The 115343-nt window shown below is 42.9% G+C and carries 99 protein-coding genes, 2 pseudogenes and 2 riboswitches (2 of these 103 running past the window's edge); of the genes and pseudogenes, 32 read left to right on the top strand and 69 right to left on the bottom strand.

The window, feature by feature from the left end; genetic code table 11:
* From MHI16_RS02490 to MHI16_RS02475, 4 genes are all read right to left on the bottom strand, one after another.
* Window positions 1-323, bottom strand: partial view of a hypothetical protein gene (locus MHI16_RS02490; protein WP_058015387.1) — the 5' portion only. It extends 16 nt beyond the left edge of the window; 323 of the gene's 339 nt are visible here — the first part of the coding sequence; it begins with the start codon at window positions 321-323; its stop codon lies off the left edge, out of view.
* Between the two features lie 127 nt (window positions 324-450).
* The gene (locus MHI16_RS02485; protein WP_058015386.1) at window positions 451-1143 is read right to left on the bottom strand and encodes an alpha/beta fold hydrolase; all 693 of its coding nucleotides are present in this window, start codon (window positions 1141-1143) and stop codon (window positions 451-453) included.
* Between the two features lie 27 nt (window positions 1144-1170).
* Window positions 1171-2535, bottom strand: a complete 1365-nt coding sequence (gene murF, locus MHI16_RS02480; RefSeq protein WP_058015385.1) for a UDP-N-acetylmuramoyl-tripeptide--D-alanyl-D-alanine ligase — start codon at window positions 2533-2535, stop codon at window positions 1171-1173.
* Window positions 2536-2615: 80 nt separating this feature from the next.
* Entirely contained in the window at window positions 2616-3698 is a 1083-nt protein-coding gene (locus MHI16_RS02475) for a D-alanine--D-alanine ligase (RefSeq protein WP_058015384.1), read from the bottom strand.
* Window positions 3699-3882: 184 nt separating this feature from the next.
* Between MHI16_RS02475 and MHI16_RS02470 the strand changes: the two genes are divergently transcribed.
* A complete protein-coding gene (locus tag MHI16_RS02470) occupies window positions 3883-4203 on the top strand; it encodes a thioredoxin family protein (protein WP_034663973.1) in 321 nt (106 codons plus the stop codon).
* A gap of 346 nt (window positions 4204-4549) precedes the next feature.
* A complete protein-coding gene (fbpB, locus tag MHI16_RS02465; protein WP_003214266.1) occupies window positions 4550-4699 on the top strand; it encodes a Fur-regulated basic protein FbpB in 150 nt (49 codons plus the stop codon).
* 99 nt (window positions 4700-4798) lie between these two features.
* On the opposite strand, the gene MHI16_RS02460 is transcribed toward fbpB, so the two are convergent.
* From MHI16_RS02460 to MHI16_RS02425, 8 genes are all read right to left on the bottom strand, one after another.
* A complete protein-coding gene (locus MHI16_RS02460; RefSeq protein WP_058015383.1) occupies window positions 4799-5134 on the bottom strand; it encodes a hypothetical protein in 336 nt (111 codons plus the stop codon).
* Between the two features lie 117 nt (window positions 5135-5251).
* Window positions 5252-6019 carry an ABC transporter permease gene (locus tag MHI16_RS02455; RefSeq protein WP_061406814.1) on the bottom strand — a complete coding sequence of 256 codons (768 nt, stop codon included), beginning with the start codon at window positions 6017-6019 and terminating at the stop codon, window positions 5252-5254.
* Window positions 5997-6923 carry an ABC transporter ATP-binding protein gene (locus MHI16_RS02450; protein ID WP_061406812.1) on the bottom strand — a complete coding sequence of 309 codons (927 nt, stop codon included), beginning with the start codon at window positions 6921-6923 and terminating at the stop codon, window positions 5997-5999. Before MHI16_RS02450 ends, MHI16_RS02455 begins: the two co-directional genes overlap by 23 nt.
* Before the next feature lie 127 nt (window positions 6924-7050).
* Window positions 7051-8292, bottom strand: coding sequence for a dicarboxylate/amino acid:cation symporter (locus tag MHI16_RS02445; protein WP_058015380.1), 1242 nt, complete (start codon window positions 8290-8292; stop codon window positions 7051-7053).
* A 77-nt stretch (window positions 8293-8369) separates the two neighbouring features.
* Window positions 8370-8503: riboswitch (cyclic di-AMP (ydaO/yuaA leader) on the bottom strand.
* A 64-nt stretch (window positions 8504-8567) separates the two neighbouring features.
* Window positions 8568-9590 carry an AI-2E family transporter gene (locus MHI16_RS02440; protein ID WP_058015379.1) on the bottom strand — a complete coding sequence of 341 codons (1023 nt, stop codon included), beginning with the start codon at window positions 9588-9590 and terminating at the stop codon, window positions 8568-8570.
* Between the two features lie 210 nt (window positions 9591-9800).
* Window positions 9801-11069 (bottom strand): C4-dicarboxylate transporter DctP, encoded by a 1269-nt coding sequence (dctP, locus tag MHI16_RS02435; protein ID WP_058015378.1) that lies wholly within the window; start codon window positions 11067-11069, stop codon window positions 9801-9803.
* A gap of 124 nt (window positions 11070-11193) precedes the next feature.
* Window positions 11194-11877, bottom strand: coding sequence for a response regulator (locus tag MHI16_RS02430; protein WP_058015377.1), 684 nt, complete (start codon window positions 11875-11877; stop codon window positions 11194-11196).
* The gene (locus MHI16_RS02425; RefSeq protein WP_167550620.1) at window positions 11874-13478 is read right to left on the bottom strand and encodes a sensor histidine kinase; all 1605 of its coding nucleotides are present in this window, start codon (window positions 13476-13478) and stop codon (window positions 11874-11876) included. Before MHI16_RS02425 ends, MHI16_RS02430 begins: the two co-directional genes overlap by 4 nt.
* Window positions 13479-13561: 83 nt before the next feature.
* Between MHI16_RS02425 and MHI16_RS02420 the strand changes: the two genes are divergently transcribed.
* On the top strand, window positions 13562-14659 hold the full coding sequence (locus tag MHI16_RS02420) for a TRAP transporter substrate-binding protein (RefSeq protein WP_058015375.1): 1098 nt from the start codon (window positions 13562-13564) through the stop codon (window positions 14657-14659).
* 203 nt (window positions 14660-14862) lie between these two features.
* On the opposite strand, the gene MHI16_RS02415 is transcribed toward MHI16_RS02420, so the two are convergent.
* Window positions 14863-15693, bottom strand: a complete 831-nt coding sequence (locus MHI16_RS02415) for an EcsC family protein (RefSeq protein WP_058015374.1) — start codon at window positions 15691-15693, stop codon at window positions 14863-14865.
* A 157-nt stretch (window positions 15694-15850) separates the two neighbouring features.
* Between MHI16_RS02415 and MHI16_RS02410 the strand changes: the two genes are divergently transcribed.
* From MHI16_RS02410 to MHI16_RS02395, 4 genes are all read left to right on the top strand, one after another.
* Window positions 15851-16111 (top strand): GlsB/YeaQ/YmgE family stress response membrane protein, encoded by a 261-nt coding sequence (locus tag MHI16_RS02410; protein WP_058015373.1) that lies wholly within the window; start codon window positions 15851-15853, stop codon window positions 16109-16111.
* A 222-nt stretch (window positions 16112-16333) separates the two neighbouring features.
* Entirely contained in the window at window positions 16334-17611 is a 1278-nt protein-coding gene (locus MHI16_RS02405) for an Nramp family divalent metal transporter (protein ID WP_003214137.1), read from the top strand.
* 70 nt (window positions 17612-17681) lie between these two features.
* The gene (locus MHI16_RS02400; RefSeq protein ID WP_058015372.1) at window positions 17682-18251 is read left to right on the top strand and encodes a GNAT family protein; all 570 of its coding nucleotides are present in this window, start codon (window positions 17682-17684) and stop codon (window positions 18249-18251) included.
* A gap of 98 nt (window positions 18252-18349) precedes the next feature.
* A complete protein-coding gene (locus MHI16_RS02395; protein WP_012008971.1) occupies window positions 18350-18613 on the top strand; it encodes a hypothetical protein in 264 nt (87 codons plus the stop codon).
* Between the two features lie 40 nt (window positions 18614-18653).
* Here the strand turns inward: MHI16_RS02395 and MHI16_RS02390 are convergent, their stop codons facing one another.
* From MHI16_RS02390 to MHI16_RS02325, 14 genes are all read right to left on the bottom strand, one after another.
* On the bottom strand, window positions 18654-18878 hold the full coding sequence (locus MHI16_RS02390; RefSeq protein ID WP_061406810.1) for a hypothetical protein: 225 nt from the start codon (window positions 18876-18878) through the stop codon (window positions 18654-18656).
* 267 nt (window positions 18879-19145) lie between these two features.
* The gene (locus MHI16_RS02385) at window positions 19146-19625 is read right to left on the bottom strand and encodes a DUF2247 family protein (RefSeq protein WP_061406808.1); all 480 of its coding nucleotides are present in this window, start codon (window positions 19623-19625) and stop codon (window positions 19146-19148) included.
* 3 nt (window positions 19626-19628) lie between these two features.
* Window positions 19629-21221, bottom strand: a complete 1593-nt coding sequence (locus MHI16_RS02380; protein WP_260850366.1) for a T7SS effector LXG polymorphic toxin — start codon at window positions 21219-21221, stop codon at window positions 19629-19631.
* Between the two features lie 194 nt (window positions 21222-21415).
* Window positions 21416-23137, bottom strand: coding sequence for a pyruvate oxidase (locus tag MHI16_RS02375; protein ID WP_061406804.1), 1722 nt, complete (start codon window positions 23135-23137; stop codon window positions 21416-21418).
* A gap of 70 nt (window positions 23138-23207) precedes the next feature.
* Complete coding sequence (locus MHI16_RS02370) at window positions 23208-25034, bottom strand: APC family permease (protein WP_061406802.1); 1827 nt, start codon at window positions 25032-25034, stop codon at window positions 23208-23210.
* A 112-nt stretch (window positions 25035-25146) separates the two neighbouring features.
* Window positions 25147-25291, bottom strand: a riboswitch (cyclic di-AMP (ydaO/yuaA leader).
* Between the two features lie 69 nt (window positions 25292-25360).
* Complete coding sequence (locus tag MHI16_RS02365) at window positions 25361-27448, bottom strand: cellulose biosynthesis cyclic di-GMP-binding regulatory protein BcsB (RefSeq protein WP_268467707.1); 2088 nt, start codon at window positions 27446-27448, stop codon at window positions 25361-25363.
* 4 nt (window positions 27449-27452) lie between these two features.
* Window positions 27453-28721, bottom strand: coding sequence for a glycosyltransferase (locus MHI16_RS02360; RefSeq protein WP_058015365.1), 1269 nt, complete (start codon window positions 28719-28721; stop codon window positions 27453-27455).
* On the bottom strand, window positions 28714-30429 hold the full coding sequence (locus tag MHI16_RS02355; protein ID WP_061406798.1) for a DUF2334 domain-containing protein: 1716 nt from the start codon (window positions 30427-30429) through the stop codon (window positions 28714-28716). Before MHI16_RS02355 ends, MHI16_RS02360 begins: the two co-directional genes overlap by 8 nt.
* Window positions 30419-31270, bottom strand: a complete 852-nt coding sequence (locus tag MHI16_RS02350) for a GGDEF domain-containing protein (RefSeq protein ID WP_061406796.1) — start codon at window positions 31268-31270, stop codon at window positions 30419-30421. Before MHI16_RS02350 ends, MHI16_RS02355 begins: the two co-directional genes overlap by 11 nt.
* The gene (locus tag MHI16_RS02345) at window positions 31251-32333 is read right to left on the bottom strand and encodes a glycosyl hydrolase family 8 (protein ID WP_058015362.1); all 1083 of its coding nucleotides are present in this window, start codon (window positions 32331-32333) and stop codon (window positions 31251-31253) included. The genes MHI16_RS02350 and MHI16_RS02345 overlap by 20 nt, the downstream gene beginning before the upstream one ends.
* A 197-nt stretch (window positions 32334-32530) precedes the next feature.
* Window positions 32531-34717 (bottom strand): DNA topoisomerase III, encoded by a 2187-nt coding sequence (locus MHI16_RS02340; RefSeq protein ID WP_058015361.1) that lies wholly within the window; start codon window positions 34715-34717, stop codon window positions 32531-32533.
* 72 nt (window positions 34718-34789) lie between these two features.
* Window positions 34790-35845 (bottom strand): tartrate dehydrogenase, encoded by a 1056-nt coding sequence (locus MHI16_RS02335; protein WP_058015360.1) that lies wholly within the window; start codon window positions 35843-35845, stop codon window positions 34790-34792.
* 98 nt (window positions 35846-35943) lie between these two features.
* Window positions 35944-36876, bottom strand: coding sequence for a DMT family transporter (locus MHI16_RS02330; protein ID WP_058015359.1), 933 nt, complete (start codon window positions 36874-36876; stop codon window positions 35944-35946).
* Window positions 36866-37693 (bottom strand): AraC family transcriptional regulator, encoded by an 828-nt coding sequence (locus MHI16_RS02325; RefSeq protein ID WP_061410208.1) that lies wholly within the window; start codon window positions 37691-37693, stop codon window positions 36866-36868. The genes MHI16_RS02330 and MHI16_RS02325 overlap by 11 nt, the downstream gene beginning before the upstream one ends.
* Window positions 37694-37847: 154 nt before the next feature.
* Here MHI16_RS02325 and MHI16_RS02320 point away from each other — a divergent pair, with 154 nt between their 5' ends.
* Window positions 37848-38522 carry a GntR family transcriptional regulator gene (locus tag MHI16_RS02320; protein WP_058015358.1) on the top strand — a complete coding sequence of 225 codons (675 nt, stop codon included), beginning with the start codon at window positions 37848-37850 and terminating at the stop codon, window positions 38520-38522.
* 136 nt (window positions 38523-38658) lie between these two features.
* The gene (locus tag MHI16_RS02315; protein WP_008347156.1) at window positions 38659-38955 is read left to right on the top strand and encodes a DUF3817 domain-containing protein; all 297 of its coding nucleotides are present in this window, start codon (window positions 38659-38661) and stop codon (window positions 38953-38955) included.
* Between the two features lie 177 nt (window positions 38956-39132).
* Here MHI16_RS02315 and MHI16_RS02310 read toward each other — a convergent pair whose 3' ends face one another.
* Window positions 39133-41382 (bottom strand): DUF3592 domain-containing protein, encoded by a 2250-nt coding sequence (locus MHI16_RS02310; RefSeq protein ID WP_244270773.1) that lies wholly within the window; start codon window positions 41380-41382, stop codon window positions 39133-39135.
* 160 nt (window positions 41383-41542) lie between these two features.
* On the opposite strand from MHI16_RS02310, the gene MHI16_RS02305 reads away from it, so the two are divergent.
* Complete coding sequence (locus MHI16_RS02305; RefSeq protein ID WP_061406790.1) at window positions 41543-41761, top strand: hypothetical protein; 219 nt, start codon at window positions 41543-41545, stop codon at window positions 41759-41761.
* Between the two features lie 149 nt (window positions 41762-41910).
* Here MHI16_RS02305 and MHI16_RS02300 read toward each other — a convergent pair whose 3' ends face one another.
* The 3 genes from MHI16_RS02300 to MHI16_RS02290 form a co-directional block, all read right to left on the bottom strand.
* Window positions 41911-42177, bottom strand: coding sequence for a hypothetical protein (locus MHI16_RS02300; RefSeq protein ID WP_058015355.1), 267 nt, complete (start codon window positions 42175-42177; stop codon window positions 41911-41913).
* Between the two features lie 399 nt (window positions 42178-42576).
* Window positions 42577-42999, bottom strand: coding sequence for a pyridoxamine 5'-phosphate oxidase family protein (locus MHI16_RS02295; protein ID WP_061406786.1), 423 nt, complete (start codon window positions 42997-42999; stop codon window positions 42577-42579).
* Window positions 43000-43289: 290 nt separating this feature from the next.
* Entirely contained in the window at window positions 43290-44159 is an 870-nt protein-coding gene (locus tag MHI16_RS02290) for an SDR family oxidoreductase (RefSeq protein WP_058015353.1), read from the bottom strand.
* Window positions 44160-44314: 155 nt separating this feature from the next.
* Between MHI16_RS02290 and MHI16_RS02285 the strand changes: the two genes are divergently transcribed.
* A complete protein-coding gene (locus MHI16_RS02285) occupies window positions 44315-44926 on the top strand; it encodes a class I SAM-dependent methyltransferase (protein WP_058015352.1) in 612 nt (203 codons plus the stop codon).
* A gap of 17 nt (window positions 44927-44943) precedes the next feature.
* On the opposite strand, the gene MHI16_RS02280 is transcribed toward MHI16_RS02285, so the two are convergent.
* From MHI16_RS02280 to MHI16_RS02270, 3 genes are all read right to left on the bottom strand, one after another.
* Window positions 44944-47031 carry a BglG family transcription antiterminator gene (locus MHI16_RS02280; protein WP_058015351.1) on the bottom strand — a complete coding sequence of 696 codons (2088 nt, stop codon included), beginning with the start codon at window positions 47029-47031 and terminating at the stop codon, window positions 44944-44946.
* A gap of 130 nt (window positions 47032-47161) precedes the next feature.
* Window positions 47162-48244 (bottom strand): C45 family peptidase, encoded by a 1083-nt coding sequence (locus tag MHI16_RS02275; protein ID WP_058015350.1) that lies wholly within the window; start codon window positions 48242-48244, stop codon window positions 47162-47164.
* 89 nt (window positions 48245-48333) lie between these two features.
* Window positions 48334-48966, bottom strand: coding sequence for a GDSL-type esterase/lipase family protein (locus MHI16_RS02270; protein WP_058015349.1), 633 nt, complete (start codon window positions 48964-48966; stop codon window positions 48334-48336).
* Between the two features lie 403 nt (window positions 48967-49369).
* On the opposite strand from MHI16_RS02270, the gene MHI16_RS02265 reads away from it, so the two are divergent.
* Window positions 49370-50005, top strand: coding sequence for an FMN-dependent NADH-azoreductase (locus MHI16_RS02265; protein ID WP_003214444.1), 636 nt, complete (start codon window positions 49370-49372; stop codon window positions 50003-50005).
* Window positions 50006-50050: 45 nt separating this feature from the next.
* Here the strand turns inward: MHI16_RS02265 and MHI16_RS02260 are convergent, their stop codons facing one another.
* From MHI16_RS02260 to MHI16_RS02225, 8 genes are all read right to left on the bottom strand, one after another.
* Window positions 50051-50812, bottom strand: coding sequence for an IclR family transcriptional regulator (locus MHI16_RS02260; protein ID WP_058015348.1), 762 nt, complete (start codon window positions 50810-50812; stop codon window positions 50051-50053).
* A 14-nt stretch (window positions 50813-50826) separates the two neighbouring features.
* Complete coding sequence (locus MHI16_RS02255; protein WP_058015347.1) at window positions 50827-51840, bottom strand: biotin-dependent carboxyltransferase family protein; 1014 nt, start codon at window positions 51838-51840, stop codon at window positions 50827-50829.
* Window positions 51837-52583: a 5-oxoprolinase subunit PxpB gene (gene pxpB, locus MHI16_RS02250; RefSeq protein ID WP_144463270.1), complete on the bottom strand. Its 747-nt coding sequence runs from the start codon at window positions 52581-52583 to the stop codon at window positions 51837-51839. Before pxpB ends, MHI16_RS02255 begins: the two co-directional genes overlap by 4 nt.
* 18 nt (window positions 52584-52601) lie before the next feature.
* Window positions 52602-53393: a putative hydro-lyase gene (locus tag MHI16_RS02245; RefSeq protein WP_058015345.1), complete on the bottom strand. Its 792-nt coding sequence runs from the start codon at window positions 53391-53393 to the stop codon at window positions 52602-52604.
* 5 nt (window positions 53394-53398) lie between these two features.
* A complete protein-coding gene (locus tag MHI16_RS02240) occupies window positions 53399-54616 on the bottom strand; it encodes an NRAMP family divalent metal transporter (protein WP_058015344.1) in 1218 nt (405 codons plus the stop codon).
* 26 nt (window positions 54617-54642) lie between these two features.
* Window positions 54643-55401 (bottom strand): 5-oxoprolinase subunit PxpA, encoded by a 759-nt coding sequence (locus MHI16_RS02235; RefSeq protein ID WP_058015343.1) that lies wholly within the window; start codon window positions 55399-55401, stop codon window positions 54643-54645.
* Between the two features lie 167 nt (window positions 55402-55568).
* Entirely contained in the window at window positions 55569-56324 is a 756-nt protein-coding gene (locus tag MHI16_RS02230) for a Cof-type HAD-IIB family hydrolase (protein ID WP_058015342.1), read from the bottom strand.
* A gap of 127 nt (window positions 56325-56451) precedes the next feature.
* Entirely contained in the window at window positions 56452-56721 is a 270-nt protein-coding gene (locus MHI16_RS02225) for an excalibur calcium-binding domain-containing protein (RefSeq protein WP_268467710.1), read from the bottom strand.
* A gap of 184 nt (window positions 56722-56905) precedes the next feature.
* Here MHI16_RS02225 and MHI16_RS02220 point away from each other — a divergent pair, with 184 nt between their 5' ends.
* Genes MHI16_RS02220 through MHI16_RS02210 form a run of 3 tightly spaced genes read left to right on the top strand, consistent with a single transcriptional unit; the run spans window position 56906 to window position 57866 of the window.
* Complete coding sequence (locus MHI16_RS02220) at window positions 56906-57283, top strand: VOC family protein (protein WP_003214168.1); 378 nt, start codon at window positions 56906-56908, stop codon at window positions 57281-57283.
* Window positions 57284-57307: 24 nt separating this feature from the next.
* On the top strand, window positions 57308-57601 hold the full coding sequence (locus tag MHI16_RS02215; protein WP_268467713.1) for a DUF5316 domain-containing protein: 294 nt from the start codon (window positions 57308-57310) through the stop codon (window positions 57599-57601).
* 25 nt (window positions 57602-57626) lie between these two features.
* On the top strand, window positions 57627-57866 hold the full coding sequence (locus tag MHI16_RS02210) for a DUF2651 family protein (RefSeq protein WP_061406772.1): 240 nt from the start codon (window positions 57627-57629) through the stop codon (window positions 57864-57866).
* 31 nt (window positions 57867-57897) lie between these two features.
* Here MHI16_RS02210 and MHI16_RS02205 read toward each other — a convergent pair whose 3' ends face one another.
* The 5 genes from MHI16_RS02205 to MHI16_RS02185 form a co-directional block, all read right to left on the bottom strand.
* Entirely contained in the window at window positions 57898-58290 is a 393-nt protein-coding gene (locus MHI16_RS02205; RefSeq protein WP_034664057.1) for a RidA family protein, read from the bottom strand.
* A 226-nt stretch (window positions 58291-58516) separates the two neighbouring features.
* Window positions 58517-60265 (bottom strand): methyl-accepting chemotaxis protein, encoded by a 1749-nt coding sequence (locus tag MHI16_RS02200; protein WP_169057622.1) that lies wholly within the window; start codon window positions 60263-60265, stop codon window positions 58517-58519.
* Window positions 60266-60363: 98 nt separating this feature from the next.
* Complete coding sequence (locus MHI16_RS02195) at window positions 60364-61485, bottom strand: mannitol-1-phosphate 5-dehydrogenase (RefSeq protein ID WP_268467714.1); 1122 nt, start codon at window positions 61483-61485, stop codon at window positions 60364-60366.
* Between the two features lies 1 nt (window position 61486).
* On the bottom strand, window positions 61487-61921 hold the full coding sequence (locus MHI16_RS02190; protein ID WP_144463262.1) for a PTS sugar transporter subunit IIA: 435 nt from the start codon (window positions 61919-61921) through the stop codon (window positions 61487-61489).
* Window positions 61922-62016: 95 nt separating this feature from the next.
* Window positions 62017-63459 (bottom strand): PTS mannitol transporter subunit IICB, encoded by a 1443-nt coding sequence (locus MHI16_RS02185; RefSeq protein WP_268467716.1) that lies wholly within the window; start codon window positions 63457-63459, stop codon window positions 62017-62019.
* Window positions 63460-63964: 505 nt separating this feature from the next.
* On the opposite strand from MHI16_RS02185, the gene MHI16_RS02180 reads away from it, so the two are divergent.
* The 3 genes from MHI16_RS02180 to MHI16_RS02170 all read left to right on the top strand — a co-directional run bounded on the left by MHI16_RS02180 (window position 63965) and on the right by MHI16_RS02170 (window position 67010).
* Entirely contained in the window at window positions 63965-65599 is a 1635-nt protein-coding gene (locus MHI16_RS02180; protein WP_342498053.1) for a copper resistance CopC/CopD family protein, read from the top strand.
* A 16-nt stretch (window positions 65600-65615) separates the two neighbouring features.
* The gene (locus MHI16_RS02175) at window positions 65616-66230 is read left to right on the top strand and encodes a DUF1775 domain-containing protein (protein WP_268467720.1); all 615 of its coding nucleotides are present in this window, start codon (window positions 65616-65618) and stop codon (window positions 66228-66230) included.
* Window positions 66231-66413: 183 nt separating this feature from the next.
* A complete protein-coding gene (locus MHI16_RS02170) occupies window positions 66414-67010 on the top strand; it encodes an NAD(P)H-dependent oxidoreductase (protein WP_169057628.1) in 597 nt (198 codons plus the stop codon).
* Window positions 67011-67255: 245 nt separating this feature from the next.
* Here the strand turns inward: MHI16_RS02170 and MHI16_RS02165 are convergent, their stop codons facing one another.
* The 3 genes from MHI16_RS02165 to gabT are packed head-to-tail and all read right to left on the bottom strand — an operon-like array spanning window position 67256 to window position 71351.
* A complete protein-coding gene (locus tag MHI16_RS02165) occupies window positions 67256-68650 on the bottom strand; it encodes an NAD-dependent succinate-semialdehyde dehydrogenase (RefSeq protein ID WP_268467721.1) in 1395 nt (464 codons plus the stop codon).
* On the bottom strand, window positions 68625-70013 hold the full coding sequence (locus tag MHI16_RS02160) for an APC family permease (RefSeq protein WP_268467723.1): 1389 nt from the start codon (window positions 70011-70013) through the stop codon (window positions 68625-68627). The genes MHI16_RS02165 and MHI16_RS02160 overlap by 26 nt, the downstream gene beginning before the upstream one ends.
* A 21-nt stretch (window positions 70014-70034) precedes the next feature.
* Window positions 70035-71351 (bottom strand): 4-aminobutyrate--2-oxoglutarate transaminase, encoded by a 1317-nt coding sequence (gene gabT / locus MHI16_RS02155; RefSeq protein WP_058015330.1) that lies wholly within the window; start codon window positions 71349-71351, stop codon window positions 70035-70037.
* Between the two features lie 108 nt (window positions 71352-71459).
* Here gabT and MHI16_RS02150 point away from each other — a divergent pair, with 108 nt between their 5' ends.
* Window positions 71460-72884, top strand: a complete 1425-nt coding sequence (locus MHI16_RS02150; protein WP_058015329.1) for a PLP-dependent aminotransferase family protein — start codon at window positions 71460-71462, stop codon at window positions 72882-72884.
* 30 nt (window positions 72885-72914) lie between these two features.
* On the opposite strand, the gene MHI16_RS02145 is transcribed toward MHI16_RS02150, so the two are convergent.
* Entirely contained in the window at window positions 72915-73226 is a 312-nt protein-coding gene (locus MHI16_RS02145; RefSeq protein ID WP_058015328.1) for a metalloregulator ArsR/SmtB family transcription factor, read from the bottom strand.
* A 124-nt stretch (window positions 73227-73350) separates the two neighbouring features.
* Between MHI16_RS02145 and MHI16_RS02140 the strand changes: the two genes are divergently transcribed.
* The 5 genes from MHI16_RS02140 (at window position 73351) to MHI16_RS02120 (ending at window position 78741) form a co-directional block, all read left to right on the top strand.
* On the top strand, window positions 73351-73725 hold the full coding sequence (locus MHI16_RS02140; RefSeq protein WP_058015327.1) for a hypothetical protein: 375 nt from the start codon (window positions 73351-73353) through the stop codon (window positions 73723-73725).
* 138 nt (window positions 73726-73863) lie between these two features.
* Window positions 73864-74730 carry a TetR/AcrR family transcriptional regulator gene (locus MHI16_RS02135; protein ID WP_235567074.1) on the top strand — a complete coding sequence of 289 codons (867 nt, stop codon included), beginning with the start codon at window positions 73864-73866 and terminating at the stop codon, window positions 74728-74730.
* Window positions 74731-74746: 16 nt separating this feature from the next.
* The gene (locus MHI16_RS02130) at window positions 74747-76180 is read left to right on the top strand and encodes an MDR family MFS transporter (RefSeq protein ID WP_058015325.1); all 1434 of its coding nucleotides are present in this window, start codon (window positions 74747-74749) and stop codon (window positions 76178-76180) included.
* A gap of 174 nt (window positions 76181-76354) precedes the next feature.
* A complete protein-coding gene (locus MHI16_RS02125; protein WP_061406759.1) occupies window positions 76355-77731 on the top strand; it encodes an aspartate kinase in 1377 nt (458 codons plus the stop codon).
* Window positions 77732-77895: 164 nt separating this feature from the next.
* Window positions 77896-78741 (top strand): GAF domain-containing protein, encoded by an 846-nt coding sequence (locus tag MHI16_RS02120; protein ID WP_058015323.1) that lies wholly within the window; start codon window positions 77896-77898, stop codon window positions 78739-78741.
* Between the two features lie 56 nt (window positions 78742-78797).
* On the opposite strand, the gene MHI16_RS02115 is transcribed toward MHI16_RS02120, so the two are convergent.
* From MHI16_RS02115 to MHI16_RS02080, 8 genes are all read right to left on the bottom strand, one after another.
* Window positions 78798-80132 carry an MmgE/PrpD family protein gene (locus tag MHI16_RS02115; RefSeq protein WP_058015322.1) on the bottom strand — a complete coding sequence of 445 codons (1335 nt, stop codon included), beginning with the start codon at window positions 80130-80132 and terminating at the stop codon, window positions 78798-78800.
* Window positions 80123-81280 carry an amidohydrolase gene (locus tag MHI16_RS02110; RefSeq protein ID WP_058015321.1) on the bottom strand — a complete coding sequence of 386 codons (1158 nt, stop codon included), beginning with the start codon at window positions 81278-81280 and terminating at the stop codon, window positions 80123-80125. Before MHI16_RS02110 ends, MHI16_RS02115 begins: the two co-directional genes overlap by 10 nt.
* Window positions 81281-81313: 33 nt before the next feature.
* A complete protein-coding gene (locus MHI16_RS02105; RefSeq protein ID WP_012008912.1) occupies window positions 81314-82060 on the bottom strand; it encodes an amino acid ABC transporter ATP-binding protein in 747 nt (248 codons plus the stop codon).
* 12 nt (window positions 82061-82072) lie between these two features.
* On the bottom strand, window positions 82073-82747 hold the full coding sequence (locus tag MHI16_RS02100; RefSeq protein ID WP_003214174.1) for an amino acid ABC transporter permease: 675 nt from the start codon (window positions 82745-82747) through the stop codon (window positions 82073-82075).
* A gap of 24 nt (window positions 82748-82771) precedes the next feature.
* Window positions 82772-83566, bottom strand: coding sequence for an amino acid ABC transporter substrate-binding protein (locus tag MHI16_RS02095; RefSeq protein WP_058015320.1), 795 nt, complete (start codon window positions 83564-83566; stop codon window positions 82772-82774).
* A gap of 22 nt (window positions 83567-83588) precedes the next feature.
* Complete coding sequence (locus MHI16_RS02090; RefSeq protein WP_268467728.1) at window positions 83589-84092, bottom strand: GNAT family N-acetyltransferase; 504 nt, start codon at window positions 84090-84092, stop codon at window positions 83589-83591.
* Between the two features lie 17 nt (window positions 84093-84109).
* The gene (locus MHI16_RS02085; protein WP_058015318.1) at window positions 84110-85435 is read right to left on the bottom strand and encodes an LLM class flavin-dependent oxidoreductase; all 1326 of its coding nucleotides are present in this window, start codon (window positions 85433-85435) and stop codon (window positions 84110-84112) included.
* Window positions 85436-85634: 199 nt separating this feature from the next.
* A complete protein-coding gene (locus MHI16_RS02080; protein ID WP_268467730.1) occupies window positions 85635-87419 on the bottom strand; it encodes a right-handed parallel beta-helix repeat-containing protein in 1785 nt (594 codons plus the stop codon).
* Window positions 87420-87682: 263 nt separating this feature from the next.
* Here MHI16_RS02080 and MHI16_RS02075 point away from each other — a divergent pair, with 263 nt between their 5' ends.
* Complete coding sequence (locus MHI16_RS02075) at window positions 87683-89176, top strand: peptide MFS transporter (RefSeq protein ID WP_058015316.1); 1494 nt, start codon at window positions 87683-87685, stop codon at window positions 89174-89176.
* A gap of 44 nt (window positions 89177-89220) precedes the next feature.
* On the opposite strand, the gene MHI16_RS02070 is transcribed toward MHI16_RS02075, so the two are convergent.
* Complete coding sequence (locus MHI16_RS02070) at window positions 89221-90612, bottom strand: amino acid permease (protein ID WP_058015449.1); 1392 nt, start codon at window positions 90610-90612, stop codon at window positions 89221-89223.
* A gap of 367 nt (window positions 90613-90979) precedes the next feature.
* On the opposite strand from MHI16_RS02070, the gene tcyA reads away from it, so the two are divergent.
* Genes tcyA through MHI16_RS02055 form a run of 3 tightly spaced genes read left to right on the top strand, consistent with a single transcriptional unit; the run spans window position 90980 to window position 93230 of the window.
* A complete protein-coding gene (gene tcyA / locus MHI16_RS02065; RefSeq protein WP_061406740.1) occupies window positions 90980-91795 on the top strand; it encodes a cystine ABC transporter substrate-binding lipoprotein TcyA in 816 nt (271 codons plus the stop codon).
* Window positions 91782-92474 carry an amino acid ABC transporter permease gene (locus MHI16_RS02060; protein ID WP_034325166.1) on the top strand — a complete coding sequence of 231 codons (693 nt, stop codon included), beginning with the start codon at window positions 91782-91784 and terminating at the stop codon, window positions 92472-92474. Before tcyA ends, MHI16_RS02060 begins: the two co-directional genes overlap by 14 nt.
* Window positions 92475-92486: 12 nt before the next feature.
* A complete protein-coding gene (locus MHI16_RS02055) occupies window positions 92487-93230 on the top strand; it encodes an amino acid ABC transporter ATP-binding protein (protein ID WP_061406737.1) in 744 nt (247 codons plus the stop codon).
* A gap of 40 nt (window positions 93231-93270) precedes the next feature.
* Here MHI16_RS02055 and MHI16_RS02050 read toward each other — a convergent pair whose 3' ends face one another.
* The 5 genes and pseudogenes from MHI16_RS02050 to MHI16_RS02030 all read right to left on the bottom strand — a co-directional run.
* Window positions 93271-93555, bottom strand: coding sequence for an AbrB/MazE/SpoVT family DNA-binding domain-containing protein (locus tag MHI16_RS02050; protein ID WP_058015314.1), 285 nt, complete (start codon window positions 93553-93555; stop codon window positions 93271-93273).
* Between the two features lie 105 nt (window positions 93556-93660).
* Window positions 93661-94221 (bottom strand): class D sortase, encoded by a 561-nt coding sequence (locus MHI16_RS02045; RefSeq protein ID WP_058015313.1) that lies wholly within the window; start codon window positions 94219-94221, stop codon window positions 93661-93663.
* A 6-nt stretch (window positions 94222-94227) separates the two neighbouring features.
* Window positions 94228-94392: an LPXTG cell wall anchor domain-containing protein gene (locus tag MHI16_RS02040; protein WP_341864973.1), complete on the bottom strand. Its 165-nt coding sequence runs from the start codon at window positions 94390-94392 to the stop codon at window positions 94228-94230.
* A gap of 33 nt (window positions 94393-94425) precedes the next feature.
* Window positions 94426-95226: pseudogene (locus MHI16_RS02035) on the bottom strand (isopeptide-forming domain-containing fimbrial protein); the annotation flags it as partial.
* Window positions 95227-95298: 72 nt separating this feature from the next.
* A pseudogene (locus MHI16_RS02030) lies at window positions 95299-99141 on the bottom strand (isopeptide-forming domain-containing fimbrial protein); the annotation flags it as partial.
* 543 nt (window positions 99142-99684) lie between these two features.
* On the opposite strand from MHI16_RS02030, the gene MHI16_RS02025 reads away from it, so the two are divergent.
* The 3 genes from MHI16_RS02025 (at window position 99685) to MHI16_RS02015 (ending at window position 101785) form a co-directional block, all read left to right on the top strand.
* Window positions 99685-100329: a YitT family protein gene (locus MHI16_RS02025; protein ID WP_061406735.1), complete on the top strand. Its 645-nt coding sequence runs from the start codon at window positions 99685-99687 to the stop codon at window positions 100327-100329.
* 83 nt (window positions 100330-100412) lie between these two features.
* A complete protein-coding gene (locus tag MHI16_RS02020; protein WP_061406733.1) occupies window positions 100413-101003 on the top strand; it encodes a hypothetical protein in 591 nt (196 codons plus the stop codon).
* Between the two features lie 89 nt (window positions 101004-101092).
* A complete protein-coding gene (locus MHI16_RS02015) occupies window positions 101093-101785 on the top strand; it encodes a 4'-phosphopantetheinyl transferase superfamily protein (protein ID WP_061406731.1) in 693 nt (230 codons plus the stop codon).
* Here the strand turns inward: MHI16_RS02015 and MHI16_RS02010 are convergent.
* The gene (locus MHI16_RS02010; protein WP_342498052.1) at window positions 101782-103119 is read right to left on the bottom strand and encodes a PLP-dependent aminotransferase family protein; all 1338 of its coding nucleotides are present in this window, start codon (window positions 103117-103119) and stop codon (window positions 101782-101784) included. The genes MHI16_RS02015 and MHI16_RS02010 overlap by 4 nt on opposite strands.
* Before the next feature lie 130 nt (window positions 103120-103249).
* Between MHI16_RS02010 and MHI16_RS02005 the strand changes: the two genes are divergently transcribed.
* Window positions 103250-104164: a DMT family transporter gene (locus tag MHI16_RS02005; RefSeq protein WP_342498051.1), complete on the top strand. Its 915-nt coding sequence runs from the start codon at window positions 103250-103252 to the stop codon at window positions 104162-104164.
* Window positions 104165-104199: 35 nt separating this feature from the next.
* Here the strand turns inward: MHI16_RS02005 and MHI16_RS02000 are convergent, their stop codons facing one another.
* The 3 genes in view from MHI16_RS02000 to MHI16_RS01990 are tightly spaced (at most 13 nt apart) and all read right to left on the bottom strand, a layout consistent with a single transcriptional unit that may run on beyond the window.
* Entirely contained in the window at window positions 104200-104940 is a 741-nt protein-coding gene (locus MHI16_RS02000) for an alpha/beta fold hydrolase (RefSeq protein ID WP_342498050.1), read from the bottom strand.
* A 6-nt stretch (window positions 104941-104946) separates the two neighbouring features.
* Complete coding sequence (locus tag MHI16_RS01995) at window positions 104947-113142, bottom strand: amino acid adenylation domain-containing protein (RefSeq protein ID WP_342498049.1); 8196 nt, start codon at window positions 113140-113142, stop codon at window positions 104947-104949.
* Between the two features lie 13 nt (window positions 113143-113155).
* Window positions 113156-115343, bottom strand: partial view of an amino acid adenylation domain-containing protein gene (locus tag MHI16_RS01990; RefSeq protein WP_342498048.1) — the end only. The gene runs 7943 nt beyond the window's last position; only the last 2188 of its 10131 coding nucleotides appear in the window; the start codon falls outside the window, past its right edge; it ends in the stop codon at window positions 113156-113158.

The following is a 115343-nucleotide window of genomic DNA, read 5'->3' as shown; positions in this document are numbered from 1 at the left end:
ACAGATTCACCATCACTTTGATCGCCATCCATCCATTTCCACTTTTCGAACAGTTGAATTTTTCCGTTATCCAACTGATTAGGTGTAGAATTGCAAGACCCGCTTCTCATGCTGCCGTCTTTGCTGACATGGTGGTACCTAAAATGAAGTGTTCCATCCTCATTTACAGTTCCTACAAGTACACCAGATACAATACTGCCGCCTTGATACGTGCCCGTTAATATATTCCCGTCCTGACGATATTGAAATACGGTGCCTACCGATACTTCTCCGTTACTCGAATTAGACTGCGGGACAAAGGTTTTTCCGTCATATTGAAACAACCGAATCAACCACCTTTTCTTTCCTATTGTACCATAGGCTTGTCACTCATTCGACAAAAATGATGTAATTTTTAACAAGTGGGATTCAATTTATATTAGTTTAGCCACATTTTCGCTTTTCTATAGATTAAATTGTTTTTTTAAGAAATTCCTCTACTTTTTCAAACAATTGCTGTGCACATGGCTCGTGACAAACATGATGTTTACAATCAGGTAAATAAAACATTTCTTTCTGACGGGACGGGATTTTATGATCAATAAATTGTGCACTAGAAGCTGGCACAATCCCATCGCTTTCCCCTTGAACAATTAACACAGGGAGGTGAAGTTTCTCAAGAGAGCTCTTCGTTTGCTTCACCAGCTTCATAAATTCAACAGCGGCTGACAGCGGTGTGCTCGTTAGCTTATGACGGTATCTATCATACAAAGGGTTCGTATCAATTAGCCCAGACAATGATTCTTTCACCATCTGCCTTGTGTCTTGAATCATTTGTTTTGGATTCACATATTTCGCCGCAGCACTTAAAAGGACGAGACGAGCAACTGGATACTTCGCTGCAAGATAAGCAGCAATCATTCCTCCCATAGAAAACCCGATCAAAAAAATGGTATCACATGTTCGGTAAAGAGAAAGAAGTTCTAATTCAGCTGTCGCAATCCATTCTTGATAGAGAATACCTTTTAGCTGAAGTTCATCTCCATGCCCCGGAAGCGTGACAGACTGAACGTTCCAATCTGTCTTCTGCTTTAAATATTGCGCTAGCGGTTCCACTTCATAGGGGGCGCCAGTAAATCCATGTATACAGAGACAGCCAATCATTCTGTCACCTTCTTTGCCGCTCTCTTTTTATAGTGCAGTAATGATTTCTTCTAATCTCATGCCGCGTGAGGCTTTGACGAGAACAACATCGTCAGGACCTGCTACGTCAGCAAGTTTTTTCTTCAGTTCCTCTTTGTCCATAAATGAGAACACACGCGCATCACCGAATGATTTCTTTGCTCCTTCAGCGATGAATGCACCTAGGCGGCCATACGTCATCACATGATCGATAAATTCAGGCTTGATGTAGCGGCCTAGTTCATAATGATACGTTTCTTCTTCGCTACCCATCTCTAGCATGTCTCCAAGGACAAGAATGCGATTTGCGAAGCCGTCCATATCTCCTACAAGATCAATGGCAGCTTTCATGGAAGTAGGGCTTGCATTATATGCATCATTGATAACAGTGATTCCTTTTTCTGTTTTAAACAGTTCAAGACGCATTCCTGTTAATTTTGTTTGCATGAGTCCTTGGGCAATTTGTCTTTCATTCAGTCCGAAATGCTGACCTATGGCAATGGCAGCAAGGGCATTCTTCACATTATGTTTCCCTAATACAGGAATGAGAAACCCCTGGGCATACCCTTCGACCTGAAATTCAGTTCCTTCTGCAAGCTGGTTGATATGCGTTACCTTGATATCACAGTCCTCTGCTTCTCCAAAGGTTTTCACTTGCTGCGAAAGTACAGTCGCTCTCTCGCGGATCAAGGGTTCATCACCTAAATAATAAAAGGTGCCATCCTTTTTAAGCCCTTTTGTGATCTCATATTTTGCATCAGCAATGGCTTCTCTTGATCCTAAATCTTGCATATGAGATTCTCCGATATTGGTGATGACTGCTGCATCAGGCTCAGCTAGGTTTGACAAGAACTCGATCTCTCCTGTTGCGCTCATGCCCATCTCTAATACAGCTATCTCTGTACCTTCTGGCATCGCAAGAATGGTGAGCGGAAGACCGATATGATTATTAAAGTTACCGTCTGTTTTATGAACTTGATACGTTGTTTGTAAGACGGAATGAATCATATCTTTCGTTGTCGTTTTCCCGTTACTTCCTGTAATACCGACAACACGAGGGTTTTCTTCTTTTAAATACGATTTTGCCAATTGCTGAAGTGCTGCCAGAGTATCATCGACAAGAATGACAGGTACGCCTTCAGGTGGATTGGTTTGTTTTTGATTCCAAAAAACAGCTGCGGCTCCAAGCTCCACTGCTTTAGAAGCAAATGTGTGACCGTTAAAATGTTCTCCAATTAGGGGGATAAACAATGCACCTTTTGATACTTTTCGTGTATCTGTTGTCACTCCGTGAATTTGCTCTTCGCCAAAAGCTTGATTAGATAGTGTCCCACCAGCCATTTGGGCGATTTGTTTCACTGTACGTTTGATCATGATTTTTCGCCTCTCTTTCTCAATTCAAGTTTGAAGGAAAAGAGACACTACCTAAGGATAGTGTCTGCTTGTTGCTCACATTAAAAAGTCGTTTTAATGGTTTGTTTTTCTTGATGGCGTTCAATTGCAAGTGACACTAGCTTTTCAATGAGCTCTGGATACTCTACACCAGTGTGCTTCCAAAGCAGCGGGAACATACTGAATGGTGTGAATCCAGGCATTGTATTCACTTCATTGATCAACACTTCACCTTTTTCTGTGAGGAAGAAGTCTGCACGTACAAGACCCGAACCATCTAGGGATTTAAATGCCTTAATCGCCATATCATGAATCGTCTTGTATTCATCCTCTGACACACTTGCAGGAATGATCAAATCTGTATCGCCATCTTCATATTTTGCTTTGTAGTCATAAAAATCTGTTTTAGGTGCAATTTCACCAACGACAGAGCATTTCGGCTCGTCATTTCCTAATACACCAATCTCGATTTCTCTTCCTACGACGCCTTCTTCTACGACCACACGACGATCATATTGGAAAGCTAAGTCGAATGCGGTTTGCAGCTCTTCTTTGCTGCGGCATTTGCTTATTCCAACACTTGATCCCATGTTGGCAGGTTTCACAAAGCATGGATAGCCAAGTACTTGTTCTACCTGTTCTAAGCTGTCTGGTGTGGCTTTCTCATAGTCTTTTTTATTAAAGGAAAGGTGCTTCGCTTGTGCAAGTCCTGCTTGAGCAAAAACATCTTTCATCATGACTTTATCCATACCCGCGGCAGAAGCAAGAACGCCGTTGCCGACATATGGGATATTTAGCAGTTCAAGTAATCCTTGCATCGTTCCATCTTCACCATTTGGCCCGTGCAATAATGGGAAGACAACATCAATCTTCTCATCAGCGGATGCAGGCTGTGGAAACATGCTCTCATTTAAAGAAGTTGGTAAAAACGCCTTAGCATTCTGTTCAAATTGAAGCATTCTGACGTTTGATACTGGTTCAGTGAGTTTTTCTCCTCTTAGCCATTCGCCCTCTTCTGTAATATAAATTGGATGTATATCGAACTTCTCAGTGTTAAGTGCTTTTGTAACTGCAAGGGCTGTTTGCAGTGATACATTATGTTCGGCTGACTTTCCGCCGTAAATCAATCCTAAACTTATTTTCAATGGATACTCCCCCCACTAAAATTCATCTTTACTATCTTATCACTTTCAAGCAAAAATGCTCTAATTAATTTTTTGTTGTTAGGGAATTGAAATGATTTGTAAAGTTGTAAGCGCCTCCCGAGCATTTGTATGTCATTCGCCTTTATTTTATATTAAAATGACATTGAAAAGGAGTTGTGACAAATTGAAAAAAATCACAAGTACTGAACAATTCAATGAAATCATTCAATCTGACAAAGAAGTCATCGTTAAATTCTTTGCAACATGGTGTCCTGACTGTACAAGAATGGACATGTTCATTCCAGACATCTTAGAGGCATATGCTCACCATGAATGGTTTGAAATAAACAAAGATGATTTCCCTGAATTAGCAGAAACGTATCAGGTCATGGGTATTCCAAGCCTGTTAATTTTCAAAAATGGCGAAAAAACAGGTCATTTACACAGCGCAAACGCAAAATCACCTGAAGAAGTGACAGAGTTTCTTCAAGGGCACGTTTCTTAAATCGTGAAACGAAGGACATCAGCTAACACTTGCTGGTGTCTTTTTTTCTCCATCCCTTACATCAAATCTCCTCATAAGACGATTTGATCAATCAAAACGTTTCAACGAGCGAAAGAATGTTTTATATAGATGCTTCTCTTACGACAAGAAATGACAGGAATTATTTCCTGGGAAAGAATGAGCGTCGACTAGGCATCGAATTTGTCGATTACGTGAATTTTCTGAATATAATCTTTACTTCCGACATTGCGCTTTGTATAATAGAGGTGCTAATTGAAAATGATTATCAATTTCATCTATGTGGAATCCTATAGACGTCTATTCTTATAAAGGAGCGATGAGTCACATGTCTAAGAAGAAAATCAAAACGTATCAGCAATTGATTGAAGAGAACAAGAAAGCCATCATGCGCGATCCTAAAATGATGGAAAGTATATACGAAACGATCGACAAAAAGCATCAGAAGCAGCTTGCAGCTGCTGGACGCGAATCATAAACATAGGGGGGAGCAGTCAAAGCTGGCTGCTCCTCTCTTTTGTCTTTTCCAACAAAAAAAGCCAATAAAATCTATGCTTTGATTTTATCGGCTTTTGTTTTAATGTGATTTCGCTACACGGTCCTGCTTCATTCCTAAATAAATGAGCATATATGTGAGATAACCCATTGTCATTGTTAAACCACCGAAGAAGAACTGAGAAAAGACAGGCTCCTCAAATGTTGTGACAGCAGCAAGAATGATCCAGCTCGCATATAAATAAACCATGAACCATTTCATGTTTTTTTTCAGTGTATACAGAAAGAAAAGACCCGCTAACGAAAAGATTCCCAGCGCTAGTCTGAAATAAATAAGATGATCAAACTGGAAGGCAAAAGACACGAACGAAAACGATAGCAGCAACAAAATAGGTAAAGCCGTAATGAAATTTTTCACGATAGTGCCACCTCCAAGACTCCATCTTATTATAAGACAAAATCAGCCGGTTATCGTGAAATGCAGACTCATTTTCACAAAGATGTCACGAATTTTTCTTGTTATTTGACACAATTTTTACACATTTACATCGCGCTTCCAAAAAAGAACCCAAGCCGTGCCAACAAAGAAAACAAAATGCGCCCCTACCATAAATAGAGAAAACAAAGGGCTCATGCCATGGAAGGGTGGCGGTCCTTGAAAGCTGTACTGAGTAAAGTCCGTATTAGCAAAAAGTAGGATTTTCCCCCACTGATTTTCTAAAAGAGACATAATAGGCACAAGTGATTTAGCCGCATATAAAACAAAAAACGAGGTCACAAGCGCAACGAGGCTGTTCCTAAACAAGCTGGAACACATAAAAGCGAAGCTTGCCATCATCAACACTTCCACCCACTGAGTTCCGATCACAGCAAACGTATGCTGAAATAATCGTCCCGTACTTTCGTCAAATGCAGTACCAAAGAAAATAAGACCAAATAGGAAAGCAAGTACATAATAAAAAACAAACAAATAGATGACCGTCAGCACAAGTGTGATGTATTTTGACAGGAAAATTTGCAGCCTAGTTTTGGGCCGTATCAATAAAAACTTGATCGTTCTTTTTTGAAATTCTGTTGAGATCAAGGTCGCGCCAATGACAACTGCAAGCACCTGTAAAATAAATACGACGTTTGTGGAATAAGCAAAATAGTTGGCGACAGTGTCTTGTCCACCAAAGCTGGAAATGACTCGTTTCAATGCTAGAGCCATCGCCAATTGAAACACAACGATCAATCCAAGTGCAATGAACGTGATCTTTTTCCTTATCATTTTCTTATGCTCATTCTTGATGAGTTGAAGCATCTGCCGTCCCGCCTTCCGTCCATTTCATAAATGCCTCTTCAATTGATGGCTTTTGAGGCGTCATTTCAAGTACATCAAATCCAGCCAGAACAAGCTGTTTGTTCAGCTCAGGCACTTGCTCTTTGTTCAATTGAAGTAAAACATGCGATCCATTTCGTTCATATGTATAGTCATGTGTCTCGAGCCACGTCACTGCCTTTTCCACTGGCTGAATATTCATGAGCATCTGTTCTTTCCCCTCTATGTCCCGAAGCATGGCACTAGCTTTGATCTGTCCTTTTTGGATGATGATCATGCGGTCACATAGCTCTTCTACCTCATGCAATAAATGTGTAGCAAATAAGACGGACGTTCCTTCTTCTCGTACTAACGATTGCAAGTGCTCCCTGAATTCCTTCATACCGGCAGGATCAAGTCCATTTGTCGGTTCGTCTAAAATGAGCAGGTTCGGCTGATGTAATATGGCTTGTGCAATCCCAAGCCTTTGTTTCATCCCCAGTGAATAGGTCTTCACCTTCTGATGAATGGCGTGCTCCAGACGAACTCTTTTCACCACTTCCTGCATTCGTTCCTCCGTCACTCCATCGTGCATCGCCGCATATAGTTCAAGGTTTTCAAAGCCTGTTAAATAAGAATAAAATTCGGGATTTTCTATGATTGCACCAACAGATGACATTGCGCGTAAGAAATCCTCATCCTGTGAATATCCATTGATCATGATGCGCCCGTTGTTTTTTTTCATCAAGCCAACGATCAAACGAATCAAAGTTGTTTTTCCAGAGCCATTTGGCCCTAGTAAGCCGACGATTTCCCCCTTCCCTATTTCGATCGATATATCTTGTAAAACCATTTTCCGGCCAATTCGTTTATCGACTTTCTCTACTTTTAGAACAGCAGACTCCAACGTGGTTCCTCCTTCTGATGTAAAACCTTTGGCGGCAAATAAGGCCACTCATTCTGTTAAAAGTATATCATGCAAGACTAGGAACTCCATGAAAAAAAGGGCTGATCGAGTCAGCCCTTCTTTTACATTACATGGATAGATTCGGTGATGCTTCGTCTTTCTCGTGTTTTTTCTCCGTTTCTGTCACAATCACCGCGCATGCGGCGTCACCTGTAATATTGACAACGGTTCTTGCCATATCTAATAAGCGGTCAATACCAAGGATAAGCGCAATGCCTTCAACCGGAAGCCCAACCGAATTTAATACCATTGCGAGCATAATCAATCCTACTCCTGGTACACCGGCTGTCCCAATACTGGCTAATACGGCGGTTAATACAACTGTGAGCATTTGCATGAGCGTTAACTCCACACCAAACACTTGTGCAATAAAGATGGTTGCAACCCCTTGCATAATGGCTGTCCCATCCATATTGATCGTAGCGCCTAAAGGCTGCACGAAACTAGAAATCGGCTCAGGTACTTTCAATTTCTTTTGAGCGGTTTCCATAGAAACGGGGAGAACCGCACTACTGCTAGACGTACTAAAGGCTACGACCATCGCAGGCGAAAAGTCTTTAAAGAATGTAAATGGATTTCGTTTTGCAAATAAAGCCAAAGTTGAGCCATATGTGAGAAAGAAATGCACCAATAGTGCTACTAATACGACTGTAAAATACAGCCCCATGGCTTTAATAGCCTCAAGACCTTGGCTCCCGATAGCCGTCACAATTAATCCAAATGTCCCGTATGGAGCAAATTTCATGACCACTCCTACAAGGTACATCATGAGTTCATTGCCTTGTTCTAATATTTTGAGTATTCCTTCTGTTTTTTTGCCTAGCACTGCAATTCCTAGTCCTAAGAATACACAGAAAACAATGATTTGCAGCATATTTCCTTCAACTAAAGATTGAACTGGATTTGATGGAATGATGTTTAATAAAGTGTCTGTCGTAGATGGTGCTTCTTGAGGTTCGTATTCTGCCCCTTTAGTATCGAATGAACCAAAGGAACCCGGTTTGATTAATAATGCTAATGACATCGCAATGATAATAGCGAAGGTTGTGGTCAGTAGAAAATATAAGATGCTTTTTGCTCCAATACGCCCCAGTTTTTTTGGATCTCCGAGGCCTGCCACACCAAGTGTAATGGAAAAGAAGACGATTGGCACAACCAGCATTTTGATTAGATTTAAGAAGATTTGACCTAGAGGTGTGAATAGATAAGGATCTAACACTTTGAATACATTTGGAGCGAAAATGTTAAGCAAAAGTCCCGTGATTGCACCTACAATAAGGGCAATAATAATTTTTGTCGCCAGCTTCAATAAAATCTCCCCTTCCTCGTCAAAAAGACCCACGAGAGAGTTTTCTCGTGGGTCTGCGTGTCCTTACATATACCACCGTTTACTCTCTTCACGCCGATGAGGTTAGCTGACGGGTTAGGACGAAGAGATGTCCTTTTTTCTCAACAGAGAAAAATTCACCCCAAAAACATGGGTCCCCCATTCCTTTAGAAGGATTAAGCGTGTGGTTATTATGATATTTTCATACTATTTATACCTTATTTTTAGAAAATTGTAAACAGGTTCAAATGAACTTTTTAACTACTTTCCTCCTTGTTGGTGACCTCCAAAATATCTAGGATAAACACAAAGATTGGTATACCAATAATGAGACCCCATATCCCGATGTAGTGTTCAGAGAAGATCAGCACAACAAATGTGAAGAAAATAGGGAGTTCTGTTTTTGCTGACATGAGCTTTGGGTTTAAGAAATAGGCTTCAATCGCATGGATGATGACGATCACAAGCACGATATACAGGACATACATGCCGCCCCCAAGCGTATACGCAATGATGCTGAGTGGAATAAGTGAGATGACCACACCTGCCACTGGGATTAAGCCTAGCAAAAAGACCATGACTGCTAATCCAAATAATTGCGGGAATCCCATAATGCCTAGGGCAATGGTTGTTAAGACACAATTAACAGTTGCAATAATAAACTGTGCTTCGAGAACCTTTCCAAACGTTCTGGAGAATTTACGTCCAAAGAAGGCGATTTCATGGTAGAACACAGAGATTTTACTCGTTTTGAACTTGTTCATGAATTGAATGAGGCGTTCTTTTTCGAACAGGAAGAACATGCTTAATATTAAGGACATAATGACCTGGATACTGAACGTACTGAAATCTGTTAAGTATGTATAGAGGAAATTAAACCCTTTCTCAAAGTAAGCTGATATTTTAAAATCTCCGAATACGTTGGTGATGACATCAAAGAAGGGTAAATTTTGTGGATGATCTGCAATTTTCTTTCCTAAATGAAATAGTTGCTCCACCTGTTTGGCGATGATTGGCACAAACACAAATCCGCCAAACGTCAATCCACCAGCCAAAAGAATATACAAAATGGTAATAACCGATTTCTGCCCTATTTTCAGGAAGTGACTTAAAAAGCCTCTAATGACCTCTTCTAACCGATTCATCAAAAAGGTGAATATGAAGGTCAAGAGAATTAAATTCATCATTCCTCTTAATAGATATAAGGCTGTGGCTAATACTACAAATACAGAAAACCGCTTAACACCGGGTTTTTCGAACAATTTTAAAAATGCTGCCATTACGTTACACACCTGCCAGGACTAAAGTCTATTTTTCATTGGATCTGATATACATTATATCGGATCTTTCTGTAAATTATATAACAAAAGGTCAATGAGGTCTTACGATTCGACCTAAATTTATCAAGCTTTAATGTTTTTTCTTTTCAACACAAGAAAAAACCGAACCCCATGTAGAACATAAGGTTTCGGTTTTTGGTTGTTTTTATACTATACAGCTTGCTTTATATTGCGCATTTCTTGAAGGGCTGTTTTGCTCTTCGCTTCGTCAAATTCACCTTCACTTTTCGCCACAACAATTGTCGCGATTCCATTTCCAATGAGGTTTGTGATGGCTCTTCCTTCGCTCATGAATCGATCGACTCCAAGCAGCAATGCAAGCCCCTCTAGCGGGATGACCTGTAGTGCAGCGAGTGTAGAAGCCAGCACGATAAATCCGCTTCCTGTCACCCCAGCCGCTCCTTTTGATGTGAGCATCAGAACAAGGATAATGGTGATCTGCTGACCGATAGATAGGTCTACACCAAACACTTGCGCTAAGAAGACCACAGCCATCGATAAATAGATCGAGGTTCCGTCTAAGTTAAAGGAATACCCTGTTGGAATGACGAGTCCCACAACAGACTTAGAACACCCGTAGCGTTCCATTTTATCCATCATTCTTGGCAGCACGGATTCTGATGAGCTTGTGCCAAGAACAATTAAAATTTCATCCTTGATAAATCGCAGGTAACCAAGCAGACTGAAGCCATACATTTTACAAATGATGTTCAGCACAACGAAGATGAACAGGAACATCGTCAAATAAACGGAGAGCATCAGACTTGCGAGCGGTTTAATTGATGCCAACCCAAAGTGTCCGATCGTATACGCCATTGCCCCAAATGCCCCGAGCGGCGCTGCACGCATGATATATCCAATGATTTTAAAGAAAACAAGTGACAGCTTATCAAGCCACTCAATGATTCCTTTCCCCTTCTCGCCAAGTGCAGCAAGCGCAACACCGAATAAAATAGAGAAGAATAAGACCTGTAAAATATCACCCTTAGCAAAGGCATCTACCATATTAGATGGTACGATGTGTGTGACAAATTCCATCCAGTCGATACCCTGTCCCCCATTTTGGGTATACTGCGAAACGTCCCCTTTTTCAAGCTTACTATAGTCCAGACCTGCACCTGGCTTCATGATATTGACAACAAAAAGTCCGATGACCAAGGCAAGCGTCGTGACGACTTCAAAATAAATAAATGCTTTTCCCCCAACTTTTCCAACCTTTTTCATATCCCCCATTTTGGCAATACCAAGAACAATGGTTAAGAAAATTATTGGTGCAATGACCATTTTAACGGCATTGATAAAGGTGTCACCAAGCGGCTTCATTTCTTTTCCGACGTTTGGCCAAACCATCCCGACAATGATCCCGATAATGACAGCTGCAACCACCTGAAATGTCAGGTTCTTCAAAAGCCTCTTCATAAAAAATCAACTCCCTCACCCTTTGATGTAAACGCTTAACTGTTATCTGTAGCTAAATGATAGCGATTTCAACAAAGGCTGTGAAGCTTATGAACATATCGTACATTTTGGTCTTTTTGGTCTCTTAGTCAGAATGTACGATATATTTATTAACAGGCCGCCCAACTCCGCCGTATTGCATATCTAATTTCAGCTCGCCTTCTTTCACTAAGAAGTCTAAATACCGGCGTGCCGTGACACGTGCAATGCCAAGTGCATTGGCAACTTCCTCCGCAGACTGCGGTCCTTCCTGTAAGCTCATATAGGCTTTAATTTCATTCATCGTATGCACATTCAGCCCCTTAGGGAGCCAAGTATCTTCCTGTTTAACAGCCGGCTTTCGTATGATATCATCCAACATCTCCTGAGAAAATTCTGCTGCTGTGCGAATTTTAGATTTAAACGCTTTATAGCTTTCAAGTGATTCTTTCATACGCTCGAACTTAAATGGCTTGATGATATAATCTCGCGCACCATTTTGAAGCATGGTGCCAATCGTCTCTTTGTCTTTTGCAGCAGAAATAACGATCACGTCCACCTGTATCTTTTGCTTTCTAATGTCTTGAAGCGTCTTTACGCCATCTTTTTTTGGCATATATACATCGAGGACAACAAGGTCTGGACGAATTTCTTTGATGAGCTGGATGCCCTGCTCCCCATTACCTGCGATTGCCGCCACTTGAAAGCCAGGAACACTCTTAATGAACTCCTTATTCACTTCTTGCACCATCGGATCATCTTCAATTAATAGCACCTTAATCTGAGTCATCTGTCTCTCTCCTCTATGATCATTGGGAATTCGATTGAGAAGGTGGTACCAATGCCGATGCTTGATGTGACTTCTACATTTCCCATCCCTTTGTCGATAATCGTTTTTACAATATACAGGCCGTAGCCTGTTCCGCCTTCTTTGCCGTGTGTGAAGCCTTTATCGAAAATATAAGGAATCATTTCCTCTTCAATCCCGGAGCCATTGTCTTCAATTAAAATCGCGAGGACATCCTCGGTTTGATCAATACTAATAGACATGCGTTTTGTGTCTCTTTCTACAGTATCATAAGAGGCAAAGGCATTCTCGATCAGGTTGCCAAGCAGCTTTGTCATATCATGCTGATCCAGCCGCTCAGGGAAATCACACAGACAGCTATGTTCGTCTACTTCGACCTTTATGCCTAGCTCCTTGCCCCTTCTGATTTTACTCATCAATAATCCCGCAACGGCATCATGCTGAATGACGCGGTGAAGAAAGTCCAGCACATGTTCTTGCTCTTCCGTCGTTTGAAAGGCTAGATCAAGTGCCTGATCGGGTTTACCAAGCTGAATCAGCCCAGCAATCGTATGAAGCTTGTTCATATGCTCATGATTTTGTACCCGCAGACCGTCAACAAAGTTCTTAACTCCGGTTAGCTCCTCTGCCAATTTTGCCGCTTCTGTCCGGTCCTGAAAAATGGCGACCGCTCCGATAATTTTCTTTTTCATGACAATCGGAATCCTGCTGCTCATAATCCGCTTTCCGCTCATATGAATTTCTTCATTATAGACGGGCTCAGCGCGATCAATAATCTCTGGAAGCCTTGTGTCAGACAGCACACCCCAAATATTCCTGCCTACGACATCCCCTGTCACGCCAAATATTTGCTTCGCCTTTTCATTAAAAATGGTGATCATGTGCTGATTATCAATGGCGATAACCCCTTCATTAATAGAGTGAAAGGTTGCGGTGCGCTCCTCTAGCATTCTGACAATCTCATGCGGCTCCAGCTTAAACATTTGCTGTTTAATATGACGAGCAAGCAAAAATGAACCTACAAGCCCAAAGCTGAGCGTCAGCAAAAGAATCATGAGGATATCCCGCTTCATTTCTCCTAATATATCTACCATACTTGGCAGTGTTCTCCCTACAAGGACGACCCCTGTTTGATTAAATTGGTCATCCTTCACTGGATAAAAGGCTCTGATGGCTGTCCCAAGCTCTCCCTCTGCTTCTGAGAAATAAATGTGCTCGGCAAAAGCAGGCTCTTCATCTGTCCCCTCCGAGCGCTGGCCAATCCTTGTTTTCACTGGATGCGTTAATCTCACATGATCCATATCCATGACGACAATGTAGTCAGCGTCTTGAATAATCCGAATCTCTTCGATGGCATGCTGTAATCGATCACGTTCTTTTGTTTGATCGGCTAATGCCTGCTTTACCTCATTCATCTCAGCCACTGTTCTCGCTGTGTTCATGAGCCTTTTTCGAAGCTCTCGTTCCTCTGTTTGCTGGATTCCCCCAACAAGGACAATTCCTCCGATTAAAAGGGCGAAAATGACAACGAAATATGTGAGGATGGTGAGCTTCCATCTAATAGATAATTGTTGTAATTTCAATCGATTTCTCATCATTTTTTTCACCTGTATCTTTACGAATTCTTCCTCGGTCAAGTATGCTTGACATAAGGGGGCTCGGACGCATGAAGAATTTACTCGCCTATACACTATTGCTCTTGATCGGTTTTGTAACCGCTTTATACTTTGGTTTTTATCATATGATGCCAAAAGCAGCGACGACCTTTGACGATGAACAGACAGGGCTGAAGGAGCAGCTTGTGTTCAAATTTAGCCATGTCGTGGCAGATAATACACCAAAAGGGCTTGCCGCAAAGAAATTTGCTGAGCTTGTGCACGAAAAATCCGATGGCAAGATCACCATTCAAATTTTCTCCAACGGAAGCCTTTATTCTGATATAGAAGAAATTAATGCACTCAAAGAGAATCAAGTTCAATTTATCGCACCATCTACCTCGAAGCTCGGCATGCTATCCCCTGAGTGGCTGGCACTTGACCTTCCCTTTGCTTTTTCTAATTATGATGCGGTTCAAGAAGGCTTGCACGGTGCAATTGGACAAAGATTGTTTGGCACCCTGCAAAAAGACGGGCTAAAGGGAATGGCGTACTGGACAAATGGCTTTAAGCAAATCACCTCTAATAAAGGGCCAATCAAACAGCCTAGTGATTTAAAAAACCAATCTCTCCGCATTATGCAAAGCGACATGATTGAAAAACAATTCAAACTTCTTGGCGCAAAGCCCTATCAGGAATCGTTTAATTCGACGTTCCAGCTACTAGAAACAAAAAAAGTAGATGGTGAAGAAAATACCATTTCAAATATTTATTCAAAAAAATTCTATCATATACAAGACTATATGACGATCAGTAATCACGGGTATTTGGGCTATGTGGTCTTAACAGATCAATCCTTCTTTGATCGCCAGACACCTGAAACGAAACGAATTTTACTTGAAGCGATGGAAGAAACAACAGCTTGGAATGAAAAACATGCAGAACAGATGAACAAGGATCAACTGGAGGACATTAAACGGGAATCACCGATTGCCATTCATGAATTGACACCAGCAGAAAGACAAAAATGGGTGAAAGCCCTCGATCCTTTGTATGAGGAAGCCGAAAAAACCATTGGTTCTACCCTAATCAAACAGATTCGTGAGCTGCGTGCGCGTTATGAACATTCTCCGATCCATGCTTTTCAAGAAGAGGATAAGACCAAATAAAAAATCCCTTTGAGTAAGGGGATTTCAGATTGTTGACAAAGAGCTAAAATGATCTTGATTTTAGCCCTTTGTCTTCTTTTCAGCGTGATAGAAAACCTTTGCAGCCCTAGGAAGGACGGCTACTTTTGCGGAGCGAATTTGACATTCGTAAGCACCAGCGTGCAGGACTGATAACGAATGCGAGGGTTTGTCTACACGCCGCGTTATGCACCAGATTCACTCTGTTCTTGCTGCGTGAGCTCTTCTAATCTTGAAGCAATTCTTCGCTTTCGGTATTGCATCATGCCTGTTTCGGCAATACTTTTTAGTTGTGAGCGGTTGGAAACTGCGCCAAATAAAATCCCTGCTACTGGAACAAGCTGAAACAGCTTCTTCCAGCCAAATGAATCTCGGTAATTATAGACTACCTCACGCCACCCTTGGATTTGCGAGAACATGTTTTCATGTTTCCCTTCGGAAGCATGATAGCTTCTGAGCTCTTTTAATATCGATTTTTTCCCAACCACATCAGCAGAGGTCAGCTGTAAGCATTTTATGATGAAGACCCGTTCTTCCTTGTTTTTAGGATCATAGCCATAGGTGACGGCAATATCCTGTAATGTTTTAAGGGAGAGACCAAGTACCGCAGGAATATCTGCAGCCAGTGTAAACATACCACCGACACCCGTTGTCGCCCCTTGTACCGTGGCGAGATTTGTCCTATTTTTCCCCATATGTTCACTAATGGCATCCATGATTTCAATTGGTGCTTTTTCAATATCTTCTATACGCTGAATGGAATCATCGGCACATTTCTTTTGAAATTGATGGATGATGCCTTTTTCTGATGTCAAATAGGCACCTCCTGATTGAATGTAATGCCCCATTTCATCTAGCAGCACACCAATTTTTTTCTGGATAAAGGCAGGCGTCAGCTTGTCCAGCATTTGAAATGGCAGGCGGCTGAGTTTCTCCCAAAACCATACCTTTTGCTGATCTTTCTCCCACTGTTCAATCTGCTTTAATTGTGCTTTTAGCCACTCTCTTTCCTCCATGCCTTTTTCCTCCTTAGATGCTGCTGAAGTATTTGTTTGTTATTATACACAATCCTTTTCCATCATACGTATAGAACATTGAATCGGTTTCGAAAGGTTTGAAACTTTTTCAAAACGGTTATTGCTTAATACACAAACAAAAAGAGGAGTGATCAACATGTTAGGATTTCTGATTTCATTAGTTGTGGCGATTGTCATCGGCCTTATTGGCAGTGCACTCGCTGGAGGTAGTGTACCAGGAGGATGGATCGGTTCAATGATTGCAGGACTTGCAGGTGCTTGGATTGGTCATGGATTACTTGGAACGTGGGGTCCTAGTTTGGCAGGCTTTGCGATCATTCCAGCAATCATAGGTGCAGCGATCTTTGTCATCATCTTAAGCCTGATCTTCCGTAGTGTGGGATCAAGGGTATCTTAAAAAAACAAATAACAGAGGAAACAGTAGGGACACCGTCTAAAAGGCGGTGTTTTTTATGTGTTGGATTGACAAGGTATCTATTTTTTTCACTTACATATGATAAACAAACCTATTAGTTCAGATAGTTGACTTTTCATAAAGATGGGCATATGATGATTAAAAATTGCATCAAGGAAACTTTTTGTGCCCAAGCAAAACTTTGTAGAATCTAGGTGATGACATATGACAAACAAATACATCGAGGCACAGGCACACATGTCAGAGGCAGCTGAGCGTGCACTTGAAGGAAAAGTCAAAGGGTTTAGAAGACTCCTTCCTTTTCTCGGTCCTGCTTTTATCGCAGCCATTGCGTATATTGATCCAGGAAATTTCGCCACCAACATTGCGGCTGGCTCCAAATATGGATATCTTCTTTTATGGGTCATTCTCATATCAAATCTCATGGCTTTGCTCATTCAGTCCTTATCCGCAAAGCTTGGAATCGCGACAGGTAAAAACTTACCTGAAATCGCACGTGAAGAATTTCCAAAGCCCGTTTCGATCGGTTTATGGATTCAAGGAGAACTCGTCATTATTGCCACGGATTTAGCTGAGTTTATTGGGGCGGCACTTGGTTTATACTTACTCTTTCGAATCCCGCTGCTTGAAGCATCCATTATCGCGGCGATCGGCTCATTTGCGATATTGGAGCTGCAAAGACGAGGATATCGCGCATTAGAAGCCGGCATCACCGGCATGTTGTTCGTTGTCGTGATCGCTTTCGCTGTACAAACCTTTGTCGCCAAACCAGATATCGCAAGTGTCGCTGGCGGATTGTTCATTCCAAAATTTGATGGCGCAGACAGCGTGCTGCTTGCAGCCGGCATATTAGGTGCCACTGTGATGCCTCACGCAATCTACTTACATTCAGCTTTAACCCAAAGAAGAGTTGTCGGCAGAACGGAAAAGGAGAAAAAGCAGATTTTCCGCTTTGAGTTTTTAGATATCCTCATTGCAATGATCGTCGCTGGGGCCATCAATGCCAGCATGTTGATTGTGGCTGCCGCTTTATTTTATAAAAATGGTCTCTTTGTTGAAGATTTGGATGTTGCGTTTCAGCATTTTGGTACACTCGCAGGGCCTGTATCAGCCATCTTATTTGGTGTAGGTCTGCTTGTAGCCGGACTCTCCAGCTCTTCTGTCGGTACATTGTCAGGCGATATCATTATGCAGGGCTTTATTCAATACCGGATTCCGCTGTATGTTCGCCGGCTGATTACCATCATTCCTCCGATTGCGATTATTGCATCTGGAGTGAATCCGACCTCCGCGCTTGTGATGAGTCAGGTCGTTTTATCGTTTGGGATTGCCTTTGCTCTAATTCCACTCATTTTATTTACAAGTAAAAAACGAATTATGGGAGAATTAACGAATGCCCGCTGGGTGACAGGAATATCTTGGGTGATAGCAGCTCTTGTTGTAGCACTTAATCTCTTCTTAATTGTAGATACGTTTATGTAAAAGACAGTGTTGAGCTGTCTTTTTCTTTCCATTTGGTTATGGTAGAATTCCCCTGAGAGGATGTGGGTTCATGTTTGTTTATCAGGATCAAGAGATATCTATGCGGCTGCTTGAGCCAAGAGACGCAAGAAGTCTGTATTTGCTCATCCAGCGGTCGAGAGAGCATTTACGTGAATGGATGCTTTGGGTGGATTCCACACAGACAGAAGAAGACAGTATGGCGTTTATCCAAGGTGCGATGCAGCAAGCGATGCAGAACAACGGTTTTCAAGCGGGTATTTGGTCACATGGAGAACTTGTCGGCATCATTGGCACCCATCAAATTCATTGGATCAATAGAACCGTTTCAATCGGCTATTGGCTCGGAGAAGGCTATCAAGGAAAAGGCATCATGACAAAAGCATGCCAAGCAGTCATTCGCTATTTATTTGAAGAGTGCGGGCTGCACCGTATTGAGATTAGGGCTGCTGTCGATAACCAGAAAAGCAGACGCATCCCAGAGCGATTATCCTTTTCGCTTGAGGGAATTTTACGGCAATGTGAATGGCTGGGCAATCGCTTTACCGATCATTGTGTGTACGCCCTTTTACAGCCTGAATATATGAAACAAAAAACGCATTCGATGAATCAACCCACTTAATTGTGTCGATTGCATGAATTATTTTACAAAGTGAAGCTTTGTAGTATCCGTTGTGATCGGCATCTGATAAAATAGAAGGAAAAATCGAGGTATGATGTATGTCTCTTATTATTTTATTTTACTTATGGATTGTCCCTTTAGTATTTGGTATTTTCTTCTCATTCCTAACAAAGAAAGCCACCTACAAACGCCGCTTTGTCCCATCCTATAGCATGATAGGACTCAGCATCGTTTTTCTCATTCTGGCACTCGTCTTTTCAGCCAGCCATTTTCTATTTATTTGCGGTATGTTCCTATTTGCCACCACACTAGTTGGCACAGGCATCCCCTTATTCTTAGCCTTTGGAAAAACACCATCCTAAACAAAAACCACCTTTTCGCAATGGAAAGGTGGTTTCTTTTTTATTGAAGCGGCATCCGGTATGTCATTGTGGCATTTGGATGTTCTTCAATCGTCTTCATCATGTCTTGAAGGATCTCGGCTGCGCGATCATTTGAGTCATACTTGCCGAGCATCTTTGCCCAAGAAGTACTTCCTAAGATCATCCCTTCAATTTTTTTGCCGCTTACTGAGACTTCTTGTATATGAATTAGAGTTTGCTGGTTTTGTGTGAAGATCCATAGCATGGTTTTTTCTCCTTTTTTGTGGTGGTTGGATTAGATTAATATATGATTTCCAATTATGTGTGGAGTGATTTGGTTTGCTTTTTATTAGAAATTTCACCCGTATTTTCATTTTCAAGTTTCTCGGACATGATACTTATTTTAAGGTCACTCAATGTTTTTTCCTCCATTGCTTTCAAAAAAACAAATTCACTTTATTCTTTTATCATATCAATCTTTACATGCTTTGAAAGAGAACGATGGACAATTAGTCCATCGTTCTCTCTCTAGTTATTTAAAAATTAATTTCTTTTCTGTCTCTAAAAACTCTTCTACAAGTTCTTTAATTGTATTTTTTGAATCATGAGGGTAATAAAATGCGTCTGAAACTTTTCTAAAGAAGTCATACATATTTTCCGGTGTATTAAAGATTGAAAAAATATTTTCAATTTCTTCAAAGATTTCTTCATCACTTGAGTTAATATACGTCTCTTTCATAGTGCTATATAGCCACTTATGATATTCTCTTTTCATGTCTTCCGAAGAACTGTCAGAGGTTATGCTTTCAAGTATATTATCTACTTTAACTTCTTCTTGTTCCCAAGCTAATTCAAGGATTAATTCATTATTAGCATTAGGGTTACTTTCTAAGTATTTAACAGCATAGTTTGTTACTTCTAAAGCAGAAATTAAATTAAACTGTCTACCAACAAGCAGCGTAGACCAGTTACAATCAAAACCATTTTTCGTGATTATTTCTATTTTATACAATTTCTATTTCCCCCATTGATTTATTTTTCCTGTCACTTTGCCCCCAGGTATAAAAGTTCTATGGGTCACTGTATTCGTTGTTGGATCTACCACCCATTCAAACACGCCATTCCTTATTTCTTTCGACTGTAACATTTCAGGGGCATTGTTCTTTACTTTTACATATTTCGTTTCGTACTTAACCACTGAGCCCTCTATTTGATACAACGAATCCATATGGCCTTTTCTATTTGGTAAATCAAATCTCTTAGAATGAACTGCGTAGTTGTCAATTATATCATTAAAGCTATGATAAAAATCATCTTTCAATGCACTACCTACTCGTGGATTTTCTAAAACTGGATGCTTAAGTTCCCTCGTATTCTTAATCCCCATCTTCCCATGAAACCCTTTCGCCCCAAACGGCAAAAGCATTCCAAGCGCTGCGTTCATACTCGCTTCCTGCTGTTCTTTTGAGACCTTATTACCAAACATATCACGGCCCGTAATCGCTTCGCTGAAGCCGTTGGTGGCGGTGAGGCCATATAAGCCTTTTTGAGATGTTTTTAAGGCGTCAAAGGATTTTTGCGATGTCTTGTAGATGTCGACTGCTCTGACTGCGGCTGACGTGGCTTGAGTCGTTTTATAGACGGCTTTTCCGCCTTTGAAAATGCGCCCTGCCCAGCCGACGATAGGGATATATCCCGCTGCTGCCATGCCGCCTGCGGCGACGCGCTGTCCTGCGGTAAGTTCTTCGCCTGTGATCGGGTCAACGCCCGTTGCGGCGCGTTTTGCATCGTTCACGCCAGTTAGTTCATTCACAATATTCCCGCCATAATCAAGTGCTTTTTCATACCAAGGACGGTTGGCGAGTGCTTCTTGTTCCTTTGCGATTTCGCGGGCTTCCTGTTGTTCTTGTTTAATATTGAGATATTCGGCAGTTTGCTTCTCAATATCGCTTTTTGCCTTGTAGATTTCGCTATTATGATACGCTTTCTTGTCAAAATTCATAGGTGAAATGGCTTTTCCGTCATTTGTCGCATTCATCATTTCTGCGTACAATGCCATTGTAGCTTGCTGCTCCGTTTCTGACAAAGCATATTCATCTTTTATATTTTGATCAAGCTCTCTTAGGTCTTTCACTGTCTTTTTTCGCTCGTCTTCCGCATCTGCAATCTTTTCATCAAAGTTTTGGCTATCAAATACTTCTAGAGAAATGAGGTCGTCGATGTCTTGAAAAATGGTTTTAAGTGCCTTTTTTTGATCCTTTACAATGCTTTTGGCGTTTTTGATGCCCATATGTACAGCGTTATCTAAAAAGTGTTCTTCTACAAAGGTGTCGCCGCCAAAGTTTGTATCATCTAGTGTCCCAGAAACACCTTCATGAAAGGCTTTTTGCTTATCGATGAAGCTGATGAACATATCTACATTTCCGGCGAGCTCTTTGTAGAAACTTTTAATGTTATCGGCACCTTTCCCAGTGAAGTCATCACCGAAATTAGAAACACCTTGTAGTGCTTTTTTTAAATCTACCATTTGTTCGCGGAGTTCCTGGTAGTGTTTTGCTCTTGCGTCCATAGCACTTGTTAGTGCTTTTGCATCAAGTATCTTGCCCAGAAGAAGTCACTCCCTCCATTATTGATCATAAAGTCTATTTTACCTTTCTCATCGAATTGGAAAAATAGGCTTTAAGTTACAAAAATAATTTTCGGATATTTTAATAGAGATGAAGGCAAGTGACAATTGAAATGATTTTCCTAATCATCACAAAAAAAGTCAGCCTTCTTTTCAGAAGACCGACTACCTTTTGTTTAGAAAAAGCGTTTGAGGCTTTTCTTGAGTGGAGGGATATCCAGCTCACCTTTTTCAAAGAATTTTTTCAATAAATATTTACTGAAGCCTGCTGCTTGGGTGTAAGTAATTTTCCCAGGTAACGGAGGTTCATTGTCTACAGCGACATCAATAATGACTGGCTTATCGGATTGAAGGGCTGTATCAAAGGCTGGGGCTAATTCTTCATGTGATGACACGGAGATTCCTTTGCCGCCACATGCCTCTGCAAACTTAGCAAAATCAATATCCTCCAGCTCTATACCATAATTCATGTTTCCTTTTACCTGTTGTTCATATTCAATCATTCCTAGATTGTTGTTGTTTAAAATCACGACAACGATCGGGAGCTTATATTTTACAGCTGTCACAAAGTCTTGCATGACCATTGTGAAGCCTCCATCACCACATACGGCAATGGCTTGTCGATTCGGTTCATTCAATTTAGCTGAAATTGCACCAGGTAAACCGCATCCCATTGTGGCAAGCCAGCTGGAGATAATGAAATCCTGCTGTTTCATTTCAAAATGACGTGCCATCCATACCGTCACATTACCTACATCAACTGAAAGAATAGCGTCGGCCTCGACTGCTTCTTCTAGTCTAGCAATGACTTGCTGTGGTTTAATCGGTGAAGTAGCAACAGATTTTTCTTTATCCATTTCTTCTCGCCACTTCATCATATGCTCTGTACAAGCTTCAAGAAAACCACGCTGCTCTTTATATTCAATGTAGGAAGTCAGTTCATGCAAACCACTCTTGCTGTCGCTCACGATTCCCACATCTACTGGATATCTTTTACCGATTTGATCTGGTTTAATATCCAGTTGAATGGCTGGCGTGTCCTCTGGTAAGTAGTCTCTATATGGAAAGGAGGTACCAAGCATAATTAAGAGATCACATTCTTCCATCGCTTCATATGCCGGCTTCGTTCCAATTTGACCTAGATTACCTAGAAAGTATGGATGCCTGTCTGGCACAACCCCTTTTGCAGGGAGTGTGATGACGATAGGAGCCGCTGCCTTTTCTGCAAATGAAAGAAGCTCTTCTTTTGCATGTCTTAATCCTTTACCTGCTAAGATGACCGGCTTCTTCGCATTATTAATTAGCTGAGCTGCTTTTAGCAGTTGATCTTTCTTCGGCCGTACTTCTCCCTCCACATAAAGAGGGGATGTATAAACGGGTTTACGCTTGATTTTTTGAGAAAATAAGTCATCCGATACGGTGAGAACTGCCACACCTTTATGGGTATAAGCTGCTTTGATGGCTTGATTCAATAAGTCAGGCAGCGCCTCTGCTGTCTGTACCTGCTGATTAAAAACAGCGACATCGTCAAACATCCGCTCCAATTTGATTTCTTGGAATGTATCTCTGCCTACTTCGGCTGAAGCAACCTGCCCTGCAATTGCTAAAACTGGTGCACCATCTGCTTTTGCATCATACAGTCCATTTAATAAGTGGACAGCACCCGGTCCAGCGATAGATAAGCAGACACCGAGTTTACCTGTTAGTTTCGCATCAGCTGCCGCTGAAAGTGCTGCCACTTCTTCATGTCTCGTTTGGATAAATTTTATTTGGCTTGATTCATGCCTAAGTTCTTCAATCAATTCGTTTATGCTGTCACCGGGCATTCCATAAATATGTTTCACGCCCCACTCTTCCAGTAGCGCTGTTACTTCTTTTCCTGCGGTTCTTTGCGGCATGTGAGAAAACTCCTTTTTTCTTACTCCATACCACCGCATCCTTTTGATCAAACGTTTCAACTTGTTTCTGCTACTTTTTAAAATGATAAGGCAGTGTTGCCACCACAATATCCCGCTTCCATAATAGGCGGAATCTTAATAAAAAGGCAGATTGATTATGCAAAATGGTGTGCCATCTTTTTTTCGGGATAAATTGAGGTACAAGCACCATCACTTTATATTGATGCGCATTTGCTTTTGCCTCAATCGTTTCAAGAAATTTATCAAGCGGGTGAATGAGGCTTCGGTAGGACGAGTGCAACATCACAAGTCGTACACCGCTATTTAGTTTTTCCCAATCCTCTTCAATTTTCTTATCCTTTTCTTTATCAAAGGATACATGAACCGCTATGACTTGCTCTGACAAAGACTTTGCATATTGAACAGATTGTCCGACAACACGCGTCACACCCGCTATAGGTACGATGACCACATTTCCTTTAATCTCAACAGGCTCTGTTTCATTCATTAAACGCAATTGTTCCCCAACAGACAGGTAATGCTTTTTAATGGAATGGAAGATAAATAGAACAATAGGCAGGAAAACAAATACTGGCCATACGAGATGGAACTTGGTCAAAATGAGAATCATGAAAACTGTAAAGGAAATCAGTGCTCCGACGATATTGATTGGCATTTTCGTTTTCCATCCCTGCGGTTTTTCACGAATCCACTTTACACACATGCCGGTCTGCGACAGGGTAAATGGTATAAACACACCGACAGCATATAGCGGGATAAGATGTTCTGTTTTTCCATCAAACAACCAGATGAGCAGCATAGAGGCTACGCCTAGAAAGATAATGCCGTTAGAGTAACCAAGCCGGTCTCCTCTTACAGTAAACATACGCGGCATATACTTATCCTTTGCTAAATTCACAGCCAATAACGGAAAGGCTGAAAAGCCGGTATTTGCCGCTAATATTAGGATTAGCGCTGTGACTGCCTGAATGACGTAATAGAAAAACGTTCGTCCAAAAGTGTCTGATGCAATTTGTGATACAACCGTTTCTTCTGGCTTTGGCGAAATGCCGAAACCAAACGCAAGCAATGTGACTCCCACAAATAAAACAGCTAGTAATCCACCCATCATCAATAATGTTCTTGCTGCATTTTGAGCAGCCGGTTTTTTAAAGGATGGAATGGTATTTGAAATGGCTTCTACTCCAGTCAGAGCAGAACAGCCAGATGAAAAAGCTTTTAATAAAAGAAATAATGTAATGCCTTGTACGTGTGTGCCTACTGCTGTATGCTCAGGTGCTGGCGGTACGCCACCTGTTAATAATTTAAAGCCGCCTACTCCAATTAAGATAAGGAGTGAAAATACAAACAAGTATACAGGATAAGCCAGAATAGATGCCGATTCTGTCAACCCACGAAGATTGAGCACCATAATCACAATGACCAACACAATTGAGATCAAGACATGATATGGATATAGTGCTGGAAAAGCTGATGTGATGGCATCAGTACCAGCTGATATGCTCACCGCTACAGTCAAAATATAGTCTACAAGCAATGATCCACCAGCGATCAATCCTGGTTTTTCACCTAGGTTTCTGCTAGAGACGACATATGCCCCGCCGCCTTCTGGATAAGCATAAATGATCTGGCGGTAAGATAGAATTAACGCCATTAAAAGAATTAATACACAACCTGCAATCGGGAGTGAGTACCAAAATGCTGCTGCACTAACGACAGAAAGAACAATTAAGATTTGTTCTGTACCATATGCAACTGATGACAATGCGTCTGATGACAATAATGCCAACGCTTTGATTTTTGATAGTTTTTGTTCTCCTGCTGCCTGTGATTTTAATGGTTTACCAATTAAAATACGCTTCATCAAACTGTACATGTGATGCCCGCTCCTTTAGTGTCAAACGATTTAAGTTGCAAAAGATGGATCGCCAAAAAGACACAGAGGCAATAGAATGCCCCTGTGCCTATTCTTTAGATCACAGGTTGGTCTTTGCTCTCTTTAACGCTTACGAGGTTAGCTGACGGATTCGGGCGCATGAGACTTTGCCCTACCTAAAAAGGATTCACCCCACGTGGTGCTTCACACCACAATTGGTTCCCCCGCTCATCGAAATGATTCAGCGATTGGTCTTTTATAAAAGAGATCATACTCCCGTTTGACACCAAAGTAAAGAGATTTTTTCGAGGTCTTTTGACCGTTTATTAATCAGTCTTTTTGCGGTTTTTTCGTACGAAATAAACAATCATCACAACGACAAAAATGATCAGTACAGCGATACATGCAAAATAAATCCAAGACTCACCGCCGCCTTGCTTTTCACCTTTTTTCATATCATTTTTTGCATTGCTGACTGTTTGGTTGTTAGAGAACATATCTTTGTTCTTGCTTTCTATTGCAACTGTAGCGGTCTCCGTATTTGTTTGAAGGAATCGAATCACTTCATTTGATATATCAGCGTCAGCTGCCGTCATTCCTGAAAAAACGGTCATGGTTTGTTCTTTATTCCATACAGATGGCTGCGTCCATACAATACGAGCTGTTGTTTCGTTGATCATGCCAAATGAGGATACATCATATTGACCCTTTTTCGCTGGAACGATGAGATCGTCTGCTTTTTCTTTTAAAAGAGAGAATGTGTGGATGCCCCCGAAGAAAATCAGAGAGTTCTTTTTCAATTGTTCATCTGTCACATTCGATGCTTCGACCAAATGATAGTGAGCAGCTTCCGGTTGACTAAATGATTCGGTCAGCAATGCCATTTGATTGATTGATGCTTGAGTGATTTGATCTGGCATAATGATCAATGTGTTTCCTTGCTGCGTTTCCGAAGTGTAAGGGAGCGGCCATGCGGCTAAGTCGGGTGTATCAGTAGTTGTTCCTTCTGGTATTTGAAGAGAGCTGTTCTTATCAATGTAAATCCAGCCTTCTTCATCCGTATGTCTACAAGATTCCATGTTTTTAAAACCTGTTGTGACAAACTGTAAGTCCACATATTCATTCTTTTGAAGTACTTGTGAATCTACTGGAATCGACACATGATAGAATCCATTCTCATCTTTGTTTCCTAGTTTTGTTAACGGTACGTCGTGCGGTTCGTTATTGATCATCACTGTTAGACGTTCCGCTTTGTTCGCTGGATCTGATTTTTTAAATGATAGATTTAGTTTTGCACCTGATTTTTGTTGAGCCATTAATGCTTTCGGATAATAGTAATGATCAGATGCTGTCTTTTTGGTTCCAACTCTGACATCATCTGCGCCAAAATCTATTAAACGAATATGATGAGATGGCTTAGAAGCACTAGCTGTCACCTTTTGCAGCAGCAAGTCGGTTCCAGTGAGCTGACCTATCAGTTCTGGCTGAGTCAAAACATTGATTTTTTCAGCAATTGTCTTTGGCTGCTCAGCAGTGACAAATAAAATGGGTTGTTCTTTTTTCTTTGCTGTCAGGGTTCTCACCGCTAACGTCAGTTGATCGCCTTCTGTTTTAATTCCAGCCGCTTGCTCGATCGATTTCATTCGTCCATTCCAGCTTCCTTTTGCTCCCACAGCAATGGTTGGATGTGCAATTTGCTCGACGTCCTTTTCTTGAACGAGTTTGAGGTCTGCTAGGCGGTCTTTGTTTTTCAACGTACGATATACTTTCATGGCCGCTTCTAATTCAGCCGCTTCTGGTCTATTTGGAATCACAATATCTGTTTGTTCTTCCTGATCACTTGATGGAATAAATGGTGAAGGAAAGCTGTCTAACGTCACGTCTTTCGTTTGAACTCCTTTGAACGCCAGCTCACTTTCAGGATATACTTTCAGCCAATTGGCAGGCGTCTCTTGATTGATACACACACCTTCTTTTAACACACCATAAAATGCGAGTTGAATTTGATGAGATCCTTTTTTCAATTGCGCTTTATTCAATTTGATTTGTATCGATTTTTTTGCATTTTTTCCTGATACAGGGATCGTTTTTTCAATCTCTCCATCAATCATCACTGTGAAAGACGATGGCGATATGAGTAATGGTGAAGCCTCTATATTTAATGTAAGAGTGCTAGACTCTACTTTTTCTTTCTCCATTTGATAGGAAAATTCAGTGCGGTCTTCTTGACCATACAATGTTACCACATCTTCTGAAAGATGCTGCGTGTCTGTTTGATTCCCTTTTGATGAGTGAACCCAATCGTCTTTCACTTGTACTCGATTGGATTGCGCCATTGCTTGACTTGCCATGAAAAAAGCCTGAATGGCAAGGGATAGCACTAATATGAAAAACATCCATTTGACCGATTTCAATTTGTCACCCGCTTTTCTTTTGTTGTTGATCGTAACGCTCTGTTTTGTACCATTTCACTTCTTGTTTCAATAATCGGCTCTTCACCTCTACACATAAGGAGTACACGACAAGCGCAATCCATACTTGAGAATAAGTGAAGTACATGAGAACCACTATGAGAATATTTTGTTTAGTGAGCTCTGTTTTCTCAATACTTAATGTAATCATCACTTCTGTTAGAAAGAGGAAGAAGGCTAATCCCCAAAGGATCAGTGCGACAGCCCCTACAGATAAGTGAAGGTCAACAAATAGGTTTACAATAAAGATGCCATTTGAGAGCAGAACACCGAAGAAAAATAAGAAATACGTAAAGAAGAAATAAAACAAATCAAAAATCATTCGCTTTCGTTTCAGCTTCATAAACTGTCTTAAAAATTTAAGAACAACATATTGATTCCCTCTAGCCCAGCGCGTTCTTTGCCGCCACCAGACCTTCCATGTCTCAGGCTCTTGCTCCCATGTGATCGCAGCTGGGAAAAATCGAATCACATAGCCAAGGTTATACACACGGATCGTTAATTCGGTGTCCTCGGCCAAAGCTTGGACATCCCACCCGCCGAGCTCTTCTAAAATGTGCCGGCGGATGGCGAAGTTGGTACCTGGTATTGTCGCAATCCCAAACCATTTCCATCTCCCGCCCTGCGCCATCCATTGAAAACAGATGGTCTCAATATTAATAAATTTGGTCAGCAAATTTTTGGCTGCATTGATCACTCTGAATTTCCCGACAACAGCGCCTGCTTTTGCGTCATTTAATAATCCAAGAACCAAATGATAGACAGCCTTTGGTTCAGGCATGTTATCTGCATCGTATACGCAAATCACTTCTCCTGTTGAAGCCTTCAAGCCTTCATTCAGTGCAGTGGATTTCCCTTTCCCTGCAAATGGCGGCTTCGTTTCAATCATATGAACATGATCATATTGCTCACTAAATGATTGCACAATCTCTCCTGTGCGATCAGAGGAATTGTCATTAATCACAATGATTTCAAGGAGGTGTTTAGGATAAGATAGCTGAACCATCGCTTTTAATGTCTGCCGAATGACGACCTCTTCATTATGAGCAGGAATCAGAATACTAACTGTCGGCAGATCCTTCCCTTGTTTCGTCCATTTAGGCAGCACTTTTTCATAGGTCAGGTAATGCTGAAAGCCGCCCTGCATAAGAAACATGTGGTATAGGAGCATGATCCAAATAAGCATTAATGAAAGATAAAATAAGACATCAGCCACCTAATTTTCTCTCCTTAAAAATTCGTTTTTTCATTGTCAGTCTTAAATACAATGTGTATAAAGCAAATGCCGCAATAAACAGCATGACCACGACCGTGAGAATTCTCAGCACATTTTCCATACCACTTCGTTTGACAGTTTTTGTTTCGGCGATGTTGGATTGCTCTACTTGAATATGTCCATTCCCGGATGTTTGAATTTTGACATGTGCAGTTTGGACCGTCTGTTTTGTTTTCTTTATATCCAGCCAATCGCTAGAAGGGATTGCCTCCATCTGTGTGATTACATCCTGTAACCCTGCTATCCCCAACTCCACGTCATAGGACAGCCCCATTGCGGCTGATTGCAGATGCTGCACGGATTGAATCGTCTGTTCTGTTAAAACATTTGAACTTTTTTGGTCAGACGCTTGCTCAAATTGCCGCTGAGGATATAAGGTCATGCCGTGTAACATGGCAGGAGACGTCACGAGCGGGGATGCACCGACTGATTTCCAAGTGCGGTCTGACAGCTGCACCTGTCCAAATAGACTGGACACATGCTTTGAAATCACTTCATACCCTTGTTGAGATATCGCATCATGCGGCACCTCGAACCCAAGAGGATATAAGCCTTGACTAGCAAGAAGCTCAATGCCCTTTGTCAGTTTTTCTTCTGTATAGGCGATTTCTTGCTGCTGATACGATTTGGTATACGTATAAAAGTCTTTTTCATTTGGGAATTGGCTTTTACTTTGTTTCTTCTCAGCATTTTTGGGTTCATTTGTCGTGATGGGCTGATCATATTTTGCATCCCAGAACTCAAATCCCTGACCAGATTCCTCCGTTCGATACGTACGGCTAAAGCCATGAAGAATAATACTCGCTCCATTTTCTTGCAATTGTTTTAAAACACTCACAAGTTTCGGGCGGTCACTCAGTGTGACTTCATCACCTGTTGCCCGATTTATCCAAGCAGGGGTCACTGCAATCTGATAAGGAATATGCTGTGCGGATACGTATTGTCCAAGTTCAAGCAGCTTTTTCTCGTCACTTGCTGGACTGATGTTCCCGAGCATTAAGTATTTTGTCGTCATTTGCACAGAAGATGGCATGTATTTTTCTAGCACTTCTGCAAGAAGCTCGTTGTGCTGCACAACATCTAAGATACCGATATATGCCGCACCTTCTTTTGTTTGAGTCACAAATGGTTGATCAGATTGACGTTTCTTCACTAGAAATTCATTTTTCAAGTCTGCCCCTCGAACCGTTAACACATTGATACTTCTCTCTAACTGACGATATGTCTGATCATGTGTATGTTTCACTTGACTGATATGATCTTGTTTCTGAAAAGTAAGCTTAGAGAATGGGCGAAGCTGTTCCGCATTGTATCCAATGGCGATGAATTGCTGTGATTCGTTCATCGCACGAATCGTTTGTTTTGACAAGGTTCTCTTTATTTCACCAAGATAAATGATTTGCTGAAATTCATTAACCCTCTTTTCAGCCAAATATTCATCAGATACAATCGTCGTCTGTTTTGAAAAATGACCGGCGAGTAGATCCAGCATATGAACGGCCGGAGTCACTTCCCCCGATGGTGTAGAATAAACGATCAGTGTATTTGGCTGCGTGACAAGCGCATCGGCTGAAGCAATGTGTTTAAACGAAAGAATCGAAAAAAGCGTGATCATCAAACAACATTTCATCAAAGAATTAAAGTTCATTCATCATCATCTCTTTTTCTAGTTCTTCTAAAAACTGCTCTGGCGAACGATAATCCGAGCTGCTTGTTAAATGACAGACATGAAATGTCAAGATCACTTCACGACCATTTAATAGGACATGTGTTTGCAGTTTAACCTTTAGCTTTTCAAGAACAACTGACACATTTTCTTCTGGTGTATGAGTTAGCAGCAAGCCTATTCGTTCTTCAGATAGCCGAAATTTCTTATCGGTTTCTCTTACGCTTTCGCGGATCTTGAGACTTAATTGCTGAAATAGGTGTTGCATTTCTTTTTCTCCATATAACGATTTGAATTCCGCTGTGTAATTCATATGAAGAAGGATAAAGACAAATGGCTGTTTGTACCGTTCTGCCCGTTTCATTTCCTCGGATAATTCGAGCTTCATCCGCTCAGCATTGTCAAATCCTGTTGTCGAGTCAATCGCCACAAATTGTTTGATGGCCTGCTTTTGTTGTTCAATGGTGTGACGCAGCGTATTGATCCGTTCATGCAAGCTCCCCGCTGAAACGGCGAAAAAAAGAAGTGCTACGCCCCAAATCACTACATCTTGCAATGTTTGATTTGAAAAAAGAGCATTTTCATGACCAAGCTCTGTAAAGAACATGGCGCTTCCTATAAAGAACAAAATCAGCAAGGTGAAGATTAATGCTGGTAGGATACCAAATAAAATACCGCAGCCTAACACGACAAATGTCAGTGCGATGATCATAAAGCTCTCCGCATCTTGTACGTTGAGGTAGCCCATAAACAAAATAAGGCCTGCAAACGTGAGGAGCAGAGAATAGTACAAGCGATACGTGTTACTGAACAACCGATTCATTTAAAAGCTCCCTTTCTGCAATTAGAGGCAATAAGTTATCAAACGAGTGAGTCTCTTTTTCGTTCATGTACCCTCCGTAATAAGGCTTTAGAGGATCTTGGGTTTGTAATTCTTTCATACGGTGATAGACCGTCTTTGCGAATTTCAGCTCGTTTTGTTTAAGGGCATACAAAATGACGAGTGCATATACCGAAGGCGATTCATATGTGACAGATGGCTGCAATGTGCTCAGCTTATATCTCCCGTACAGTTTTCCTTCTTGTTTAAACGACGTTTTCAGCCATTTCATGATCGCGGACGTATTCACCTTTGCATGGTATGCATGTAAAGCTGTATAAAGTTGATCGATCATATTAATTTCTTGATCGAATGAATAGGTTTTTTTCTTTATGTCATAGGACTTAGGAAAGAATCCTTTTTTTCTCGGTGCTTGTTTTAGAATGGCTAATTGGTTACTGGTCATTTGTTTCGTGAATATGTGGAGGGATTCCAATTCTTTGATTGCTTTTGGGTCTATATAAGAGAGAGTGATTGTGTGCGAAGTTCGATTTGTTGATGCATCATAATAATCGGACAATATGCCTTTGAACATGTTTTTTTCTTTTAACGCTTGAGCGATTTCTTTTGCTGTCGTTTGATACGCTGACTTTTTCCACAAACGATTTGCCTTTTGAAGTGCCGTCACTACACGTAAATCATCAACTAAAGCATTAGCCTTACTTTTTTGTTCAGATTCAATTTGCCAGCTGAGAAGACGATGGTCTAGTAAAAATTGATCTTGTAGAACATCCAACTGTTGGTCAAATAAATTTTGATCTTTTTTTCGAACAAGATAATCCATCCAAAGCCCAAGTGATTCAGATAAGTAAATATGCTCCTCTGCAAAGGAGGTACGAATCAACCCTTGATCTGTCATTAAGTGGTGAGTGATAAAATATTCACCAGGTAAAACGGGCTGTGGTGATACTGGATCAGCTGATTCTTTCTGCTGCCTCCAGGTACATCCGCCTAGTAGAATGACAATGACTAAAACAATTGCTGTACGATATATGCGTGTATGCATTCGTGTCCCCTTTCAACTCACCGTTCTCTAAACATCTAACGATTTATTATAGAGCGTTTTTGCTTAAATTTAAATAAATATTTTATACCAAATTACGAGTCTTTTCGCATATTCATTCCCATTTTCAGAAAAACAGCATGTCAATATACTTGATAATACTGAAAAACCCATGCGTTTCCGCATGGGTTTTTATAGAACTATTGATCTAATTTTAATTTCTTTAATTGTTCAGCTAGTGCGTTATTAATTGGTTCTTCCACTTTCTTTTGTTTCTTCATATATTTAGACACATCGTGCTTACTGGCTTTCTTTTGATTGGATTGAGATTTGCGTTTTTCGAAGACAGACAGCTTTTCTCTATGGCCGCATACACAAGCAAAGATTTTACCATCACCTTCTCCGCGCAGTTCGAGCTTTTTATGACAGTTCGGGCAGCGTGCATTTGTTTTCTTTGCCACATTTTTACGATGGCCGCATTCTCGGTCCTGACAGACGAGCATCGTGCCATGTTTTCCATTCACTTTCAGCATGAGTTTACCGCAGTCTGGACAATGGGTGCCAGTGACATTGTCATGCTTAAAGGTTTGGTTCGTCTGTTTGATTTCAGATACGGCTTGTTTGGCATACGATTTCATTTCACTCATGAATTGAGAAGCTTTCAATTGCCCTTTGGCGATTTTAGAAAGCTTTTGTTCCCATTCCGCTGTTAATGCAGGTGACTTTAGGTCTTCAGGCACTAACGAGAGCAGCTGCTTCCCTTTTGATGTGATAAAAATGTCTTTGCCCTTTTTCTCGATTAAGAAGCTATTGAACAGCTTTTCAATAATATCCGCTCTTGTTGCTACTGTCCCTAGACCACCTGTTTCACCAAGGGTTTTCACTAAGTCCTTTTCCTCGTTCTGCATAAATGCCGCTGGGTTTTCCATAGCAGATAATAGGGTCGCTTCATTAAAACGTGCAGGAGGCTTCGTTTCTCCTCTTGTTTCTTTCAGCTGTCGTACGTCTAGTGACTGTCCTTCTGAAAGCAGCGGCAAATGTTGATCTGCCTCGGCTGATTCCTCTTCTTCATATGAATCATCGTACACGGCTTTCCAGCCAGCAGCTTGCACGGTTTTCCCTTTTGCTGTGAACGTTTCACTGCCTATTTTGGTGATCACCGTTGTTTCCTCATACTCAAAAGGATTCATGAGTACAGCAAGGAATCGTTTGGCAATGAGGTCATATAATTTACGCTCTTTATCGCTTAATACTCCTGGGTACAGCTCTTCCTCGGTTGGAATAATCGCATGGTGATCTGACACTTTGGCATCATTGACGAAGCCTTTGTGCGCTTTCACACCTGATTGTAAAATCCGGTTCACATGCTGCGTGTACGGTCTGACGTTCATTCCTTTTAAACGATCTTTTAATGTAGGAACGATATCCGCTGAAATAAATCGTGAATCTGTACGTGGATATGTGACAAGCTTATGCTGCTCATACAATCGCTGAAGCGTAGATAATGTTTCTTTGGCTGAGAAGCCATAGCGTTTATGTGCATCACGCTGCAATTCAGTCAGATCGTACAGTCCCGGCGCGAAAGCTTTTTTCGCTGTTTTTTTCAACGCATCAACCACTGCTGGTTTTCCTTCGCAGGCTGCCAAGCGCTCTTTGATCACACTCTCTTGGAATGTACGGTTTTGCTTTGTTTTGGCATCCTGCCATGTCAAAGTCAGTCCATCTACTTGTGCAGTCAATCCATAGAACGGCTTTGGCTGAAATTGTTGAATGTCTTCTTCTCGTTTGGCGATCATGGCGATCGTTGGTGTTTGCACCCGTCCGCAGGAAAGCTGTGCATTGAACTTCGTTGTCAGCGCTCTTGTTGCGTTGATGCCGACAATCCAGTCTGCCTCTGCGCGTGCAACGGCTGAGCGATACAAGTTATCATATTCTTTACCGTCTTTTAAACGTTTGAAGCCTTCTTGAATGGCTTTGTCCGTAACAGATGAGATCCATAGTCGTTTCAAAGGCTTTTTCACATGCGCTTTTTCAAGAATCCATCGTGCGACAAGCTCCCCTTCACGTCCAGCATCTGTTGCGATGACAATGTCTTTGACATCTTTTCTCGCAAGCTGCGCTTTCACTGCTTGGAATTGTTTGCCTGTCTTTTTCATCACCACAAGCTTAAGCGGTTCGGGAATGATGGGTAAATCCTCTAAACGCCAGGATTGAAACTCTTTTCCGTAGCCTTCAGGATCAGCCAGTGTGACCAAATGGCCAAGCGCCCATGTCACAATGTATTGATCTCCTTCTAAAAAGCCATTTCCTTTTTTATGACACTTCAGCACACGTGCAAGATCACGTCCAACCGAAGGTTTCTCTGCTAATACAACTGTTTTTGACACTAGATTTCACATCTCTTTCTTCTATCCATCCTTTTATTATAGCAGACGTGAAGATGCGGTTCTAATGACGGATTATTTCTTCAATCGTTTGATGATTTCATTCGTGACTTCTTGCGTTTGATAGGCGCCGCCGATGTCTGCTGTTAAAAAGCCATCTGCTGTGACTGATTCGATGGTTTCGAGTAGATGGGTGCCCAGTTCTTCCTCTCCGAAATGATCCAGCATCAATTTAGCGGTCCAGATTTGACCAATCGGGTTGGCAATTCCTTTTCCAGCAATGTCTGGAGCTGAGCCGTGTACAGGTTCAAACATGGATGGGTATTTGCCATTTACATTGATGTTGGCGGCAGGCGCTACGCCAATACTTCCCATAATGGCTGCCCCAAGGTCTGTCAAAATATCACCAAACAAATTACTGGCAACAATCACATCGAATTTTTCTGGTCTTGTTACAAAGAAGGCTGAGAGCGCGTCAATGTGCTGTGAGTCTGCTGTCACCTCTGGATAATCCTTTGCTACGTCTTGAAACACTTCATCCCAAAAAGGCATGGTATGAAAGATCCCATTCGATTTCGTTGCACTCGTCACATGCTTTCGCCTTTTTTCTGCTAATTGAAAGGCAAAACGCATCGCACGCTCTGTCCCTTTTCTTGAGAACACTGCATTTTGAACAGCAAGCTGATCTTCTCCTTGATAAATACGGCCTCCAATTTCACTATATTCACCTTCACCGTTTTCTCTGACAACTAGAAGATCGAAATCCTTTGGCTGAGCAAGCGGTGAGCGAATGCCGCTCAGCTGTTTTGCAGGTCTGACGTTTATCACTTGCTCAAATTCCCGCCTAATCTTAATAAGCAGTCCCCAAAGTGATACGTGATCCGGCACTAAATTGGCATCTCCGACAGCCCCTAAGAAAATGCTGTCAAAGGCTTTCAATTGATGTAATCCATCCTTTGGCAGCATCTCGCCATGCTCTAAATAATATTCACAGCTCCACGGAAAATCCTGAAAGGTAAAAGACAGACCGCCATGTACTTCTGATACCGCTTTCAGAACTCGTATCGCTTCAGGTACAACTTCCTTCCCAACCCCGTCACCTGGTATCGCCGCAATTGAAACATGCTTCATTCATTTCTCCCCCTTTATTGCCGGTCGACCGTCGACCGTTTAAATTTGAGTTTACTAGAGAGTACAAGTTCTTTCAATGGATAAAGGCGCTTTTTTAATCAAAGCGCCTGTTTATCCTGCAAAAGCAACGAGGGTTTCTCCTTCTTCCCCCTCGCACCTTTTTTATCTGAAAGCAGCAGTCCGCCTAAGGTCAGTGCCGTTCCGAGTGCTGACATGAGGGTCAATCTCTCATGAAGAACGATCATTGAAATAACCATCGTAATAATAGGAACGCCATAAATATACACACTCGCTTTCACCACACCGAGCGTTTTCACTGAAAAGCTCCATGTGAGAAAACAAATGGCAGATGCGAACAGGCCTAAAAACAATAAGTGAAAGGCAAACGACGGCGTCGTCAATCGCTCCCAGTCTATACGAATCTTAAAATGCCAAATTAGGGGAAGCATCCAGAGCAAGCCGTAAAAAAAGACACGTCTCGTCACTTGAATGATATGGTATCCATATTGGTTAATGATTTTCGATAAAATAGAATAGAAGGCCCAGACAATGGTCGCCGTTAATGCTAGCGCATCACCGATTGGATTCAATTGGAACGTCGTCATTCCATTAAAGCTAATCAGTACAATTCCTGTCATCGCGATGAAAAAGCCTATAAAAAACCGGCGATGCAAAGGCTCATCTTTCAATAAAAAATAAGCCAATAAAAATGAGAAGAATGGTACAACTGAGCTGATGACACCTGCATTCGAAGCGAACGTATAGGTGAGTGCGACATTTTCTAAAAAATAGTATAAGACCACACCACATAACCCTGCGAGCGCAAACATCGCTTCATGCTTTTTACGTTGCACCTTCATGGTGATCGGATAGATCAACATCAGAGCGAGATATCCAATAAAAAACCGGAAAAATAATATTTCTGTTGGTGAAAAAGCCGTTAACAATATTTTGGTTGAGATAAAGGTCGATCCCCATAGAAAAATGGTGAATATGGCCGCTAGATGACCAAGAAGCTGGTTATTTTTCATCTGCTGTTACCTGCTTTGCAAAAATGTACTGATATTGCCCTGGTGTGAGCCCAATAAATTCTGAAAAAAAATGACTCAAATGACTTTGATCAGAAAAACCGGCGGAGACTGCCGCATCTACAGGCTTCACTCCTCGTGAGAGAAGCTCCTTCGCATAATTCACTCTCACTGTCTGTAAATAACGATACGGTGTGATCCCTCTGTACTTTGTAAAAGCTCGCAGAAGAGAGTATTTGTTCATGGACACTAGCTCTCCTAAGTCGTCTAACGATATATTTTCCGTAAGGTGTGTTTCAATATATTGCTGTACGTCTTGGACTTTCTGTTCGGCAGCATGCGCTGCTGATGCTTTTTCCTCTGATGTATCAGCGTAGGCTTCAATCAGCTGCTTCATAAAGAAATAAAACGTTTCCTGTTTATTCAAAGCTGGGGCTTCTTCTGTAATCATTTGATGAAGATCATATAATGACTTTGTCAGTTCACTTTGTGAAAACACAGGGGCTTTAAAATGTGGTTTGTACTGAAATATCTTCTCTATTACATCTGCTTCTATATTTAAACAGCGATAATCTAATGTCCTGTGATCCATCTGCTCGCATGCGTGATTGTCATATGGATTAAAAAGAAGGATGTCTCCCTTTTCAATGATGTATTCTTCATTTTGGCAAATCAAACGTCTTTGACCATCTTCAATAAATCCAATCACATAGTATGTATGAAAATGATTCGGGAACTTTTGCATGATGCCATGAAAGCGATACGCCTCTATTTGCAAGTCCTGATCAAAATGTACCGTTCGTTCTTCTTGTGTTTTCATGTCGATCCCCTCTTTCATTGAACTGATCATTAGTGTAGCACACCCTTTTTCTCTTGCATTGTACGATATTGACTTTTCCGATGTAGGCTTGCCTAGAGGGAAAAACTTGGATAACATGAGACAAAAGATGATGTGTAAATGAGGGAAGGACAGGATGAATTCATTCGAGATGGAAAGACCAGCACCATACCATATGCAATTTTATGAACAGCTGAAGCAAATGATTTTTGATGGACAGTTTCAGCCAGGCGAACGCATCAATGAAACACAGCTTGCCAAACAATTTGGTGTAAGCCGATCACCGGTGAGAGAGGCGATGAGGCTTTTAGAAAAAGATGAGCTCTTGATCGCTGACCATCGGTCGGGCTACTCTGTTTATACGTTAACGGAAAAAGATGTCGAGGAGCTTTATCAAATTCGGATCGCCCTAGAAACACTTGCTGTAGAGCTTGCATGCAAAGAGGCCACGCCAAGAGAGCTGGATGAAATTGAGCAGGTCCTCACGCAGGCAGACGAAGCAATCAAACAGCAGCTGCCATCTAAAGACATCGTTCAGCTACATGAAGCCTTTCATCAAAAAATCATTCTAGCGAGCCACAATCACCGCTTATATAAACAATTGAATCATGTGAATGCACTCATTCATTTTTGCCGTATCTTTCATTTTAGCGGCGGGGCGCGCGCTGAGACGATTCAAACAGAGCATGCTGCCATTTATTCTGAAATGAAAGAGCGCCGCTCCACAGAAGCCGTTCAAGCGATGACGGATCATTTGTTACATGATGTGATGCACTTAAAGCAAGTACTCTCTGAAACAAACAAGGATTAAGTGATTTTTCCTTTTTCCCATTTTTTAAGCATTACATGAACATATTTTGAATTTTTCGTAGATTTCAGCATGTCCCGACGATCTTTCGTTTATATTAGAAGATGAGAAACTAGCTTTTATACAGGAGGATTTGTATATGCATACAAGTATTAGCCGTCTTCGACAGGCGGGTTTTATTGAGGGTATGTCTCTTTTGACCCTTCTTTTAATTGCCATGCCTCTGAAATATTTTGCGGATATTCCGATGGCAGTCACCATTGTAGGCTCTCTTCATGGCGCATTGTTTGTCATCTATATGCTTATTTTGGCATATGTGACCTTTAAAGTTCGCTGGCATTTGAAATGGTCGATCGCTGGTTTTTTTGCGGCTTTCATTCCTTTCGGCAACTTCGCCTATGATAAGGTGCTCCGCCAGTATGATACAAAAGCTTAATCAAAAAGGGCTAAAACGACATTCGTTTTAGCCCTTTTTCTCCTTTTCAGCGTGATAGAAAACCTTTGCAGCCCTAGGAAGGACGGCTACTTTTGCGGAGCGAATTTGACATTCGTGAGCACCAGCACGCAGGACTGACACCGAATGCGAGGGTTTGTCTACACACTGAAGTATTTTTTAAATCGATGCATATTTCACAATGGCTGCTTGACGCGTCATTTCGTGATATGCCACCCATAATTCATCACCCGGCAGTACGCTAGTGATTGGATCGATTGGCTGTTTCACTTCATACATGATGCCATCTCTCTCAATCTGAATGATCGCTAGCGGCTGGTTGCCGATGACACCAGCAAATGCGACATGGGTCACTTTTGCACTTCCTTGTTTCTCTTGCATGAGGCTGATTTCTTTATCCAGCTCTTCTTGTTTTGTCTGCATCGTGATTTGAGTTCCTGGCGCGACCTCCATATGATCAGGGATGAATTGACTGACCGTTTTTGTGATGGACTGATTCCCGCTAGAAACCGTCACATCCAGCATGATCGGCTTCTGACCATGAATCGTGACTGGATATTGCTTCACCCGCTGGATGGTTCCTGTTAATGTTACGTCTTTCCCCGATCGATTTCGCACTTCATGGCCATAGGCTGCCATTTTCAACTGACCGCTGATGTCGACGAGATCGGCTTTCTCTCCTGTTCTAAATTCAAAACCAGCGGCTTGAATCATCGGAATGGTATACCTTTTCTGATCTGCTTCAAATGTAAGCGATAAGACAGTGCCTCGTCCTACGGTTCCATATGATTCTATATCTCTTAAAACAGCACCTTTGATAAACTTTGGCTCACTTGTCTTTGAGAAGTCCCCCTCTTTTAAGAGCATCGCCTTTTTCTTCTTCGGATTGTAAAGAACGGGAATACGCTGACCCGGCTGCGGTATCTGCGTATAGGATACAACCGTTTTAACCGTCTTCTCGATGTTTTCCCCATCATATTGAAATTGCAGCTGCATTTTGACAAGCGGCTGTTCGTTGATGTAGGTACCCGTTTCTTTGACAGATACAATATTGGCTTCTAATGTGACACTGTCCTTGATCTTATTCTTTCTCACCAGTCTCAAAATCGGCGGCAGGAAGATGGCTAGCACAAATAACAGCAGTGGAATAAACAGCCAAATCGCCCAGTTGAGAATGAGCGGTCCGCCTTTCATGACATATTGCATAAAGGTGTCAACAGACGTTTGGTGAGCAGGACTTGCGTTTTCGATTGAGATGACTTTTTGCAAAGGAAATTCCTTTAGCTGTTTGCTTTTCGTCTCAAATGCACCCGTTAATTGATTTTCGAATGAATAATAGATCCAATCGCTTTTCACATTTTTATTGAAAGAGAGTCCTTCTCTTTGTAAAGTTTCATATGAAAACGACTGAAAAAGCTTGGTGACAGACGTTGTCTTATTCGTGCGATGGTTATAAATATAACCAGTCAGCTTGCCTTTTGCTTCGTCCTTTGCTGTAGAGCCTGCAAGAAGAACTTCTTCTTCATTAAGCTGGTAGATAAAGGTTTGATAAATCGGTTTTGGTGTTGGGACGACTTCTCCAAGCCTTCCCTCTGCATTCACTTTCCTTGGTCTTTTTGGATAGTTAGATTCGACAGCGACTGCGAAGTTTTGGGATGTTCCGATCGTTTTTTCCAGCTGCTTCTCCACTTTATCTTCAATGAGGCTAAACGGTTCAGCGTTTTTGGTGACATACACCCCAAGCTGGTTCTTATCGTTTGAGACTCCGCTGACATACGCCTTCTGATCATTTTTCAAAGTCAATTCAAATATAGGAATAGGCGTCTGCCCTCTAAAGGAATTCATGACGACATCGATGGAAACAGGTCTTGCTGGCAGTTTTAGCTCGTTGAGATTGTGCACATGAAACTGACCATTCTTTAGCTCACCAAGGACCGCAGCGGTACCTTCCATTTCCCCTGTAAACACAAGCCGTCCATTCCATTGATATGTATTCGTTTTTAAAAACGAGGGTATCTGTAGATTTTGCTTAACGAGCTCTTTCTTTTCCCCGCTCGGCGTTAGTTTCTCGATCAACAGCTGCCCCTCTTTATTTTTTAAAGCAAGTAAGAGGTTGTTCCCTTGAATGGATGGCAGCATTTCATTAAACGTATCGCTTTCCGTGGTCCATTCACTGATTCTTTTTCCTGATTGAGGATCATACATTCCAAAATGGAGCTGCTGGTCTTTTGATACAGCACTCACCACTCGTTTCCCTTCATCAAATGTAAATATTTGTTTGATGTCATATTGCGTTGCTTTCCCTGCTGACAAATCATCTTGGTAATGGTTCCACACCAAGACACTAAGAATGATTGCTGGAATAAAGAAGACAATATACCTGAGGAAAATCACTGGTATTCTTTTCACTTGATCGCTTCCTTTCATGAGGTTCCTTTATCTTGTACGTTAGTGCAGCGAGAATGTTTCATGCTAGAAGAATACCATTCCAACTTTCCAAATCCATATTTTACAAACTTGGTTGTTTGCGATAAAATCCAATCAGATTCGAAAAAAGGATGTTATCTCAATGGATAAGCTATCATTGATCATTCTAGCGGCTTGGCTGCGTGTTCCTCGTTGGTTCAAGCAATGGGTGCTTGTATCCATTTCCATTTTCTTTTTTTATATGTGTTTTGTAAAGGGGCTGACTAGCTGGCACACCTTGCCGCCTGTCACTTTGCTCTCATGTGTGATTGCTTCCTTCATCATTTGGCTGATGTGGCTTAAAGGTCAAAAAAATAAGTGAAAAGGGGAAAATGATGAAAGAATCCATCAGTTATTTTGCTATCTCTTTTGTTCTGCAATGGGTTTGGTTTGGCATCGTGCACCCAAATAAAGGCGTGACACTCCTAGACATGTTCATCTTTTCTATTTTGTTTGCGGTGATGTTCTTCTTTATTCGGAGGATTTGGCAATATCAGAAGAAAGGCCGAAGTGAGTGATCATGAAGCCCGCCTTGTTCACTGTTATCACCTGTGCGATCATTGGCCTATTTTTGATGTCGAAGCCTTTTGAAGCGGACGCTATGCGTTTGGTTTCTACCTTCATTTTCCCTTTTATTGGGCTTGTTGGTTTCGGGTTCCTATTGTTTGACCCAATGAAAAAGGCTGCCAAATAGATGGCAGCCTTTTCTTTACTCTTTTCATGCAAATAAATAATCAATGTTTAATCTCCGTTATGGAGTGTATGAATTAAGATTCGATCATATCAGTGTGTCATATGTGTTCCGAATGAACCTACGTTTGAAAGTAAACGCCATGGAAGTTCTGGATAACAAGACAACGAAAGCCCTACCTCTCATTCGTCCTTACGGCTCCGAAGCCGTGCCAGTGTGAATTGTAAATCAAAACGTCTTTTTTCCACTCTTCCGCTTTTATAGGGGGCGGGTGCAGAAGGAAAAGAATAAGTTTGCTCGCTTTGACAGCGTCTCGTTCTTATCTAGTAGAAGCTCTATTGCTTCTCATTATGTCATAGAAAAAAGAAAGTTTACTTTCTTTATTTATTTGCTTATTTCAACACTTAATATCAAATTATAACACGTTCCCCCAGCTTACGCAAGTGTTAAAGTGATAATTCTGCTGGTGTACGGCTTCCTTCATTCATGTAACGAATGGAGGTTGGATCAATCTTCAGAATCACTAGGTTCGGATCATCTTTTCCTTTAAACCATTTCTCCATTTCCTCAGACCAAAGGCGGTCGATTAGTTCTGGATCGTCGGTTAATGTGGCAGTGCCTTCGATTTCTGCATATGTGTCACCGAATCCTTCACCTGAATAACCAATGAGAATATGGACATTCGAATTTTTTTCAATTTCATCTGCTTTATGTGTTTCTTTGCTTGTTGGTGTATATAATGTCAGTCCCTCATGGAAAAAAGTCATGTAGCGGGTATGCGGCTTATCCTGTTCAACGGTCGCCAGTGTTCCGACCTTTTGTTCATCTAATAGGTTGAGTACCTTTTGTTTTAATTCTTCTTGTGACATATCGTTTCACTCCTTCAAATTTCATCCGTACTCTTAGGTTTCCACGACAATCCATTCATTAAACAAAGAAATGTGTTTTTCATAAAAAGAGATCTTCTGGCTGATGCTATAGAAAACAGGCTCAATGAAGGGAGAAGTTGAACATGCATCATGAAACGATGTTCCATTTAAGTTCACTTGTCATTGCGGCAGTTGTTGTGGGCATTATCGTATGGTCTGTCTCATCTGTGCAGAAGAATCGCAAGAAATACTAAAGACACCGCCCAATCAGGTGGGCGGTGCGCTATTGATCATGTATTCATAAAGGAACCGCCGTTGACGTGTAGTGTTTGTCCTGTCATATAAGACGATTCGTCAGAAGCAAGCAGTACATAGCAGCCAACATGCTCTACAGGCTGTCCTGGTCTTCCCATTGGGGTTTCTGCCCCGAAGCTTTCCACACTATCCTCATCAAATGTAGATGGAATAAGCGGCGTCCAAATTGGACCTGGCGCTACACCGTTCACCCGAATTCCATCTTTCACAAGCGACTGTGCCATAGAACGCGTAAAGCCGTTGATGGCCCCTTTTGTCGCCGTATAATCAATCAGCACTTTGTTGCCTCGATATGGGTTAATGGAAGTTGTATTAATAATTGAACTTCCTGGTTTTAAGTAATCCAGTGCTTTCTTCGTAAAATAAAAATAAGAATAGAAGTTGGTTCTAAAGGTTTGGTGAAGCTGTTCACTAGAAATATCCTGAATCCGTTCTTTCGGGTGCTGTTCAGCCGCATTATTCACTAAAATATCTAATTGCCCAAAGGCTTCAACTGTTTTTTCTACCGCTTTCTCGCAAAATGCTTCGTCACCGACATCTCCTGCAATCGTTAAACATTTGACGCCTTCCTGTTCTACGCGCTTTTGCGTATCCTTTGCATCCTCATGTTCATTTAAGTACACAATGGCGACGTGTGCCCCTTCTTTTGCATAGGCAACAGATACAGCACGTCCAATTCCACTATCTCCGCCTGTAATCAATGCAACTTTCCCTTTAAGCTTGCCAGACCCTTGATATGATTCATCCTCAAAGATCGGCGCAGGGTTCATTTCCCTTTCACTGCCTGGCTGCTGATTCTGCGTTTGGCGCGGAATGCCATTTGTTAAATATTCACGTAAATCCATGAGTAAGCTCCTCCTTGATTTGTTGATGTATCCTTTCATTACCACCTCATTTTTTCACTCAAACATCCCTATGCGGCACAGATGCGTTTTGAAAATCGGCATGTTTCAAGATGGATAAAATCGGTTACATGATCAATAAAAAGGAGCGTTCTCAAATGCTGTCAACCATTTCGAAAACCTTTAGCAAACCAAAAGGCTGGCTCGGAAGCATCGCAGGCTTCATTATGGCAAAAGAAAATAAAGCGTTGAATCAGTGGGCGATCCAGCACTTAGATCTGACAGATGGTGAAAACATTTTGGAAATCGGCTATGGGCCCGGCTACAGCATCAAGCATATGCTTAAGCATTATAAAGATCTTCATATAGATGGGCTAGATGCTTCCTCGACCATGCAGGAGCAAGCACAGTCCCGCGTCAGCAAACGGTCAAAGGACAAACAAGTCCGACTGTATGTAGGAAAAATTGAGAAAACACGTTTGCCGGGAGAGCAGTATGACAAAGTGCTGTCTGTGAACAACTTTACGATTTGGGATGATCCAAAGACTGGCCTGCTCAACCTTTATCACACGTTGAAACCCGGCGGAAAGCTCGTCATTGTGATGCAGCCAAGAGAAAAAGGTGCTGATGCGAGCCGGACAAAAGAGATGGGTGAACATATATTGAATGATCTACAGTTTGCAGGGTTTGACCATTTTTCTGTTGAGTATGAGGAAATTCGTCCAACGCTTGCTGTCTGTGTCACAGCCAAAAAGCCGAGAAACGAATAAGCTCTCGGCTTTTTTTCTTACCATTTTGCTTCTTTTACAAATTGATAGAACAGCTGATGCAATTTCTGTTCAATGTCTTCCTTTGATCCATGACCATAAAGCGTCATGCTTTCCTCACTTTCAATGATAGATGAACTGATCAGACTAAACATTTCTGACCCTTCCTTGCCTAGCTCTTGCGGCGCCAGCATCATGAGCATTCGTGACATCTGCTGCTGCCCGCCGTCCATGCTTTTCACCTCGTATGCCTGATCAAGATCATACATATGAAAGATTGGTTCCTTGATGAATGCATGCTTTAAATGAAAAAGAGCAAATTCTGTACCTGGAATTCCTAAACCGCCTTGCTGTTCACGTTCTAGTAAACCGCTTGCTACCTCATCCGCATGTGTGATAAACCCTTCATCTTCAAGCTGACGAAGCAGCCGCCTGATTGTTGCCTCATGCTGCGGCATTGCCTTTCTATTTTCGATGGTAAAATGGGACAGGATGCTGCGAATAACAGACATGTAATTCGTCACCTGCTCTGCAACCGCCATCATATTAACAGATTCTTGTACCGGTTCTTTGGCAGCTTCTTTCATCCTTTTTTTCTCGATCATATAAGGAATCTTTCGTTTAATATGAGCCTTCACACGCATAGCATCATCCTCGTTTAAGAGCGGACTGACCATGATGTAATCGATATGCTCATATGGGATAGGGACGGTCGAGACAATCATGTCATAGCTTGATGCATCGATTTCTTTTAGTTCCATCAAGGAAGACAGATCAAATTCGGCGATCTCCGGCAATTCTTTTTTTAAACGAGATGCGAGCATTTTCGACGAACCGATGCCGCTTGAGCACACGACCAATGCATGAATGTTCGTTTCTTCTTTTTTGATTTCAAGCACTGAACCAAAGTGAAGCACAATAAAGGCGATTTCATCCTCTGGAAATTCGATCTCTGGAAAGAAACGCTCGACTCCTTCTTCAATTGCCATGAAAAGCAAAAAGTAGTCCTTTTTAATTTGTTGTGTAAGTGGATTATAGATTCTCATCTTTTCCTTTAAACGGTTCATGGCAGGTTCGAGATGAGACACGAGTCCCTCATACAATGAATCATTCTCATTTAAATGGTAGCCGGTTTTATTTGAAATAAAATCAATGAGCTTCTTCGTTCTAATTGCGATATCCAGCTCGATTTCATCAATACGGTATTCTGCCCCAAAGCTGCGGTTTGCACTGCGCAGATGGATGGTCATATATCCAACTTCCGCTTCTGGGATCTCGACATTAAACATGCGTTCAAGCGCTCTTGCGATTCGCAGTGATGATTCAAATTCTTTCGTCCGCTTTAGTTCAAGTAGCTCTTCCTCTTCCATGCGAATGGTTTCGCCAAGCTGAATCCGTTCAATGGCATAGGTTAAGTGAACGACAAGCGCAATATAGGCGCTATCAGATAAAGAGAGTGACAGTCTATTTTTTAAATGAAAGAGCAGTCTTTCTACCTTAAGCAGCTGCCCTCTGCTGACAACGCCAAACACCTTTTCCGTCGCTTTCGTTCGATGCTTGATATTCATTTCAATTGTTTCTAAAAATAATTGAATATCGAGCCGGTCGACAATGAGGTTGCCGACAATCTTTCGTTTCGCTTCCTCCGGTCCTTTTAATTCAATGCCATACCCGCGTTTTCGGATCAGCTGCAAACCGTAAGGCGCGATCCACTCCGTCAGTTCATCTAAGTCATAGCTGATGGTCGCATTTGTGACCTGCAAATCGGCAGCGAGTGTATATAATTTCACCGGTTCCTTTGCTTCAAGCAGCGCACATAGGATTAAGAGCTTCCGTTCGTCAGAGCTATATTCAATTTGATCCTCATTTGACATATGAGCAAGAAGCCGCTGTTTATCCTCCTGTTCACCGACTGCCTTCAAGCCTTTCCCCGGCTGTTTATCTAGTGAAAGGTCATAATTCTTTAATATGGGTTTAATCGATTTTAGTTCTCTATGAATCGTTCTTGTACTCACCTGAACAGAATCGGCTATCTCACGAATGGTGACATAACGATTTTGCTGAATGATGTATTTGATGATCTTCTGTTCTCGTGCCGTTATGTACATGAAATGCCTCCCTCTGCAAAAATAGGTCTATTGTCACACCTTAATATAAAACGCTTTCAACAAACGATGCAATCTTAAGTTGATCTGACTTTGGCACATCAGCTGTGACAAAATTAAATACAACGTCTGATCATACATTTCTCCAAAATGACGGTCCATAATCCTTTTGATGAAATTGAACCTTCTGTTCATGAAAAGGCAGTGAACCCCCAGCTTTTAAAGAATACGTCGGATTGTATACTGGAGAGCCAAAGCAATAATCCATCGTTCCTTCTTCCGGGCGAAAGATGACGGTTCGCATTGTTCCAAACAGCTCCTCATAATTGTGCACAGCTAGACCATCAGGATATTCTGTCTGAAACAGCTTAGTAAGAGAATCACTTGATCGTCGTTGTTCTAAAGCCTCCAGTAACATGTCGTATCTGACAACAGAATGATGTTTCGTCATTCCTTTTGCCGTTTGATCAGCAAGCGGATGGTTTGTGGCTGCAATATAACCTGCCTCCGGTCTTCTCACTATTTTCAGGCCATCAATGATTTCAATCACAGCCGCTTCTCCTTTTCGATCGGCAAGCATAAGGTGAACATTAGAGGCAACAGGCATTTCCTGAATAGAGAAAATGGCTTCCTCAACCGTTCTACAGGTTTCCAGAACAGACCGTATCACATGATACACTTGCAAGCCGGCAACTGCCGGAGGCTTTAAACCTGGTTCATTTCCAACCGGCGGACCACATGCAGAGAATGTGACAGAAAGACCATGCTCATTCATCCCATCAGATCTGCCAAACAAGAGCAGCGACGAGCCTGTATGATATGCCAAGCCCTCCACATGTGTCGTCACAAGACGCATATCATCAAATATCGGGGAAAAATCATAGTTTCGCAGCATGATCGTTTCTTGACCTGCCCCCATATTTCCCTGCCTCACACAGTGGGAACAGCCTGGCTTTAGATGAGATGAATAGTAAAAGGTCAAATAACGCTCATCCAATTGCAGTTCATCACAAAATCCAGCAATCTCTTCTTCTAACTGGGGAAGATATGGGCGCATCAGCTGCTTCGTTTCTTTCACAGCCTCTTTTTCAAGCGGTTCTGTTCGAATGTATTGTGTCTGTAGCCCTTGCTTCTTCTTCATCCAGACAGCCTGCTGCTTTCCCACTTCATAAGCGGTTCCTGTCATTTCTTGAAAATATGCACTGATTTCCTCCATGCCTGAACACCTCTTTCACCTTCGTTTCTTTTATCATATCGAAACACTCCTTCATTTAAAAGGATGAAAAAAACTGCAATCCCAATGGATTACAGCTGTTTGCAGGATTGTTGAAACAATGTTTTTGCCATTGCTTCATATCCTTTATGATTTGGATGAAATTGATCAATCGATAAGTACTCATGTTCATGTCCTTCAAACGCCCGGTACACATCCACGACCTCTACATGTGGATTTGCAGCAAGCGAGCGAAGCTGATGATTGTATTGCTGAAGCCACCGCCCGGCTATTGGTATTTGCGGAAAAGGATTATATAAATTCATGAGATATATGCAATAGGCCTGCTTCTGTCCCTTTTTGATCTGAGCGATTTCTTGAATCATTTTGTTGAAATTTACTTGGCAATGCAGTGTCGCTTGCAGCAGTTTCTTTTCATCTTCACCCTTTTCATACTGCTGAATCGCTTGAACAAGGTCATTCCCACAACCTGTGATAGTGATGATGTCAGCTGCTGCAATAGCACGTCTTACATCAGATCGTTTGAACAGCTGTAAAATCTGATCCGTCGTTAACCCTGACTTTGCAAATACAGACAGCTCGACTGGTGTATGTGTCTTTTTTTCAAGCATCCACTGATACCGCTCTGCGAAGCCTCCGCCAAATAAACGTGCCCCCACTCCAACTGTTAAGGAATCTCCAATCGCAACATAGGATCGTCCCACTCTTATCCCTCACTCTCTCCTGCCTTCTCTTATATATACGAAATCGGAGAACAGATGCTTGTAGCAGATGACTTAGAGACATTCATCTTTTTTTCATGAGACGTCTTTACAAACTCTTCACTTGCGAGATCGGCTGATTTTTTGTTCAATAAGAATAGGTTTAGATCATGAAGTTTGCACCTGCATGCGTTCCAGAAAAATTTACAAACTTTTTATCTTGATTTCGAGACTTTATACCTTGACTTCAAACTACATTGTGATTACAATAAAAATATCAGTTTTTATGTAACTGTGCTTGTTACATCTTTTTCATAGCATTCCAATATGATTAAAGATGCCACATATTCAGTGTATCTTTGGGATACGCTAAAAAAATCACTGAAACAGAAAGGATTGAATGAACATGGCAAAAGTTTTATACATCACTGCACATCCGCATGATGAAACAGTTTCTTACAGTATGGCTACTGCTAAAGCATTTATCGAATCTTATAAGGAAGCAAACCCAAGTGACGAGGTTGTACATATCGACTTGTACAAAGAAAACATCCCTCACATTGATGCAGATGTATTCGCTGGCTGGGGCAAGCTGCAATCAGGTGCTGGCTTCGATACACTTTCAGCTGAAGAGCAAGCGAAAGTTGCTCGCCTAAACGAATTAAGCGATCAATTCGTTTCTGCTGACAAATATGTATTTGTTTCACCACTTTGGAACTTCTCATTCCCACCAGTTCTTAAAGCATACATCGACTCTGTTGCTGTAGCTGGTAAAACATTCAAATACACTGAGCAAGGTCCTGTTGGATTATTAACAGACAAAAAAGCTCTACACATCCAAGCACGTGGCGGATACTACACTGAAGGTCCTGCTGCTGAACTTGAAGCAGGCCACCGTTACCTTGGTACAATTGCGAGCTTCTTCGGAATTCCTTCTTTCGAAGGTCTTATCGTTGAAGGTCACAATGCTGAACCTGCGAAAGCAGAGCAAATTAAAGCAGATGCGATCGAACGTGCAAAAGCTTTAGGTAAAACTTTCTAATTAACTGAACACGAAAAGCCAATGATCTTAACGGTCATTGGCTTTTTATTTATCTAGATGAAAGCCTAATTCTCTGGAGATACCGCTCGCGGCTTTTTTGACTTGTTCAATTAAGTATGGAAGACGTTCCTTTTGATATCCTGCTTCAAACCCTGCAATGCTAATACCTGCTGTGACTTCTCCAAGGTGATTGAATATAGGAGCTCCAACCGCAGCTGTATAGTTTTCAAGCTCCGAATAACTTAACGTATAGCCCCGTTCATTTGATTCTTCCAGTATGTTTCGAAGAACCTCTTTATCTGTAATGGTCCCGATTCCGATTTTTCCTAGCTCAATCGAATCGATATAGGCAAGTCTCTCGTTCTCTGGCAAAAAGGAGAGAATACTTCTTGCACAAGCACCCGCATATAAAGGAGAGCGCCTGCCGACGGCGGTGTAGAGACGAACAGGCTGCGTCCCTTCAATTTTATCAACGTAAATGGCTTCGTCTCCTTCACGAACGATGAGTTGTACAGCTTCTCCCACTTCATCCCGCAAGCCTTCCATAAATGGTCTTGCAATTCTCCGAATATCAAGGCGGTCCGCCACAAGCTGACCGTATTCTAGAAACATCAGACCTAACCGATAAACGCCTGAATCTTGCTTTTCTAATAACCCCATATCGGTTAACGAGCTCGCCATGCGGTGCACAGACGTTTTCGGCATGCCGGAGAGCTCGATCATTTCATTCAATGTTAATTGGTCACGTGTGATAAACAGCCGCAAAATCTCCATTGATTTCACGACGGTTTTATTTGTGTTTTGCATGTGCATCCTCTTTTCTAAACGAAGGCTTCCAGCTTGATTCTGGCAGCCAGCTCCTTCAGTTCTGCTTCTTGCTTAAATAGCGCCTGCTCTGCATCCTGATGGTCGATTCGCTTAAAATACAAATTCGCCCCAGGCATCGCTTGAGCAATGAGCGGCAGGTCGACCGTCGCAACTTCTCCAATCCGCGGGTATCCGCCTGTTGTTTGCCGATCTGCCAGCAGAATAATCGGCTGACCGTCAGGAGGAATTTGAATAGAACCAAAGGCAACCGCCTCTGAAATCAATTCAAGCTTTTCTTTTAAATGAACCGGCTCCCCCTTCAAACGGCAGCCCATACGATCTGATTGAGGCGTGATTTGATAAGGCTGCTCAAAAAAGGTGCTTTGAGATGATTCTTGAAAAAAAGAAAGGTGTCTCCCTGACAGCACCCGAATCACGGGCGATTTCCGCAGCGGTAAAAAATGCGTATGACTTACAGTCCAATCGGGTGCGCTGTACGCCGCCTGTTTTAGATTGCTTTTGAGTCTATCAGACAATCGATCCGCTACGATTGAAGGCTTTCCAACGGACAGGACGTCTCCTTTTTCAAGCGGACGTCCGTTCAGTCCACCGATTCCTGCTCTCACATAGGTGCTTTTGCTCTCCATGACCGGCTCCACATCGAATCCACCTGCCACAGCAATGTAAGAGCGGCACCCCCTCTTGCAAGGACCAAAGGTGATCGTGCTTCCTGATCGAACAAAGAGTGGTTTCCATAAAGGGGCTGGCTCTCCATCAATATCGATCTCCACATCAGCGCCAGTCACTGCAATAAGCTCATCCTTTTGACACGTCAGCACAGGGCCCGGCCCCATTAATGTGATTTCCAGTACGGCTTCGTTTTCCTCGTTGCCTGTGAGAATGTTGGCAATTCTAAGTGAGAGCGTGTCCATGCCGCCGCTCGTTAAGACGCCATACTTTTGATAGCCTTTCCGTCCTTTATCTTGAATGGTTGTGAACATTCCTGGCTTGATGACATGGATACTCAACGTTCTGCCTCCTTCATGCTGAAAAATTCCTTTTCAGACATTTGGACAAATCTGACCTCGTCTCCTGCTCTTAATAGACTTGGGACTTTTTCGTCTGGACGAAAGAGTGGCAGCGGGGTTTGTCCGATGAGCTGCCAGCCGCCAGGTGTGGAAATCGGGTATACGCCGGTCTGCTTTCCCGCAATGCCGACAGATCCTTTTGGAATGGACATTCTCGGTGTTTCCCTTCGCGGGGATGCGATCCTTTCAGACAGCCCGCCTAAAAACGGAAATCCTGGTGCAAATCCAATCATATAGACAAGATACGTTCCGCCAGTGTGAATACGCACGACTTCCTCTGGTGTTAAACGATTGATCCGGGCGACTTCTTCTAAATCAGGGCCAAGCTCTCCCCCATAGCAGACCGGTATGTCGATGGTGCGGCGCTGAATCTGATCCCCCTCCTGCCATTTCTCTTCAAGGAGTGTTTCAATATAGCTTTTCACCCATTCATAGGGGGATAAGTCTAGTTGCTGAAGATGCGCCGATTGATAAACGGTATACGGCTCGTAAAAAACAGTCACGTTTGTAAAGGCTTGAACAGCTTCCACATATCCGTCAAATGGATGCTGTTCAATACATGAAAACAACTGCACAACACGTTCATGAATTTCTTCACATATGTCTGTTCCTGCTTGAATCACGATCGCTGCATCTCCTAGCGGGTGGAAGGTGAAAGAATCTTTTATCGTTGAAAATGCCACTTGAGGACCCCTCTCTTTCTAAAGCACACCAAGCTGTTGATCTCGTTGATCTGTGATGAACATATGCCCAGGTGCATGGGTAATCGCAATCTCTGGTTTTGTATGCATGACAATGGCTTGCGGCGTCACACCACATGCCCAAAACACTGGGACCTCTCCTTCTTTGATGACGGATGGTTCTCCAAAGTCCGGCTGATCCACATGAGCAATTCCAATCATCGCTGGGTCACCTATATGGATGGGACCGCCGTGAACTGATGGGAATCTAGACGTCACTTGTACACTTCTTGTGATCTGATGCGCCGGAATGGGTCTCATGCTGACGACCATTGGGCCATGAAATACCCCCGCCCTTTCACAAGCGATATTCGTTTGATACATCGGAACGTTATGACCGTTTTCAATATGGCGAACAGGGATATCATTCAGCATGAGCGCATGCTCAAACGTAAAACTGCAGCCGATGAGAAAGGCAACCATATCATCTTCCCAATAAGTAGAGATATCTGACACCTCTTCTTGAAGAATCCCTTTTCTGTAAATACGGTATTTAGGAAAGTCCGTACGAATATCCGCTTGGGGTGCTGACCTTCTCGGCACTGGATCACCTGGCTCCAGTACATCCAGCAAGGGGCATGCAGCCGGATTGCGTTGACAAAACAACAGAAAATCAAAAGCAAGTTCCTTTTTGACGATCATTAAATTGGCTTGAGCATATCCCTCTGCCAGGCCTGCCGTCGGTCCTGTGATTTCTTTTTTACGAATCAACTCTCTAATCTGTGAAGGCTCATATGTTTGATAGATATTCATTCGATTCAGCTCCATAGTTTTGGAATTTCATTGATGATGGTATATCCGCCCATCATTGCCATGATGACAACGACAAATGCGCCTGATACTGTCAAAAAGAATGGATGTCGATAATCCCCGACAATGTCTTTCTTATAAGCCGCTACCAGCAAGGTGCCAAGCGCGAGCGGTAAGATCAATGCATTGATCGCCCCAACTAATATCAATATGTTCACAGGTCTTCCGATCGTAATAAAACAAATGGTCGAGAGGGCAATAAAGCCGATGATAATGCCACGTTGATTTTGCTCAATTTTTGGTGAGAAGGTTTTAAAGAAGGAAACGGATGTATATGCTGCTCCAATGACGGACGTAATCGCCGCTGCCCACATAATGATCCCGAACATTTTATAGCCAACATTTCCAGACGCTAACTGGAATACTGAAGCAGGCGGATTCGCTGGGTCAATCTGTAAGCCCTTTGAAACCACTCCTAGCACGGCTAAAAATAAAGCGACACGCATCACAGATGTAATCAGGATGCCGAAAACAGAGCTTTTTGTCACTTGAGGAAGTGCATCCTTCCCTTTAATTCCAGCATCTAATAGACGATGTCCACCAGCAAAAACGATATAGCCGCCAACTGTCCCCCCGACAAGTGTCACAATCGATAGAATATCAATTTCTTCTGGGACAAAGGTTCTGAGTGCCGCTTCCCCAACTGGCGGTGCTGTTGAAATCGCCACATAAAGCATCAGGCCGATCATGACAAAGCCCGCTATCTGTGTGAAACGGTCCATCGCTTTACCAGCCTCTTTAATCACAAAAATCAGAATGGCAATGGCAGCACTGATGGCTGCTCCAATTCGCGGATCAACTCCTGTGATCACCTGAAAACCGAGACCAGCACCAGCAATATTTCCGATGTTAAAGGCAAGTCCTCCCATGACAATCAAAACAGCCAGTACATATCCGAGACCCGGCAGAACCATATTTGCAATCTCCTGCCCTCGTTTCTCTGACACGGCGATAATGCGCCATACATTGGTTTGCGCAAAAATATCTAACAAAATAGAGATGAAAATGACAAACCCAAAGCTAGCCGCAAGCTGCTGCGTGAAGACAGTCGTTTGTGTTAAAAATCCCGGTCCGATGGCGGACGTCGCCATTAAAAAGGCTGCGCCCATCAGCATAGACCGGTTCCCCTTTGATGCCTTCTTGTGCTTCACTTCCTGTTTTTTCATGCTGTTTCCCCCTTTGATGACGACTTTTATTGAAAGGCCTTAAGATGAATGCTTGCTTCTCTAAGCTTCGATGTAATGGTTTTGGCAAATTGGAGCGCATGGATGCCGTCTCCGTGTATACAGACCGTATCTGCTTTAAGCGAAATATCTTCCCCTTGAACGGTATGAACCTTCCCTTCCCTCACCATACGAACAACCTGCTTGACTGCCAGTTCATCGTCTTCAATGAGTGCATGCGGTTCACGGCGCGATGTCAGCGTCCCGTCTTTTTGATAGGTCCGATCAGAAAACACTTCATGCGCCACTTGAAGACCCATTCTCTCACCTGCTAACGCAAGTTCACTGCCTGAAAGCCCGTATAATACAAGACTTGGATCGACATGATACACAGCCTTCGCAATTGATTCAGATAATTCAGTATTTTTAGCCGCCATGTTGTACAGGGCGCCGTGTGGCTTGACATGCTGCATCGTGCCGCCTTCTGCCTGAAGAAAGGCTGATAGAGCGCCAATTTGATAGACGACGAGATCATAGGCTTCCTCTGCTGAAATCGCCATTGGACGTCTGCCAAAACCGACTAAATCTTGCAGACCCGGATGAGCACCAATTTGCACCCCTTTATCCAATGCCATTCTGACGGTTTTTCTCATCACCGTTGGATCTCCTGCATGAAAACCGCAAGCAATGTTGGCTGAGGTGACATATTCTAAAATTTGTTCATCTGAACCGATTGTATATTGCCCAAAGCTTTCTCCCAAATCACAGTTGATATCTACTTGATACATAGGATCCCCCCTTTTTGTTCCGAATAACGGAACTTGAAGTCCGAATATTCGAATTTATGTTGATTATATCAATTTTGGCTAGTTTGCACATGACATTGTTAGAAAACATAACAATAGAACTAGGAGAAATAAAAAAACGAGAGGATATCACCTCTCGTTTTTTTTATTTATTTAGACAGCACCCAATGATGGATCGCTTTTGCTACACCGTGTTCTGTGTTAGGAGCTGTAATCCAATCAGCGGCTTCTTTCACCACTTCTTGCGCATTTCCCATCGCAATACCTAATCCGGCTTCTTGGATCATAGCCATATCATTTAGGCTGTCGCCAAGTGACATGACATTGTCCATCGTACAGCCAATGCGTTCTGCTACCTTTGCAAGAGCTGCCGCTTTGTTAATGCCAGCTGCATTAACTTCAATATTAGTCGGACTTGAATTTGTGATTTCTAGATGCTCGTTTGTTTTCAATGTATTGAGTACTTCCTCACGAACGTCATCATCATGAATATCAAAGCCAAATTTCAACCATTCATGGTCATGAATTCGTTCTGGAAATTCACCTCTCCACACCTTATCCACAGTGGAAGCCCAGTAATCGGTTTCGTACCTATTTTTTAGATCCCACATCATTTGGACATGATCAGGATGCAGCAGATCTCGTTCGATCAGCTGGAAGTTTGAATCCCAAATTTCACTTCCGTTTGCTGTCACAAGGTAAGAAGACAGCTTAAGCGGCTCCACCAGCTCTCGGCATGTCATCAGTGTGCGCCCTGTGCTAATCACCACATGGACCCCTTTTGCTTCAGCATCTTTAATGGCTTGTTTATTTTCCTCTGGAATGACGTGTTCACTGTTTAACAGCGTGCCATCCATATCAATGGCAATCAATCGGATGTCTTTCTTATCAGCTTGTATGGACAAATTGAGTACCCCACTTTGTATCATTTTTTGTAACTATCTTTATTTTAATATAAAGAGGGAGAAGGCACAAAGGGACGAGTTTGATCCCACAGAAAAAAGACCTTGTTACAGGTCTCTTCACATTGGCTTAACGTTCACATGCAATCCCGTCTTTATCACGGTCAAGTCGCTTATTTTTTTGGTAAAGTGCTTTTGACACATACGGCTTGTACTTTGTTTTGCCGCCTTTGTTTTTCGTGTTTTTGCTTTTTGCGACGCCGCCTTTATAGACTTTGTTCAGCGCTTTGCAGTTTTTGTAGGACTTGACTGTTTTTGCATCTGCTGTGTGGGTGTTGACTTGTGTAACGCTTAGTAAAAGACCTAGAGACAGTACAGCCACCATGATTTTTTTCAACATGTAGAATCCCCCTATTTTTTCTATTTTTACATTTTTATCATATGTCACCACTTTTTGTTTTTCAAGACTATCGAGCTAAATATATTGATTTTTTTGGAATAAATCATGCTTTATATCCTATATGGTACACTGAGTGGGAAACCTTTCCGGTTTTGACACGTATATGAAGAGAGGAGTTTTTCACATGAAAATGAAATATACCATTCTATATGTAAACGATGTTGAGGCAAGTATTCATTTCTATCAACATGTACTTGGCTTTCCTATGAAACTTAGGGTTGAATCCTATGTTGAGTTTGATACTGGAGATGTGACCCTATCAATTAACTCACGTCAGGATGTCAAAGATGCACTTGGATTGCCTGTCCCAGAAGCCAATCAATCCTCTCAAACGTTCGAGATAGGGTTTGTTGTGGATGACGTGGAACAAACCATTGCATCAATGAAGGAAAAAGGGGTTTCGATTATTAAAGAACCTGCAAAAAAACCATGGGGTCAAACCGTCGCTTATGTCGCTGATCCTGATGGTCATTTCATTGAAATATGTGACGCGGTCTCCTAATCTTCTTTAAAGGAGTGTACCAGTATGAGAGAAAAACATGCCTTTATCGCCGGTGTTTGCTCAATGATTGTGGTTAGCAGTGCCGCTATTATTTTGCAGCACCATGAGTGGATAGGATGGACCAGTGGTGGTATCTCTATTATCGGGATCATGATGTCTGGGCTTCTAATGGGGGCTTGGACAAGCGGAGATGAAACAAGAGCCGCCTATCATTCTGAAACGAAAGAGCACCGCATGTGGCGTCTGGATACGGCCTTTCTCATGATGATCTTTGCACTTCCGCACATGGCAGTGTCGATCTTTTATTTTTTAATGTAAACACTTGTTAAAAGGAGTTCGTCATATGGCTGTTTTTATTTTATTCGTTGTATTTGGCTTCCCTATTCTTTCTGTGCTGATTGGCATTTTTGGCACAATGCTTTTGAAGAATGTTTGGATGCCGACTTTGATTGTCCTGTTAGCCAGCGTCATTCTCATGTACACATACATTGGCGGGGAGGAATCCTTTCTCATTTGGGTCATTATCTACACCGTCTTTACGTTGATCGCTGCATGGATGACAAAGCGGTTTCGGTTCAAGTAAAAAAGAACAGTTTGCACTGTTCTTTTTTTGATCAAATATCGGCGCACCATAGCTCAATTTCAATTTTCAGCTCAGGCCATCCCAAAGCTGATACATAAGCAACCGTCATTGATGGGTAAGCTGTTTTGAAGATCGTATCCCACTGAGGATATAGATGATCCCAGTCAATTTCTTCCGTTGCCCATATATTGACCTTGATGACATGCTCTTCATTCAATCCTTCTGATTCAAGGATTTTTTTGATATTTTCAAACGTATTGGTTACCTGGTCGTTTAAACTTGATGGTACTTGTCCATCGATATCTGTTCCGACTTGACCCGATGTAACAAATAATCCCGCGCCCTTTGGTACTCGTGTGATATGACTATAGCTGCCAACGGGCTTCGGCATACTTTCTGGGTTTTTCCTTGTGATTTTTTCCATGTGATTTCCCTCACTCACTTTGATTTTTCTGCTAGATTTCTCTTCATGTAGACAGACTTCACCAATTTCTATCTATCCTAAAAGAAAACAGCAGTGGAGTATCCATAGCCACAAGGCAAGAACATCAATATTTTCTTTTTCATGACCGGAACACTCCTTTCGATTGCGTGAGCAAGGTTTTGATTCCTTATATAGTACCTGACAAAAGACGTTCAGTCAAAATGGTTTATAGACGATAACGCGCAATATCGTGATTCAACCGTATGCTTAGTTCATTGAGTCTTTCTGCTGCTTTTGCCACATTGGAGATGGCTGTCACCTGTTCGTCTGTGGATGCGGTAATCTCTTCGATCGCAGCGGCATTTTCTTGAGAAATATGGGCTGCGCCTTGCATGGCTTTTGTGATGAGGTCGTTTTGCTCCAGCAATGCATTCAGCTCTTTTGCCATGGCGTCTGTTTCAACGATGGTTTGTGAAATCGACGTAGAGATGGCATTGAATTCATGTTCTGTCGCATGTACCGCTTCATCTAACTCAGCGAAACGATCCATTGTGTTTGACATCATGCCGGCTGTTGCCGTCGTTTCTTCTTTAATGCCTTGTACCATTTGCTGAATTTGCACTGCTGATTGTTTTGTCTGCTCAGCTAAATTCCGTACTTCACTCGCCACAACCGAGAAGCCCTTTCCATGCTCTCCTGCGCGTGCTGCTTCAATGCTGGCATTCAGCGCAAGTAAATTCGTCTCGTTTGAAATGCTTTCAATCGTATCTGTAATTTTAGAGATATCCTGTACTTTTGTACTTAATTGCTCAATGCCTGCTCTAATGCCTTGAGATGCTTGAATGGATTGTTCATTTGATTGTTTTAATTGCTGAACAATTTGCTGACCCTGCTGAGAAGATTGACTCGATTGGTCAGAGATTCGTTTAATTTGGTCACTTTGTTCTTTGACATTCTCAATGGATTGATTGAACTGGGTCATTTGTTGGTTCGCTACATCAAGGTCAGATGCCTGATGAAGTGTTCCAGTCGATATGTCACCAATCGCTCTGCCAATCTCTTCACTGCTAGCTGAGGTTTCTTCAGATATTGCTGATAAATCTGTCGCTGATTCGACAAGTTGACTGCTCGTTTCCTGTAGACCGCTGACAAGTGTCCGGAGTTCTCCTGACATATGATTAAAGCCTTTTGCCAGCTGTCCAATCTCATCTGTTGTTTCTTTTAAACTTGTGCGTTCAAGATTCCCCGCCGCAATTTCTTTTGAAGCAGCAGTGACTTGCTTGAGCAGTCTGACCTTTCCTCGAGCAGCTAAATAAAAGACGCCAAGACTGAGAAGAGCGACACCCGCTGTAATGAGCATGATATAGAGCTTCATCTGCTCTAATTCTTTATAAAATTCATCCTGAAAGACAGCAATGCCGATACTCCAATTCCAGGGCGTGAACTGGCTCATATAGGCAAGCTTTTGCTTTTCTTCCCCAGTGGCATCGTCCTTATCTAAATAGGTCACATAGTGTGCATCCTCGCCTTCTGATTTGGCTCCAGCGACCATTTTTTCACGATTGGTCGTATTATCTGGAATGACGCCAATGTCATTGACAGGATGGACTTGAGAGGAATAATCTGCTCCATATGCGACAAGATAGCCTTTATTTTTATAGATAAAATCTGATTTTTGAAATTGGTACCCTTTCCCGTTGTCATTTTTGGGCCCGCTCAAGTAAATACGGGCTTGTTCCTGTGCCTGTTCAAGCGTCAGTTCTTTTTTCTCTACACGATCATTCAACTGTTCAAGTGTAGCCATTGCTCCGCTGACGATGTGCTTTAGATCTGCTTTTCCCGCATCAATTAAGACATGTTTTGCTAACAAATACCCCGTTGTTCCAACAAGACCGCCAGTTAAAATCGTGATGACGATAATGGCAGACATTAATTGAAAAAAGACACTTCTTGACGCAAACATTTTCCTTTTCATATACAAATTCCCCCTTACTTCATATATCGACAAACGGGGTAAAGTATTAAAAAAGTCATCAAAAAACCCCTTTCACTCGTTGGAAAGGGATTTTCTAATTATCGAGCTGTTTCTTTAAGAATGGCTTGATAGAGATCGTCTGTTGGCGTGAGACCACATACTTCTTTCAGCACACCTTCAATGCCTTTTTCTTTTCTTAATGCCTGCAAACGAACCGCTTCTTCGTCTTCGGTAAAGTCATAAGCGAGAGCTGCAGCAATCCCTTTGATTAAGTACACTGGCTGCTTGATCTTTTTCGCTGGACCGATTAAACGGTCATCTGCTCCCAGCTTTCTAAGAGGAGAGCGTGCGACACGAGTGACTTCGTCGGAGATAAAAGCATTTTCGAATCGCTTGATGATTTTTTGAATATACGCATCATGTTCTTCTTTTTCAAAACCATATGTGTCGATTAAATAACGGCCCGTTTCGTGAAGTGCACCTTCAACCACTTGGCGAATCTCTGGTGTATCGACGGCTTCTTTAATCGTTTGAACGCCTTGCTGATATCCGACATAAGCTGCTAGCGCATGTCCTGTATTGACAGTAAAGAGCTTGCGCTCAATATAAGGTGTCAAATCTTGTACAAAGGTCGCTCCGTCAATCTGAGGAACGTCCCCAATAAAGGCAGTCTCATCAATGACCCACTCAAAAAAAGGCTCGACTGATACTTTTAAAATATCCTCATGGTGCTGAATCGGTACAATGCGGTCCACAGCAGCGTTTGGAAAACCAACTGTTTGTGACAATGCTTTTTGTTCCTCTTCTGTTAGATGAGAGAAAACGGCTTCTTTTAAATGAGAGCTGCCCCCAATCATATTTTCACATGCCACGATGTTGATGATATGGTCAGGTTTTTTCTGTTTTAATCCTTCAGCAATAGATGAAGCAATGATCTTCAAAACAGCTGGTCCAACAGCTGTTGTAATCAAATCGGCTGATGCCACAGCCTCTGTTAATGCCGCTGGGTCTTGTGCAGAATTGATCGCTGTCACTGGGCCGACTACTTCTTGCTTCTGACCTGGTGCTGCTAGTTCAACCGTGTATTCTCCTCGTGCATTCAGCTCGTTGATGACCGCTTCATTTACATCGGTAAAGACAAGCTCAAAGCCTGATGCTTTTAACAAAGATCCGATAAACCCTCTGCCAATATTCCCTGCTCCAAAATGAAGTGCCTTCATGCTAGTTCACCTCGTTAAAGATGGCGATCAGTTCATCCTGATCCTTCGCATGGATGATGCGTTCTACATTTTCCTCTTCTGAACAAACAATCGCAATTTGAGAAAGAATATCGAGGTGTTCGTTGTTTTTACCTGCGATGCCAAAGACGACTTTGGCGATATTTCCTTCGCCGTATTCAACGCCATCTGGAATTTGAATGATGGAAATCCCAGAATGAAGGACAGCTGCTTTCGCATCCTCTGTTCCATGAGGAATCGCAATCCCGTTGCCCATAAATGTAGACGAAATATTTTCTCTTTCAAACATTTTGTCAACATAATCACCTGTGACATAGCCATTTGCCACTAGAACTTCACCTGCTTTTTTAATGGCTTCTTCTTTCGAGCCTGCTTGTTCGTTTAGAAAAATATTGTCTTTTGATAGTACTTGTTTCATGAATGATCACACCTTTTTTTAGAATGGAAAATCAGGAAAACAACCAAAACGGGGAGTTCAATGAAGAAAAATTGAACTCAACCCGTTTCGTCATGTTATTTTTTCAATTTCTCAATCAGCTCATCGTATTTCGGGCTGTTTAAGAAATTATCGACTGAGATATGCACAGCGCCTGGCAGTTTTGCCTTGGCTCTGTCTGTTAAATCTTTATGAGTGAAGACCACATCGGCATCATTTGGAATGTTGCTGATGGATGTGTTTGTCACATCAATATCAAGTTCTGCCTTTTTGACTTTATTCTTTAAGATGGATGCGCCCATCGCGCTTGAGCCCATTCCTGCATCACAGGCAAAGATGATTTTGTTCACGTCATCTGGATTGACATCACTTGGAGATGCTGCTTGCTCATTTGCTTCAGCGTCTTCTTTTTGTGCTGTAAGAGCAGCGGCTGCTGCGCTTTTCTTCCCTTTCATGTCCTGCATTTTTTCTGTTGCGGCTGTTAAGTCTTCGTCAACTGCTTTTGAGGCTTTTAAAATCACAGAAGCGACAAGGAATGAGACGACGGCTGCCACGACGACACCTGCTAGAACAGCAAGATGTCCGCCTTTTGGTGACATCAGCATAAGGGCGATAATACTTCCTGGTGACGGCACAGCCTTTAAGCCTGCATTTAACAGGGTAAAGGTCAAAACGCCGCTCGCTCCCCCTGCAATTACCGCTAAAATAAGCTTTGGTTTCATTAAGATGTACGGGAAGTAAATCTCATGAATCCCTCCTAAAAATTGAATGACGATCGCACCCGGTGCAGACTGCTTTGCATTCCCTCTTCCGAAGAACATGTATGCAAGTAGAACACCTAAACCTGGTCCTGGGTTAGTTTCAAGCAAGAACAGAACAGACTGCCCTGTCTTCGCCGCTTGCTCTACCCCTAACGGACCTAAGATCCCTTGGTTAATCGCATTGTTCAAGAACAAGACTTTCGCTGGTTCAATGAAAATACTTGCCAGCGGAAGCAAATGTGCATTCACAATGATATCTACACCTGCCGCAAGGGCTTTATTTAGACCAAGTACAACTGGTCCGATAGCATAGAAGGCAATCGTGACAAGAATGGCACCTAGAATCCCTGCCGTAAAGTTATTCACAAGCATCTCAAAGCCCGATTTGATTCGATCTTTGAAGAGCTGATCAATTTTCTTAATCAAGTAACCGCCAAGTGGTCCCATGATCATGGCACCTAAAAACATTGGAATGTCCGAACCGACAATGACCCCAATCGTCGCGGTTGCACCGAGTACACCGCCTCGATGGTCGTATACGAGTTTACCGCCTGTGTAACCAATTAAGAGTGGCAGTAAGTAGTTGATCATTGGACCAACAAGTGAAGCTAATTGTTCATTTGGCAAATAGCCACTCGGAATGAATAATGCCGTAATGAGTCCCCAAGCGATAAATGCGCCAATATTCGGCATAATCATGCCGCTTAAATAGCTTCCAAAGCGCTGTACTTTTACGCGGAATCCGCTTTTTTCCTGCATCTATGAAAACTCCTTTCTTCTTTCCCTTTATTTAGGGCTTTATAGGTCAAAAGATATAAGAACAAGTGTCAGTGAAGCCCTTATCCCTATCGTAAAACGCTTTCACTTTCCCTTCAATTGAAACTAAATGTCACTTTGTCACTTAGTGTGTGACAAAATTGAAATATGATGTGAATTCTCTGTCAGAACATAGGGCAATCGGGGTAAAAAGGTTAACGTGCCGTGGTTTTGACGCAAAATTCATTGGAATTTCACAATTTTCAAATCGTCACTTCTTGTTTCCTCTTCTCAAATCGAATAGGCTTATACTTGATCAAACCTATTCAATCAAGAATGTCTGCGCAGACACGACACAGAAAAAGTGAACCATCTTGCTGTTTGTTTCGTTTACCTTTTAGAGTAAGCGGCACAATAGGAGGAGCGGTTTTTTCTGTGACCCACAGTTTACTGCCGCTTTCTTTCTGATACATGAGACATTTTCATAGGTAGAAAGGCGGTTATACACTTGTTGAAACATAGTAAGTGGCTTCTGCTTCTTATCGTCACGTTCGCTTTTTTCATTCCAAAGGAAGCATTTGCCCATGCATACGTCGTCAGCTCGAATCCAGCAGCAAATGAAGAGCTGGAGAAGCAGCCTCCTTCGGTCTCTATCACATTTAGTGAAGGAATCGAAAGTGGATTTCATGCCATTAAGGTGCTAAATGCAAAAGGGGATCGTGTGGATCAAGGAGATACGGTCATTAAAGATCAAAAAATCATGGAAGCTGCTTTAAAAAAGGATTTACCAAAGGGGATTTATACTATTCAGTGGAATGCGGTATCAGCAGACGGACACTCTGTCTCTGGCATGATCCCGTTTAGTATTGGCAAAGCGGATGGCGGTTTTGACCAATTAGATCAAGGTCAACCAAATGAATCGATTGATGTTGCCTCGACCATAGACAAAGCCTTTCTTTATACGTCGTTTAGCTTATTTCTCGGGACCATTTTGTTTGGACTGTTTTGGTTTCGGGCAGCGATTTCACCTGTATTAGCGAAACGAATGAAACGGCTGTTGACATTGTCACTGATCATGATGGGCGGAGCGCTCGTGTTCCAGCTGCCGATTCAAACAAAATCAGCGGCAGACGTGTCCTTTTTGGGAGCATTTCAGCCATCGCTTTTACAAGAAACCATTGCATCGACTTCTGGCGGTAATTTGTGGATGATGCTCATGGTGTCATTTGTTCTTCTGACCATTTGGAGCATCGTTGCGATGAAAAAAAGGGATTTCACTTCTTTTCGGGTATGGTTGTTTCCACTGCTCCTATTCGCAGTACTTCTCTGGCTGAAGGCACAAATCGGACATCCAGCGGCAACTGATAATAAAATACTGACAACGTCACTTGATTTTATCCATCTCGTTTCTGCATCGATCTGGGTCGGTGGTTTAACAGCCATTGTGCTTTTATTGTTGAAGAAGCTGCCAAATGAAGATCAGCCGCTCATACGGAATACGTTAAAGGCGTTTCACCCTTGGGCACTGCTCTCTGTTGGACTCATTGTGTTTTCGGGATTTGTGAATGCGATCTTTATTTTGCAATCGTTTGATGCTCTTTTCGAATCAGCATACGGTCGAACCTTTTTAATCAAGCTTGGTTTATTTATCTTGATGGGCCTTCTTGGGCTTGTCCATTACTTGATGCTGAGATGGGAAAAGAAACAGAAACAAAACATTTCGTTACGAGCTGAGTGGATCATCGGAATCGCTATTTTGTTATTAACAGCTGTATTCACCAATATTCCGAGCCCTCCTCCGCCTGCACCTGAGCCGTTCTTCGGCGCAAACCAAGTGGAGCATCGTGACATTGTGTCCATGAGCATTACCCCGAATGCCCCGGGGAAAAACACATTCGAGGTCGCATTTACGAAGAAGGATGGACAAACGATTACAGATATTCAATCTGTGTCAGCCAAGATCCATAAAGTCGCCTTATTCGGTGAAGAGAAACCGAGTGAATTTCAGCTGAAACGATTAAAAAATGGTCATTACTCTGCTGAAAACCTCTTGTTAAATGAAAAAGGTACTTGGAAAATTGAAATCCATGCGTTAACTGGTTCTTTTGAAAATATCGATACCACATTTATTAGAAGAAACTAAAAGGAGTTCATACCATATGAAAAAATATGTTAAAGCTTTATTACCAATGCTTCTCGCTTCATTTTTATTGGCGATTCCTGTGAGTGCTCACGTCACAGTCAAACCTGATACGTCTGCGACAAATGCTTGGGAAACCTATACGTTAAAAGTTCCTTCTGAGAGTGACAGTCCAACGACTAAGGTTGTCGTGACAATACCTAAAGGCGTAGAATTCCAACAATATGAGCCTGTCCCTGGATGGAAAACATCAACTGAAGAAAAAGATGGCAAGGTAACAAGAGTGACTTGGGAAGCAACTGGTAAAGGCGTGCTTGCCGGACAGTTCCAGCAATTCGTTTTTGTAGCAAAAAACCCTGGAAAAGCAGGTGAAGCTGCATGGGATGCATATCAATATTATGAGGATGGAACGGTCGTTGAATGGACTGGCGATAAAGATGCTGATAAGCCGCATTCGATCACAAACATTGTCGCATCTAATACGGTAACGGATTCCCATGGTCAAGAAAAACCAAAAGAAGAAAAGGCATCTGAAACAGCCTCTAATTCTCCTTCACCACTTGTGCTAGGGTTGTCCATTGCTGCTCTAGTCGTAGCACTGATTGCGCTTGTGCTTGCTTTTAGAAAGAAATAATTCATTTGTAAGCGATCGTTTTCACGGAAACGATCGCTTTATTTCTTTCCACCTTGCTTGAACAAGAAATGCAAGCTAGGACGATCAACTCCCATTTCCGCAACCTATTATTACCAACATAGGATTGAATAGGATGATGACGCATGCCATAATGAGACACATGACCACCTAGGAGGCTATAAGATGAACCATCTAATTATATTTGCTCATCCCCAGCAAAGCTTAAATCAAACCCTATTAGATCTTGTTGTCAGCACTCTTTTGAACAATGGTCATCAAGTGACTGTTCGTGATGTTTATGCTCTTGGTTTTTCACCAGAACTAAGCATCTTGGAAAAGGCTGCGATCAAACGGGGTGATGTCCCCATTGCCATTCAAACAGAGCAGAAGCTGATTCAGAAGGCAGATGTCCTAACATTTATTTTTCCCATTTGGTGGACAGGCTTACCCGCTATGCTAAAGGGCTACGTAGAACGCGTTTTTTCTGAGGGCTTCGCTTATCAAATCAATGAGCACGGGGCTATTGATAACCTGCTTCGACACAAAAAAGGTGTCATTATCAACACGCATGATGCTCCAAGATCCTTTCTTGACGCTAACCGAATCGTTCCCGCCTCCCATCGCATGACAACGGATACAGATGTCTTCAATTTTATTGGTATTGAGCCTGTTGAACGACTTTTGTTCAGCAGCATGGAGCAGGCACCAGCAGATTACATCCACGAAATTCTGAAAGAAACAAAAGAAACGGTTGAGCAGCTTTTTCCGCCGGCTGTTTAACATAAAAAAGACTGCCAAGATACATCAGGCAGTCTCAGATTGTTGACAAAGGGCTAAAATGATCTTTATTTTAGCCCTTTGTCTTCTTTTCAGCGTGATAGAAAACCTTTGCAGGCTAGGAAGGACGAGCACCGGAGCGGAGCGAATTTGACATTCGTGAGCACCGAAGCGCAGACCTGACACCGAATGCGAGGGTTTGTCTACACGCTGAGACTGCCAGATTCCTCAGGCAGTCTCTTTCACGTTTATTCGTCTAAACCAATGGATACATATTTGGTTTCTAAATAAGGCTCGATCCCTTCGATGCCGCCTTCACGGCCAATTCCGCTTTCTTTCATTCCTCCGAATGGTGCTTGAACAGCCGATGGGCCGCCATCATTCCAGCCAATAATCCCGTAATCAAGATTCTCTGAGATGTAGAGGCCGTTTCGATAATTCTCTGTAAAGAAATAAGCTGCAAGACCAAACGGTGTATCGTTCGCTAATTCAATCGCTTCATCTAGCGTTTTGAATGTCGTAATCGGTGCCACTGGCCCAAAGGTTTCTTCATGCATAATGTTCATCGAAGGGTCCACATGTGTGAGAACCGTTGGCTGGACAAAATAATACGACTTGTCATCATCGAAATGCGTATCTCCGCCGACAAGGATTTTCGCCCCTTTTTCGACTGCATCTTGAATTTGGCTGACAATTTTATCAAAGCCGCGCTTGTTGATAATTGGGCCGATGGATGTGCCTTCTTCAAAGCCATTTCCCACTTTCAGCTTTTCGACCTCTTTGCTAAAGACTTGAGCAAATGCTTCATGAATGTCTTCATGCACAATTAAGCGGTTGGCACAGACACAGGTTTGTCCTGCATTACGGAACTTAGATGCCACTGCTTGTTTGACAGCTAGTTCAAGATTGGCATCTTTGTCTACGATGAGCGGGGCATGACCGCCAAGCTCCATTGATACGTGCTTGACTGTACTTGCACTGTTTTTGATCAAATGCTTTCCGACTGGCGTTGAGCCTGTGAACGTGATTTTGCGAATCAATGGGCTATCTGTGAAAATTTCACCGACTTCTTTTCCATCTCCAACCACCCATTGCAAGGCATCCTCTGGAATTCCGGCTTCGTGGCCTAATTTCACAAGTTCAATAGCCGTCAGCGGCGTGTCTTCAGCAGGCTTCACAATAAAGGTACAGCCCGCCGCAAGTGCTGGTGCTGCCTTTCTCGTGATCATGGCTGCGGGGAAATTCCACGGTGTAATGGCCGCAACAGGACCCACTGGCTGTTTTGTGACAAAAAGGCGCTTGTTCGCCGTATGGGAAGGAATGGTTCTGCCGTAGATTCGTTTGGCTTCCTCTGCGTACCATTCAATATATCCAGCCGCATAAACGATTTCTCCTAATGCTTCTTGATACGGCTTCCCGTTTTCTTCAGTGATGATTTTTGCGAGCCTTTCTTTATGTTCAATCATGAGATCAAACCACTTGCGAATGATATTGGCACGTTCATGTGCTGACGTTTTTGCCCATGTTTTGAATGCTTGATGTGAGCGAGTGATCGCATCTTCAATCTGTTCTTTTGTATGCTGAGCAACTGAAGCAATTTCTTCTCCTGTTGCAGGATTATACACTTTGAGTTCGTTTGTCATGCTCTACCGTCTCCTTCGTTCTTGGATTCATTACATATAGTATATACCCAATGAGTGCCCAACCTAAAAGCAATATCCATTCAGCTGGCCATGATAAGGAGGCTGGCATCCCTGGAAAATAAAATGAAAGAAAAAGGAGACTCAGCCCGATGGCTAAAACGCCTGTCGTCCGCCAATATTTAATGCGGTATGGACGCTCAAGTTCTGGTTCTGCTTTACGAAGTTTCATAAAGGCAATGGACACAATTAAGTAGCCGACGATGATCCCGACACCGCCTGCATTGACAATCCACACGAGGGCAGGGCGCCCTAATAATGGAGCGAAAAAGGCCAAAGCTCCAAGAAATAAAATGGCATTTGTCGGCGTTTTATACTTTGGATGAATATACGCAAACCATTTGGAAATCATGCCTCTTTCCGCCATCGCGTATAGAATACGGCTTGCACCGATGATAAAAGCATTCCAGCTCGTTACAATCCCTGCTACACCGCCAATGACAAGCACTGTCCCAAATGCTTGATGACCAAGTAGCTGTACCATCGCATCTGCTGTCGCCAAAGAAGAGGCTTCAAGCTGTCCTTTTGACAGCCCCGCAGCTACTCCAAAGACAATAAGCAGATAAAATACGACCGCACTCACGATAGAGATAATTAAAATTCTCCCAATGATTTTCTTTGGCGCATTGATCTCCGCCGCCACTTGAGGAATGACATCAAAGCCAACGAATAAAAAGGGAATCATCACTAAAACTGCCATGAGACCGCCAACCCCGCCTTGAAACATCGGCTCAAGGTTTGCTAGATTTCCGTTAAATGTGGCACCGCCTAAAAGAAGAAAACCTGTCACGATAATGGCCACTGTAAAAACAGATTGAAAAATAGCGGCTGGCTTGGCACCAATGTAGTTAAGCGCTGTTAAAAATAAAGCACCACCAGATCCAATCAACACCCATGTAAAATAAACGTCCCATCCCCCTATATTCCATAGGAAGCCAACATGCTGTGTTGGAATGACATAATCAATAACAGTTGGCAGTGCGACTGCTTCAAACGTAATGACCGAAACATAGCCAAACAACACGCCCCATGCCGAGACAAAAGCGGATTTTATCCCAAATGCCCGCTGGACAAAGACGAGCCCTCCTCCCGTCTCTGGAATCGCAGACGAAAGTTCAGCATACGTCAGTCCAATAAAGATGACGAGAATACCACCTATAACGAAGGCAATCACACTGCCTAAAAATCCAGCTGTTAAAATCCAATCTCCCGAAAGTACAACCCAGCCCCATCCAAGCATTGCACCAATGGATAAAAACAGTACGTCAGACTGTGACATGGTTTTTGCCATTTGTTGTTTTTGCATACAACCATCCCCCTTTGTTGTTTAGCGTGCTTTGAAGGCGTCCTCGATGATCCCTAGTCCTTCATGAAGCAGCTCATCTGTGATGACAAGTGGTGTTAAGAAGCGAATAATATTCCCATTAATCCCTGCCGTTAATAAGAGCAGTCCGTGCTCGTTTGCATATGATGCAATCGCTGCGGCTGTTTTCTTATCTGGTGTACGCGTAGTTTGATCTTCTACAATTTCAATTGCCGCCATTGCCCCTAACCGGCGGACTTCCCCAATGAATGGATACGCCACTCTCCAATCATTTGCTTTCTCCTCAATGACTTGTCCAATGTGTTCAGATCGTTGATTCAGTTGTTCTGTTTCAATAATATCAAGAACCGCTAGCGCTGCCACACAGCCTAATGGACTTCCTGCATATGTTCCTCCTAGCTCCCCTGGATCTGCCGCATCAAGCAGTTCTTTTCTGCCGACAACACCGCTTAGCGGCAACCCAGCAGCAAGAGATTTTGACACAGTGATTAAGTCCGGCACCACATCAAAGTGCTCAATGGCAAAATATTTACCTGTTCTTGCAAAGCCTGTTTGGATTTCATCTGCAACAAACACAATCCCGTGCTCCTGACAGAATGAAGCTACATGCTGAACAAAACGCTTCGATGGTACAATGAACCCGCCCTCCCCTTGGACTGGCTCCATGACCACACACGCAACGGTTTCTGGTGCAACGGCAGCGACGAAGAATTGATTGAATTGATCAATGATGTACTCATCGTAGGCTGCATCGCTTAATCCTTCTGGCTTCTGATAGTAATACGGGTATGGCGCTTGATACACCTCTGACGCAAATGGTCCGAACCCAAATTTATATGGCTTGACCTTACTCGTCATGCTCATCGTCATATTCGTTCTGCCGTGGAAGCCTCTTGTAAACGAGACCACGGCCTGTCTTTTCGTATATTTACGTGCAATTTTCACCGCATTTTCAACAGCCTCTGCACCTGAATTAAGGAAAATGGCTTTCTTGTCATGGTCACCTGGTGTAAGGCGGCATAGCTTCTCTGCCAATTCGATATACGATTCGTACATCATCACATTGAATCCCGGGTGAATCAGGCTGTCTGCTTGTGCTTTGACGGCTTCCACAACCTTTGGATGTGAATGGCCTACATTTAACGTACCGATCGCGCCAGCAAAATCGATAAAACGTTTCCCATCGATATCGAACAGCTCGGCACCTTTCCCCTTTGCTGCAAGATGACGGTTGCCATTACTCACGCCTCTTGCGACGTATTGATCTCTTTTCCCCTGCCATTCCTCAGTTGAAAAACGGTTTGTTGTCGTTTGACTCATTGTCATCCATCCCCTTTATGTCTTTTTTATTATTCTGAATATTTTTTGGTATGATAGAAAGTACCAATATCATTTTTTTCATGGTACCAGAGAGGAAGGAATGAAAAGATGCTGACAATTCAACTAGACCAAACAGGAGCAAACGGATTTATTTATCATCAAATTTACTCGAAAATTAAAGGTGAAATTTTAAATCGAAACCTTCAGCCGCACGATCAATTACCGTCCAAACGAGAGTTAGCCGATACATTAAATGTCAGCGTCAATTCAGTGAATGGCGCATATCAGCAGCTGCTTGCCGAGGGATATTTATATTCGGTTGAACGCAAAGGTTTTTTCGTGGAATCACTCGAAACGTTTCATGAATCAGGTCAGCTGAAACCCTCTACTCTCCCAGCAGATTTAAAGGAAGAGCCGATTGCACGAGACGATTGGTATTCCTTTTCACATATCTCTGTTGATACAGCCAATTTTCCGTTTAAAAGCTGGCTGAAAAGTGAACAAAAGGCGATCAGTCTCCACCAAGAAGCATTTGGTGAGCTTCCGCATCCACAAGGCGTGTACGAGCTTCGGGAAACAATTGCCCGGTTAATCGGGCTTGCACGGGGAGTCAAATGCTATCCAGAACAGCTCATTTTAAGTGCAGGCACGCAGTCACTTATCCATTCGCTATCAAGCATTCTTCCAGCCGATCAAGTATACGGGTTAGAAAACCCTGGCTATCGCCGGCTCTATCAAATGCTAAAAAACAATCATCACCGAATTGAAACGATTGGCATTGATCAAAAAGGAGTACGGATGAGTGACATTCAGAAGAAAGAGCCGAATGTGTTGATCATTACCCCTTCACATCAATTCCCTACAGGGGTGATTATGCCAATTTCCCGGCGGATTCAGCTCTTAAACTGGGCAGCCGATGAGCAAGACCGTTATATCATTGAGGATGATTATGACAGTGAATTCAAGTATGGGACTGACAGCATTCCAGCGCTGCAAAGTTTGGATCGATATGACAAAGTCATTTATATGGGGACCTTTTCAAAATCATTGTTGCCCGGCTTAAGGCTAAGCTACATGGTGCTCCCGCAGCATTTATTGAGACGCTATAAGGAAGAACAACACTTCTTCATTCAAACAGCCAACCTCTTTACACAATACACCCTTCTTCATTTTATAAAAGATGGAGCATATCAACGGCATATTAAAAGAATGAATGGTTTATATGAGGAAAAACGGAAGCAGCTCATTGGAGAGCTCAATACGGTTTTTGCTGACAATGTGCGGATTATTGGGGAAAATGCTGGACTTCATTTTATCGCAGAGTTCCGTTCAAACCGCACGCAGCATGAGATTTTACAGCGTGCCAAAGAAAGAAAGCTGAAAATGTATGGGATGGACCGTTTTACCCTTGATGAGCAATTACCGGGGCATCAGGAAGGCTTTGTTCCACTCGTTCTTGGCTTCTCTCATATGCGGCCAGAGGATATAGAGCCAGCGGTAAAAAGACTGTATGACTCGATTTATGGAAAATAAAACAGCCAGCTGCTTTTCTAGACAGCTGGCTTACCACCGCTCTTTATCTACGGCTAAAATGGATGACACGAGTCCAGGAAAAGCGGTCTCAATGTCTTCTTTTCTTAAAGAATAATAGCGGTGTTTTCCGTCAATTCTCACTTTCACGATGCCTGCCTCCCTCAACACTTTGAAGTGATGTGACAGCGTGGATTTGGCAATATTCATCTCATACGTGCCGCATGTCCTCTCGCCTGCTTCAGCTAAGCAGCGGACAATTTCTAACCGGATGGGATCGGCCAATGCGTGTAGCACCGAAATCAGTCTCATGTCTTCTTGGGTTGGATGGATTGGATTATTCATACGATAAATGTATCGTATTTCGTGCCAACATACAATCTCCTTACCCGCCTCACAAAGTAACGATACATCCTTCGGAAACGACTATGACTATATAATAGCTTTCTTGTGAAGGGGAGAATCTCATTTGACACGAAAATGTTGGACTTACTTATGTTTAATGTTACTCACCATTTGCTTATGTGGATGCCAATCCGTCCGTTATGCCGAATCTAAACCACCTAGTGCAGAAGAGGTATTAGCTCTCGATGAACAGGCAGATTTATTTCAATGGGAAGAAACGGTCTATGAAGCAAATGTAGATTGGGCCCATCAACTAACCGTCACTAAAGATCAGCAAGTAGGTGTGATTCAGAAAACAGCTGCCGAACATTTTAATCACGGCACAGCTTCCAAGTTGAAAAAAGGGACAGCGATTTACTCTGTAAAGGAGCGAGAAGACCTTTTAATCGCCGAACTTAACGGACAGATCATCATATATGCCGCACATGCGGAAGGATAAAATACCTGTCATCAGATAGGTGTTTTTTTAAGTTTCTTTTCTTGTCATAGGTCATTGGTTTTGTTATCATAGCAAAAGTGACCACTCGGTTTCCATTGTGACCATATGGTTTTGCCGATTCGGAAAGGACTTATGAAGATGAACGAAAAGCAAGAAGAGATTTTGCGGGTTTCAAAGAAATTATTTTCTCAAAAAGGCTATATGAGTGTCTCCATGCAGTCAATTGCCGATGCCTGTAAAATATCAAAAGCGTCTATTTATAAACTGTTTGATTCAAAGGAAGCTCTTCTATTAGAACTGATTAAATACAATCAATGCAAAATGAGAGAGATTTCTCAAATCATTCATTCAGAAACGACGCTGTCCAAAAAGGAAAAATTCACAAAGAAGATCAAGCTTGAGCTTGAAGAGTTTAAAGAGAATCATAAATTTTTGAATATGCTATCCTTTGAAGCTTTTTCACAGCATTCGCCCATTGTCATTAAGCATTTACGTGAGACACGCTCCATTATCATGCAGCGGCACAGAGACATTATTTTAAGCACATATGGTGATTCTGTTGCGCCTTACGTCTGGGATCTTGTCATTGTCCTCAACGGATTAATGAGAGAATTCATTTTAATGCTGGCGATTGAGCGCAAGAACATCCAATTAGAAAATGCCGCCGAAATGATTATCGGCGTGATGGACCGTGTGTCGAAAAAGCCTTGCTCTATTGAGCCTGTGCTAACAGATCAGCTGATGGACTCTTATTTGCTTTCCACACAGGACGAATACGATGAAGAAAAGCTTGTCATCTCGTACTTAACGAAGATCAAACAAGAGCTTCACACACTGTCAAACGGGGAAGAAAAGGACGATTTCCTCTCTGCGTTTGAACTGCTAAGTGAAGAATTATCAAAGGACCAACCGAGAACCTTTTTAATTAGTTCACTACTCGATTATTTAGGGAAAAACAGCGTTTTATCACAAAACGTGTCACAGCTGAAAAGCATCATCTTATAGATAAAGAAGGGATAACATGAACCAATCTACAACATCGTATAATCGATCTGTGATTGTGGGGATTTTCCTCGTTGGGGCATTTGTCGCAATTTTAAACCAAACATTGCTCATTCCAGCGATCCCACATATCATGGAGGAATTCAATATTGATGTCAGCAAAGGGCAGTGGCTCACCACAGCCTTTATGCTGACAAACGGGATTCTCATCCCGATCACGGCTTTCTTAATCGAGAAATTTTCAAGCCGTTCTTTAGTTTTAACGGCGCTTAGTATCTTTACAGTCGGTACAATTCTTGCTTCATTTGCAACGAATTTCCCTGTATTACTTGCAGCGCGTATTGTGCAGGCAGCCGGTGCAGGGATTTTAATGCCACTGATGCAAACGATCTTTTTAACCATTTTCCCGAAAGAAAAACGCGGGCAGGCAATGGGCATGGTCGGACTTGTCATATCTTTCGCACCAGCTCTTGGGCCGACACTTGGCGGCTGGATTGTTGACTCCTTCAGCTGGAAGTTCCTGTTCTATATTGTTCTTCCTATAGGTATTATTGATCTTATTCTTGCTTTCTTCTTAATGAAAAATGTAACGCAGCAAAGAGAGACACGTATTGATGTTTTATCTGTCATCTTGTCGTCCTTCGGTTTCGGCGGACTGCTTTACGGATTTTCTAGTGTTGGCACATACGGCTGGACAAGTGCCACTGTCCTCATTTCGCTGATTGTCGGCGCTGTGAGCTTGTTCTTCTTTATTCTGCGCCAGTCGAATTTGACAAGACCGATGCTTGAATTTGGTGTCTTTAAGTTTGCAATCTTTAGCTTGACGACCTTTCTTGGGATGCTTGTCTTTGCTTTATTGATTGGGACAGAGACGATTCTGCCGCTCTATACGCAGAATGTGAGAGGGTTGTCTGCTCTTGATACAGGACTGATCTTATTGCCAGGTGCTCTCTTTATGGGGCTCCTCTCACCAATTATTGGACGGATTTTTGATAAAGTCGGCGGAAAAGGGCTGGCATTAGGCGGGTTTACGATACTTACCGTGACGACCTTGCCATTTATGCTGCTCACCCTTGATTCATCCATCGCCCTCATTACGGTCGCGTACACGCTTCGCTTAATCGGGGTTGGGATGATCATGATGCCGCTGACAACAGCAGGTATTAACTCTTTACCACCTCATTTGATCCCGCATGGGACAGCGATGAATAACACGATGAGACAAATGGGCGGTTCCATTGGGACAGCAGTGCTTGTCTCCATCATGAGCAGCTCTGCTGCAAATGCAGAATTGGCCAGCCCATTAAAATCAGCCGTTCATGGAATGAATACGTCATTCTTCATTTCTGGTCTGATTGCGGTCATTGGGCTTGTCCTCTCCTTTTTCTTAAAGGAAAAACGCAATAATAAAGTGATGAAGCAGGAGCTATCTTCCTCCTCATCTTCTTCATAAGAAAAAGAGCTCGGCATATGGCCGGCTCTTTTTTCATATACTCACGCTATACCGTCCTCCCTGAAAATACATTTGTATTTCTAGTGAAGAAAAACCTTGATAATTTGAAGAAAAGAGTTGATAATAGGAACTATTCAATTTGTGAGAAAATTTTTACTATAGGAGATGTATGCATTGAAGGTCGTTAAATTTGGTGGCAGTTCACTTGCTTCTGGCAAGCAGCTGCAAAAGGTATTTGACATTGTAACAGCAGATCCAGCTCGAAAAGCAGTCGTTGTTTCCGCACCAGGAAAACGGCATTCAACGGATACGAAGGTCACCGATCTATTAATTAGCTGTGGTGAGCAATATTTACGTTTAGGCGAAGCACACGATTTACAGGAAGCCGTCATTGAACGGTATGCCTCCATTGCGGATGAACTCGGATTAAGTCATGACGTGATTGACACCATCCGGCAAGATCTAGATGCCCTCTTACAGGCTAATACGTCTCATCCTGAGCGATATCTTGATGCCATCAAAGCAAGCGGTGAAGACAATAACGCAAAACTCATTGCCGCCTATTTCCGCTATCAAGGTGTCGAAGCTCACTATGTGAACCCAAAGGAAGCTGGTTTATTTGTGAGCGATGAGCCTGGTCAAGCGCAAGTCCTACCGGAGTCATATGATCATTTGTATAAATTAAGAGAGCGCTCTGGCATTATCATATTCCCTGGCTTTTTTGGCTTTAGTCTATCGGGGGACATTGTCACCTTTTCTCGCAGCGGCTCCGATATTACCGGTTCCATTTTGGCAAACGGTTTGAAGGCAGATGTGTACGAGAACTTTACAGATGTGGATGCTGTTTATGCTGTCAATCCAACGATCGTTCATGAGCCAAAGGAGATTACAGAGCTTACGTACCGGGAAATGCGCGAGCTATCCTATGCTGGTTTTTCTGTGTTCCATGATGAAGCACTCATTCCGGCCTTCCGTGCAGGCATTCCAGTACAGATTAAAAACACCAATAATCCTTCGGCAAAAGGCACCAAAATTGTGAACCAGCGGGATCATACAAATGGACCTGTTGTCGGAATCGCTTCAGACAGCGGATTTTGCAGCATTTATATTAGCAAATATTTGATGAACCGAGAAGTCGGTTTTGGACGTAAGGTGCTGCAAACGTTAGAGGAATATGGGCTTACGTATGAGCACGTCCCTTCTGGCATTGATGATATGAACATTATTTTAAGGCAGGATCAGCTGGAGGAGCAGCATATTGAACAAGAGCTGCTCGACCGCTTGAAGCATGTGCTTGATGCAGATGAGGTCGTTTTAGAGCCGCATCTCTCCCTCATTATGGTTGTAGGAGAAGCGATGCGCCACAATGTTGGCACCACAGCAAGAGCAGCAAAAGCGCTGTCAAAAGCGAAGGTCAATATTGAAATGATCAATCAAGGATCTTCAGAGGTCAGCATGATGTTTGGCGTCAAAGCGGCTCAAGAAAAAGAAGCCGTTCAAGCGTTGTATGAGGAATTTTTCTCTATGTCTACCGTCCCTGTCTCTCTTTAATCAGCAGGCTGTCAGATCTCAGGATCGGCAGTCTTTTTTGTTCTCACCCGATTCACATGGATTTACGCATTAAAGTGTATCTATTTCTCGTTTGATTTTGTATGATAGAGACAAACCAACTATTGTTCCGGCCTATGAGCGGAGCTACAAGGAGTCCTAAAACAATGCCTCGTCAACAACTATTAAAACAGTTTCGCAACTTTCATGATGCTTCTACGAGTATTCTAAATATGATGAGTCAATTCACTGATGTGAATACACTGTTTATTGCTAAAAACGATCAAACCACCAATCAGATTGTAAAGGTGTTAAATCATGACGAGCAGCTTCTTGAAGAAGGGGAAGAAATTCCTTACGAGAAGACATTTTGCAAGCTGGCGGTCGATCATCACGATACGCTTGTGATCCCTGATATATCATTGGATGATCGTTCTAAATCCTTAGAAGTCACGAAACGTCTTCAAGGCGGATCATTCATCGGAGTGCCGATTGATTTTACAGATGGTACGAACTACGGAACGATTTGCGGGCTTGATCTAAGGCCGCAGCAATTCACAGAAGAGCATGTGCATATGTTTGAAACGATGGCTTCTCTATTAAGCTACGTCCTTGAACTAGACCGTGCCAACCGGCAGATTCAGCAATTATCTGTACCGATCGTCCCAGTTGTTGACGGTGTCGCCGTGCTTCCTCTACTTGGTGATATCGAAGAGACACGTGCTCAGCATATATTAGAAACCATTTTACAGGAAAGCTACAGGCTGTCGCTCTCTCATTTGGTCATTGATGTATCAGGAACAAAACGCCTGAATGAACAGAGCATTCAATATCTGGTCAACTATGCACAAACGCTGAGACTTTTAGGGATTTCTGCTGTTTTAACAGGGATTAAGCAAGATCTTGCTTTAAGTGCGATTCAATCGAATATATCATTTAAAGACATCACCATTCGGAAAGACTTGCCGCAGGCACTTGCTCATATTGGCTTAACATTTACCAAAACGGAATAAGAAATGATAGACACAAAAAGGGCTAAATCAATTTTAGCCCTTTTCTTCTTTTTAAATCATGCCAACAGCTGCAAATAAGAAGAATCGTTTCCGTCTTCAATAACTTGTACAATCTTCTGTGCATGTGATGCGTCTGTGACACTGTTTAATTTTTGCATGATGTCTTCTTTCGATAATGCATGACCTGGTGCGCCTCGCGGAATATCGACTCGTTTGCTAATGATGGTGCCATCAGATAAGGTGAGCTTCACAATCGTAAAGCGACCTTTTGGGACAGCGTCTGGATGGGGTTCTATCGTTTGATCATATTCTCTCTTCACCCGTTTCATCCAAGTGCACATGTTTGATGGAATGTGTTTTTTCGTAAAGACATCCAGCGTCAGCGACTGTCCAAACGCGGCAAGTGCGATCACGTATTCGACACTAAATCGTCCTTCTTCTCCAGTCGAAGGTGTCCGCTCAATAAGCGCTGCATCTCCGCCAGGCGGGAACAGGACATCTACTTGTTTCACCTGTTCTGGCAAGAAAGCCCGCTCTTTCATTAAGGATTGGATCGCATCTGCTGCATGGTGGGCAGCTGAGCAGAATGGATATACTTTGAACCACAGCCCTGGTGAAACGATACGCCATGTAGAACCATAGCCCTCTAGTAAACGACTTTCCGCAAGTTCCAGATCTCCGTAGAGTGAAAAGAAACCAAGTGCGCCATCAAGAACCGAGTCATTGCCACCAAAACCTGAACAAGCTAAGTCCATAGACGAGACGGCTGTTTTAGCCGCTAAGCCAGCTTGTAATGGTTTCATATCAGAGCCGAACTGCTTTCGCATTCCGGCAGATTGCGCTCCAGCAAAGCCGATTGCCTTCATCAGCTCTTCCTGCGAGACTTGTTTTAAATATCCAATGGCACATACTGCCGCAATGGCTCCAAGGGTTCCGGTATTATGCCAGCCCCGCTCATAATGCGCTTTTCCGATGGATTCACCAAGCCTTGCCATCACTTCAACACCTGTGATGTAGGCTGCTAAAAATCGATCGCCAAACCCTTTGCCGTCTGATAGCTGTGAAAGCAAGGCTGGAATGATGACTGCACTTGGGTGTCCTCTCACGTCTGAATGCACATCATCATAATCAAGGGCGTGGATCAAGTAGCCGTTCAGCATCGCTGCGGATTGACGGCTGACCTTCTTCCCTTGTCCGATGACAGGAATTTGAGCTGCTCCGCCTTCTTGTTCCACAAGTCCCATGAGCTTTTGAATTCCTTCGTCCTCTTTCGCAGCAAGCGCTGCTGCCGTAGCGTCTAACAGACCATTTCGAGCCATTTCTACCGCCCGCTGATCTTGAAGTGGATCAGCAGACAGTACAGCCTCTGCCAATTGTTTTGTTAATTCCATGATCGTGACTCCAATGCCCGAACAGCAAGCTCGGCAAAGAAGGCAGCGGCAACCGGAAGTGCGTCTTCATTTAATGTAAAGGCAGGGTGATGCCATTCCTCGGTACCGCTTGTCCCCATCCATACGAAAAAGCCTGGAATGCGTTCTTGATAAAGGGCAAAATCTTCTCCGCCCGGTGACTGCTCAGCCTGAACGACTGTGAGATCCAGCGCACCTGCTGTTTCTTCTACTACCTTTGTCAGACGCTCGTCATTCAACACAGAAGGCAGATATGGATGCCATTTCACTTCGCCTTTTGCCCCAAACCCTTCGGCAATCCCGCTCACGATTTGTTTCATGAGCTCGGGAATCATCGCTCTCACTTCAGGCTCAAATGTCCGAACAGTTCCTTCCATCTCAACACGATCAGGAATCACATTCCATGATGTACCGCCTTGAATGCGTGTAATGCTGACGACTGCATGATGCAAAGAGCTGATGCGGCGGCTGACAATTTGCTGAAGAGCACTTGTGATCTGCCCACTGATGGCAATCGGGTCTACCGTGTGATTCGGAATACCTGCATGACCACCCGTTCCTTTAATATTGATTTCAAACCGGTCTACACTTGCCATTAATGCTTTTTCTCTAATGCCTATAGTGCCAACTTTCAGGTCTGGTTTGTTGTGCATACCAAAAATGGCATCCACTCCATCTAAAACGCCTGCCTCTATGACATGTTTCGCTCCTTGCGCGACTTCCTCAGCCGGCTGGAACAAAATGCGGACCGTTCCTTTGAGCTCGTGTTTTCGTTCTTTTAATAAAAGAGCTGCTCCAAAGATAGAAGCTGTATGGAAATCATGACCGCAAGCATGCATTTTTCCCGGTACCTTTGAGGAAAATGGTTCGCCAGATGCTTCTTCAATCGGAAGTGCATCAATATCAGCTCTCAGGGCAATCGTTGGTCCCTCTTGTTCTCCTTGGATTTCACAGACAACACCTGTTTGAAGAGCTGGAAAATCGAGTACGGTGATCCCCTCCTCCTCTAACCAGCGGCGCAGTTTTTTTGTCGTTTCATATTCTTCAAACGCCAGCTCTGGATGCTCATGAAGCGCTCGGCGAATGTTAATTAAACGTTTGTTTAATGCTTCATTTCCTAATGATTTCACTGATACTCACCCCTCTAAAGAGTAAAAAGCAGCTTATGCTTCTTCAGCCGCTGCTTCTTTTTGGATAAATCGTTTTGTCCGTTCATTCTTCGTTTCATCAAATAGCTCAGTTGGTGTGCCCTGTTCAATAATATGACCATCCGCCATGAAAATCACATGGTCTGCCACTTCTCTAGCAAACGCCATTTCATGTGTGACGATGATCATCGTTGTTTCTTGAATCGCAATGGACTTAATGACTTGAAGCACACCTGAGACAAGCTCTGGATCAAGTGCTGACGTTGGTTCATCGAGTAAAATCGCATGTGGATCAACCGCTAATGCGCGGGCAATCCCGATTCGCTGCTGCTGTCCGCCAGATAACGTGACTGGATAGCTGTCAGCCTTTTGCTCTAATCCTACTTGCTTCAGCAGCTTCATTCCAATCTCATTTGCCTGCTGCTTCGTCATTTTTTTCGTCACAAGCAGTGATTCTGTGATATTTTGCAGTGCTGTCTTGTTTTTAAACAGATTGTAGTTTTGAAACACCATGGCCGTTTGTTGACGCAGGTGATGGGCTTCTTTTCGTGTATATTTAGACGCATCGAGCTTCGCATCGCCAATTTCAATCGTGCCTTCATCTGGTATTTCTAATAAATTTAAGCAGCGCAGCAAGGTGGATTTACCGGAGCCAGAAGGTCCGATAATGGCCACAACCTGCCCTTTTTGCACATCGAGATTGATTCCGTCTAAGACGACAAGGTCGCCGAATGATTTCTTCAAATTGGTGAGCTTGATCATGTCCACACCTCCTTAATTCCGGTAAGGTTTGCTAATTTTTCGTTCGAATAGGTCTTGAAGGAAGCTATAAATGATGGTCATCACCCAATACACAATCCCTACGGCTAAATAGGTTTCAAAGTATTTATAGTTCGCCGACGCAATCATCTTCCCTTGTGCAAACATTTCTGCCACACCAATCGTAAAGGCAAGAGATGTTTCTTTTAAAAGACCGATAAAGGTATTCCCCGTCGCTGGAATCGCGTTTCGAATTGCCTGCGGGAAAATAATTCTGACGTAAGACTGCCATCTTGTCATGCCGACAGATAGACAAGCTTCCAGCTGCCCTTCATCTACAGAGTTGAGGGCAGCTCTGAAAATTTCTGCTAAGTATGCTGAGTTTTTAATACTTAATCCGATAATGACCGCTGTTAGTGCATCCATTGAGGTCATCGCAGGGAATAGCTGCGGAAGACCAAAATAAATGAGAAAGAGCTGAACCAAGGTTGGAACCGCTCTGAAAAAAGAAATATACAGCTTGGCAAATTGGTACAAAACAGGTATCCGGTTTTTCGTAATGAGAGCGAATACCACACCAATGATAATGGCAAATACCATGGAGACAATCGCCATGAAGATCGTTATCGGCAAGTATTGGATCAATGTCGGAAAAACGGTCACCATATACTGCCAATCAATTTTGTTCATGTCTGCTCTTCACCGCCGCTGTCGTTATTTTTTAATTGGCACCGTGACATCGTCTTTGAAATACTTCTCAGACAATTTCTTCAGTGTCCCGTCTTCTCTTAATTCTTTGATTGCTTTGTTAAATTCTTCTCTTAGCTTGTCATGCTTTGTATCTTTGGCAAATGGGTAGCCTACTTCTTCATACACAATTGGGTTGCCGACAATTTTGAGCGGCAGACCTGTTTTTTCAATTTGAGCAAGTAATACACTGCGTCCGTTGACATAAGCATCTACGCGGCCATTTGCCACTTCATTTAAGACACCATCTTGCGTTTCATATGTTTTAATATTGATTTTCTTGTCCGGATCTTTGCTCTCTAAGTTTTTGGCATGGTTAGAGCCAAGAACTGCCGCCACTGTTTTTCCTTTTAAATCATCAAGACCTTTGATGTCATTGTTGTCCTTTTTCACGATGATTTGTGTTCCTGCATATGCGTACGTATCAGTAAAGTTAAACGTTTGTTTACGCTCATCTGTGACTGCGACTTGGTTTGACACTGTATCCAGCTTACCAGATGTCAGCTGCCCCATTAGTCCGCTGAATTCACTCAGCTGCCAGTCTAGTTTGTAGCCTAGCTTTTTTGCAATAGCTTCAGTTACTTCAACATCGAAGCCAACAAGCTTGCCATTGTCTTTATAAGCAAACGGATAGCTTTGCCCTGTGGCACCTACTTTTAACACTTTTTCGTCTTTGCCTTCACTCTGATTGCCTCCGCCGCAAGCTGCTAAAACTGCCAGCATTGCTGCAAATAGAACGACTAGCCACTTTTTGTTTTTCATGTTCGTATACCCTTCTTTCCTCTTATGGTTGTGTGATATCTGATCTTAGTTGTTTTTTCAAATAAACCGTGATGTGTCCCTTGCCTAAATCCTTTTCTCCTGCTCTGACGTAGCCTTTGCGCTCATACATGTCTATGAGCCACGGATGCTTATCAGCTGTACCTAGAGATACGTATGGCACCTTTAAGGTATCCCTTAGCAATTCGGTTTCCACCCACTCCAGCAAGACAGAGCCTGTCCCTTTTTGGGCGGATGGTTCTGAGGCAAACCACCAAATGTGAGGGACGCCGAACGGGCCTGGCTGTTCTCCCCAAGGCATACGGAGCGACAAGGTGGATAGAAGCTCTCCGTTTTCTTCCATCACATAGCAGAGATTCTTTTGTACATTTTTCTGAACGAGAGCAAAATCAGCATGTGCTGCTTGGAACTGGATGCCGAGCTCACGAATTGGCTCATAGGCTCTTGTTGTCAGTTCAAGCAGTGCCTCTATATCTGCCTCTGTTGCCAGACGAAACGTGTATCCCAACGTTAGTCACCTCACCTTTATGTCGTGTAGCGATTTTTTGGCTCAGTTAATCCAAGATTTTCTCGCAAGGTTTTTCCTGTGTATTCTGTTTTGAATAAGCCTCTCTCCTGAAGGATTGGGACGACGCGGTCTACGAACATGTCCAGCCCTTCTGGCAATAGCGGAGGCATGACGTTAAAGCCGTCTGCTGCTTCTTCATTGATCCAAGTTTCCATCACATCTGCGAGCTGCTGCGGTGTGCCAATGAAAATATTATGACCACGAGAGCCGGCAACCGATTGATAGAGCTGGCGAATGGTCAGGTTATCCTTTCTCGCCATATTCATCACGAGATCAAAACGGCTTTTTACCGCATTGGACGCGCTTGGATCAATCTCTGGAAGCGGACCATCTAAAGGATACTGAGACAAATCAATCCCACCTAAGTAGTTTTGCAAAATGCTCAGCCCAATCTCAGGAACAATCAGTTCCTGTAATTCTTCATATTTCGCTTTGGCTTCTTCCTCTGTATCAGCAATAATCGGGAAGATCCCCGGCATGATGCTGACGTCCTCTCTAGCACGACCAGCACCCTCTACTTTCTCCTTTAAGCTTTGATAAAATTCCTTCGCTTTTTTGAGATCGTTTTGTGCTGTGAAAATGAGTTCAGCTGTTTTCGCTGCAAGCTTTTGACCATCTTCGGATGATCCTGCTTGAATGATCACTGGCTGCCCTTGAGGCGTGCGTGATACGTTGAGAGGACCTCGTACTGAGAAGAACTCCCCTTTATGCTGGAGCTCATGCAGCTTACTAGATTCGAAGAATTCTCCCGTTTCCTTGTTTCTGACAAGGGCGTCTTCTTCCCAAGAATCCCAAAGACCTTTGACGACTTCAACGAACTCTTCTGCTCGCTCGTATCGTTTATGGTGTGCTAAATGCTCTTCTCCGCTAAAGTTTTTCGCTGTTTCTTCAATAGAAGATGTGACCACATTCCATGCCGCTCTTCCGCCTGATAAATGATCAAGGGAAGCAAACTGTCTTGCAATATGGAAAGGCTCACTGTATGTAGTGGATGCTGTTGCTGCTAAACCAATTGATGAAGTAGACTCAGCAATGGACGAAAGCAGGGTGAGCGGTTCAAATCTCGTGAGTACATTCGGATGAGAGGTTTGGTTAATGGATAAGCTGTCAGCTAAAAAGAGTAAATCCAGCTTTCCTTCCTCTGCTTTTTTCGCTAATTGTTTAAAATAATCCAGGTTCATGGCTGCATCTGATACGGCGTTCGGATGTCTCCAAGAGGCAACATGATGTCCAGTTCCTGCGATGAATACGCCTAGCTTGAGCTTCCTTTTTGGCTGTGACACTTGTTCTTCATCCTTTCTATATCCTGCTGTATCAAACTGAAGTCCTCAGAAGATACATTTTTCTGATTGAATTAATCGGTTTTATCAATAAAAAAGGGCAAATGTTGCGAAAAATGAAAAATAATTATTACTATATGCCCTTTTTACAGGATTGTCAACCGCCTTCTGAACCTCCAAAATTAGGGATTTTACTCATTTATCACGGTGTATCGATTTCAATATTTCCGATGAGCCGGTCTGTAGTATGTGTCACCATTTGACTGCGTTCCAGCATGTTATGGGCGATTACGGAATGAGTGGAGTTTGCGGTGCGGATGGCAATCGCTTTTTGAGGTGATACATTGATGATGTTATTGCGCAGCACACGGGCTGAGGCAGCCTGGTCAATAAAGATCGCTGTCGGTTGTCCGAATGAACGATTTAAATAAAAGCGGTTATCTCCGATTTGTGGTGAACCATTTTTAATATACATCACGACATATAAAGATGATTCTTCAAAGGAATTGTCTTTGATTTCTAATGGCCCCATCGTGCTGCTGTATACGGCGTAGTTTTGGTAGTGCTTAAAGCGATTATGCCAAATGAAAGCCTTTGCATTTCCAGTGACACTGATCGTATACGAAGACCCAAGCTCTGGATGTCCTTCTTGAATAAAGTGATTGCCGTTGATCCCAGCTTCCCCTTCCTGCACCCAGATCCCTCTACTGAAATCTTTGAACTGATTGTGCTGGATCAGGATATTCGTTCCTCTCACCATCGCCCCATCGATCACCGAATAAATGGTATTGTTCGAAAAGACGACGCTATCCGATTGATAGATACGCAGTGCTGCGCTTCTTTGCCCTGTATTCGTCCCCGATTCAATATGATTTCCTTCTATTAGAATACGATTCGCCATATAAACGGACAAAGCCGCATCTTCAAACAGACTGATCTTATTCCCTGTAATGTGAACACTGTCGCCCCTCACATCAATCCCTTTTTCAAATCCTTCAATCATATTGCCAATAATAATCACATTGTTTTCCGTTTGACCAAGAGAGATACCTAAGCTCGTAATTCCTGCTTTTGTGACGCCTCCTCCTACTGCACGGATCAAATTGTTGGCAATGATTGTTTCCGTGGCAAAGCCATAGGAGATGCTGCTATCTGTATGATTGCCTTCGATGATGACACCATAGCCATTGAAGTTATAAATGGAGCTTGCGGCGCCACCTCTCACAATGTTGTTTCGAATTTGAATATTCAGCGGTTCCTCCATATTCACTGCATTTTCCCCGTAGCCTTCAATATCAATGCCCATTCTTGGCTCGACTCCGTTTACTCCTGCTCTCTCCAGCAGACAGTCCTCTACAATGACCCCATCACAGCCTGTGATCGAGATATTGTTTCGTCTTGAATCTGTAATGTGACAACCAGCAATATGGATCGACGAAGCAGGCGAGTACGATTCAGCTTGTGATAATAAACCGTGGGGACTGACAATGATGCCGTCTCCCGTACAATTTTTGATTTGCACACGATTCACATCTACATCAGATGCCCCTTCAATACATATCCCAAAACCCCACTCATGGGTTTTTCGTTCAGGGGGAAGCGATTTATACACATGCTCATGACGATCCCCTTCGATTCGCCCGCCCCGGATGGTGACATGCTGAACCTTTCCTATATAAAAGGCCGCATACCCCCACGAATCATTTGGTTTCACCTTAATGACGGCATCCTGTGCCATCTCAATGGTTATATGACTTGGCACACGTATACCCGCACCCCGGAAAGGAAAAAATTGATCTCCTCTGTACACTGCATCGATGACATACGTGCCGCTCGGCAGCCAGACGTGGGAATACCCCTGTGCTTTCGTCCATTCTAAGCATTCATTGAGCTTCGCTGTACAGTCCGTTTTCCCATCCGCCACTACACCAAAATCTTGTACATTGACAACAGGCTTTTTTAGATCAGATTCATTCAATTCCCCCAACCTAAACCCCTCCTTTTCACACATGTCCTCTTGTCATCCTATGCATGTGTAAAAGGTTTGCTTGTATAATCCTTCAAATTTTAAATAAATTCTTTCGATATAACTTTCTGACCATTCTCACTTGAGAGAATTTTTCATATTTTTGAGACTTTACGCCTATTGAACTAACTTTTTCCTGTTTTAGAATAGTTTTATATTGACACAAGAACTATACAAGAATATCATTTTTCTCATATCTCTTTTTTTAAGAAAGGATCTATGCCATGTCTACAATTGACCACGATAAAATTGTTAAAAGTGTTCCTCAAAAAGGGTTTTTTGGACATCCTAAAGGACTTTACACACTATTTTTCACTGAATTTTGGGAGCGTTTCTCCTATTACGGCATGCGTGCACTGCTTATTTATTATATGTACACAGAGGTGACAAAAGGCGGTCTTGGTTTTGATCAGACGACAGCCAATTCGATCATGTCTGTCTACGGTGCGCTTGTCTATATGTCAGGCATTATTGGAGGATGGCTCGCCGACCGGGTATTCGGTTCGTCTAGTACGGTCTTTTATGGCGGGGTGTTCATTATGCTTGGACATGTCATTTTGGCTTTGCCAAGCGGAGCAACAGCGCTCTTTATTAGTATGGGACTGATTATTATTGGGACAGGTCTTCTGAAGCCGAACGTTTCAAACATTGTGGGCGACCTGTATTCCAAAACAGACCCACGCAGGGATTCTGGCTTTAGTATTTTCTACATGGGGATCAACATGGGCGGTTTTATTGCCCCATTAATTGTCGGAACACTCGGTCAAAAAGTGAACTTCCACCTCGGATTCTCACTTGCTGCCGTTGGGATGCTTATTGGTCTGATTACATTTGTGATCACGAAAAAACCGAACCTTGGTCTTGCCGGTACTTATGTGACAAATCCGTTATCAGCTGCTGAACGCAAGAACTTCAAAATTTTCGGAACATTAATTGCTATTGTACTCGCTGTTTTTGTCGTCATTGGCATTCAAACAGGCGCACTCACAATTAATCTATTCACTTGGTTTGTCAGTGTTCTTGGGGTGCTCATTCCGATTGTCTATTTCATCGTCATGTATTTTAGTAAAAAGACGAGCCCAGTGGAGCAATCCAGGGTCCTCGCTTATATTCCATTGTTCCTTGCTGCCGTGATGTTCTGGGCAATTCAAGAACAAGGCTCAAACATTTTAGCCACATATGCAGATCAACGAACAAACTTGAATTTCCTTGGGATGACACTTGCCTCTTCGTGGTTCCAATCATTGAACCCCATCTTTATTGTGCTATTGTCTCCTGTATTTGCTTGGTTGTGGATCAGACTTGGAAAGAAACAGCCGTCTACCCCGATTAAGTTTTCACTTGGCCTTCTGTTTGCAGGATTATCCTTTATCATCATGATCATTCCTGCCTACATGTCTGGTCCGAATACACTTGTGAGTCCATTATGGCTCGTTCTGAGCTTCTTCCTTGTCGTGATCGGAGAGCTCTGCTTATCACCAGTTGGGCTGTCAGCAACAACAAAGCTTGCACCTGCTGCTTTCTCAGCACAAACAATGAGCCTTTGGTTCCTTTCAAATGCGATGGCACAGGCGATCAACGCGCAAGTGGTCAAACTGTTTGATAAAGTACCAGAAACCGTCTATTTCGGTATCATTGGGTTTCTCGCCATCGTTTTATGCGGTGTAATGCTGCTCTTAACACCAGTGATTAAGAAAGCGATGAAAGGTATTCATTAAATAAAAAAGAAGCCTCCCCATTGGGTTGGCTTCTTTTTTCTAGTTTAAAACCGGATCTCATCATCTCCATGAATTTGCAGCTTAAGCGGTTCACTTTTCGCCTGATGCTTTTTCACATAGCGGTGATAGACAACATACCCAATGATCATGAGAGGGACGCCGACATATAATCCGATGCGCTGCTCTTGATCAAAGGCAAGGCTGACCAAAACAATGGTATTCAGCGTGATCGCAACAATCGGCAGCACCGGATAGAGAGGGGTTTTAAATTTTAAGTTTTCCAGCTTTCCGCCTGCTTGAAGATATCTTCTGCGGAAAAGCATCTGTGATAAGGTAATGGTGATCCAGCCAGTCTGGGCACTCATACCGGCAATGGACACGATCCAAGCAAATACCGTTTTCTCTGCAAAGAACCCGGATAATAGCGAAATTCCTGTAAACAGGAACGTGAGCAGTAAGGCATTCATCGGAATACCGCGCTGATTCACGCGTCTGAATGCTTTTCCTGCCATTCCTTCTTTCGATAAGGAATAAAGCATTCTCGTCGATGCATACAAGCCAGAGTTGGCAACAGATAATAAAGCGATGATAATGACAAAGTTCATGATATCTGCCGCAAAAGGAATGCCCGTTCTCTCAAATACAGTAACAAACGGACTTTGCAGCACACTCGCTTCCTTCCAAGGCACCATACCTGCTAAGACGAAGATAGATAGGACGAAAAAGACGAGTGTACGCCAAACAGTCTGATGAATCGAACGGGGAACGGTTTTTTCAGGATTTTCACTTTCTCCTGCCGCAATCCCGATCAGCTCTGTTCCTTGGAATGAAAAGTTCACAGTGATCATCGTGACCACCACGGCGAGCAATCCATTTGGAAACAGCCCATCACTCACAAAATGACTGAAGTAAGGGGCAGGTTCACCGCTCGTTGTTTCAATAAAACCAAACATCGCCGCGCCGCCTACACCTATAAAGAGTAAAATCGCAATAATTTTAATGGTTGAAAAGAAAAACTCCGACTCCCCGAACGCTTTCGCCGACCGGGCATTTAATAAGAAAAGACACAGTCCAAATATGAGACACCAAATCCACACATCCACTTGAGGAAGCCAGCGCCTCATCAGCTGTCCTGCTGATAAAAATTCTAGGGCGACCGTTGCTGCCCAGCCAAGCCAATAAATCCAGCCAACTGCAAAACCCGCTGCAGGGCTGACAAATTTCGTCGCATACGTATGAAACGACCCGGACACAGGTAGTGCGACCGACAGCTCTCCAAGACACAGCATGGTTAAATACATAATCAATCCGCCCACAATATAAGAAAGAACGGCTCCAACTGGCCCTGCTTGTCCAATCGTATAGCCCGTTCCTAAGAAAAAGCCTGTCCCAATGACACCGCCAAGTGAAATCATAAATAAATGACGGGAGGTCATCGCCCTTTTCAATTGCTCAGGCTGATTTTGTCCAACATCCACAATGATGCCCTCCTTCTTCTAAGATGTTCTTTTATCAAAACATGTCTCCATGTGATTCATTCCATTTTCAAAACAACCTACTAATTATACATCTTTTATAATAAATATGCTTCCTTCTATGGTCACTGTCTCAAAGTCTTTATTTTAGTAATGTTCGCACAAATAAAAGATGAAAGGCTTTGTAGACGTGAGAGGTTTGAAAGAAATGGGCAGCGGGCATAAAGTTGGTGAGATTCGCTCAAGCTAGTTTCAAATGCTTTACTTTTAGGTTGCTTCTCTGTAAGATCATATGTTGTAAATACCAACAAGAAAAGTGGGGAATAAAATGAAAAAAATGTTCTTTGCCATTATGTTAGGCGTTTGTGTTGCATTGATCACTGCATGTGGATCTGGTGCAAGCGACAACGCGAATAAACAAACTGGGTCTAAGGAATCAGGCGACCTTTGGAAATCCATTCAGGATAAAGGTGTTCTGACGATCGGAACAGAGGGTACTTATGCTCCTTTCACATTCCATGACAAAAAGACAGATAAATTAACTGGCTACGATGTAGAAGTCATCACAGAAGTAGCAAAACGTCTTGACTTAAAACCTGAATTCAAAGAAACACAATGGGACAGCATGTTTGCTGGACTGAATTCAAAACGTTTTGACGTGGTAGCGAACCAAGTTGGTAAAACTGGACGTGAAAATCAATACGAGTTCTCTGATAAATACACAACGTCTCAAGCCATTGTTGTGACAAAATCAGATAACAACGACATCAAGAAACTATCTGATGTAAAAGGCAAAAAAGCAGCACAATCATTAACAAGTAACTACAATAAACTAGCAACAGATGCTGGTGCTAAAATTGAAGGCGTTGAAGGTCTTGCACAATCGATTCAATTGATCCAGCAAGGACGTGCTGATCTGACATTCAATGACAAGCTGGCTGTATTGAATTACTTGAAAACAAGCGGGAACAAAAACCTAAAAGTTGCATTTGAAACAGGAGATCCTCAAGAAACTTACTTTGCATTCAGAAAAGGCAGCGGCGAAGTCGTTGACAAAGTGAATGGCGCATTAAAAGAAATGAAAAAAGACGGTACACTTGCTAAGATTTCTAAGAAATGGTTTGGTGAAGATGTTACAAAGTAATACCCTAGGAGTCGTCATTCCTTGGGATCTTCTTCAGCAATCTTTTTGGCCAATGGTGATGCAGGGGATTTATTATACAATCCCCCTCGCCATCATTGCCTTTATTATTGGTATTTTTATCGCGCTTGTGACAGCTCTTGCTAGAATGTCTAAAATCAAAGCCCTCAGATGGATTTTTTCCATCTATGTGTCGGCCGTTCGCGGAACGCCGCTTTTTGTGCAATTGTTTATTATTTTCTATTTCTTTCCGACATTTAATATCACACTGGATCCATATCCAAGTGCCATTATCGCTTTTTCATTAAACGTAGGTGCGTATGCGTCGGAGATTATCCGTGCATCCGTCCTGTCTGTTCCTAAAGGACAATGGGAAGCTGGTTATTCCATCGGGATGACGCATCGTAAAACACTCGTCCGCGTGATTTTACCGCAGGCTGTGCGTGTATCGATTCCTCCGCTATCTAATTCATTCATTAGCTTGGTGAAGGATACATCCCTTGCCTCCCAAATCCTCGTGGCAGAGCTTTTCCGTAAATCTCAGGAAATTGCTGCAGCCAACTTGGATCAGATCTTGTTCATTTATATGGAAGCAGCCCTAATCTATTGGGTATTCTGCTTCATTCTATCGCTCGTTCAGCATCAAATTGAAAAACGACTTGATCGATATGTCGCAAGGTAAGGAGGGAACGACATGCTAACAGTCAAAGGTCTTAAGAAATCCTTTGGGGAAAATGAGATTTTAAAGTCGATTGATTTTTCGATCAACAAAGGACAGGTTGTGGCCATTCTCGGTCCATCTGGTTCAGGAAAAACAACAATGCTTCGCTGTTTAAATGCACTTGAAACACCAAATGGCGGCTCCTTCACCTTCGATGATTTCTCAATTGATTTTTCGAAAAAAAATAAATCAGCTGATCTGCTCAAGCTTCGCCGGAAATCGGGAATGGTGTTTCAGGATTATCACCTGTTTCCACACCGCACAGTGCTTGAAAATGTGATGGAAGGTCCTGTTCAGGTGCAGCGCCGTCCAAAGGAAACGGTTCGAAAAGAAGCCATTCAGCTCTTGCAAAAGGTCGGTCTTGAAGATAAAAAAGACCTGTATCCATTCCAGCTGTCAGGCGGTCAAAAGCAGCGTGTCGGGATTGCCCGTGCACTTGCCATTCAGCCAGAGCTTATGCTTTTTGATGAACCCACCTCTGCGCTTGACCCTGAACTTGTCGGAGAAGTCTTAAAGGTTATGAAGGATCTAGCGAAGGAAGGCTGGACCATGGCGGTTGTCACACATGAAATCAAGTTTGCCCAAGAAGTAGCAGACGAAGTGATTTTTATTGATGGCGGCGTCATCGTCGAACAAGGTCCTCCAGAGGAAATCTTCAAACGACCAAAGGAAGAACGAACAAAACAATTCTTAAACCGGATTTTGAATCCAGTATGATGAAAAAAGGCTGTTCTCACGTGGTGAGAACAGCCTTTTTTTATATTTCCTTTTGCAAGCGAAGCGCCAGTAAATCTTGTAAGAGCAATCTCGCTCCCTCTGGACTGATAACCACTCCGCCCGATAGCACTTTGTTGGAGTTTGTCACTTCCCCTGTGACAATACAGGGTTTGTCCTGCCAATATGGCTTAATGACAATTTGGTCTTCTTCTCGATAAATTTCCATAAAATCGCGCGGATGAATTTTCAACCGTTTTCTTATATCTGTCGGAAGAACAATTCTTCCAAAGTTATCTATATATCTTACATAGTCTTGATTTAACAAATTGACCCCCTCCTGCATCTCTAGATATAGGCAATTCCCTTTTTATCAAGGAATGAAGCGCTCCAATCGGTTAGGGAAAGGATAAGTTGCAGGCTGATCCAGTGATTAAACACGCTTCCCATATATGATATATCTGTTTGGTGCAGGACCAATAAAAGAAAAAGGATAGCATGTTGTGAGGACAAGTTCTTCCTTTTCCTGTTGTAGTGTAATAATACTTTGATCATCTTTTTTTACAATCTTTGTTTTCTCAATTTCATAGGTAAACCGACCGTATGAAAGCTCAATGACGAGTTGATCTCCTTTCACAAGTTCTCCTGTTCGTCTAAACACAGTATCACGATGCCCAGATAAAACAATTTGTCCCTGTTCATTTGGTAAATTGCTCTCGTGATAATGACCAACACCCTTTGCCAAGTCCTCTGCTTCTGTTCCTTCTACAATTGGTAACTCAGCGTTTAACTTTGGAATGTGTAAGAGCCCAATGGTTTCACCAGCCTTCGGCACAAAAGGGGAATCTGTTTCCCCCTTTTGCTGGATGGCTGCTTGTGCAGACTGGAAAGATTGATCTACTTGCCTTTGCCCATCAACGATCCTCATATATCCTATCATCACAAGGCAAATGCCTGCTATGATCAATGTCGCTGAGATGATTTTTTGAACCATGGACGATTATCCGTTTCTTTTTCTTCTTTTCCATACAATAAGGGATGCACCTATTAATACAAGGGCAAATCCTGCTAGTAAAAGGTTGTACATTTCTGTTGCAGTGTTCGGAAGATGATGACCAGGTGTATCCGTTTCTGAATGAGAAGGCTGTTCTGGATTCCCTGGCACCTCTGGCACATGCGGCGGTTCTACCGTTGTTGAATTTTCAGGTTTGTCTGGTTCGTCAACATTCTCGCCCTTCACAACTGCGATATTTTGAATGGTTTTACCTTCAGATCCTTTAGCAACCTTCGCTTCAAAAGTAATCGTATGCCAGTCCGTATCTTTGATATCACCAAATTGACCGGTCACCGTACCTTTTGTGTAGTCTCCGTTGTCATCATCTTTTGCATCTGTCACAGCTTGATCATCTACTTTTAATGATCCTTCGACGTATTCAATACCTTCTGGCAGTTGATCTGCGATGACTAGACCTTTGATGACACTGTCTTCTACACTATTTTTTGTTTTGATGGTGTAAAGGAGAGTGTCGCCTACCTGAACTTGTTTTTCATTTGTATTGCCCTCTGCTTTTTGAGCAATCTCAGATGTTTTTTCTGATTCAAGTTTTGGATCTCTTGGATCAATGTTTGTTTCGGTTGTTGGTTCATCTGGCGGTGTATTATCGCCTGTTACTTTCGCTGTGTTTTGAATACTTTTACCTGATTGGCCTTTAGCGACCTTTGCTTCAAACGTCACGGTATGCCAGTCCGTATCTTTGATATCACCAAATTGACCGGTGACTGTGCCTTTTGTGTAGTCTCCGTTGTCATCATCTTTTGCATCTGTGACGGCTTGTCCATCTACTTTTAGTGAACCTTCGACGTATTCAAGACCTTCTGGCAGTTGATCCGTGATGACTAGACCTTTGATGACACTTTCTTCTACACTATTTTTTGTTTTGATGGTGTAAAGCAGGGTGTCGCCTACTTGTACTTCTTTTTTATCGGTATTGCCTTCTGCTTTTTGAGAGATTTCAGATGTTTTTTCTGATTCAAGCTTTGGATCTCTTGGATCAATGTTCGTTTCGGTTGTCGGCTCATCTGGTGGTGTGTTTTCGCCTGTTACTTTCGCTGTGTTTTGAATACTTTTACCTGATTGGCCTTTAGCGACCTTCGCTTCAAACGTCACGGTATGCCAGTCCGTATCTTTGATATCGCCAAATTGACCGGTCACCGTACCTTTTGTGTAGTCTCCGTTGTCATCATCTTTTGCATCTGTGACGGCTTGTCCATCTACTTTTAGTGAACCTTCGACGTATTCAAGACCTTCTGGCAGTTGATCTGCGATGACTAGACCTTTGATGACACTGTCTTCTACACTATTTTTTGTTTTGATGGTGTAAAGGAGAGTGTCGCCTACCTGAACTTGTTTTTCATTTGTATTGCCCTCTGCTTTTTGAGCAATCTCAGATGTTTTTTCTGATTCAAGTTTTGGATCTCTTGGATCAATGTTTATTTCGGTTGTCGGCTCATCTGGTGGTGTGTTTTCGCCTGTTACTTTCGCTGTGTTTTGAATACTTTTACCTAATTGGCCTTTAGCGACTTTCGCTTCAAACGTCACGGTATGCCAGTCCGTATCTTTGATATCGCCAAATTGACCGGTTACCGTACCTTTTGTGTAGTCTCCGTTGTCATCATCTTTTGCATCTGTGACGGCTTGTCCATCTACTTTTAGTGAACCTTCGACGTATTCAAGACCTTCTGGCAGTTGATCCGTGATGACTAGATCTTTGATGACACTGTCTTCTACACTATTTTTTGCTTTGATGGTGTAAAGAAGGGTATCGCCTACTTGAACTTGTTTTTCATCTTTATTCCCTTCTGCTTTTTGAGAGATTTCAGATATTTTTTCTGATTCAAGCTTTGGATCTCTTGGATCAATGTTTGTTTCGGTTGTCGGCTCATCTGGCGGCGTGTTTTCGCCTGTTACTTTCGCTGTGTTTTGAATACTTTTACCTGATTGGCCTTTAGCGACCTTTGCTTCAAAAGTAATCGTATGCCAGTCCGTATCTTTGATATCGCCAAATTGTCCGGCTACTGTGCCTTCTGTGTAGTCTCCGTTGTCGTCATCTTTTGCATCTGTGACGGCTTGGTCATCTACTTTTAATGAGCCTTCGACATATTCAAGACCTTCTGGCAGTTGATCTGTGATGACTAAGTTTTTGACGATGCTGTCTTCTTCAAGATTCTTTGTTTTGATCGTGTAGAGAAGGGTATCGCCTACCTGTGGTGTCTTTTCATCTGTGTTACCTTCTGCTTTTTTCTGAATGCTCGCTGCCTTTTCTGATGTTAGTTTTGGCTCACGAGGGTAAATTTCTGTTTTTGTTGTTGGCTCATCTGGCGGTGTGTTTTCACCTGTTACTTCGGCTGTGTTTTGAATGTCTTGACCAGCCTGTCCCTTTTCAACAGTGACTTCAAACGTCACTGTATGCCAGTCCGTGTCCTTCACATCACCAAAATAACCTGTGACCTTTCCATCTGTGTAGTCACCGCTATCCTCGTCTTTCACATCTGTGACAGAATCTCCATCAATTTCAAGAGACCCAGTGACATACTTCAGCCCTTTTGGCAATTGATCTGAGATGACTAGATTTTCAATAAGGCTGTCTTCTATCGTGTTTTTTGTTTTAATCGTATAAAGGAGGGTGTCCCCTACTTCTGGATGCTTCTCATCTGTATTGCCTTCTGCTTTTTTCTGTAAGACCGCTGATTTTTCTGATTCAAGCTTCGGATCACGAGGATAAATTTCTATGTTTGTTGTCGGTTCGTCTGGTGGTGTGTTTTCACCTGTGACACTCGCTGTATTTTGAATGTCTTTACCAGACTGTCCTTTTTGGATCGTGACCTCAAACGTCACGGTATGCCAATCGGTATCCTTAATGTCACCGAATTGTCCTGAGACGGTTCTATTTGTGACATCACCTTTGTCTTGATCTTGCTCATCTGTCACCGCTTGTCCGTCTACCTCAAGTGAATTGGGCACATATGCTAATCCTTCTGGCAGTTCATCTGAGATCACTAAGTTTTCAACAAGACTGTCTTCTATCGTATTCTTGGTTTTAATCGTATAAAGAAGTGTGTCACCGACCTCTGGATGCTTCTCATCTGTATTACCATCTGCTTTTTTCTGCAAGACGGCTGATTTTTCAGAAGTCAGTTTCGGGTCACGAGGATAGATTTCTACATTCGTTGTCGGCTCGTCTGGTGGTGTGTTGCCGGTTGTGACACTCGCTGTATTTTGAATGTCTTTGCCTGCCTGACCTTTTTCAACTGTGACTTCAAACGTCACGGTATGCCATTTCGCATCTTTCACTTCACCGAACGTTCCAGTGACAGTTCCGTCTGTCATATCACCGTTATCATCATCTTTTACATCTGTGACTGGATTTCCATCTACCTGAAGTGAATTTGGTACATAAGATAATCCTTGAGGTAACTTGTCAGAAATCACAAGATCTTGAATCACACTATCTTCAACAGCGTTACGGGCTTGAATGGTATACAGTAATGTGTCCCCTACTTCTGGATGCTTCTCATCTGTATTACCATCTGCTTTTTTCTGTAAGACCGCTGATTTTTCTGATTCAAGCTTCGGATCACGAGGATAAATCTCTATGTTTGTTGTTGGATTGTCTGGCGGTGTGTTTTCCCCTTTGACATTCGCTGTATTTTGAATATCTTTACCCGCTTGCCCTTTTGCTACTTTCGCTTCAAATGTCACGGTGTGCCAATCGGTGTCTTTCACATCACCTATTTGACCTGTAACAGTACCGTTTGTAAAATCACCTTTGTCTTGATCCTTTGCATCTGTTACGCTTGTGCCATCTACCTTAAGAGATCCAGAAACATAGGTTAAGCTGCTCGGAAGATTATCTGATATGATCAGATTTTTAAGAATGCCGAATTGCACCGTATTTTTTGCTCTAATTGTATAAAGCAAAGTATCGCCTACTTCTGGATGCTTTTCATCTGTGTTGCCTTCTGCTTTTTTCTGTAAAGCAACAGATTTTTCTGATTCAAGGTTAGGAGGATATGGATCGAATTCAGGCTTCACCCTTGAAGCTAAGTCGTAAGATAATGAATCACCTGCAGTGCCCATATATGTTGTACTTAATGTTTTCGCATCAAGTGTAAAAAGAGTAGAATGACCAATAGAGTTATCTTTTCCTGATTGTAATAGCATTTGTCCATTTGGCAAAAAGCTAATTCCTCGTACTCCTCCCTCAATCGGTTTACCATCTGCATTTGTGATTGGAATCACTCGAATGACTTCAGCTGTTTCAGGATTCATTTGCGCAATGGACCCACTGGTATTAGATGCGAACCAAAGATAGCCATCCTTATCGACTACAAGGTCTCCGCCAATGTCTCCGCTAATGCCAGGGCCAACGTCATAACCAACAATTTTCTTGGCCGTTTTTTGACCAGTTGCTAAGTCGTACGTTGCAAGGTAGGGTTCTCCACCAACCTCATACGAATGAATATATTTACCGTTATAAACAACGGCATTAGGCGCTCTTCCGCCTAAAACACCTACACGCTCTGCTTGTCCAGTGGTCGCATTTATTTTATAAAGAACTGGCTCTCCACTTGCTGTCGTAGTTGCATACACAGTGTTTTCTTGATCATTCACAGCAACACCGTTCATTATAGTCGAATTAGTTCCCTTCACCTCTACACTAGCCTTTACGTTTGTTGGATTTTGCCCATCAAGCTGATAAAGAACTAACTTCCCATTTCCAATCATGTAGGAATCTGTGTTATTGACAACCACCGTCCCAGCGGCTTTCGTAACAGGTGGTGAAACTGTTAATAAATTTCCAGCAACCAGCACCAATATTAGAAATAATTGACTCGTTCTTTTTAATATGTTCATTTTTTGACATCCCCTTTTCCCTGCTCTAAATCATAATGGTATGTACCAGTTCACCTCCCACACTTTGGTAAAGAATATCAGTAAGATTTCAAAAGCCTCAACAGGACTAAATGACTATTTTCGACAAAAATAGACATTTCGAACTATAAACCTCCTAATGATTGACCCGCTTAAGTTTTTCCAATAAAATAACTCTTTTCATCCCAAATTTCCTCATCTATCTATCTTTCTAAACAGGTCTTATGATGTGAATTACATACAATCCTTTCTATTTAAAGATAAATATTCTTCAATTGGGTGATGCTTATTTTTTGTCAGTATATATTGAATTTTTTTCATTTTCTCTTAAAAAAAGGGAATGATTGGCTTGCTTTGTTAAAAAAAACAAGCCAAGAGTCTTGCTGCTTGTCTTGATGCTTTGACCTTTACGATGCGAAAAAATTCTTTTTAAAAGTAAGCGATTACAATTGAGCGAAGCCATTTAAAGGGGCGTGGGAGTATGTTACGATTGAATTCGAGTGTTTAAGAAAGAAGGGAAAGCTTTTGAAGCGGGAACATCTTTTACGTTGGTTTTTTTATTTTGTTGGATTGATCGTACTAGCTTTTGGACTATCGCTGACAGTGAAAGGAAAGATTCTTGGGATTGGTCCTTGGGACGCTTTCCACTACGGACTGTTTCAGCATTTTGGACTCACGATTGGACAGTGGTCCATCATTATTGGTGCACTCATTGTGACACTGACTTCTGTTTTTACGAAATCATTTCCAAAGATCGGCGCATTACTGAACATGGTGCTGATTGGTATGTTTATAGATTTCTTTAATGCGGTATTGCCTGCACCACACGGGTATTTACCCGCTTTATATGTGTTTATTTCGGGCGTTGTGGTTTCAGGTTATGGTGTTGGCATTTATGTCTCAGCGAATCTTGGAGCCGGACCAAGGGATTCATTAATGCTGCTCATCTCAGCGAAAACAGGATTGAACGTGCAGTGGGTGCGAAATGGCATTGAGTTAACCGTGCTTTTATTTGCATGGATGCTCGGCGGACCAATTGGCGTTGGCACGATTCTGACGGCTATTTTCACAGGTCTCGTCCTTCGATTCTCCTTGCCGCAATCGACACGGCTTCTGCAGCTGCTTATTACAAAAACAGCAGAGAAACCTGTTCAGACACTTATCCGATAAGAACAAGCCATTCTACAAAAAGAATGGCTTTTCTTGTGTTAAAATAAATAAACAGAATATTCTATTATTGGAGATGAGACCTCATGCAGCTTTTCCACTATCATTACTGGACACCATTTGTTGAAGAGACCGAGCAGACGTATCGCTTGCTAGGCTTTGAAGTAAAGGCGCGTTTCACAAAGGATGGCTCCTTTCATCCGCCACTCACATGGGATGATTTTAGAGAAGAGCAGCCGACCTTCCGAATCGTCGAAATGAGAAAGGGACAAATCAATATCACTGTCGGTTATAGTAAAAAAGTCCTTTTTGATCATATTGGCTTTCTTGTCTCAGACGAAGAATATGAGAAGCTGCTTTCACAGGCAAAAGAGCTCAACTGGCCGGTCCAAGAAGGAGAACGAAGAACGTTTCTTTCAACACCTCTTCGTTTAAGATTTGAATTACAGCGGCGTACAGATGTCATTGAGACCGGGAACGCTACGCTTCAAGCCATGACAATTGCTGTTCCTGATTTGTCACAGACACTTAAAGTGGATCAGCTGCTTTCTTCTTTGAATCAGCCCATTCACTGGCAAAAAGGAGAACGCCTCTCCTTACTTAACGTGATCATGACTGATTGCGATGGATTAGATGCGAAAGATCCGAATGGGGTTCATATCCTGAAACAGACGTAGAAGGGATTACTGTCTATTAGTGAACAGGATTTCCCTTTTGTACGGTGCTCTCCAATGGTACAATCAATGTAAAAAATTAGAGGTTTGTTATGAAGATATTTGCTATCCAATTACAGCACTTAGATGAAATCAATGAACGACAACAAATAGAGCGTCTGAAACCCTTTGTTTCACCTGAAAAGCGAGCTGCGGCTGAGCGCTTTCGTTTTTTAATCGACGCAAGAAGGACCTTGTTAGGTGAGGTGCTGGTTCGTCAAAGGATCCATGATATGTACGATCTGCCTTTTGATGAGATCGTTTTTGAAACAGAGGGCAATGGCAAGCCTGTCGTGCGGCACATTCCTTCTTTTCATTTTAATCTTTCTCACTCCGGTGATTGGGTCGTATGCGCAATAGACGATGCACCCGTAGGTATTGATATTGAGGAGATCAAACCGATTGATCTAGCGATTGCTAAACGATTTTTTTCAGCAGATGAGTATGAGGATTTACTTTCACAACCGGCAGAATGGCAGGAAGCCTACTTCTTTCATTTATGGTCAATGAAGGAGGCCTTTATCAAGCTGACTGGAAAGGGATTATCCTATGGTCTTTCTTCCTTTACAGCCCGCCTGTCAGAGGATGGACAGGCGACGTTGACATTACCTGATCATGAAGCGCCCTGCTTTGTTCAAACATACTCACTTGATCCTGCCTACCAAATGGCGGTGTGTACAAGAAAGCCTTCTGCGGCTGAACGAGTTGAGATCCTCTCTTGCCGTGATGTGCTGTCTCGTCTTTAATATCGCCCAATTTGCTGAAATGCTGTCTTTAACAAATCGACTCCACGTGTCATTTGTTCTTCTTTTACATGCCAAATGTTCAACTGAAGAATGGGGTCTTTTTGATAGGTCGATAGATAATGGCGGTCGATTGACTGAATGGAAACAGATGCCTTTTTCAGCTGCTGAATGAGCTGGTTCATCGGAATTGACCGATCGAGACGTACATGTGTATGAGTAGCTGGCTCCTCTTCTCCTAGTTGATAAGCGATTTGATCGCTTTTCAGGCATGTCACTAGCTGTTTGGATCGGTTGCGATAGGTTGTCTGCATTCTGTCTCGATGCCGTTCAAACATCCCGCTTTTTAAGTATATTTCTAAGGCTGCCTGTGACAGCATGGAGCTGTCGATGTCAATGAGCCGTTTGTGTTCGCTAAAAGGTCTAATCAGCTCCTCAGGTAAAACGACCGCACCTGTTCGAAGTCCTGGAAAGATGATTTTGGAGAAGCTTTTTAAATAAATGACCTTCCCCGCCTGATCGTATGAATAGATTGGGTCTCTTTTTGCATCGAATTCTAAATCGGCTATATAGTCATCTTCAACGATATAGACGTCATATGTCTCTGCAAGAGCTGCAATCGCTCTTTTCTCCTGTTTTGACAAGCTCGTTCCAAGCGGGTTTTGAAATCTTGGCATCGTATAGAAAAAACGAATCTCCTCTTCTCGAAAGATGCGCTCCAATTCCTGAAGATCAATTCCCTTTTCCGTCCGCTGAATCCCCCGCACAGGCAGTTGATTTTTTTCTAAATATTGAAGGTATAGGTGATAGCCTGGCTGTTCGACTAGTATGGTCTGTTTGCCATTCGGAAAAGGGATGGTGCTTAAAATGGATAACGCCAGCTGAATACCAGAAGTCATGACGATTTGTTCTGGATTTGCAAACACTTGATAATCCATTAATCGCTTAGAAATGACTGGCAGCAGCGATGGTAATCCGTTGGCTGTGCCGTAAATAAACAAGTCATTTTGATACAAATCGATGGCTTGGTTGATGCAGTGCTGGAAATCGACATATGGAAACACGACGGGATCAGGTGCAGATGAAGCAAAATCAATCCATGCGCTATCCTGTTTCCCCGCTGACTGTTTTGTTTTCACGACATAGTATCCGCTTCTTTCTACAGAATACAGCAGATGTTCTCGTTCTAATGTATCTAGTGCTTTAATGACAGTGCTTTTACTCACTGCATATTGTGCCGCCAAATGGCGAATGGAAGGGATCTTCATACCCGCATGATATTCACCAGATGTCATCTTCTCTTTTAAGCTGAGAACAAGCTGATCATATTTCCTCACAACGCTTCCTCCTTGTACCGGTACAGATATCATGTTCTCTTATTGTACACCTTAGATGATCCGATTACGATAGAAGAACAGAACCGGTCAATTCATCTGAAGCATGCATGCTCGTATAAGGAGTCAAATTGTGGACATTTCAAAACAGAAAGCGTATGCTGCCGCGATAGGCTACGCCACGATCATTGGTTTTTCATTTTTGTTTGTCAAAATTGCATTAGAATCAGCAAATCCAATTGATTTATTGGCACACCGCTTTACAATTTCTTTTGCAGCCGCACTATTGCTGTATCCATTTTTACGAAAGAAGATCCTCCTCTCCATTCAATGGCGAGATCTTCTCTACATCGTGCCGTTTTCCTTACTTTATCCTGTGTTGTTTTTTGCTTTTCAAGTATGGGGGCTGATGTATACCTCTTCGTCAGAGGCTGGTATTATTCAGGCAACGATTCCTATTCTAACAATGGTGCTGGCCGCGTGGTTTTTAAAGGAACGCGCAACATGGATCCAAGTACTGTTTACCATTCTTTCGGTGTGCGGAGTGATGCTTCTCTTTGTCATGAAGGGAATTGATGTGAAGCATTCACACATGATCGGCTATATACTGATATTACTTTCAGCCTTATCCTCCAGTGCATACAGTGTATTTGCCCGGGTGATTACACGGCGCTTCCATGTGATTGAACTCACTTTCGTGATGACATTCTTTGGATTTGTCTTCTTTAATGCCGCTGCGCTCATCCGGCATTCAGTAAACGGAACAACGCTGCAATTTTTCAGCCCATTTACACAACCATCCTTTGTATGGTCAATGCTCTTTTTAGGCATTCTTTCTTCACTTCTCACGGCATATTTATCAAACTATGCCCTTTCTCAGCTTGAAGCGGCAAAGGTCAGCATCTTTAACAATTTATCTGCGTTTATTACAGTCGCCGCTGGGGTCCTCATTTTACATGAAACAATCGATTGGTATCATCTCATCGGAGGTGTGCTGGTCATTGGCGGAGTGATTGGCGGGAATGTAGTCAAGAAGCGGAATTCATAAGAAAAAGCGGTCCCTTTAAAGAGGACCGCTTTCTTTTAATGTTTCATTAATTGTTGTTTGCCTGCAAGGTCGATCACATGTCTCATCTGTTCTGCGAAGGGCTCGAGGTGTGTGTTGATATACATGTGCCCTCCTTCGAAATTGATGCGTTCGATGGTTTTTGCCCATGGCAGCCAGCCGTTTGCATCTTGCATGCATTTTTCATCTTGTGTTCCATTGAATAAATAAACAGGTGTTTCGATGATGGATTGATCTTTGTGCTGGAAGGTTTCCAGCGCCTGATAGTCTGCACGTAAGGATGGCGTAAAGTAATCCATCATTGGTTTGTTCTCTAATAATTCCTTTGGTATCCCGCCCATTTCGGCAATATGCTGAACAAATGATTCATTCGATAAATGGGTCAAGATCTGTCGTTTTGTTTGCGGCGGCTGAATGGCCGAGATCACGACTGCTGCAGGATCAATTCCTTCCTTTTCTAACAACTGCGTCAGTCTATACACGACAAGTCCTCCCATGGAATGTCCGAACAGGATAAATGGACGGTTCAGGTTGCCCGAAAGTCCTTCTTTGTACAGCTCAGCCAATCGGTCAATGCTCGTTTCGAGCGGCATGAGATTGGTTCCATGACCTGGTGGTTCTGCTGCTATTACTTCAGCAGTGTCTTTTAGCTGTTCAAAAAGCGGGCGGTACGAAGCGGAATAACCACCTGCAAAAGGAAAACAAATAAGCTGAATAAGGTCTGATTTATTTTCAAAAGTTTTAAATAAATGATTCATACGTTCTTACCCCTTTATCATCGTTTGAAGAATTCGTGCCAGTTCATCCGCCTGCGGCCTTTTCATCATGGTGACATGGTCTCCTTTGATGTGATAATACGAGCACGATCCTTTCGTATAAGCCTCCCAATCTGAGAACTTCTTCTGGAAATCAATGGCGTGATCACTGCTTTGTACAATATAAAACGGCACATCGAATGGTTCTTTTTCTAATTCAATGGCTTGTGACATGATCGTATTATGCGTTTGCATTTGCAAATATTTATCTAAATACTGATCATTCATAAATTGATGAACCACTTCATCCTTTTCTGCCTCTTTGAGTATTCTTTGCTTCACTTCTTGGAAGCTCAGCCCTTGTAATGCTTCTGGCTGGATACCGACGAGATTTCCCATTCCAAGGACAAGTGCAAGCATTTTTACTTCTTCTTCGTTCATATCCGCATGAAGCGCCTGATCAGCCTCATCTCTTAACACCGGGACCGTATCTAAAATGATGAGTCCTTTCGGCGCTTTTCCTGCATGGCAGAGCCGCTGATTCATTCCGTAGGCAAGGTGCCCGCCCATTGAATGCCCTGCTAGATAGTCAACACCAGGTCGATAGAAGGTCTCAATGGCTTCAACAAATATAGACACAAGCTCTGTGTAATGAAGGAATTGCGGTTCTTCATCCTCATATAAGCCAGGAGACTGCAAGGCGTACACAGCACCTTGATGTGTCATCAGCTTAGCCACATCAATATAGCCCATCACCGTTCCACCGGCAGGCGGTGCAAAGAAAATCCTCGGCTCGGCTGGATCGCCTTTTTTCAGCTCAATCACATAGTCCTTTGGAGACCTTTCGGCGTGCTCCCCGTCCTCTGGCATTGCGTCCACATGTGCGGCTAGCTGAGCCGGTGCTGGATGCATGAAAATCCATTTTGGATCAACCCGAATCCCCTTTTCTTTTAATTTGGCTACGGCTTGGATACTCATAATTGAATCGCCGCCTAAATCAAAGAATGAGTCATGTATGCCTACTTGTTTAACACCAAGTACGTCCTTGAAAGATGTGACAATTTGTTCCTGCGTTTCAGTGACTGGTTTGTCATCTCCATGAGAATGAGAGATCGTTTCTGTCGGCTCTGGCAGTGCTTTTTGATCAACCTTTCCGTTTGTTGTGACTGGCATTTCGTCCATTACAATAAAGTAACTTGGAATCATGTAGCCTGGCAGGCTTTCCTGTAAAAATGCTTTCCACCCTGGATCAGGATTCTCTCCGTCTGTGACAAGATAGGCCGCCAGCCGTTTTGAGCTGCCATACGTTTTGGCGATGACTGTACATTCTTTTACTTGTGGATGTTTGAGGAGAGCTGTCTCTATTTCTCCACATTCAATCCGGTAGCCTCTAATTTTCACGAGGTTGTCTTTTCGGCCGAGATATTCAATGGTGCCATCTGAACGCCATGTACCAAGATCACCTGAACGATACAGCCTGTCTCCCCCTAGTTCAGGGAATGGATTGTCTATAAACCGTTCCTGCGTCCGCTCTGGATCATGAAGGTAGCCTTTTGCCAGCCCTGTGCCGCCGATGTAAATTTCTCCTTTGACGCCTGCTGGCACTGGATTGAGCGCATCATCTAGTATGACGACAGTTGAATTCGATACTGGGACACCAATTGGAACTGACCTTGCTTCCTCTGGCATGTGCGTGACTTGATGTGTTGTGGCTAGGGTCGTGTTTTCTGTAGGACCGTAAGCATTGATGAGTACACCCTCCATATGCGGCAGTGCCTTTCGTGCATGCTCGCTGGACATCGCTTCTCCGCCAACGAGTAATATGCGGTAGCCTGCTACACTTTTTGGATCGTGCTCTACCAGCCGATTGAATAAAGCGGTTGGCAGACAGTTGGCTGTCACTTGATATGCTTTGATCAGCCGTGATAATTCATCCATATTCAGTGCGGCATATTTCGGAATTAGAATGAGCTGACCGCCATTCAGCAGCATGCCCCATAACTCAAATGTAAAGGCATCAAAAGCATAGTTTGAGAGCTGAAGCATCTTATCATCTGGACCTAGTTTCATATAATTTGTTTCTCTCACCAGACGGACAACTCCTGCATGGGGGAGCATGACGCCTTTTGGTGTACCTGTTGAACCTGATGTGTAGTTGACATAGGCTAACTGGTCTTCTCCAATGATTGATTGTTCTCTTTGATACACTGCATCTGTTTCTGGTAATGGCTTGTCCATGTCAATCTTTGTACCTGTAAAGTCTACTAGACGCTCTATTAAATGAGACTGAGTGATGATCACATCACTTTGCGTATCGCGAACAATGAGGCGGATTCGCGCATCTGGATATTCTGGTGACATCGGAACATATGCAGCACCAGATTTGACGATACCTAGCACTGAGACAATCATGTCAAAGGAACGATCAAAAAGCATCGGTACAAGTGAACCCGGTCCAACTCCTTTTGACTGCAAGTAAGCAGCAAGCTGTGTTGCCTTCTCATCCAGCTCTTGATACGTCATGTGCTCTTCCAAATAAGACAAGGCAATGCGGTGCGGATCACGCTGCACCTGTTCTTCAAACAGCTCTTGAATGGTCCGTTTTGGATATGGCGTAGCCGTTTGGTTTTTCCCAATAATCATCGCAGCCTGTTCCGCTTTATCCATTAAGCAATAATCAGAAAATGTACGTTCAGGCTGAGCCGTCATACCATCTAGCAGATGAAGATAATAATTCATATACCGATGAATGGTCTCTTGATCAAATAAATCTGTATTGTATTCAACATAGATGGACAGCTGATCTCCGTGTTCAAATACATGCAAGGTGAGATCAAATTTAGACACTGTATGATGAACCATCACATGTTCACTTGTCAGCCCTTTGAGATTGACATGGAGAGAATCTGTTACATACCCCATGGCCACTTGGAAAATAGGTGATCGACTTAAATCTCTATCTAACGAAAGATCATCGACAAGCTTATCAAATGGATAACGCTGATGCTCAAATGCTTTTAATGTCATCTCTTTCACGTTTTCCATGACATCAGCAAACGTAGCTGATGTGGAGATATCCTGTCTCAGCGCGAGTGTATTCACAAACATTCCAACAAGCTTCTCTGATTGCTTGGCATCCCGCCCTGCGATCGGTGAGCCAATGATGATATCTGTCTGTCCAGACAGCTTGTGAAGCAGGACGTAGTACGCCGACAGCATCGTCATAAACAGCGTTGTGCCCTGCTGCTTGGACAAAGCCTGCAAACGACGGATAAGCGTATCTTCCAAAACGATTTGCTCTGTAGCGCCGTTAAATGTTTGAACTGGCGGACGAGGACGATCAAACGGCAGCTCTAACACCGGAAGATCACCTTGTAAATGATCGAGCCAATAGGCTTGGTCTGCTTGATGATGCGTTACCTGCTCATTTTCCCAATGGACATAATCTGTCCATTCGATTTCCAGCGCTGGGAGCTGCGGCGATTCATCTGCAAGAAGCCCATCATATGCCGCTTCTAATTCCTGAATGAGCAGGCTGAGCGACCATGCATCTGAAATGATATGGTGCTGCGCGCAAAGAAGATAAAATTCTTCATTGCCCATATCTACAATCGTCCACTGCGCAAGAGGCCCTCTTTCTAAATCATAAATGCGATTCGCTTCTTGCTGAATAAGCTGCTTGAGTCTTCTCGTTCTTGTTTTTTCATTAAATAATGAGAAGTTCGCAACTGTGACGGATGGCGGAAGGTCTTCACGTATCAGTTGAACCGGCTTGCCGCCAAGCGATTGAAAAGTTGCACGCAGTGCTTCATGACGTTTCGTTAAGAGAGCGATCGCTTTTGTTAACGCTTGAATGTGCAATTGTCCTGTCAGCTTCCAAGCACCTAATATATTGTAATGATGGCTCTTTTCTAATGTGGATAAGAACCAAATACGCTTCTGAGCATGTGACAGCTCATAGCTTGTTCGCTTTTTCAGCTTTGGAATATTGGCTTCCTGAACAGCCGGTGCCTCTTTGATGTCATCCACCATTTGCGCCAAATGTGCCAAATGCTTGCTTTCAAATAATATTTTTAAAGGCGCCTTGATTGAAAACTCATGATTGATCCGTGAAATGGTTTGAGTCGCCTTTAATGAATGTCCGCCAAGGTCAAAGAATTGATCCTCTTTGTACACACGATCAACGTCTAAAATGTCCTCCCATATGGCAGCAAGCAATTGCTCTGTTGTCGTTTCTGGCAATTGTTTTTCGAGAGGTTGTCCATTTTTGTGATGATTCAGCTTAAGGGCTTCATGATCAATAGTGCCATCTAGTTTTTTTGGTATTTCTTGTACTTGCTGAATATCCCAGTCACCTTTTGTTCCACCTGCGATTTTTTCAACATGCACCTCTTTGCCAGGCTGAACTGTGTAAAAAAGCTTTTTCTCAAAAGTCGGTATTGGCGCTGGCTGAAGATACGCTGCGATTTCTGGGTTGGCTCCGTCTAGGCCGATAAATAGATGCGCTTCATTCAGCCGAGCACCTAGACAGAATGAATGGAGACCTTGCTTCTTTCCAATCAATTGAAATCCCTTGCGGACGGTAAGGGCTGCGCCGGTATGTCCCTTTGACAAACCAAGATTATCCCACATGCTGAAGTTCAAAGAGATCGCCCGTCTTCCTTCTTGAAAGGTGAGCGTGTGCGCAAGCCCATCTAAAAAGCTGTTGGCCGCAGAGTAAGCCCCGAATGTTGTGCCGCCAAAAAAGCCATTCACTGATCCAAAAAAGACGAGTGGTACTGCCGGGTCATGCTTGAAGGCTTCCTGTAGGACAAACGCTCCGTCTACTTTCCCTGACAGTTCCTTCGTAAAATCCTCTTCTGACGTATGCGCCAATGTATACTTATCCGTTTGCTGAAAATGCTCAGACACATTGCCCGCTCCAGCTAAATGCAGCACGCCCCTGATGGATTGACCAAAATGTTTTTCTGCTTTGTAAATCGCCTGCTCGACGTCAGTTAAATCGGTCACATCTGCTTGTACATAGATGACATCACCGAGGTCTTTTAGCTGTGAGAACGCTTCTTTCTTTTCAATGTTGGCTTCCAGAGAAGTCCTTCCAATCAATACAAGCTTTAGGCCAAATTGAAGCATCTGCTTAGACAGTTCAAATCCAATACCGCCAAGTCCTCCAGTCAGCAAATAAAGTCCTTCATATTCTAAAAATCCTTCTGTTTGAGGTGCTTGCATCATATCGACTTTTTCCAGCTTTGGTACAAGCCTGTGCCTTTTTCGGTATGCTACCTCTGCTTTTATATGAATCGCCGACAACTCATCAGCAATGTTCTTTGCATCCTGTTCCACTTGCTCCGCTTCAATATCTATATGGGACACCTCTGCTCCTTCCCATTCTTGCGGGATGGTTTTTAACAAACCAACGAGCGATGTTTTCTCCACATGAAGATCGTCATCAGGGCTTACAAATTGACCACCCTTTGTCACCACAACAAGCCGGACTGACTCTTTGTTTTCTTGCCTCCATGCTTGATACAAGTACAAAATAGATTGATTGGACCTCGCATGCACTTCTGTGAACTGCGCAGGCTCAACGATGGCTTCTTTGTCTGTCACATTCCACAGGTGGAGTATACACCCTGTCTTTAATTCATCTGCTTCAAGTGCTGCAACGAGCCTGACATAATCCCCCTTGATTCTCGGGTTCATCTGGTACATCCCTTTGGACAGACGCAAAAATTCATGTCCTTTTTTCACAGAAACATAGGGTTGATTTCTTTGTTCCAATTGGGCGTAAAGTGATTGGTAAAGCCCTTTTTCATCCTCGAAAACGAGTACATGATCAGCAGCAGGCTGATACGGACCAATTTGCTCCTTTGCCCAAGTGCGTTTGAAAAACCAATCTGGCAGTGTTTGTTCATTTTCAGAAGCAAGGTCCAGTGCCCTTTCAATGTCACGGAATACCCCTTCTTTTAGCGCCGCACCTAACTGAGCACGTTGGATCTTTCCACTTTCTGTTTTCGGAAATTGGTTCTTTTCCACTGGAATGATGTGATCAGGCTCTATGCCAATTTTACGAATGATGGCTGCTCTAATCTGCTGAATCATCGTGATTTGTTCCTCTAGCGAATCCTTTTGTGTGACAAAGAAGACGGCAAGTGTGTCGTTGCTTGATTCAGGATTGTAAATGCCGTACGCAGCGGCAAAGGTGACTTCTACCCCGTCCACCTCTTCCACAACTGCTTCAATTTCGTAATTCAAATAGTTGGCTCCGTTGATGACGATGATGTCCTTTTCTCGACCTGTCAGAACAAGACGCCCTTCGTGAATAAACCCTAAATCTCCCGTGTGAAACCAGCCATTTTCCGCAAATACCTCTTGATTGGCTTCCTCATTTTGATGATAGCCCATCATAATCGTCGGACTCTTCACCTGCAAGCGCCCGACCTGATCTTCTGGCAGCACATGATGATGCTCGTCTACAATCCGAATCCATACAGACGGAATCGGTGCGCCGACTTCTGTAAATGTCATTTTGTGCGGATGATCTTCTGCCACGTATTGGATCTCACCTGTTAACGAAGTCTGATCAATCGTCAGCTGTCCATCCTGATCATCATACCGCATGAATTTCTTTGATTGAACAATGGCTGAAGATGTTTCAGACATGCCATACGCCGGCACCATCGCATGGCGGCTTAATCCGTGCTGACCCATCATATGCATGAAGCGCTGCGTCACTTTTGGTACAACTGCTTCAGCTGCATTCATGATATAAGTCAGTGTAGAGAGATCCCATCTCCCCTTGCGGATGTCGTCCTCATATTCATTCATCATCGCAAAAGCAAAATTCGGTGCCCATGTCCTTGTGACGCCGTATGTTTCTACCCAATCTAGCCACACCATCGGCCGTTCGATAAATTGATCAATGGATGGACTAATCTGCTGGCAGCCAAAGTAGACGTCATGCACATGAAACATGACAATGCCTCCTACATGATCAAGCGGCATCCAGTTAAGCGACACATCCTCATGCGTAAAGCCATTTGTCTGCTCAAAGGAGATGATTCTAGATAAAATACTTTGATGGTTGTGACGGATACACTTTGGCACACCCGTACTTCCTGAAGAGAGCAACTGAAGCACAGGCTCATCTGGCTCTGGCTCATAATGCTGTTCATCCGGCTCACACGAGAGCAATGTTTCGATTGTTAAAATAGGCATGTCTTTTGCTTCAAATGCCTCACGCAGCCCAGCAATGTCCTCAGCACTTGCTTCATTCGTAATAATGAAAGGTTCATTTTGAAGCTGGAACACACCTTTCAGCTTGTTCACAGCTTGATTCGTTTCATCATAAACAGGCGGTACAGAGACTGGGGTCGGAATGATGCCACCGAGAATACAGCCCCAAAACACAGTGATGAAATCTTGGTGATCTTTCAATTGAAGTAACACTTGATCGCCGTTTGTCAGCCCTGCTTTCCTTAAACCAGACAGAATCCGTTCTGCGTTTGTGAGTAACTCAGGATAGGTTTGGGTCAACGTGTGCCCGCCTTCTTTGATATAGGTCACCCCGCGGTCAGGTGACATAAAGGCTGATCGAATCAACACCTCTGTCAATGTGACAGGTGTACCTGGTTTTTTGATGACATCCCCGCCATACACTAGTGCGGGCGGCTTTTCATGGGCAGATGCTTGCACTATTTCGCCCTCTTCATCCTTCGAGATCGATACGTTCCCTTGCGCACGCTGCCGATTAGGAAATAGATCATCTAGGTGATAAGGCGTTTGTTTTTCTGTCTGACTTTCAATGAGAGTGGCCGCTTCATCCACTCCATCTATGGCTTTCGTCCGTTCTTCTATCTTTCTCAAACTCTCTTCATCCATGATGTCGATTGAAAGCAGCGCTTCTGTATCGACTGCTCCACTTTCTGCCCTTGGCAAGGAAGGCAATAAGACGAGAGCGGCTGGCACTTCATCAGGGTGAAGCACGCCTGTCATCAGATCCTCTCTTGTCAGCGAAGGGTCCTTCGCCTGTGCAAATAACACAAGCGAGAGGCTGCCTTCTTCATTTTTCTTCGGGATGAATGCACATTCCTTTAGCGGAAAATGAAGCATCATGACCTGTTCTAATGCTTTGAGATCGATTCGTTTTCCGTTGATTCTGACGATATGATTTGCTGCATGGCCTTTCCTTCTACTCATTAACATCGTTCTTCTCCTCCTACACCCAATCCAAAATCTGAATCTTGTTTTTTTCAGTCCAAACGCCGACATCCCCTGTCGGATAGAGGTATTCGCCTGTTTGATGTTTGAATGGATGCGGAATTTTATTCGTCTCCATCCAATCGGCAAGCTCTCCGCAAAGTGCCTTGATACCCTCTGCACCGATAAAAATATCTCCAGGAAATCCTACTGGCATGAGCTGATGCTCTTCGCTCAGGACATAGATTTCTGTCTCACACGAAGGATCATGCACACCTGAGTAGACCTCTTCTTGATCTGGATACAGCACGCTGACTTGTGCATTTTTCGCCCAATCGGTGATCATCCGCTCTTTTTCTTCATTTGTCACGATCGTGAAGGACGAGAGTGGTGTCTCCACTTGTTCTGTCATGGCTTCAAGTGTATGGACCAGCTGCTTCATCAGTGATTGTATTTGTTTTTCTGTATATTGATTGAAGCGGTATGTGACCCGAAGCTCCAGCGTATCTCCCGGGACAGCCACAAGGGTCAGGTCATAGTTTGTTTCTTCATGACTGGCTATGTCTAAGATCCGTACACCATATGGTTCTACAGATTCAATCGGATAGTTTTCAAACACGACAATGCTGTTAAACAATGATTCTCCATTCGGAATTTGGGTCATCTGCTGAATATCTGGCAGTACGGTATACTCGAATTCTCTCATGTGAAAAACTGTTTCCTGCGTCTCTGTCAGCAGCTCGGCAATGGTCTTATCTCGTGTGATCGGCAAACGGAGCGGCAAGGTGTTAATAAAGAGACCTGTCATGCTTTCAACCTCTGGTAAGTCCGCCGGCCGGCCAGATACTGTGACACCGAACACAACATCCTCTGAGCCTGAATGAAGGTGCAAGAGCAGACCCCACGCCGCCTGAATCAGTGTGCTCATCGTGACCTTCTGTCTCCCTGTCATTTTCTCCAGCTTCTGCTGCATGTCAGGTGTCAGTTTGATACTAATTTGATCAATACCTGCTCCTTTTTCCGAAGCTTGCTCTCCGTCTCCTGGTAGTGGTGTGGCTTCCTCTACTCCTGACATGTAATGTTTCCAGAACGCTTGCGCCTTCTTTTGATCCTGCTTTTGCAGCCACTCAATAAAATCTTTATATGGACGCACAGCAGGTAGGTTCATCTCTCGTTCATCCACAAGCGAGCGATATATTGAAAAGGATTCCTCAATCAAGCCGAACAGGCTCCAGCCATCAATTAAAATATGATGAAAGCTAAAAACAAACGTGCAAGTTTTCTCATCACGATGGAATAGAGCGATACGAATGAGCGGTTCAGCCGCATCTCCTAATTCGAAATCCTTTGAACGATCGGTTTGTAAATACTGCTCAATGGTTTTCTTCTGATCCATTTCACTCAGGCGGCGCACATCGTGCTGAGTGAGGTGAATGCTTCCTTCTGATTGAATCAATTGGACAGGCTCCTTTAGCCCCTCCCAAGCAAATCTTGTCCGTAAAATCGAATGACGTTCTACAAGTAGATTCCATGCTTTTTCATAGGCTTCACCGTCCGTTAAACCTTCGAGCGTCATATGCACCTGACCAAAATACGCCTGTGACGCTTGATCTAACAGTGCATGAAACAGCATCCCTTGCTGCATTGGAGACAGTGGATACACATCTACCACATTGTCTGGGAGCTCATCTATTTGCTCTTGCGTCATCTGGACCATTGGAAAATCAGATGGCGTAAAGCCGCCTTTTGTCTCTACACAATGCGTCAGAATATCCTCCATTTTTTCTTTAAATCGGTCAGGTAATTGACGCACCTCTTCCTCCTGAAGCAGTTCACGATTGATCATAAAATTCATCTGAAGCTGCCCATTGACAACGTATCCGTACACATCGATCAAATGCTGTCTTTCTGCTTTTGGATCATGTACATGCCCATTTCGTTCATCTGCTATATACAGATTTGCCTCACCGTCTATTTGATCTAACTGTCCAAGGTAATTAAAGCTCACCTGCGGCGCTGCCGTTTTAAGTAAACGCGCTGCTGTCATGTATTGGAGTAAGCCATAGCCGATCCCCTTTTGCGGCACAGCTCTTAAGGTTTCTTTGACATCTTTGATTTGCCTCTCAACATCGGTTTGAATAAAAGGAATAAAAATAGGATAAGAGCTTGTAAACCAGCCGACTGTCCGTGACAAATCCATCTGTTCA

The sequence above is a fragment of the Bacillus sp. FSL K6-0923 genome (assembly GCF_038630825.1).
Taxonomy (GTDB): Bacteria; Bacillota; Bacilli; order Bacillales; family Bacillaceae; genus Bacillus; species Bacillus pumilus.
This window is presented reverse-complemented; position numbering and strand designations above follow the sequence as displayed.

Coding starts and splice junctions, on each gene's coding strand:
- MHI16_RS02485 (WP_058015386.1), bottom strand. CDS start 1,143: ATGATTGGCTGTCTCTGTATACATGGATTTACTGGCGCCCCCTATGAA.
- murF (WP_058015385.1), bottom strand. CDS start 2,535: ATGATCAAACGTACAGTGAAACAAATCGCCCAAATGGCTGGTGGGACA.
- fbpB (WP_003214266.1), top strand. CDS start 4,550: ATGTCTAAGAAGAAAATCAAAACGTATCAGCAATTGATTGAAGAGAAC.
- MHI16_RS02455 (WP_061406814.1), bottom strand. CDS start 6,019: ATGCTTCAACTCATCAAGAATGAGCATAAGAAAATGATAAGGAAAAAG.
- MHI16_RS02440 (WP_058015379.1), bottom strand. CDS start 9,590: ATGGCAGCATTTTTAAAATTGTTCGAAAAACCCGGTGTTAAGCGGTTT.
- dctP (WP_058015378.1), bottom strand. CDS start 11,069: ATGAAGAGGCTTTTGAAGAACCTGACATTTCAGGTGGTTGCAGCTGTC.
- MHI16_RS02430 (WP_058015377.1), bottom strand. CDS start 11,877: ATGACTCAGATTAAGGTGCTATTAATTGAAGATGATCCGATGGTGCAA.
- MHI16_RS02420 (WP_058015375.1), top strand. CDS start 13,562: ATGAAGAATTTACTCGCCTATACACTATTGCTCTTGATCGGTTTTGTA.
- MHI16_RS02415 (WP_058015374.1), bottom strand. CDS start 15,693: ATGGAGGAAAGAGAGTGGCTAAAAGCACAATTAAAGCAGATTGAACAG.
- MHI16_RS02410 (WP_058015373.1), top strand. CDS start 15,851: ATGTTAGGATTTCTGATTTCATTAGTTGTGGCGATTGTCATCGGCCTT.
- MHI16_RS02405 (WP_003214137.1), top strand. CDS start 16,334: ATGACAAACAAATACATCGAGGCACAGGCACACATGTCAGAGGCAGCT.
- MHI16_RS02400 (WP_058015372.1), top strand. CDS start 17,682: ATGTTTGTTTATCAGGATCAAGAGATATCTATGCGGCTGCTTGAGCCA.
- MHI16_RS02395 (WP_012008971.1), top strand. CDS start 18,350: ATGTCTCTTATTATTTTATTTTACTTATGGATTGTCCCTTTAGTATTT.
- MHI16_RS02390 (WP_061406810.1), bottom strand. CDS start 18,878: ATGCTATGGATCTTCACACAAAACCAGCAAACTCTAATTCATATACAA.
- MHI16_RS02375 (WP_061406804.1), bottom strand. CDS start 23,137: ATGCCGCAAAGAACCGCAGGAAAAGAAGTAACAGCGCTACTGGAAGAG.
- MHI16_RS02370 (WP_061406802.1), bottom strand. CDS start 25,034: ATGTACAGTTTGATGAAGCGTATTTTAATTGGTAAACCATTAAAATCA.
- MHI16_RS02355 (WP_061406798.1), bottom strand. CDS start 30,429: ATGAACTTTAATTCTTTGATGAAATGTTGTTTGATGATCACGCTTTTT.
- MHI16_RS02350 (WP_061406796.1), bottom strand. CDS start 31,270: ATGAATCGGTTGTTCAGTAACACGTATCGCTTGTACTATTCTCTGCTC.
- MHI16_RS02345 (WP_058015362.1), bottom strand. CDS start 32,333: ATGCATACACGCATATATCGTACAGCAATTGTTTTAGTCATTGTCATT.
- MHI16_RS02335 (WP_058015360.1), bottom strand. CDS start 35,845: ATGAAGCATGTTTCAATTGCGGCGATACCAGGTGACGGGGTTGGGAAG.
- MHI16_RS02330 (WP_058015359.1), bottom strand. CDS start 36,876: ATGAAAAATAACCAGCTTCTTGGTCATCTAGCGGCCATATTCACCATT.
- MHI16_RS02325 (WP_061410208.1), bottom strand. CDS start 37,693: ATGAAAACACAAGAAGAACGAACGGTACATTTTGATCAGGACTTGCAA.
- MHI16_RS02320 (WP_058015358.1), top strand. CDS start 37,848: ATGAATTCATTCGAGATGGAAAGACCAGCACCATACCATATGCAATTT.
- MHI16_RS02315 (WP_008347156.1), top strand. CDS start 38,659: ATGCATACAAGTATTAGCCGTCTTCGACAGGCGGGTTTTATTGAGGGT.
- MHI16_RS02305 (WP_061406790.1), top strand. CDS start 41,543: ATGGATAAGCTATCATTGATCATTCTAGCGGCTTGGCTGCGTGTTCCT.
- MHI16_RS02295 (WP_061406786.1), bottom strand. CDS start 42,999: ATGTCACAAGAAGAATTAAAACAAAAGGTACTCAACCTATTAGATGAA.
- MHI16_RS02290 (WP_058015353.1), bottom strand. CDS start 44,159: ATGGATTTACGTGAATATTTAACAAATGGCATTCCGCGCCAAACGCAG.
- MHI16_RS02285 (WP_058015352.1), top strand. CDS start 44,315: ATGCTGTCAACCATTTCGAAAACCTTTAGCAAACCAAAAGGCTGGCTC.
- MHI16_RS02280 (WP_058015351.1), bottom strand. CDS start 47,031: ATGTACATAACGGCACGAGAACAGAAGATCATCAAATACATCATTCAG.
- MHI16_RS02275 (WP_058015350.1), bottom strand. CDS start 48,244: ATGGAGGAAATCAGTGCATATTTTCAAGAAATGACAGGAACCGCTTAT.
- MHI16_RS02265 (WP_003214444.1), top strand. CDS start 49,370: ATGGCAAAAGTTTTATACATCACTGCACATCCGCATGATGAAACAGTT.
- MHI16_RS02260 (WP_058015348.1), bottom strand. CDS start 50,812: ATGCAAAACACAAATAAAACCGTCGTGAAATCAATGGAGATTTTGCGG.
- MHI16_RS02245 (WP_058015345.1), bottom strand. CDS start 53,393: ATGAATATCTATCAAACATATGAGCCTTCACAGATTAGAGAGTTGATT.
- MHI16_RS02240 (WP_058015344.1), bottom strand. CDS start 54,616: ATGAAAAAACAGGAAGTGAAGCACAAGAAGGCATCAAAGGGGAACCGG.
- MHI16_RS02235 (WP_058015343.1), bottom strand. CDS start 55,401: ATGTATCAAGTAGATATCAACTGTGATTTGGGAGAAAGCTTTGGGCAA.
- MHI16_RS02225 (WP_268467710.1), bottom strand. CDS start 56,721: ATGTTGAAAAAAATCATGGTGGCTGTACTGTCTCTAGGTCTTTTACTA.
- MHI16_RS02220 (WP_003214168.1), top strand. CDS start 56,906: ATGAAAATGAAATATACCATTCTATATGTAAACGATGTTGAGGCAAGT.
- MHI16_RS02215 (WP_268467713.1), top strand. CDS start 57,308: ATGAGAGAAAAACATGCCTTTATCGCCGGTGTTTGCTCAATGATTGTG.
- MHI16_RS02210 (WP_061406772.1), top strand. CDS start 57,627: ATGGCTGTTTTTATTTTATTCGTTGTATTTGGCTTCCCTATTCTTTCT.
- MHI16_RS02205 (WP_034664057.1), bottom strand. CDS start 58,290: ATGGAAAAAATCACAAGGAAAAACCCAGAAAGTATGCCGAAGCCCGTT.
- MHI16_RS02200 (WP_169057622.1), bottom strand. CDS start 60,265: ATGAAAAGGAAAATGTTTGCGTCAAGAAGTGTCTTTTTTCAATTAATG.
- MHI16_RS02195 (WP_268467714.1), bottom strand. CDS start 61,485: ATGAAGGCACTTCATTTTGGAGCAGGGAATATTGGCAGAGGGTTTATC.
- MHI16_RS02190 (WP_144463262.1), bottom strand. CDS start 61,921: ATGAAACAAGTACTATCAAAAGACAATATTTTTCTAAACGAACAAGCA.
- MHI16_RS02185 (WP_268467716.1), bottom strand. CDS start 63,459: ATGCAGGAAAAAAGCGGATTCCGCGTAAAAGTACAGCGCTTTGGAAGC.
- MHI16_RS02175 (WP_268467720.1), top strand. CDS start 65,616: ATGAAAAAATATGTTAAAGCTTTATTACCAATGCTTCTCGCTTCATTT.
- MHI16_RS02170 (WP_169057628.1), top strand. CDS start 66,414: ATGAACCATCTAATTATATTTGCTCATCCCCAGCAAAGCTTAAATCAA.
- MHI16_RS02165 (WP_268467721.1), bottom strand. CDS start 68,650: ATGACAAACGAACTCAAAGTGTATAATCCTGCAACAGGAGAAGAAATT.
- MHI16_RS02160 (WP_268467723.1), bottom strand. CDS start 70,013: ATGCAAAAACAACAAATGGCAAAAACCATGTCACAGTCTGACGTACTG.
- gabT (WP_058015330.1), bottom strand. CDS start 71,351: ATGAGTCAAACGACAACAAACCGTTTTTCAACTGAGGAATGGCAGGGG.
- MHI16_RS02150 (WP_058015329.1), top strand. CDS start 71,460: ATGCTGACAATTCAACTAGACCAAACAGGAGCAAACGGATTTATTTAT.
- MHI16_RS02145 (WP_058015328.1), bottom strand. CDS start 73,226: ATGAATAATCCAATCCATCCAACCCAAGAAGACATGAGACTGATTTCG.
- MHI16_RS02135 (WP_235567074.1), top strand. CDS start 73,864: ATGAACGAAAAGCAAGAAGAGATTTTGCGGGTTTCAAAGAAATTATTT.
- MHI16_RS02130 (WP_058015325.1), top strand. CDS start 74,747: ATGAACCAATCTACAACATCGTATAATCGATCTGTGATTGTGGGGATT.
- MHI16_RS02120 (WP_058015323.1), top strand. CDS start 77,896: ATGCCTCGTCAACAACTATTAAAACAGTTTCGCAACTTTCATGATGCT.
- MHI16_RS02115 (WP_058015322.1), bottom strand. CDS start 80,132: ATGGAATTAACAAAACAATTGGCAGAGGCTGTACTGTCTGCTGATCCA.
- MHI16_RS02105 (WP_012008912.1), bottom strand. CDS start 82,060: ATGATCAAGCTCACCAATTTGAAGAAATCATTCGGCGACCTTGTCGTC.
- MHI16_RS02100 (WP_003214174.1), bottom strand. CDS start 82,747: ATGAACAAAATTGATTGGCAGTATATGGTGACCGTTTTTCCGACATTG.
- MHI16_RS02095 (WP_058015320.1), bottom strand. CDS start 83,566: ATGAAAAACAAAAAGTGGCTAGTCGTTCTATTTGCAGCAATGCTGGCA.
- MHI16_RS02075 (WP_058015316.1), top strand. CDS start 87,683: ATGTCTACAATTGACCACGATAAAATTGTTAAAAGTGTTCCTCAAAAA.
- MHI16_RS02070 (WP_058015449.1), bottom strand. CDS start 90,612: ATGACCTCCCGTCATTTATTTATGATTTCACTTGGCGGTGTCATTGGG.
- tcyA (WP_061406740.1), top strand. CDS start 90,980: ATGAAAAAAATGTTCTTTGCCATTATGTTAGGCGTTTGTGTTGCATTG.
- MHI16_RS02060 (WP_034325166.1), top strand. CDS start 91,782: ATGTTACAAAGTAATACCCTAGGAGTCGTCATTCCTTGGGATCTTCTT.
- MHI16_RS02055 (WP_061406737.1), top strand. CDS start 92,487: ATGCTAACAGTCAAAGGTCTTAAGAAATCCTTTGGGGAAAATGAGATT.
- MHI16_RS02045 (WP_058015313.1), bottom strand. CDS start 94,221: ATGGTTCAAAAAATCATCTCAGCGACATTGATCATAGCAGGCATTTGC.
- MHI16_RS02020 (WP_061406733.1), top strand. CDS start 100,413: ATGCAGCTTTTCCACTATCATTACTGGACACCATTTGTTGAAGAGACC.
- MHI16_RS02015 (WP_061406731.1), top strand. CDS start 101,093: ATGAAGATATTTGCTATCCAATTACAGCACTTAGATGAAATCAATGAA.
- MHI16_RS02000 (WP_342498050.1), bottom strand. CDS start 104,940: ATGAATCATTTATTTAAAACTTTTGAAAATAAATCAGACCTTATTCAG.
- MHI16_RS01995 (WP_342498049.1), bottom strand. CDS start 113,142: ATGTTAATGAGTAGAAGGAAAGGCCATGCAGCAAATCATATCGTCAGA.